Source organism: Pseudarthrobacter sp. CCNWLW217, from assembly GCF_037203985.1.
GTDB lineage: Bacteria > Actinomycetota > Actinomycetes > Actinomycetales > Micrococcaceae > Arthrobacter.
The window spans coordinates 1-115,343 of sequence record NZ_JBBCBT010000005.1; the positions used below are offsets into that span (position 1 = coordinate 1).

The 115,343-nt window shown below is 64.8% G+C and carries 87 protein-coding genes and 1 tRNA gene (1 of these 88 running past the window's edge); 40 read left to right on the forward strand and 48 right to left on the reverse strand.

The genetic code is table 11. The features are described from left to right. From V9L18_RS07375 to V9L18_RS07395, 5 genes are all read right to left on the reverse strand, one after another. A partial coding sequence (locus V9L18_RS07375) for a hypothetical protein (protein WP_337346743.1) occupies window positions 1-547 on the reverse strand: 547 nt, incomplete at its 3' end. Window positions 548-722: 175 nt separating this feature from the next. Beyond that, on the reverse strand, window positions 723-1,847 hold the full coding sequence (locus V9L18_RS07380) for an adenylate/guanylate cyclase domain-containing protein (protein WP_337346543.1): 1,125 nt from the start codon (window positions 1,845-1,847) through the stop codon (window positions 723-725). Next, the gene (locus tag V9L18_RS07385; RefSeq protein WP_337346544.1) at window positions 1,837-2,433 is read right to left on the reverse strand and encodes a PH domain-containing protein; all 597 of its coding nucleotides are present in this window, start codon (window positions 2,431-2,433) and stop codon (window positions 1,837-1,839) included. The genes V9L18_RS07380 and V9L18_RS07385 overlap by 11 nt, the downstream gene beginning before the upstream one ends. Next, window positions 2,426-3,346, reverse strand: coding sequence for a biotin--[acetyl-CoA-carboxylase] ligase (locus V9L18_RS07390; RefSeq protein ID WP_337346545.1), 921 nt, complete (start codon window positions 3,344-3,346; stop codon window positions 2,426-2,428). The genes V9L18_RS07385 and V9L18_RS07390 overlap by 8 nt, the downstream gene beginning before the upstream one ends. Before the next feature lie 50 nt (window positions 3,347-3,396). Further along, window positions 3,397-4,284, reverse strand: coding sequence for an SDR family oxidoreductase (locus tag V9L18_RS07395; RefSeq protein ID WP_337346546.1), 888 nt, complete (start codon window positions 4,282-4,284; stop codon window positions 3,397-3,399). Between the two features lie 207 nt (window positions 4,285-4,491). Between V9L18_RS07395 and V9L18_RS07400 the strand changes: the two genes are divergently transcribed. From V9L18_RS07400 to V9L18_RS07415, 4 genes are all read left to right on the forward strand, one after another. Beyond that, window positions 4,492-6,075: an acyl-CoA carboxylase subunit beta gene (locus V9L18_RS07400; protein WP_337346547.1), complete on the forward strand. Its 1,584-nt coding sequence runs from the start codon at window positions 4,492-4,494 to the stop codon at window positions 6,073-6,075. Further along, complete coding sequence (locus tag V9L18_RS07405) at window positions 6,072-6,299, forward strand: acyl-CoA carboxylase subunit epsilon (RefSeq protein ID WP_337346548.1); 228 nt, start codon at window positions 6,072-6,074, stop codon at window positions 6,297-6,299. The genes V9L18_RS07400 and V9L18_RS07405 overlap by 4 nt, the downstream gene beginning before the upstream one ends. Before the next feature lie 38 nt (window positions 6,300-6,337). Continuing rightward, the gene (locus V9L18_RS07410) at window positions 6,338-8,023 is read left to right on the forward strand and encodes a DUF885 domain-containing protein (protein WP_337346549.1); all 1,686 of its coding nucleotides are present in this window, start codon (window positions 6,338-6,340) and stop codon (window positions 8,021-8,023) included. A 210-nt stretch (window positions 8,024-8,233) separates the two neighbouring features. Next, window positions 8,234-9,682 carry a dicarboxylate/amino acid:cation symporter gene (locus V9L18_RS07415; protein ID WP_337346550.1) on the forward strand — a complete coding sequence of 483 codons (1,449 nt, stop codon included), beginning with the start codon at window positions 8,234-8,236 and terminating at the stop codon, window positions 9,680-9,682. Window positions 9,683-9,765: 83 nt separating this feature from the next. Here the strand turns inward: V9L18_RS07415 and V9L18_RS07420 are convergent, their stop codons facing one another. Continuing rightward, on the reverse strand, window positions 9,766-10,323 hold the full coding sequence (locus tag V9L18_RS07420; RefSeq protein ID WP_337346551.1) for a hypothetical protein: 558 nt from the start codon (window positions 10,321-10,323) through the stop codon (window positions 9,766-9,768). Window positions 10,324-10,487: 164 nt separating this feature from the next. Here V9L18_RS07420 and V9L18_RS07425 point away from each other — a divergent pair, with 164 nt between their 5' ends. From V9L18_RS07425 to V9L18_RS07455, 7 genes are all read left to right on the forward strand, one after another. After that, complete coding sequence (locus tag V9L18_RS07425; protein ID WP_337346552.1) at window positions 10,488-10,862, forward strand: YbjQ family protein; 375 nt, start codon at window positions 10,488-10,490, stop codon at window positions 10,860-10,862. 66 nt (window positions 10,863-10,928) lie between these two features. After that, window positions 10,929-11,618 carry a TetR/AcrR family transcriptional regulator gene (locus V9L18_RS07430; protein ID WP_337346553.1) on the forward strand — a complete coding sequence of 230 codons (690 nt, stop codon included), beginning with the start codon at window positions 10,929-10,931 and terminating at the stop codon, window positions 11,616-11,618. Between the two features lies 1 nt (window position 11,619). Next, window positions 11,620-14,145 (forward strand): MMPL family transporter, encoded by a 2,526-nt coding sequence (locus V9L18_RS07435; RefSeq protein ID WP_337346554.1) that lies wholly within the window; start codon window positions 11,620-11,622, stop codon window positions 14,143-14,145. A 9-nt stretch (window positions 14,146-14,154) separates the two neighbouring features. Beyond that, window positions 14,155-14,802 carry a Maf family protein gene (locus V9L18_RS07440; protein ID WP_337346555.1) on the forward strand — a complete coding sequence of 216 codons (648 nt, stop codon included), beginning with the start codon at window positions 14,155-14,157 and terminating at the stop codon, window positions 14,800-14,802. A 130-nt stretch (window positions 14,803-14,932) separates the two neighbouring features. Further along, window positions 14,933-16,744: an acetyl/propionyl/methylcrotonyl-CoA carboxylase subunit alpha gene (locus V9L18_RS07445; RefSeq protein ID WP_337346556.1), complete on the forward strand. Its 1,812-nt coding sequence runs from the start codon at window positions 14,933-14,935 to the stop codon at window positions 16,742-16,744. A 20-nt stretch (window positions 16,745-16,764) separates the two neighbouring features. Next, a complete protein-coding gene (locus V9L18_RS07450; RefSeq protein ID WP_337346557.1) occupies window positions 16,765-17,217 on the forward strand; it encodes a YybH family protein in 453 nt (150 codons plus the stop codon). A 77-nt stretch (window positions 17,218-17,294) separates the two neighbouring features. Then, window positions 17,295-18,026: a glutamine amidotransferase gene (locus V9L18_RS07455; RefSeq protein ID WP_337346558.1), complete on the forward strand. Its 732-nt coding sequence runs from the start codon at window positions 17,295-17,297 to the stop codon at window positions 18,024-18,026. Window positions 18,027-18,154: 128 nt separating this feature from the next. Here the strand turns inward: V9L18_RS07455 and V9L18_RS07460 are convergent, their stop codons facing one another. Next, the gene (locus V9L18_RS07460; RefSeq protein WP_337346559.1) at window positions 18,155-19,567 is read right to left on the reverse strand and encodes an MFS transporter; all 1,413 of its coding nucleotides are present in this window, start codon (window positions 19,565-19,567) and stop codon (window positions 18,155-18,157) included. 265 nt (window positions 19,568-19,832) lie between these two features. On the opposite strand from V9L18_RS07460, the gene V9L18_RS07465 reads away from it, so the two are divergent. The 4 genes from V9L18_RS07465 to V9L18_RS07480 all read left to right on the forward strand — a co-directional run bounded on the left by V9L18_RS07465 (window position 19,833) and on the right by V9L18_RS07480 (window position 25,681). Beyond that, the gene (locus tag V9L18_RS07465) at window positions 19,833-21,308 is read left to right on the forward strand and encodes an MFS transporter (RefSeq protein WP_337346560.1); all 1,476 of its coding nucleotides are present in this window, start codon (window positions 19,833-19,835) and stop codon (window positions 21,306-21,308) included. A 1-nt stretch (window position 21,309) separates the two neighbouring features. Beyond that, complete coding sequence (locus V9L18_RS07470) at window positions 21,310-23,547, forward strand: molybdopterin oxidoreductase family protein (protein WP_337346561.1); 2,238 nt, start codon at window positions 21,310-21,312, stop codon at window positions 23,545-23,547. Next, a complete protein-coding gene (locus tag V9L18_RS07475; RefSeq protein ID WP_337346562.1) occupies window positions 23,544-25,106 on the forward strand; it encodes an FAD-dependent oxidoreductase in 1,563 nt (520 codons plus the stop codon). The genes V9L18_RS07470 and V9L18_RS07475 overlap by 4 nt, the downstream gene beginning before the upstream one ends. Before the next feature lie 275 nt (window positions 25,107-25,381). After that, window positions 25,382-25,681: a hypothetical protein gene (locus V9L18_RS07480; protein ID WP_337346563.1), complete on the forward strand. Its 300-nt coding sequence runs from the start codon at window positions 25,382-25,384 to the stop codon at window positions 25,679-25,681. A gap of 52 nt (window positions 25,682-25,733) precedes the next feature. Here V9L18_RS07480 and V9L18_RS07485 read toward each other — a convergent pair whose 3' ends face one another. Further along, window positions 25,734-25,919 carry a PspC domain-containing protein gene (locus V9L18_RS07485; RefSeq protein ID WP_267278308.1) on the reverse strand — a complete coding sequence of 62 codons (186 nt, stop codon included), beginning with the start codon at window positions 25,917-25,919 and terminating at the stop codon, window positions 25,734-25,736. A gap of 197 nt (window positions 25,920-26,116) precedes the next feature. Here V9L18_RS07485 and V9L18_RS07490 point away from each other — a divergent pair, with 197 nt between their 5' ends. Beyond that, window positions 26,117-26,536 carry a hypothetical protein gene (locus V9L18_RS07490; protein WP_337346564.1) on the forward strand — a complete coding sequence of 140 codons (420 nt, stop codon included), beginning with the start codon at window positions 26,117-26,119 and terminating at the stop codon, window positions 26,534-26,536. Between the two features lie 31 nt (window positions 26,537-26,567). Here V9L18_RS07490 and V9L18_RS07495 read toward each other — a convergent pair whose 3' ends face one another. Then, window positions 26,568-27,983: an NAD(P)H-quinone dehydrogenase gene (locus tag V9L18_RS07495; RefSeq protein WP_337346565.1), complete on the reverse strand. Its 1,416-nt coding sequence runs from the start codon at window positions 27,981-27,983 to the stop codon at window positions 26,568-26,570. Between the two features lie 117 nt (window positions 27,984-28,100). On the opposite strand from V9L18_RS07495, the gene V9L18_RS07500 reads away from it, so the two are divergent. Further along, window positions 28,101-28,919: a purine-nucleoside phosphorylase gene (locus V9L18_RS07500; protein WP_337346566.1), complete on the forward strand. Its 819-nt coding sequence runs from the start codon at window positions 28,101-28,103 to the stop codon at window positions 28,917-28,919. A gap of 6 nt (window positions 28,920-28,925) precedes the next feature. Here the strand turns inward: V9L18_RS07500 and V9L18_RS07505 are convergent, their stop codons facing one another. Further along, on the reverse strand, window positions 28,926-29,411 hold the full coding sequence (locus V9L18_RS07505) for an RrF2 family transcriptional regulator (protein WP_337346567.1): 486 nt from the start codon (window positions 29,409-29,411) through the stop codon (window positions 28,926-28,928). Window positions 29,412-29,534: 123 nt separating this feature from the next. On the opposite strand from V9L18_RS07505, the gene V9L18_RS07510 reads away from it, so the two are divergent. Further along, complete coding sequence (locus V9L18_RS07510) at window positions 29,535-31,274, forward strand: phospho-sugar mutase (protein ID WP_337346568.1); 1,740 nt, start codon at window positions 29,535-29,537, stop codon at window positions 31,272-31,274. A gap of 7 nt (window positions 31,275-31,281) precedes the next feature. Here V9L18_RS07510 and nirD read toward each other — a convergent pair whose 3' ends face one another. Next, a complete protein-coding gene (nirD, locus tag V9L18_RS07515; RefSeq protein ID WP_337346569.1) occupies window positions 31,282-31,653 on the reverse strand; it encodes a nitrite reductase small subunit NirD in 372 nt (123 codons plus the stop codon). Between the two features lie 248 nt (window positions 31,654-31,901). Between nirD and nirB the strand changes: the two genes are divergently transcribed. The 6 genes from nirB (at window position 31,902) to V9L18_RS07545 (ending at window position 38,916) form a co-directional block, all read left to right on the forward strand. Then, a complete protein-coding gene (gene nirB / locus V9L18_RS07520) occupies window positions 31,902-34,532 on the forward strand; it encodes a nitrite reductase large subunit NirB (protein ID WP_337346570.1) in 2,631 nt (876 codons plus the stop codon). 2 nt (window positions 34,533-34,534) lie between these two features. Further along, on the forward strand, window positions 34,535-35,569 hold the full coding sequence (gene cobA, locus V9L18_RS07525) for a uroporphyrinogen-III C-methyltransferase (RefSeq protein WP_337346571.1): 1,035 nt from the start codon (window positions 34,535-34,537) through the stop codon (window positions 35,567-35,569). 14 nt (window positions 35,570-35,583) lie between these two features. Next, window positions 35,584-36,735 (forward strand): uroporphyrinogen-III synthase, encoded by a 1,152-nt coding sequence (locus tag V9L18_RS07530; RefSeq protein WP_337346572.1) that lies wholly within the window; start codon window positions 35,584-35,586, stop codon window positions 36,733-36,735. Between the two features lie 206 nt (window positions 36,736-36,941). Continuing rightward, entirely contained in the window at window positions 36,942-37,808 is an 867-nt protein-coding gene (locus V9L18_RS07535; protein WP_337346573.1) for an FAD-dependent oxidoreductase, read from the forward strand. Between the two features lie 83 nt (window positions 37,809-37,891). Further along, entirely contained in the window at window positions 37,892-38,617 is a 726-nt protein-coding gene (deoC, locus tag V9L18_RS07540; RefSeq protein ID WP_337346744.1) for a deoxyribose-phosphate aldolase, read from the forward strand. Between the two features lie 53 nt (window positions 38,618-38,670). Then, complete coding sequence (locus V9L18_RS07545; RefSeq protein WP_337346574.1) at window positions 38,671-38,916, forward strand: hypothetical protein; 246 nt, start codon at window positions 38,671-38,673, stop codon at window positions 38,914-38,916. Window positions 38,917-38,995: 79 nt separating this feature from the next. Here the strand turns inward: V9L18_RS07545 and V9L18_RS07550 are convergent, their stop codons facing one another. Both V9L18_RS07550 and mfd read right to left on the reverse strand, forming a co-directional pair. Further along, window positions 38,996-39,817, reverse strand: coding sequence for a metal-dependent hydrolase (locus V9L18_RS07550; protein WP_337346575.1), 822 nt, complete (start codon window positions 39,815-39,817; stop codon window positions 38,996-38,998). Between the two features lie 6 nt (window positions 39,818-39,823). After that, window positions 39,824-43,504: a transcription-repair coupling factor gene (mfd, locus tag V9L18_RS07555; RefSeq protein ID WP_337346576.1), complete on the reverse strand. Its 3,681-nt coding sequence runs from the start codon at window positions 43,502-43,504 to the stop codon at window positions 39,824-39,826. Window positions 43,505-43,678: 174 nt separating this feature from the next. On the opposite strand from mfd, the gene V9L18_RS07560 reads away from it, so the two are divergent. The 3 genes from V9L18_RS07560 to V9L18_RS07570 are packed head-to-tail and all read left to right on the forward strand — an operon-like array spanning window position 43,679 to window position 45,974. Further along, the gene (locus V9L18_RS07560) at window positions 43,679-45,205 is read left to right on the forward strand and encodes an SDR family oxidoreductase (RefSeq protein ID WP_337346577.1); all 1,527 of its coding nucleotides are present in this window, start codon (window positions 43,679-43,681) and stop codon (window positions 45,203-45,205) included. A gap of 45 nt (window positions 45,206-45,250) precedes the next feature. Continuing rightward, window positions 45,251-45,748 carry a DUF2505 domain-containing protein gene (locus V9L18_RS07565; protein WP_337346578.1) on the forward strand — a complete coding sequence of 166 codons (498 nt, stop codon included), beginning with the start codon at window positions 45,251-45,253 and terminating at the stop codon, window positions 45,746-45,748. Window positions 45,749-45,752: 4 nt separating this feature from the next. Continuing rightward, the gene (locus V9L18_RS07570) at window positions 45,753-45,974 is read left to right on the forward strand and encodes an SCO4848 family membrane protein (protein ID WP_337346579.1); all 222 of its coding nucleotides are present in this window, start codon (window positions 45,753-45,755) and stop codon (window positions 45,972-45,974) included. Window positions 45,975-46,074: 100 nt separating this feature from the next. Here the strand turns inward: V9L18_RS07570 and V9L18_RS07575 are convergent, their stop codons facing one another. Genes V9L18_RS07575 through V9L18_RS07585 form a run of 3 tightly spaced genes read right to left on the reverse strand, consistent with a single transcriptional unit; the run spans window position 46,075 to window position 50,420 of the window. After that, window positions 46,075-47,640, reverse strand: a complete 1,566-nt coding sequence (locus tag V9L18_RS07575) for a glycerophosphodiester phosphodiesterase family protein (protein WP_337346580.1) — start codon at window positions 47,638-47,640, stop codon at window positions 46,075-46,077. Next, entirely contained in the window at window positions 47,640-48,944 is a 1,305-nt protein-coding gene (locus V9L18_RS07580; protein ID WP_337346581.1) for a hypothetical protein, read from the reverse strand. Before V9L18_RS07580 ends, V9L18_RS07575 begins: the two co-directional genes overlap by 1 nt. A gap of 9 nt (window positions 48,945-48,953) precedes the next feature. After that, window positions 48,954-50,420: a polysaccharide biosynthesis tyrosine autokinase gene (locus V9L18_RS07585; protein ID WP_337346582.1), complete on the reverse strand. Its 1,467-nt coding sequence runs from the start codon at window positions 50,418-50,420 to the stop codon at window positions 48,954-48,956. A gap of 306 nt (window positions 50,421-50,726) precedes the next feature. Between V9L18_RS07585 and V9L18_RS07590 the strand changes: the two genes are divergently transcribed. From V9L18_RS07590 to V9L18_RS07605, 4 genes are all read left to right on the forward strand, one after another. Continuing rightward, entirely contained in the window at window positions 50,727-51,887 is a 1,161-nt protein-coding gene (locus tag V9L18_RS07590; protein WP_337346583.1) for a glycosyltransferase, read from the forward strand. Further along, on the forward strand, window positions 51,884-53,425 hold the full coding sequence (locus V9L18_RS07595; protein WP_337346584.1) for a lipopolysaccharide biosynthesis protein: 1,542 nt from the start codon (window positions 51,884-51,886) through the stop codon (window positions 53,423-53,425). Before V9L18_RS07590 ends, V9L18_RS07595 begins: the two co-directional genes overlap by 4 nt. Before the next feature lie 822 nt (window positions 53,426-54,247). Beyond that, entirely contained in the window at window positions 54,248-55,381 is a 1,134-nt protein-coding gene (locus V9L18_RS07600) for a hypothetical protein (RefSeq protein WP_337346585.1), read from the forward strand. A gap of 96 nt (window positions 55,382-55,477) precedes the next feature. Further along, entirely contained in the window at window positions 55,478-56,515 is a 1,038-nt protein-coding gene (locus V9L18_RS07605; RefSeq protein WP_337346586.1) for a hypothetical protein, read from the forward strand. 98 nt (window positions 56,516-56,613) lie between these two features. Here the strand turns inward: V9L18_RS07605 and V9L18_RS07610 are convergent, their stop codons facing one another. From V9L18_RS07610 to V9L18_RS07645, 8 genes are all read right to left on the reverse strand, one after another. Beyond that, complete coding sequence (locus V9L18_RS07610; protein ID WP_337346587.1) at window positions 56,614-59,367, reverse strand: PKD domain-containing protein; 2,754 nt, start codon at window positions 59,365-59,367, stop codon at window positions 56,614-56,616. 468 nt (window positions 59,368-59,835) lie between these two features. Beyond that, the gene (locus V9L18_RS07615; RefSeq protein WP_337346588.1) at window positions 59,836-61,503 is read right to left on the reverse strand and encodes a hypothetical protein; all 1,668 of its coding nucleotides are present in this window, start codon (window positions 61,501-61,503) and stop codon (window positions 59,836-59,838) included. Between the two features lie 56 nt (window positions 61,504-61,559). After that, the gene (locus tag V9L18_RS07620) at window positions 61,560-66,017 is read right to left on the reverse strand and encodes a PKD domain-containing protein (protein ID WP_337346589.1); all 4,458 of its coding nucleotides are present in this window, start codon (window positions 66,015-66,017) and stop codon (window positions 61,560-61,562) included. 28 nt (window positions 66,018-66,045) lie between these two features. Then, window positions 66,046-66,960, reverse strand: a complete 915-nt coding sequence (locus tag V9L18_RS07625) for a hypothetical protein (RefSeq protein ID WP_337346590.1) — start codon at window positions 66,958-66,960, stop codon at window positions 66,046-66,048. Next, complete coding sequence (locus tag V9L18_RS07630) at window positions 66,957-67,700, reverse strand: hypothetical protein (protein ID WP_337346591.1); 744 nt, start codon at window positions 67,698-67,700, stop codon at window positions 66,957-66,959. The genes V9L18_RS07625 and V9L18_RS07630 overlap by 4 nt, the downstream gene beginning before the upstream one ends. A gap of 42 nt (window positions 67,701-67,742) precedes the next feature. Then, window positions 67,743-68,585 (reverse strand): CDP-alcohol phosphatidyltransferase family protein, encoded by an 843-nt coding sequence (locus V9L18_RS07635; RefSeq protein ID WP_337346592.1) that lies wholly within the window; start codon window positions 68,583-68,585, stop codon window positions 67,743-67,745. Beyond that, complete coding sequence (locus tag V9L18_RS07640) at window positions 68,585-69,775, reverse strand: DUF1972 domain-containing protein (RefSeq protein WP_337346593.1); 1,191 nt, start codon at window positions 69,773-69,775, stop codon at window positions 68,585-68,587. The genes V9L18_RS07635 and V9L18_RS07640 overlap by 1 nt, the downstream gene beginning before the upstream one ends. After that, complete coding sequence (locus tag V9L18_RS07645; RefSeq protein ID WP_337346594.1) at window positions 69,772-70,233, reverse strand: adenylyltransferase/cytidyltransferase family protein; 462 nt, start codon at window positions 70,231-70,233, stop codon at window positions 69,772-69,774. Before V9L18_RS07645 ends, V9L18_RS07640 begins: the two co-directional genes overlap by 4 nt. Before the next feature lie 509 nt (window positions 70,234-70,742). Here V9L18_RS07645 and nhaA point away from each other — a divergent pair. Beyond that, window positions 70,743-72,086: a Na+/H+ antiporter NhaA gene (gene nhaA / locus V9L18_RS07650; protein WP_337346595.1), complete on the forward strand. Its 1,344-nt coding sequence runs from the start codon at window positions 70,743-70,745 to the stop codon at window positions 72,084-72,086. A 153-nt stretch (window positions 72,087-72,239) separates the two neighbouring features. Here the strand turns inward: nhaA and sufU are convergent, their stop codons facing one another. The 9 genes from sufU to V9L18_RS07695 form a co-directional block, all read right to left on the reverse strand. Then, the gene (gene sufU, locus V9L18_RS07655) at window positions 72,240-72,689 is read right to left on the reverse strand and encodes a Fe-S cluster assembly sulfur transfer protein SufU (protein ID WP_337346596.1); all 450 of its coding nucleotides are present in this window, start codon (window positions 72,687-72,689) and stop codon (window positions 72,240-72,242) included. 25 nt (window positions 72,690-72,714) lie between these two features. Beyond that, the gene (locus V9L18_RS07660) at window positions 72,715-74,040 is read right to left on the reverse strand and encodes a SufS family cysteine desulfurase (RefSeq protein WP_337346597.1); all 1,326 of its coding nucleotides are present in this window, start codon (window positions 74,038-74,040) and stop codon (window positions 72,715-72,717) included. Window positions 74,041-74,502: 462 nt separating this feature from the next. Next, window positions 74,503-77,190, reverse strand: coding sequence for a LuxR family transcriptional regulator (locus tag V9L18_RS07665; protein ID WP_337346598.1), 2,688 nt, complete (start codon window positions 77,188-77,190; stop codon window positions 74,503-74,505). A gap of 37 nt (window positions 77,191-77,227) precedes the next feature. Beyond that, window positions 77,228-79,966 carry a helix-turn-helix transcriptional regulator gene (locus tag V9L18_RS07670; protein WP_337346599.1) on the reverse strand — a complete coding sequence of 913 codons (2,739 nt, stop codon included), beginning with the start codon at window positions 79,964-79,966 and terminating at the stop codon, window positions 77,228-77,230. Window positions 79,967-80,086: 120 nt separating this feature from the next. Next, complete coding sequence (pth, locus tag V9L18_RS07675; RefSeq protein ID WP_337346600.1) at window positions 80,087-80,677, reverse strand: aminoacyl-tRNA hydrolase; 591 nt, start codon at window positions 80,675-80,677, stop codon at window positions 80,087-80,089. Window positions 80,678-80,753: 76 nt separating this feature from the next. Next, on the reverse strand, window positions 80,754-81,350 hold the full coding sequence (locus V9L18_RS07680; RefSeq protein WP_337346601.1) for a 50S ribosomal protein L25/general stress protein Ctc: 597 nt from the start codon (window positions 81,348-81,350) through the stop codon (window positions 80,754-80,756). Window positions 81,351-81,632: 282 nt separating this feature from the next. Then, window positions 81,633-82,613, reverse strand: coding sequence for a ribose-phosphate diphosphokinase (locus V9L18_RS07685; protein ID WP_337346602.1), 981 nt, complete (start codon window positions 82,611-82,613; stop codon window positions 81,633-81,635). Further along, window positions 82,613-84,094, reverse strand: coding sequence for a bifunctional UDP-N-acetylglucosamine diphosphorylase/glucosamine-1-phosphate N-acetyltransferase GlmU (gene glmU, locus V9L18_RS07690; RefSeq protein WP_337346603.1), 1,482 nt, complete (start codon window positions 84,092-84,094; stop codon window positions 82,613-82,615). The genes V9L18_RS07685 and glmU overlap by 1 nt, the downstream gene beginning before the upstream one ends. A gap of 124 nt (window positions 84,095-84,218) precedes the next feature. Beyond that, a tRNA-Gln gene (locus V9L18_RS07695) sits at window positions 84,219-84,290 on the reverse strand. A gap of 124 nt (window positions 84,291-84,414) precedes the next feature. On the opposite strand from V9L18_RS07695, the gene V9L18_RS07700 reads away from it, so the two are divergent. Further along, window positions 84,415-85,041 carry a TetR/AcrR family transcriptional regulator gene (locus V9L18_RS07700; RefSeq protein ID WP_337346604.1) on the forward strand — a complete coding sequence of 209 codons (627 nt, stop codon included), beginning with the start codon at window positions 84,415-84,417 and terminating at the stop codon, window positions 85,039-85,041. A gap of 366 nt (window positions 85,042-85,407) precedes the next feature. Here the strand turns inward: V9L18_RS07700 and V9L18_RS07705 are convergent, their stop codons facing one another. The 5 genes from V9L18_RS07705 to V9L18_RS07725 form a co-directional block, all read right to left on the reverse strand. Beyond that, complete coding sequence (locus V9L18_RS07705; RefSeq protein ID WP_337346605.1) at window positions 85,408-87,234, reverse strand: ABC-F family ATP-binding cassette domain-containing protein; 1,827 nt, start codon at window positions 87,232-87,234, stop codon at window positions 85,408-85,410. Window positions 87,235-87,271: 37 nt separating this feature from the next. Continuing rightward, window positions 87,272-88,234, reverse strand: a complete 963-nt coding sequence (locus V9L18_RS07710; RefSeq protein ID WP_337346606.1) for a 4-(cytidine 5'-diphospho)-2-C-methyl-D-erythritol kinase — start codon at window positions 88,232-88,234, stop codon at window positions 87,272-87,274. Beyond that, window positions 88,231-89,103 carry a 16S rRNA (adenine(1518)-N(6)/adenine(1519)-N(6))-dimethyltransferase RsmA gene (rsmA, locus tag V9L18_RS07715; protein WP_337346607.1) on the reverse strand — a complete coding sequence of 291 codons (873 nt, stop codon included), beginning with the start codon at window positions 89,101-89,103 and terminating at the stop codon, window positions 88,231-88,233. Before rsmA ends, V9L18_RS07710 begins: the two co-directional genes overlap by 4 nt. Before the next feature lie 162 nt (window positions 89,104-89,265). Then, window positions 89,266-90,423 carry a transglycosylase family protein gene (locus V9L18_RS07720; protein ID WP_337346608.1) on the reverse strand — a complete coding sequence of 386 codons (1,158 nt, stop codon included), beginning with the start codon at window positions 90,421-90,423 and terminating at the stop codon, window positions 89,266-89,268. A gap of 282 nt (window positions 90,424-90,705) precedes the next feature. Continuing rightward, window positions 90,706-91,611 carry a TatD family hydrolase gene (locus V9L18_RS07725; RefSeq protein WP_337346609.1) on the reverse strand — a complete coding sequence of 302 codons (906 nt, stop codon included), beginning with the start codon at window positions 91,609-91,611 and terminating at the stop codon, window positions 90,706-90,708. Between the two features lie 163 nt (window positions 91,612-91,774). Here V9L18_RS07725 and V9L18_RS07730 point away from each other — a divergent pair, with 163 nt between their 5' ends. Genes V9L18_RS07730 through V9L18_RS07740 form a run of 3 tightly spaced genes read left to right on the forward strand, consistent with a single transcriptional unit; the run spans window position 91,775 to window position 96,910 of the window. Beyond that, window positions 91,775-92,905, forward strand: a complete 1,131-nt coding sequence (locus tag V9L18_RS07730; RefSeq protein ID WP_337346610.1) for an AAA family ATPase — start codon at window positions 91,775-91,777, stop codon at window positions 92,903-92,905. Between the two features lie 10 nt (window positions 92,906-92,915). Further along, window positions 92,916-94,421 carry a DUF58 domain-containing protein gene (locus V9L18_RS07735; RefSeq protein ID WP_337346611.1) on the forward strand — a complete coding sequence of 502 codons (1,506 nt, stop codon included), beginning with the start codon at window positions 92,916-92,918 and terminating at the stop codon, window positions 94,419-94,421. Then, complete coding sequence (locus V9L18_RS07740; protein WP_337346612.1) at window positions 94,418-96,910, forward strand: transglutaminase family protein; 2,493 nt, start codon at window positions 94,418-94,420, stop codon at window positions 96,908-96,910. The genes V9L18_RS07735 and V9L18_RS07740 overlap by 4 nt, the downstream gene beginning before the upstream one ends. A gap of 37 nt (window positions 96,911-96,947) precedes the next feature. On the opposite strand, the gene V9L18_RS07745 is transcribed toward V9L18_RS07740, so the two are convergent. Then, window positions 96,948-98,447, reverse strand: a complete 1,500-nt coding sequence (locus V9L18_RS07745; protein WP_337346613.1) for an NAD-dependent succinate-semialdehyde dehydrogenase — start codon at window positions 98,445-98,447, stop codon at window positions 96,948-96,950. Between the two features lie 215 nt (window positions 98,448-98,662). Beyond that, a complete protein-coding gene (gene rsmI / locus V9L18_RS07750; protein WP_443197935.1) occupies window positions 98,663-99,568 on the reverse strand; it encodes a 16S rRNA (cytidine(1402)-2'-O)-methyltransferase in 906 nt (301 codons plus the stop codon). 46 nt (window positions 99,569-99,614) lie between these two features. Between rsmI and V9L18_RS07755 the strand changes: the two genes are divergently transcribed. Together V9L18_RS07755 and V9L18_RS07760 are read left to right on the forward strand one after the other, a co-directional pair. Further along, window positions 99,615-101,345, forward strand: coding sequence for a dolichyl-phosphate-mannose--protein mannosyltransferase (locus V9L18_RS07755; RefSeq protein WP_337346614.1), 1,731 nt, complete (start codon window positions 99,615-99,617; stop codon window positions 101,343-101,345). 68 nt (window positions 101,346-101,413) lie between these two features. Beyond that, window positions 101,414-103,240 (forward strand): AMP-dependent synthetase/ligase, encoded by a 1,827-nt coding sequence (locus tag V9L18_RS07760; protein WP_337346615.1) that lies wholly within the window; start codon window positions 101,414-101,416, stop codon window positions 103,238-103,240. Window positions 103,241-103,272: 32 nt separating this feature from the next. Here the strand turns inward: V9L18_RS07760 and V9L18_RS07765 are convergent, their stop codons facing one another. Then, a complete protein-coding gene (locus tag V9L18_RS07765) occupies window positions 103,273-104,385 on the reverse strand; it encodes a TIGR01906 family membrane protein (protein ID WP_337346616.1) in 1,113 nt (370 codons plus the stop codon). A 123-nt stretch (window positions 104,386-104,508) separates the two neighbouring features. Then, entirely contained in the window at window positions 104,509-105,501 is a 993-nt protein-coding gene (locus V9L18_RS07770) for a stage II sporulation protein M (RefSeq protein WP_337346617.1), read from the reverse strand. Between the two features lie 72 nt (window positions 105,502-105,573). Between V9L18_RS07770 and V9L18_RS07775 the strand changes: the two genes are divergently transcribed. Beyond that, entirely contained in the window at window positions 105,574-106,374 is an 801-nt protein-coding gene (locus V9L18_RS07775) for an RDD family protein (protein ID WP_337346746.1), read from the forward strand. A gap of 3 nt (window positions 106,375-106,377) precedes the next feature. Here the strand turns inward: V9L18_RS07775 and V9L18_RS07780 are convergent, their stop codons facing one another. The 4 genes from V9L18_RS07780 to V9L18_RS07795 all read right to left on the reverse strand — a co-directional run bounded on the left by V9L18_RS07780 (window position 106,378) and on the right by V9L18_RS07795 (window position 109,944). Continuing rightward, window positions 106,378-107,616, reverse strand: coding sequence for a L,D-transpeptidase (locus tag V9L18_RS07780; protein ID WP_337346618.1), 1,239 nt, complete (start codon window positions 107,614-107,616; stop codon window positions 106,378-106,380). A 63-nt stretch (window positions 107,617-107,679) separates the two neighbouring features. Beyond that, on the reverse strand, window positions 107,680-109,158 hold the full coding sequence (ahcY, locus tag V9L18_RS07785; RefSeq protein ID WP_337346619.1) for an adenosylhomocysteinase: 1,479 nt from the start codon (window positions 109,156-109,158) through the stop codon (window positions 107,680-107,682). A gap of 73 nt (window positions 109,159-109,231) precedes the next feature. Beyond that, on the reverse strand, window positions 109,232-109,477 hold the full coding sequence (locus V9L18_RS07790) for a Trm112 family protein (RefSeq protein WP_337346620.1): 246 nt from the start codon (window positions 109,475-109,477) through the stop codon (window positions 109,232-109,234). 77 nt (window positions 109,478-109,554) lie between these two features. Continuing rightward, window positions 109,555-109,944 carry a DUF3499 domain-containing protein gene (locus tag V9L18_RS07795; RefSeq protein WP_337346621.1) on the reverse strand — a complete coding sequence of 130 codons (390 nt, stop codon included), beginning with the start codon at window positions 109,942-109,944 and terminating at the stop codon, window positions 109,555-109,557. A gap of 117 nt (window positions 109,945-110,061) precedes the next feature. Here V9L18_RS07795 and V9L18_RS07800 point away from each other — a divergent pair, with 117 nt between their 5' ends. After that, entirely contained in the window at window positions 110,062-110,577 is a 516-nt protein-coding gene (locus tag V9L18_RS07800; RefSeq protein WP_337346622.1) for a metallopeptidase family protein, read from the forward strand. A gap of 33 nt (window positions 110,578-110,610) precedes the next feature. Here V9L18_RS07800 and V9L18_RS07805 read toward each other — a convergent pair whose 3' ends face one another. Both V9L18_RS07805 and V9L18_RS07810 read right to left on the reverse strand, forming a co-directional pair. Continuing rightward, window positions 110,611-112,212 carry a DUF5719 family protein gene (locus V9L18_RS07805; RefSeq protein ID WP_337346623.1) on the reverse strand — a complete coding sequence of 534 codons (1,602 nt, stop codon included), beginning with the start codon at window positions 112,210-112,212 and terminating at the stop codon, window positions 110,611-110,613. Continuing rightward, a protein-coding gene (locus tag V9L18_RS07810; RefSeq protein WP_337346624.1) for a glycosyltransferase family 2 protein crosses the window boundary here: on the reverse strand, window positions 112,205-115,343 show its 3' portion. The gene runs 209 nt beyond the window's last position; only the last 3,139 of its 3,348 coding nucleotides appear in the window; the start codon falls outside the window, past its right edge; it ends in the stop codon at window positions 112,205-112,207. Before V9L18_RS07810 ends, V9L18_RS07805 begins: the two co-directional genes overlap by 8 nt.

The following is a 115,343-nucleotide window of genomic DNA, read 5'->3' on the forward strand; positions in this document are numbered from 1 at the left end:
CATCCACGGCCGTGACAGTGACCGTGCCAGTCTTCGGATCCGCAGAATAAATCCGGTCATCAGCGCCCACAGCGGACGCAGTGCCCTGCGACGCGGCCAGCACAGGCTCTGTGGACTCTGCGTCGAAGCCGTTGACAGTGGATGGCGAGAGAGCCCAGACCTTGCCCTTCGCCGCGTCCGTAACAGAGATGACAGCGGAACCGAAGCTCACATCGGCCGAACCCGGCAACTGCTTATCCCCACCCAGGCGCATATTCGCAGGAGAAACCTGGTTCAGCGTCGAACCCGTCTCATCATCCACAAACACATCCCCGGCATGCTGCAAAATATCAAACGTCGTACTCGCCGGAGTCACCGCACCATCCAGAACCCGCGACGGATAATTCAACCGCCCCACAGCATTCTTCGACTTCGACACCACCCACACACCGCCGTCGTTCAACTCCACCTCAGTGGTCTTAAACCCCGGATACAACACCGCACCCGTGACCAACACCACTACCGCAGCACTAAAGGCGGTGGCTGCAAACCAGCGGGGCGGGCGGATGCGCGGTCCGGCTGCTGTCGCTCCCGTAGCGCGCGCAGATCGGCGAAAATTCACGGTTCGGTTCCCCCAGGTAAGCCTCCGGCAGGGCCGGTCTCCGGCCAGCTATCGCCGGGCATTCACGACTATAGCGCTATTCACCATCAAATGGATAAAATCGCTGCTTCCGGTTGCAGGCTCAGTCCAGGACCAGGCCCTTGCCCAGTCCCCTGGCAAGGCGGACGGGGTGGATTTCCCCGAAGCCACGGACGTTCTCGGCTGGCTGCGGGAGCAAGACGAAACGCTCGTCCTGGTCCAGGGCGGAGGCTGTCATGGAATCCACCAGCACGGTTCCCGGGTCCGCCAGAGTGGTGAGCCGGGCGGCAAGATTCACGGTAGGGCCATAGATGTCTCCGAGCCGGGACAGGATCCGGCCCCAGACCATCGCCACGCGGGCCTCGGGCAGGATCTCGTCCTCGGTGAATGCCTGGGCGAGGGCAAGGGAGATCTCGGCCCCGGCGGCGGGAGTCTCGGCAATGTAGAGCACTTCGTCGCCGACGGTCTTGACCAGGCGGCCACCGCCTACGGAGATGATTTCAGCGCATTTGTTCTCGAACCTCTGGACCAGCCTGGCGAGGGTCTTCTCATTCATGCGCCGTGACAGGCTGGTGTAGGACACCAGGTCAGCGAATCCGACGGCGCGTGCCAGAGGCAGCGGAGCGTCATCCTCGTCGCCTTCGCGGCCCTCTTCGCTGGCCTGCAGGCCGGCTTCCGCCCGAACGGCGAGCCGCTGGACACCGGCATTGAGCTGGCGCCGCCAGCTATAGACCAGCATCTCCTCCAGGGCGTCCACCAGCGCCGGAAGTTCGTTTACCAGCCTCTTGCGTGCCACCGCATCGGTGACTCCCTGTTCATGGACCATGTCCTCGACCAGGGCTTCGATCTGCCAGACCACCATCCGGTCGGTCATCTGCCCAATGGCGCGGGTCACGGAGATCGCTGCCTCTTCGGTCAGCTTCCCGGTGCGGACCAGGTCCACCACGGTGGACAGGGCTGCCTGGTCGCGTTCCGTGAACGCCACGTCCTCATCGCCGAAATTCGGAAAGCCGAGCGCCCGCCACAGTTTGCGTGCCGAGAGGAGGGACAGCCCTGCGCCGGCTGCGACTTCGCGGCGCCGCAGTTTGCGGTCGCCACCCAGGAGCCGGGCTTCAAGTGCCTTGGCTGCCAATCGTTCCGCGGAAAGAGTTCCGGTGGCGGGGTGCACGATGGCAGGCCGGGCGTCGACACCAGGAGCCGGCTGCTCCTGCTGCTCGTCATCGTTCATCTGTCCCACCTTCTCTCAACTCCCATGGCAGCGTCCCGCGTTCCTCCGCAGGGTCGCCAGCCCCAAATGCCACGTCCCCGGGCAACTCGTCGATGGCATCCAGGATAAAGTCCCGGAATCTGGCAACTTCCGGCACGTCAACAACTGTGACTATCCCCTGGTATCCGGTTTCCAAGGATATATTCCCTGACCGCAATATGCGCTGCCCCATTGTCTGGGTAAGCATCAGGTTGCGGACCGCTGCCAGGTTCACCTGCTGGTCCCGCCGCTTCAGCATGCCGTATCTGGCAACTATCCTGCGGCTGGTGAGTGTGTAACGGGTCCCCTGCCATTTCAGCAGGCGTGGGAGGCAGTAGGCCAACCATATCCATGCGGCGCCGAGGATGCATCCTGTGACCAGCCAGGGAGACCATTCCCGGGAGAGCGCGGGGACCAGCCGTTCCGCTTCCCCCCGGATGATCCAGGCGCTGGCGAACGCCGCCGCCGCGGGAGCGGCGATGAAGGCTGCGGCTGGCACAATCAGCTTCCTCGGCTGGGGGCGCGTGGTGACTATCACCTGTTCACCCGGCACGAGGTCTCTACGCATAACCGCTTTCGGTCCCCTGCCGCGGCGCTTGGCCCGGCGGGGTCCAGGGGCGGAGGTGCACGACGTCGCCGGCTGTCACCACATGTTCGTGAGCGGCACCGTCGACAACCAGCAGGGAGCCGTAATCGTCCAAACGCGTTGCGTGCCCGATGATCTCGTGGTCACCGGGCAACTGGGCTTTGACCTGCTTGCCCAGTGTCACCAGGACGGCTTCCACCCGCTTGTGCAGTGACGGGCCGCCGGCCATCCCGGCGGCCGGATCGCCGTCGGCGTTGCAGAAACTGCGGTAGAGCACGGCGAAATGGGAGAGATAGCTCTTGAGCAGCAGCGTCCGGTCCACCGTCACGGGCTGCTCCAGTGCTACGGAGGTGGCCGTAGGGACGGGAAGTTCGGCGGAACTGAGGCTGACGTTCAGGCCGGTGCCCAGGATGACCGGCGGCGCGGAGCCCTCCACCATGGGGCCAAGCTGGGCGAGGATTCCGGCGATTTTCCGGCCGCGTACCAGGACGTCGTTGGGCCACTTGAGCTCCGCAGGGATGCCGGCAGTCTCCAACAGGGTTTCCCGCAGCGCCAAGGCGGCCAGCAGGGACAACCAAGAGTAGCACTGCGCCGGCAGCGGCCGCCCCTCGGCATTGACGGGCCTGAGCACGATCGAGACAGATACGGAACTTAAGGGAGGGGCCTCCCACCGGCGGTCAAGGCGGCCACGGGCTGCTGTCTGGTACTCAGCAGTCAGGACAGAAAGATCCGGCCAGGACTTCGGCTCCTCAGTGACTGACCGCAGGAGGTCGGCGTTGGTGGAACCGGTGGAGTCCACCACCACGAGCTTCGCGATGCCTGTGGCGGACAGAAAATCCTGGTCTGCCAAGGCTCCGCGGTTCAACGGTATGCCCGGGGCGTGTGCGTCATCCATGCTTGAATCCTATCGACTTGCCCACCCGCGGGCTCCCGCGACCATCAGGTTCAGAGGAAGATGTCAGGAACCAACCGGTCTTCGTCTGCGCCCAGGCTGTAGGGCCGGAAGTCCGTCACCCCGGCTGCGGCGAGCACCTGCTCGTCAGTGTAGAAGTTGCCGGTGGATGGCCCCCCGGCAGCTAGGACGCCGCCGGTTAGGACGGCGTGCGCGGCGTCGGCCATGATCTGGGGGCCCCTGGCGGCCTGGACCATGCTGGACCCGCCGGGCATGTTGCGGATAGCAGCGGTATCAATCAGGGTGCACGGCCAAAGGGAGTTGACGTTGATCCCGTCCGCCTTGAGTTCCTCCGCCAGCCCCAGAGTGGTCAGGCTCATGCCATATTTGGCCATGGTGTAGGCCAGGTGTTTCCCGGCCCACTTGGGGTCCAGGTTCAGCGGCGGGGATAGCGTCAGGATCTGACCGGCCTCCGACTTCCGCAGGGCCGGAAGCGCCAGCTTGGACAGCAGGAAGGTGCCCCTGACGTTAATGTCCTGCATGAGGTCGTAGCGCTTCATGTCCACTTCGTCAGTCCGGGACAGGTCAATGGCTGAGGCGTTGTTGATGACGGCGTCGATGCCCCCGAACATTTCCACTGCTGCTGCAACGGCGCCGGCAACGTCGTCGTCGTTGCGCACATCACCCACCAGAGGCAATGCCTGGCCGCCCGCTGCCTCGATCTGTTCCGCGGCGGTATAAACGGTCCCTGCCAGCTTCGAGTGCGGCTTGCCGGTCTTGGCCATCAGTACAATATTGGCGCCGTCCTGCGCGGCCCGGGTAGCTATGGCCAGCCCGATCCCGCGGCTGCCTCCCGAGATCAGCAGGGTCCGGCCCTGTAGGGAACCGGCGGCCTGGTACGGCACTGCAGCGGCACCCGAAGCATCATTGCTCGAAGTCATGGCTCCACTGTAACCCAAGTATGTTACTGGCGAGTAACAAGCGTGTCGGCGTCACTCGAGCGCAGAAAATTGTAGGTTTTCTACAGCGGTCCCGACGAATAGCGTCACTAGACTAGCCAGCAGGGTCCTGTTTTTGTGCGGAAGCTACTTAATGCGCCGCAGCATCCCGGGGCCAGCCACCATCAGCTACAGAGCCGGAGACACTTCATGAGCCACGATCTGACAACGACAGCGGGAAAGATCGCCGATTTCCGCGACCGCCAGGCCCGTGCAGAACAGCCCTCCGGCCCCGAAGCCATAGAGAAGCAGCACGCCCGCGGCAAGAACACCGCGCGCGAACGGATTGAACTGCTCGTCGATGAGGGATCGTTCATCGAATTCGATGCGCTCGCCGTGCACCGCTCCACCGCTTTTGGCATGGAAAAGAAGAAGCCGCTCGGTGACGGCCTGGTATCCGGGTACGGCACCGTCGATGGCCGCCCCGTGGCCGTCTATAGCCAGGACTTCTCCGTCTACGGCGGATCCCTTAGCCAGGTCAACGGCGAGAAGATTGTCAAGGTCCAGGAGTTCGCGCTGCGCAACGGCTGCCCCGTAGTGGGAATCCTCGACGGCGGTGGCGCCCGCATCCAGGAAGGTGTCGCGTCGCTTGCCATGTTCGCGGACATCTTCCGCAACAACGTCCATGCCTCCGGCGTGGTCCCGCAGATCTCCCTCATCATGGGCCCCTCCGCCGGCGGAGCGGCCTACTCCCCGGCACTGACCGACTACGTGGTCATGGTGGACAAGACCTCCCACATGTTCATCACCGGCCCCGACGTCATCAAGACCGTCACCGGCGAGGACGTGGATATGGAAACCCTGGGCGGTGCCCGGCAGCACAACGCCACCACGGGAACCTCCACGTACCTGGCCTCCGACGAAGCAGATGCCATCGAATTCGTCCGCGAGCTCCTGGACTTCCTGCCGTCAAACAACCTGTCGGAGGCCCCGGTCCTGGAGCACCAGCAGGAGCTGGATGTCGACGACGACGACCTCGCCCTGGATGCGCTCATCCCCGATTCCGCGAACCAGCCCTACGACATGCGAACCGTCATCGAGCAGATCGTTGACGACGCACATTTCCTCGAGATGCAGGCGCTCTACGCCCCCAATGTGATGATCGGTTACGGCCGCGTCGAAGGGCACACTGTGGGGATCGTGGCCAACCAGCCCCTGCAGTTCGCCGGCACGCTGGACATCGCGGCATCTGAGAAGGCTGCCCGCTTTGTCCGCCACTGTGACGCCTTCAACATCCCCATCATCACGCTGGTTGACGTTCCGGGTTTCCTTCCCGGGAAGGACCAGGAATTCCAAGGCATCATCCGCCGCGGCGCCAAGCTCCTGTACGCCTACGCCGAGGCCACCGTCCCCAAGCTGACCGTCATTACGCGCAAAGCGTACGGCGGCGCGTACATCGTGATGGGTTCCAAGAAGCTTGGGGCAGACCTCAACCTGGCCTGGCCGACCGCCCAGATCGGCGTCATGGGAGCCCAGGGTGCCGTCAACATCCTTTACCGCCGCGATCTCGCTTCCGTTGCCGAGGCCGGCGGTGACGTTGAGGCCCGGCGCGCCGAGGTCATCCGCCAGTATGAGGAGGAGCTCCTGAACCCTTACCAGGCCGCGGAGCTTGGGTACGTGGACGCGGTCATCGCGCCGTCCGAAACCCGGCCGCAGATCATCAGGGGCCTGCGGGCGCTCCGCGATAAACGTGCCAGCCTGCCCACCAAAAAGCACGGGAACATCCCGCTGTGACCGCGGACAGCCCGGTTGCGGAGACGCCGGACGCCCTGATTTCCGTGGTGAAGGGCCAACCGTCGGCCGAGGAGCTCGCCGCGCTGACCGCCGTCGTGCTTTCCCTCCAAAGCCAGGAGATCGCTGAGGTCCGTAAACCCACTGTCCGGCATTGGGTGCGCCGGCAGCAGCTGCGGCTGGCACCCACACCCGGCCCGGGCGCCTGGAAGCGGAGCCGCGGCTAACATTCCCTAACCGCCAGGGGCACCGTTAGTCTCGTGGAGTGACTACTGAAACCGCGCCCTCCGCCCGTCCACGCACCGCCATCGACGCCGTAGCGGATGAGTACACCGACACGCTCATCAGATTGAATCCGTCCTTCGCCACTACCCTGGGCCTGCCGGGACACGAGACGGAATACCAGGACTACTCCCCCGCCGGTATTGCGGAGTTTGCCGCCGAAGCGAGGAAGACGCTCGACGCTCTGGAAGGGCTGGAAGCCCAGGACGACGTGGACGCCGTAACGCTGGATGCGATGCGCGAGCGGCTGGGACTGCAGCTGGAAATCCGTGAGTCCGGCTGGGACGAAGCCGAACTGAACAACATTGCCTCCCCGGCGCAGGACATCCGCGCCATCTTCGACCTCATGCCCACGGCCACTGCGCAGGACTGGGAGCACATTGCGGGCCGTGCCCTGAACGTTCCCGATGCCATCGACGGCTACATCGCTTCCCTCCGCCAGGCCCGTGATGCAGGGAGGGTTTCGGCGCAACGCCAGGTCAGCATCGTCATCGAGCAAACCACGAAGTACGCCGCCGAGGACGGCTTCTTTGCCAAGTTGGCGGCGGAGGCCAAGATTGCCGACGGGCCGCTGAAGGCGGCAGTCCAGGAAAGGCTCGACGCCGGTGCTGCCGCCGCCCGCAGCGCCTATAGCCGCCTCGCCGAATTCCTCCGCACGGAGTTGCTTCCCTCAGCCCCGCAGAAGGATGCCGTGGGAAGGGAACGCTACGCGCTGGCCTCGCGTTCCTTCCTGGGCGCCACCGTTGACCTTGAAGAAACGTACGCCTGGGGCGTCCAGGAACTGGACCGCCTGATTGCCGAGCAGGAACAAGTGGCCGAAACCATCAAGGCCGGGGCCAGCATCGCCGAAGCCAAGGAAATCCTCAACAACGATCCCGCGCGCCAAATCAAAGGCACCGATGCCCTGAAGGCCTGGATGCAGGAACTCTCCGACAAGGCCATCAAGGACCTGGCCGGTGTGCACTTCGAGATCCCGGACGTGATGAAGAAGCTTGAGTGCCTCATCGCCCCGACCGACGAAGGTGGCATTTACTACACCGGCCCGTCCGATGACTTCAGCCGCCCCGGCCGGATGTGGTGGTCCGTACCGGCAGGTGAAGACACTTTCACCACCTGGGCCGAGACCACCACTGTCTTCCACGAAGGAGTCCCGGGCCACCACCTGCAGGTGGCCACCGCAACCTACCGCCGCGAGCTCCTGAACAACTGGCGCCGCAACGTGTGCTGGACGTCCGGCCACGGTGAAGGCTGGGCGCTGTATGCAGAGAGGCTCATGCAGGAACTCGGCTACCTGTCCGATCCCGGTGATCACATGGGCATGCTGGACATGCAGCGGATGCGCGCCGCCCGGGTGGTCTTCGACATCGGCGTCCACCTGGAGCTCGCCGTTCCGGAGCGGTGGGGTACCGGCACCTGGACCCCGGAGGCGGGCTACGACTTCCTGAAGAAAAACCTGCCCATCAGCGAGGGGCAACTGAAGTTTGAATTTACCCGCTACCTCGGCTGGCCGGGCCAGGCTCCCTCCTACAAGGTGGGGCAGCGGCTGTGGGAACAGATCCGCGCGGAACTCGAAGCACGGCCAGGCTTTGACCTGAAGGAATTCCATACGCGGGCGCTGAACGTTGGCTCTGTGGGACTCGATACCCTCCGGAGGGCGCTGCTTTCCTAAGCCCGGGCCTGAAATTGAACCTCACCTCCCAGCGGCTTAAGCTCGCTCCGATCGCGAGACTTTTGCCACACTCTGGACGGGAATAACTTCATAATTACCTGATGTGACGCCGGATTTCAGGGGATTTTATCCGCTGGAGGGTGAAGTGGCCTCGTAATATTTCTCAACATCCGTTCGTCGTGCTATGTGGGACCGGCCTAGCGTATTCGGGTGAGCACTCAAACCCGCACCCCCGAATCCACAGGAAAGACCGGCTTCCAGCTGCCCAAATGGGCTGGCTCGTTCGGCTTCCAGATCATCGCCGCCCTTATCGTGGGCCTCGGCCTCGGCCTGCTGGCCAAGTACACCGGCAGCACCAAAACCAGCCCCAACGGCCTGGGCGCCACGCTGCAGACCATCGGCTCCAGCTATGTTTCCCTGCTGCAGACGGCCGTGGTGCCGCTGATCTTCACGGCCGTGGTCAGCTCCATCTCCAACCTCCGCCAGGTCTCTAACGCCGCCAAGCTGGCATGGAACACCCTGCTGTGGTTTGCCATCACATCACTGGTCGCGGTGCTGATCGGCATCGGCCTGGGCGTCCTGCTTCAGCCGGGTGCCAACACCGGCATCACCGAGGAAGCCAAGTACAGCGGCAAGTCCGGTGACTGGTGGTCCTTCCTGGTGGGTCTGTTCCCGAAGAACTTCCTGGGCCTGGGTGCGAGCTCCACCGTTGCGGAATCAGGTGCGGTCACCACGGCCGTCAGCTTCAACGTCCTGCAGATCCTGGTGATCGCCATCGCCGTCGGCGTTGCTGCCCTGAAGGTAGGCAAAGCCGCCGAGCCGTTCCTCAACCTCAATGCCTCAGCCCTGGCAGTCATTCAGAAGGTGCTGTGGTGGATCATCCGCATCGCGCCGCTGGGCACCGTAGGCCTGATCGGCAACGCCGTGGCCGTGTACGGCTGGGACACCATCGGCTCACTGGGCAAGTTCACGTTCGCCATCTACGTTGGCCTGGCCCTCGTACTGTTCGTGGTCTACCCGGTGCTGGTCCGCGCGCACGGCCTCTCCATCAAGCAGTACTTCTCCGGAGTGTGGCCTGCCGTCCAGTTGGCTTTCGTGTCCCGTTCCTCGGTGGGCACGCTGCCACTGACCCAGCGCGTCACCGAACGCAGCCTGGGCGTGCCCCGGGCGTACGCTTCCTTCGCCGTACCCCTCGGCGCCACCACCAAAATGGACGGTTGCGCCGCTATCTATCCGGCCATCTCCGCGATCTTCGTGGCCCAGTTCTTCGGCGTCCAGCTGGACTTCAGCCAATACCTGCTGATCGCCCTCGTCTCCGTACTTGGTTCAGCTGCAACAGCGGGCACCACCGGCGCCGTAGTGATGCTCACCCTGACGCTGTCCACGCTGGGACTGCCTTTGGCCGGCGTCGGACTTCTCCTGGCCATCGACCCGATCCTGGACATGGGCCGCACGGCGGTTAACGTTGCGGGCCAGGCACTGGTCCCCACCATTGTGGCCAAGCGCCAGGGCATCCTGGATGAAGCCCTCTACAACGCGCCGCGCAACGGCACCCCGTTTGTTGATGACGATGCCGAGCCCGCCGCAGATCCGTCCGCGTCGGACACGGGAGCTTCTTCCGGTGCAACAGGGCGGGAACTGGCCGACGCCAAGGCGTAACGATGCACCAGTCATAGCCTGAAGAGGAAGTCCCCGGGATTCTCCCGGGGACTTCTCCCGTTAAGGCCCGGGGACTCCGGTTCCTAGCGGCCGCCTCCTCCGATCACACCTTTCTCCACGGCTTTGGTGACAGCATCGGCCTCTTCCTGAGTCAGGATGCCGTCCGAAACGGCTTTGTCCAGCCTGGTCTTGAGCGCAGCGGCCTTCTCGGCCCGGGCCTCGGTGCGCAGCTCCTCAAGGGCGGCGGTGACCTTGGCCTCCTCAATCCCCAAAGATTCCGCCAGGGACTTTGCGAGCTCCGCATCGCGGGCCGCTGCGTCCGGCTTTTCGCCGTCAGCCGGGGGCGAGGTGGGTTTGTTGGCTTCGCGGAAAGCCTGCAGCGCTTCGGTGACTTTGGCTTCCTCGACGCCGAGTTTTTCCGCGAGCGCCGAGGCCTGCGCTACCCCGCGCTCGCCTCCGCGGCCGCCGTGCCGCCCTTTACCTTCCATGGGCGACGTGCTGTCCGGTGAGGCGCTGGAACTGGCGCTGGGCGTAGGTGTGGGCGTTGTAGTTGCCGACGCCATGCCGGCAACACCGATTCCGGCTCCGACGGCAAGGGCCGCGGCCGAAAGGCCAAGGGCAATTCTCTTTCTGCGTGACATTGACTGTCTCCTGGATCTGCCGTCCGGTGACGGCTCCTTGTGATGTGTCTCCTGCGAGATAATCCCAGTGTCCGGCGCAAGGTTCGGATGCAGCTGTCGGGAACCTTTCAATCTGCTGTGAAAGGTCCCCCGACGCCCGGCCGGAATTGAGTAGGCTCGGCAGCATGCTGATCGTGACAACCAATGACATTCCGGGCCACAGGATCGATGCCGTGTTCGGCGAGGTGATGGGGCTGACCGTCCGCTCCCGGGACATCGGCTCGCAAATGCTGGCCGGCCTCCGTTCCCTCGGCGGCGGCGAACTGCCCGAAATGACGCGGGCATTGTACGAAAGCCGTCAGGAGGTCATGGCGCGAATGGTGTCGGAGGCCCAGCAGCGCGGCGCCAACGCCATTGTGGCCATGCGCTTTGACACCTCCGAGATGGGCACAAACTGGACTGAAGTCTGCGCGTATGGAACCGCCGTCTTTGCGATCCCGCTCGCGGAGGGCCAGCAGGGGGCTACCGGCCAGTCCATCCAGCTCACGAAGACCGGCTAGCGCTCAGCGGGTCTTCGCCAAACCAACAACTTGCGCAGAGTGCAAACTTGCACATAGTGTAATCACGTGAGCCATTCTTCCCTGACTGATGGGCCAGCGCCCGCGCCCTCCCGCCGCGAACAGAACAAGGCCGCCACCCGCCAGGCCATCACCGATGCCGCATTGAAACTGCTTCGGAGCCGCGGGCCGGGCAACTTCACGGTTGAGGACATCGCCGAGGCCGCTGGAATATCGCGGCGCACCTTCTTCAACTACTTCAGCAGCACCGAGGCGGCCCTGGCTTCGGTGACCAACGGTTTCCTGGACCACGCCCTCCAGCAGTTCCGGCTGCGCCCCGCCGGGGAGCCCATTCTCGAGTCTGCCCGTGTGGCGCTCATGCAGCTGGCCGACCCCATGACTGTCGCCCCCATGGCAGAGCTTTTCACCCTGACTCAGCAGAACTCCTTGCTGGTCCGCTCCGAGCTTGAGGCCTGGGATCACTGCACAGAGCAGATCATCACCGCTGCCAAGGAACGGGTCGCCAAGACGCCGGGGGCGGCCATCGACGAACTCTACCTCCGGGCCCTCGCCGGCTCCGTCATCTCCTGCGGCAAGGCTGCGATGGACGTCTGGTTCGCCCAGTGCGGCGCTGATCTGTCACCAGCCTCCCTTTCCGTTCTCCGCCAACTGCTCATCGATGCCATCGGCCACCTTGGCGCAGGCTTCGACAACCAGGCACGCTCTTCCTCCCCCACCCTCCTCAAAGATCGGCTCTGACATGGCCTTGTTGCTCTACCGGCTCGGCAAGTTCTCCTACCGTCACCGCTGGCTGGTCATCTCGCTCTGGCTCGCGGTCCTGGTGGCAGTCGGCGGGTCCGCCGCTGCGTTCCACGGCACCCTATCCAACAACTTCCAGATCCCAGGTACCGAAACCCAGCGGATCGCCGATAAGCTCCGACAGGACCTGCCGTCGGCATCAGGCGGCTCAGCCAGCATTGTTTTCGAAGCACCCGCGGGCGGCTTCACGGCCGAGAGCCGCGCCGCTGTGACGGATGCGCTGAAGAAGCTTGAAACACTGCCTGATGTCAAAGCCACAGTGGACCCGTTCGCTACCCAGGACCAGGTGGACCAGGCAGCAGGGGCCATCACCGCGGGTGAGCAACAGGTCGCCGAGGGCCAGGCCCGCCTGGACGCCTCCCGCAGCCAGCTGGAAGCGGGCAAGGCGCAGCTTGCCGCAGCGGAGGAGCAACTCACGGCAGCGGGGGCACCGGCCCCCGTGATCGAGGCTCAACTGGGACAGCAGAAAGCTGCAATGGCACAAGGCCAGGCCCAGCTCGACGCCGGCACGCAGGAGCTTGCTGCCGCCAAGGCCAAGCTGGACCTTGGCAAGCGCCAGGCGGAGGCCTCCGCTGGCCTCCGCTTTGTGTCTTCTGACGGCCAGGCCGCGGTGGCCCAGGTCCAGTTCAATTCCTCCATCAACGGCCTGACCCCGGCCGTGCGCCAGCAGGTCCAGGACATCGCCCACGAGACCTCTGCCGCCAGCGTCACCGCGTTGGCCAGCAAGGAAATCACCGAGGACATCTCGGAACTCTTCGGCGCCGCCGAAATTATTGGCGTCGCCGTGGCCGCGCTCGTCCTGGTCCTGATGCTGGGCACCCTCATCGCCGCCGGCCTTCCACTGCTGATGGCCATCATCGGCGTGGGCGTCGGCGTCGGCATCACGTTTGCCCTGTCCGGAATGTTCGAGATGAGCTCCATCTCCCCCATGCTCGCGCTGATGCTGGGGCTGGCCGTCGGCATCGATTACTCCCTGTTCATCGTCAACCGCCACCGAACCCAGCTCCGGTCCGGGATGGAGCCCGAAGAGTCCGTGGCCCGTGCCACCGGAACCTCAGGCAATGCCGTCCTCTTCGCCGGCCTCACCGTGATCATCGCCCTGGCCGCCTTGGTGGTTCCCGGGCTCCCCTTCCTGAGCGTGATGGGCCTGGCAGCGGCCGGCACTGTTGCGGTAGCCGTCCTCGTGGCCCTCACCCTGACCCCGGCAATGCTTTCGCTGATTGGCCGGCGCATCATCTCCAAGCGGGCATGGGCAAAAGCCGACGCCCACAACGCGGAGGCAGGCCATGAACTGGCAGACAAAGCCAGGGACGAGCAAAAGAGCACCCGTGGCTGGGGCGGACTCGTCACCAGGCATCCCGTGGTGGCACTGGTGGCTGGCGTGCTCCTGCTCGGTGCCCTGGCGCTGCCCGCCACCCAACTGCAACTCGCCCTGCCGGACGGCGGGTCCGAGCCGGTCGACTCCGAGGCCTACCGCGCCTATGACCTGACGGCACGCAGTTTTGGTGAAGGTGTCACTGGACCCATTGTGGTGGTGGGCGAATTCCCGGCGGGCCTGGACGAAACCCAAGCCCAGTCCCTGCAATACGACGTCGCTGACCTGATCCGCGGAGTGGACAACGTTGTGGCAGCCGTTCCGGTGGCGCTCAGCGAGGACCGCCGGACCGCCGTCTTCCAGGTCATTCCGGAAGAGGGTCCTGCCAAAGCGGGCACCGTTCAGGTAGTGAGCGAACTGCGGGAACGGGGTGAGGAGATCAAGTCTGAAACGGGGGTCACTATCGGCCTCACGGGGCAAACCGCGGGCAACATCGACGTCTCCACCAAACTCGGTGAAGCGCTGCCGCCATACCTGGCCATCGTCGTCGGGCTTTCCCTGATCCTCCTGCTGCTGGTATTCCGCTCCATTGTGGTTCCCCTCCTCGCCACCGGCGGGTTCCTGCTCTCCCTGGCCGCCGCCTTCGGCCTGGTGGTCGCGGTGTACCAATGGGGGTGGCTGGGAAGCGTGTTCGACGTCGCCAACCCCGGTGCCGTGCTCAGTTTCCTGCCCATCATCCTCATCGGCGTACTGTTCGGCCTGGCCATGGACTACCAGATGTTCATCGCCTCCGGCATGCGCGAGGCCTATATGCACGGTGCCTCTGCCAAGCACGCCGTCCGGATCGGGTTCAGCCACGCCGCAGCCGTGGTCACCGCCGCAGCAATCATCATGGTCAGCGTCTTCGCCGGCTTCATCTTCAGCCACCTGACCATGGTCCGGCCGCTGGGCTTCGCGATGGCCTTCGGCGTGCTGCTGGATGCCTTTGTGGTGCGCATGACCATCGTCCCGGCGGTGATGTACCTGCTGGGCGAAAAAACCTGGTGGCTGCCGGGATGGCTCGAGCGGATCCTGCCGGACGTGGACGTGGAGGGCGCCAAGCTGGAACGCTTGGAAAGCGGCCCGGCCAGGGCCGGCCAGCCTGTCCATTAGGCTGAAATGGTGACCCGCCTCATTCTTGCTTCCCAGTCCCCCGCCCGCACCAAACTCCTCGCCGAGGCAGGCATCCAGCACACGGTGCTGGTGTCCGACGTGGACGAGGACGCAGTCCAGGCCCGCTACGGCGTCACGGATCCGCACGATACCGCCCTGCTGCTGGCGCGGGCCAAGGCAGAGGCCGTGGCCGCGCTGCCTGAAGCGGACGGCACGCTGGTACTGGGCTGCGACTCCGTCTTCGAGTTCGACGGCGAGGCGCACGGCAAGCCGTACACCGCCGGCGTCGCCCGCGAGCGGATGCTCCGGATGAGCGGAAACAGTGGAGTGCTGCACACAGGGCACTGGCTGGTGGACTGCCGGGACACCGCCCCCGACGACGGCACAACAGACCCCGGATCCGGGGCCACCCTCGGAGCGGTCGCGTCAGCCGAAGTCCACTTCATGGAGATGGAACCGGAGGAGATTGACGCCTACATCGCCACCGGGGAGCCGCTGCACTGCGCCGGCTCGTTCACCATCGATGGCCTGGGCGGGGCGTTCATCCGGAAGGTGGACGGAGACCCGCACGCCGTCGTCGGGCTGTCGGTTTCCACCCTCCGGAACCTCCTGGCACAGGCCAACGTGCGCATCACCGAGCTTTGGCCAACGGAATAAAGGGACCCAATTTGCCGGAGAGTTGTAGCTTCCCTACAAAGCTCTTCCCGTTTACACGCGGATTCCGCAAGTAATATCGGCGGACCCCACAAAATCGCGCTAGGCTCCCTGAAGGAAAGAAGGAGACGCCTTGTCAGCAAAGTTGGAGCAGTCCGCAAGTCCCGTGCAGTCGAACCTCACTAAGGTGCTGATCGCCAACCGTGGCGAAATAGCCGTGCGGATCATTCGCGCAGCACGAGATGAAGGCATCGCCTCTGTGGCTGTCTATGCCGATCCTGACCGGGATGCCCTGCACGTGCGGCTTGCCGATGAGGCCTACTCGCTCGGTGGAAACACCGCCGCCGAGTCCTACCTGGTGATGGACAAGATCATTGACGTCGCCCGCCAGTCCGGCGCGGACGCCATCCACCCCGGCTATGGCTTCCTCGCGGAGAACGCCCAGTTCGCCGCGAAGGTCATCGAAGCCGGCATCACCTGGATTGGCCCTTCCCCGGACGCCATCTCCGCCTTGGGTGACAAGGTGCAGGCCCGCCACATCGCTGAAAAGGTCGGCGCACCCCAGGTGCCCGGCACCGCTGATCCGGTGGAATCGGCCGAGGAAATCCTTGAATTCGTTGACAAGTTCGGCCTGCCGGTCGCCATCAAGGCCGCTTTCGGCGGCGGCGGCCGGGGCATCAAGGTGGCCCGCACCCGCGAGGAAATCCCCGAACTGTTCGAATCCGCCGTGCGGGAGGCCACTGCCGCCTTTGGCCGTGGCGAATGCTTCATCGAACGGTTCCTGGACGCCCCTCGCCACGTCGAGACGCAGTGCCTGGCGGATGCCCACGGCAACGTCGTTGTGGTGTCCACCCGCGACTGCTCGCTGCAGCGCCGCAACCAGAAACTCGTGGAAGAAGCCCCGGCCCCGTTCCTCACCGAGGAGCAGAACCGCAGGCTCTATGAATCTTCCAAGGCGATCCTGAAGGAAGCCGGTTACCTCGGTGCAGGTACCTGCGAATTCCTGGTGGGCCAGGATGGCACCATCTCCTTCCTTGAGGTCAACACCCGTCTCCAGGTCGAGCACTGCGTTTCCGAGGAAGTCACCGGAATCGACCTCGTCCGCGAACAGTTCCGGCTGGCACGCGGGGAGGAACTTGGCTACGGGGATCCCGAAGTGCGCGGGCACTCGATCGAATTCCGCATCACCGGCGAGGATCCGGGCCGCAACTTCATGCCGGCGCCGGGCACCATCACCACCCTGAAGAATCCCACGGGTCCCGGCATCCGCATTGACTCCGGTGTTGAGCAGGGCGACGTCATCAGCGGCAACTTCGACTCGATGTTGTCCAAGCTGATCGTCACCGGAGCCACCCGCACCCAGGCGCTGCAGCGTTCCCGGCGTGCTCTTGAGGAGATGGTGGTCGAAGGGATTCCCACCGTTATCCCCTTCGACCTGGCCGTGGTCACCAACCCGGATTTCGCCCCGGCGGAAGGCCCCTTCAAGGTCCACACGCGCTGGATCGAGACCGACTTCGTCAGTGAAATCCCGGCATGGACGCCTACCGGCACCGAGGCCCTGGCCGACGACGCCGGCGAACGCCAGCGCGTGGTGGTTGAAGTAGGCGGCAAGCGCCTCGAGGTAGTGCTTCCCGCCTCCCTCGGCTCCCTCGGATCCGGCACTGCCGGAGCCAAGCCCGCGAAGTCCAAAAAGCGTTCCCGTTCAGGCGGTGCGGCGGCCGCTGCTTCGGGCAACGGACTTGCCTCCCCCATGCAGGGCACCATCGTCAAGGTGGCAGTCAGCAACGGCGACATCGTGGCTGAAGGCGACCTGGTTGTTGTGCTTGAGGCGATGAAGATGGAGCAGCCGCTCACCGCGCACCGCTCCGGAACCATCACAGGACTCAGCGCCACAGCAGGCGAGACGGTGTCGGCTGGTGCCGTCATCGCCACGATCGAAGACTAGTCACCGCCGGAGGCGCACCCATGCTTGCACCGAGTTTTGAAGAAGAAGTAGACCGCTACCACCTCGCGGTTCCGGAAATCACGCGGGGAAACGCCGGGCCCGTCAAGGATCTCTACTCGCGGTTGGAGGACGTGACGCTGGCCAACCCGTTCGGCGGCATTGCCCGCGGCTGGGCCCAGGTGGAAGCGCGGCTGGACCAGGCCTCCCGGCAATTCCAGGACGGCGAGATGCTGGGGTTCGACACCATTACGTCCTACACCGCCCGCGACACCGCCTTCCTCGTGGAGACAGAACACTTCCGGGCCCGCTTGGACGGCGCCGCCGTCGCGGAGGAGTTCGCGCTCCGGGTGACCAGCGTCTTCCGCCGGGAAGAAGGCTACTGGAAGCTCGTCCACCGGCACGCCGACCCTGCCGCCCGGCCACAGTCCCGCCGATCACTGGCCCAGCCGGCGGACCGGACTGCCGGGCACTGACGGCGGGCACTGACTGCGGGCACTGACTGCGGCGCGCCCCTCTGGATTCCGGCAGGTGCCACGGGCACACTTAGCGTGTGAAGCCTTTCCTGCTGCTTGCCTCCCGGGCCGAAGACGCTGCTGCGGACAACGAATATGCGGCGTACCTGAGGTACGGCGGGCTGGCTCCCGGGCAGCTGCGGCGGATCAGGCTGGAGGCGGCACCCCTGCCGGAACTGGACCTGGCGGACTACTCCGCGGTAATCGTCGGCGGGAGTCCGTTCACGTCCAGCGATCCCAGTGAGCACAAAAGCGCCACGCAACACCGCGTGGAGCGGGAGCTGGCGGGATTGCTGGACCGGATCGTGGAACAGGATTTCCCGTTCCTCGGTGCCTGTTACGGCGTCGGGACGCTGGGGAGACACCAGGGCGCCGTGATCGACAGGACCTTCGGCGAACCCCTCGGCGCGGTGGAAATAGAACTCACCGATGCGGGGCTGGCTGATCCTCTCCTGCGCGGAATGCCCGCCCGGTTTATCGCCTTCACCGGGCACAAGGAGGCCTGTTCCTCGCTGCCCGTCCACGCCGTCCTGCTGGCTTCTTCCCAGGCCTGCCCGGTGCACATGTTCCGGATCAAGGAAAACCTCTACGCCACGCAGTTCCACCCCGAGCTGGACGCCGAGGGCCTGGTCACCCGGATCGACATTTACCGCCACGCCGGATACTTCCCGCCCGAGTCGGCTGAGGAACTGATGGCCAACGCCCGCCGTTTCACGGCGACCGAACCCATGAACATCCTGAAGAACTTCGTGGCCCGTTACGGTAACTGACAGCGGCAACCGGACTTCCGCCGTCGTTCCTGCCCAGTTGCACTGTTCCGGGACACAGAAATGCCCGGCGTGCTCCCAGCAAAAGCAAGGAGCACGCCGGGCATTTACGGCGCTAAGCGGGCTGGAAGTCAGGCCACGTTGTTCTCGTAGTCCAGGTCCCGGGTTTCCCGGCTTACGAACAGCGCGATGAGCGTCAGCACCGCCATGGAGGTCAGGTAGACACCCACCAGCACGGGGCTGCCGTCCGCCTGCTCCCAGAGTGCGACGGCGATGAAGGGAGCCACCGCCGCACCCAGGATGCTGGAGACGTTGTAGCTGACGGCCGAGCCGGTGTAGCGAACGTTCGTGGGGAACAGTTCCGGCAGCAAGGCACCCATGGGACCGAAGGTCAGCCCCATCAGGGAGAAGCCGATGACCAGCAAGGCCATGGTGCCCACAAACCCGCCGCTGAAGAGCGGGACGAACAGGAGCCCGAAGACGAAGATTCCACCGGTCACGGCCAGCAGCATCTTGCGCCGGCCGTATTTTTCTGCCAGCGGGCCGGAGACCAAGGTGAAGATACCGAAGAACACGACGCCGGCGATCAGCATCCAGAGGAAGTCGTTGCGGGTGTAGCCCAGGCCCGGGACGAAGGCAGCTGCGGCGGCTTCCGTCATGGGCTTGCCGGCCTTCTCGGCGGCGGCCTTGGCGGCGTCAAGCGTGGCCGGACGTGTGCCGTAGGTCAGGGTGAAGGTGGTCATCAGGTAGAACAGCACGTACGTGGCGAGCATGATGAACGTGCCGAGGATCAGCGGACGCCAGCTGGTCTTGAAGACGCGGCCGATCGGCAGCTTGGCTACCTCGTTAGATTCGATCACCTTGGTGAAGGCGGGAGTTTCGATCAGCTTGAGGCGGACGTAGAGGCCGATGATGACCATAACGGCGCTCAGCAGGAAGGGCACACGCCAGCCCCAGGCCAGGAAGTCGGCCGGTGTCAGGGCGTAGCTGAAGACGAGGAAAATCACATTGGCGATGATGAAGCCGATGGGCGCGCCCAGCTGCGGGAACGTGCCGTAGATGGCGCGCTTGTTGGCGGGGGCATTTTCCGTGGCAAGCAATGCCGCGCCGCTCCATTCGCCGCCGAGGGCAAGGCCCTGGGCAAAGCGCATGACCACGAGGAGGGCCGGGGCCCAGAATCCCCAGCCCGGAACGAGCGCCGTCGGCAGGCAGCCGATCAGGAACGTGGCGATGCCCATGGTCAGCAAGGACGCGACCAGCGTGCCCTTGCGGCCAAACTTGTCGCCGAAGTGGCCAAAAACGACCGATCCCAGCGGGCGGGCGATGAACGCGACGCCGAATACTGCGAACGAGCTCAGAAGCTGCGTTGTTTCGTTCTGGTTGGGGAAGAACAGCGCGGGGAATACGAGTACCGCGGCGGTGGCGTAAACGTAGAAGTCGTAGAACTCAACGGTGGTGCCGATCAGGCTGGCTACGATCACCCGACCGCGCGAGTTCACCGCCTTGGCAGATTCGGGACCCATCGAGGTTTCAGTTGATGACATGTATGAACACTTTCGTCAGAACCGGCCGGACGTGGGGAGAGGCCCGGCGTGCAGTAGTTAGAGTTCAATATTAGTTCCGCTCGTCCAGTCAATGGACAAAAGGTCCAGTATGCGGACACTTGGAAGGTGTCTCATTTTTCCGGGCCTCACGCCCCCTAAAGCGGCCCGATAGGCAAATGTCACAGCGCGTTAACAAACGGCGACCGTCCATGAAACGAGCCGTCTCTACCTTGGAAGGACAACATCCCCCAAGAGGAGGTACACCGTGACTGTTGATCGCAGCGCAGATGCCGGCACCGGCAATTCCGTAGATGTAGACACCAACCCGTTGCACGAAGGCGTGTCTTCATCCGCCAGCGCACAGCCCGGCTCCACCCGTACTACTGACGCACCCGCCCTTGAATACCGCCCCGGCCGCTGGATCGCCAACTGGAACGCCGAGAACAAGGAGCAGTGGGAGTCCGGTGGCCGCGCCATCGCCCGCAGGAACCTGAACTGGTCCATCTTCGCTGAATTCCTCGGTTTTGTCGTCTGGCAACTCTGGTCCATCGTGGTGGTCCAGCTCCCCGCAGCAGGGTTCACCTTCACCACGTCGGAAATCTTCTGGCTCATTTCGATGCCCAGCCTGGTAGGCGCCACGCTCCGCATTCCCTACACCTTTATGGTCCCCCGCTTCGGCGGCAGGAACTGGACCATCGTGTCCGCCCTTCTCCTCCTCATTCCCGCCATCGGCTTGGGACTCTGCGTCTCCAACCCCGAAACCCCGTTCGGCGTCATGCTCCTCGTGGCAGCACTCGCCGGCTTCGGCGGCGGCAACTTCGCCAGCTCCATGGCCAACATCACGTTCTTCTACCCGGCCCGTGAAAAGGGCTGGGCACTGGGCCTGAACGCTGCCGGCGGCAACATGGGTGCCGCCGTCGCACAGCTCGCCGTCCCGATCGCGATCACCCTGCTCGCCGTGGGCAGCGTGAACCTGCCGATGGCCGGCTGGATGTGGGTCCCGTTCATCCTGATCGCCGCGTTCGGCGCCTGGAAGTACATGGACAACCTCACCAGCGCCAAGGGAGACGTGGCCGGCTCGGTCGCAGCGCTCAAGGAACCGCACCTGTGGATCATGGCACTGCTGTACATCGGCACCTTCGGTTCCTTCATCGGCTTCGCCGGTGTGTTCCCGAAGCTCATCAAGGACTACTTCCCGGCTTTCTCCTCCATCGGAGTCGGCACCGTGGCGCTCTCCCTGGCCTTCCTTGGCCCGCTGGTCGGTTCACTCGCCCGCCCCTACGGCGGACGCATGGCTGACCGCATGGGCGGCGCCCGGATGACCGTGGCCGCTTTCGCCTCCATGGCAGCGATCACCCTCACCATGATCTGGACCCTTCCCCTGAAGAACTTCTGGCTCTTCCTGGTCCTGTTCCTGATGCTCTTCACCGCCAGCGGATTCGGAAACGGTGCAACCTACCGGATGATCCCCATCATCTTCGCCACCTCCAGCAGGGCCGCGAAGGCAGGAGCCAGTACCGTGGAGACGCAGCGCCTGGCATCCTCTGCCCTCGGCCTGATCTCGGCCATCGGCGCTTACGGCGGGTTCGTTATCCCGCAGGTACTGAACGCCTCCAACTCCGCCAGCGGTTCCTACACGCCCGCCTTCTACGGTTTCGTCGGGGCCTACGCTGTGATGCTGGTTGTCTGCTGGGCCTTCTACATCCGCAACGCCAACCGAAATGCGATGGGACACGTCTAACATGACCAAAAGCGCCGACACGCACTGCCCTTACTGCGCTCTGCAGTGCGCCATGACGCTCAAGTCTCCAGCGGAACTGACCCCGGCTTCCGAGCCGGGGTCAGTCCCCGTGCCCGCCCAGGCCGCTGCCGCGGCTGCTGCGACAGCTCCTGTGCTGGAAGTCAGCGGGCGGGATTTCCCCACCAATCGGGGAGGCCTGTGCCGCAAGGGCTGGACCTCCGCCACGCTCCTGAACCACCCCGGACGCGTTACCGAACCGCTCCTCAAGGGCGACGACGGGATCCACCGTCCCATCGGCTGGGACCAGGCACTGCGCCTGGTGACCACGGCCGTGAAGGAAACCCAAGCCCGCTACGGGAAGGACGCCGTCGGCGTCTTCGGTGGCGGCGGCCTTACCAATGAGAAGGCCTACATGCTGGGCAAGTTTGCCCGCCTGGCCCTTGGCACCTCCCGCATCGACTACAACGGCCGTTTCTGCATGTCCTCCGCCGCGGCCGCAGGGATGCGTGCCTTCGGCGTCGACCGCGGACTTCCGTTCCCGCTCGAAGACCTGGACAACGCCAGCACCATCATGATGCTGGGCTCCAACGTTGCCGAAACAATGCCGCCGTTCGTCCAGCACCTCAAGGGCGTCCGCGACGCCGGCGGGCTGGTCATCGTTGACCCCCGCCGTTCCGCGACGGCTAAATTCACGGCCGACGGCGGTGGCCTTCACCTGCAGCCCCTGCCGGGCACCGACCTGACCCTCCTGCTGGGGCTCTCGCACGTGGTCATCCACGAGGGCCTGGCCGACGCCGCCTTCATCGCGGAGCGCACCTCCGGCTACGACGCCGTGGTCCGCAGCGTCAACGCATACTGGCCCGAACGCGTCCAGTCGATCACCGGCGTCCCGGCGGAGCTCATCCGCGAAACCGCCCGCAGGCTCGCCGATGGCGCCCGCAAGGGCGGCAGCTACATCCTCACCGGCCGCGGCGTCGAACAGCACGTGGACGGCACCGACACCGCCACCGCCGCGATCAACCTGAGCCTTCTCCTTGGCCTGCCCGGATCGCTCCGCAGCGGCTACGGCACCCTCACCGGCCAGGGCAACGGCCAGGGCGGCAGGGAACACGGCCAGAAGGCCGACCAGCTCCCCGGCTACCGGAAGATCACCGACCCCGCAGCCCGCGCCCACGTGGCCGGCGTCTGGGGTGTCCCGGAAGAGACCATTCCCGGGCCCGGCCTCCCCGCCGTCCAGCTGCTCAAGTCACTCGGACAGCCCGACGGCGTCCGCTGCCTTTTGGTGCACGCCTCCAACATCGCTGTGGCCTCCCCTGACGCGAACTCGGTCATCGCAGGGCTGCGCAGCCTGGATTTCCTGGTGGTCTGCGACTTCTTTATATCCGAGACCGCAGCCGAGGCCGACCTCATCCTGCCGGTCCTGCAGTGGGCCGAGGAGGAAGGCACTCTGACCAACCTCGAAGGACGCGTGCTCCGCCGCCGCCGCGCCCTGCAGCCGCCCGCCGGTGCCCGCAGCGAACTATGGATCATGGCGCGCCTGGCGGAAGCCCTTGAGGCTCCCTCCACCTACAGCGAGGACCCCGAGACGGTATTCGAGGAGCTCCGGTTGGCTTCCGCCGGCGGCCTTGCCGACTACTCTGGCATCGACTACGCCATGCTGGACCGCGGCGAAGCCGCCTACTGGCCATACCCCGCAGGCAGCACCGGCACGCCACGGCTCTTCCTTGACGCTTTCGCGCACCCTGACGGCAAGGCGGTCATGACCCCGGTGGCGCCCCGCCGTCGTCGTACCCCCGTTCCCCCCACGGGGGACGGCAGGGACCCGGCAGCCAAAACCATGACCCTCATCACCGGGCGCCTCCTGGAGCACTACCAGTCCGGGGCCCAGACCCGCAGGGTATCGGAACTGCTGGCGAGCCAGCCGGAGGCGAAAGTGCAGATCCATCCTGCCGCCGCCGCTTCAATGGGCATCGCCGAAGGGTCCTTCGTGTCGGTAGCCAACGAACGCGGCCAGGTGGTTTGCCGGGCCGAACTCAGTACGGCGATCCGCCCCGAAACAGTGTTCCTGCCGTTCCACTTCCCCGAGCTCGAAAGCGCCAACCGGCTGACGGAAGCCGCCACGGACCCCATCTCCGGGATGCCCGAATTCAAGTTCAACAAGGTCTGGGTCCGGCTGGCCGCCGACCAGGCCGCGAACCAGCCCCAGAACAATGTTCTGCAGACGACGGAGGCCTCATGAGTGAGCAGATTGTCATTGTCGGTTTTGGCCCGGTGGCCGCTCGCCTGATCGATGAACTGATGCCGGCGGTCCGCGCGGGACATGTCAGCCTGACCGTAGTGGGCGAGGAAACCGAAGCAGCCTACAACCGCGTCCTGGTCGCTGATCTCGGGGTCGGACGCACCACCGCCGATGCGTTGGCGCTCTCGGACGCGCAGGCCCTGTCCGCCGAGGGGGTGGACGTCCGCCTCGGCGTGCGGGTCCGCCGCGTTGACCGCGCCCGGCAGCAGGTAATCCTCACCAATGGCAGCGCCATCCACTACGAGCGCTTGGTCTTCGCCACCGGCTCGCGTCCTGTCATTCCCAACCTCATTGGTATCAACCCGGACCCCACCTCCCCCGTGCTCCCGGCCGGGGTTACGGCACTTCGGGACCTGCGGGATGCCGAAGTGCTTCGCCAGGCGGTGGACGGCGGCAAGCGCGTAGTGGTGCTGGGCGGCGGTGTACTGGGCCTTGAAACAGCCCTGGCAGCAGCCGAGGAAGGCGCCACCGTGACTGTGGTGCACAACGGACCGCATCCCCTGGGACGAAACATCGACCGTGGCGGCGGAGCGGTCCTCGCGGCCAGCCTTCGCCAGTGCGGTGTCCGGATGGCCGGTAATGCCCGGTCCACCGGTGTGGAGCACAACGCGCCCGACGGCGGCTTCTCGGCACTGCTGCTGGACGACGGTTCCGCGATCGACGGCGACCTCCTGGTCATCTCGTGCGGCGTGCGGCCCCGGACAGAACTTGCCGAAGGCTGCGGCCTGTCCACCGGCACCGGAATCCTGGTGGACCACCGGCTCCGCGCCCACCACGAGCCCCACATCTTTGCGATCGGCGACTGCGCCGAAGTCCGCTGCCCCGATCCCACCTGCGCCGAATGCCGCACTGCCAAGGGCCCGTCCGGCCTGGTAGGCCCGGGCTGGCGGCAGGCGGAATGGCTGGCCGAATACCTCACCCTGCTGGCCACTGGCACGCAGGAAGTGGCTGACGGGCTGCAGGAGCTGCCCCAGGAACTGGCCGGCGTCGTGGTCCTCAAGGCCCGCGGCATGAATATGGCCGTGGCGGGCAACAACAGTGCCGAACCGTGGGACGAGGAAGCCCTCACCGCCGGAGCGGTGAACGGCCGAGCGCGCCTGCAGATCGCTCAGTGGGCGGATCCCGAGCACGGCCGCTACGTCAAGATGACCACCCGCGGCGGAGTGCTGGAAGGCCTTGTGGCGGTCGGCATGCCGCGGACCGCCGCTGAGCTGGTGGGGCTGTTCGAGCGCGGCTCCGAGCTGCCGGCGGACCGTTCACTGCTGCTGCGCCTGGACGGACCTGACCAGCTGGCCGCGACCGGCCCGGCGGATCCGGCGGGCACCGTATGCCGTTGCGCCGGAGTCAGCGGGGCCAAGATCCAGGGGGCCGTGGAGGACGGCTGCTCAACTGTGGCCGAAGTGTCCAAGGCAACGAGGGCCGGGACCGGCTGCGGCGGCTGCCACGAGGACATCAAGGGGCTCATCGAAAAACACTTCCAGGCGGCTCCCGCCGCCTGAAATAATCGGTGGTCCGCCCAACTAGGTAGCAGCAAGTGTCGTTATGAGCGCTCATAACGACACTTGCTGCTACCTAGTTGAGAGTCGGCCTGCGGCTTTCCACATGCTTGGATGCAGGTTCTTCCATCGTCTTTAGAACGACACTAGGATCGTCTCCGTGGGCCACATCCGGCCCGTAGGTAGCAGACCCTGCGCTGGGCAGTGTCATGGTTTGCACCAATCTGCAGCGTCTGCCACCAAGAAGAGTCATCACTTCGAGGAACTGAGGTAACGCAATGCATAAGAAATCACTGCTTGGTGCTGCGGTCTGTACGTTGGCGTTGGTGGGGCTGAGCGCCGGTCCCGTTTCTGCTGCAAGACCGGATGATGCTCCCCGCGGCCAGGTGGAAATGGGCCCCGACCACGCCAGGTCCGCCTGTGCCTTCTCCGGGCTCAACGACGACCCCACGGAGGCCTTCCCGTTTGACGGACAGGTCCAGTCTTACGGTCAACTCGTGAAGAGGGGTGTCAAGGACTTCTTCCCGAAGCCGGGCCTTGCCTGCAATCCCAACACACCGCCTATGGAGGAGCACTAGGTAGACCGCAGTTGGCCCCGGTAGCGGGGCCAACCGCAGTCTAAGGCACGTGCTACGCCGGGGCTTTAGGAATCATGATCCACAAGGCGATGTAGACCAGCTCGCCGATCCCCACGAGGCCAAAGATCACAAAGCCGAGCCTCACCAGGAACTTGGGAAGCCCGAACCGGGCTGCCAAGGCAGCGCAGACGCCGCCGATGATTTTCCCGCTGCGCGGCCGTACCAGAGCTGTAGTCATGCCGCCACGCTACCGCGATCCCCGTACTCCCACCAGCCCCGGTGCGGTCCGCTGCGGCGTCTTTTGGGTCACGATGTTCCGTTGACTTCGGGGCTGTGGGGGCATACCTTTCGATCAGGATGCGCCTTCAGCATCTGTGATCCGAATGAGCCCGGGGGGACCCCTAACATCGCGGTACACATCCCTTGGAGCAGGATATGAAATTCACTTCGCGCCTGACGGTCACGGTGGTGGCCCTTCTGATGGCGCTTTTCGGACTCACCGCCGCCCCCGCCAGCGCCGCCCCCAAACCTGTCTCCCTGACACAGGTTTCGGCCACGCCGGCGAACAACTTTGTCAGCGTCGAACTAACGGTGAGGTGTGACCCTGACAAGACCTACATGTTCCAGATATTCCAGGTCTTCCAAGGTGAAACGGTCGGATTCAACGATGAACCAAACTTCCTGCCCGCACCCTGCGGCACCCGCGAAACACAATTCGTTTCGGGGATGACCGGCCTGTTCACCACCGGGAAGGCCCAGTTGCGGGCGATCATCTACCTTTGCGAGGCTGGCGAAACCGATCCCACAGCCTGTCCCACAGTGGAGATATGGAAGGATGTCAGGTTGCGGGCCTGAATTGCCCACAGCCCACAACAGCCAGGCGTCCCTACATGTGGACGTGCAGGCGCCGCGCTGCTTCCGAAATCGATCCACTGAGTGACGGGTACACCGTAAACGTGCTGGCGACGTCGTCGACGTGGAGCTTCTGCTTCACCGCGATGGAGATGGCGAAGATCAGTTCGGACGCGTTCGGTCCCACCACAACGCCACCGATCACGGTCCCGGAGCCCTTGCGCGCGAAGATCTTGACGAAGCCGTCCTTGTGGTTGCGCATCTTGGCCCGGGCGTTGCTCTTGAGCGACAGTTTGACGATGTCGCCTTGGTATTTGCCGGACTGGATTTCGTCCTCGGAAACACCCACCGAGGCGATCTCCGGCGATGTAAAGATGTTGGACGCCACCTGGTGGAGCTTGATCGGCGTCACGCTGTCGCCGAGGAAATGGGCGATCGCGATCCTGCCCTGCATCGCGGCCACGGAGGCAAGCGCCAGGACGCCGGTGCAGTCGCCCGCGGCGTAGATGTTCGGAGCAGTGGTGCGGGAAACGCCGTCGACCTTGATGTGGCCGCTTTCGGTGAGCGCCACGCCGGCTTCTTCGAGGCCGATACCAGCGGTGTTGGGAATCGAGCCAACACAGACGAGGCAGTGGCTGCCGGTGACCTTGGAGCCATCGCCCAGGGTGACCACCACGCCGTCGTCGGTCCGTTCCACGCTCTCTGCGCGCGCACGGGACAGGACCCGGACGCCGCGGCGCTCGAAGACTTCCTCCAGCACCTCGGCGGCGTCGGTGTCGGAACCCGGAAGTACGCGGTCGCGGCTGGAAATGAGGGTGACCTTGGAACCAAGGCCGTTGTAGGCGGAGGCGAACTCAGCGCCGGTCACGCCGGAGCCCACTACGATGAGTTCCTCCGGAAGCTCATCGAGGTTATAGATCTGGGCCCAGTTCAGTATGCGTTCCCCGTCCGGCCGGGCAGTGGGCAGTTCCCGGGGATGCGCTCCCACGGTCAGCAGAATGGTGTCCGCTTCCACAATTTCGGTGCCGTCCGCGGTCAGGACTTCAATCGTGTGGTTGTCCACGAGCTTGCCGGAGCCCAGCAGGATGCGGACGTTCTGGTGTTCCAGTCCGGACGAGATGTCCCGGGACTGCTGGCGGGCGAGGCCCAGCAGGCGGTCGTTGATGTGCTTGAGGTCCGCCCGCATCACCGGCACAAAATCGCCGCCATCGACGTCGAACTTCACTCCCAGCTCCCCTGCCTCGCCAACGCGGGTCATCAGGTCAGCGGTGGCGATCAGGGTCTTGGAAGGCACGACGTCGGTGAGCACCGCAGAGCCGCCCAGGCCGGCGCGTTCGATGATGGTGACCTGCGCCCCCAGCGAGGCAGCCACCATAGCGGCTTCGTATCCGCCCGGGCCACCTCCTAGGATTGCGATCCGGGGTGAGCTGAAATCAGGGTGCGTAGTCACAAACAACCATTCTCGCGCATGCGGCCCCGCACCACCAATAATCAGGCTTGCCCATGGTGCGGATCACGGGCAGTCGTGACGCTGTGCACAGGGGCAGCGGCACGATAACTTGTACCAGTGAGTAATACAGACTTCCTGAACACTGACCCCTTTGCCGCCGCCCGCGCCGCCGCAGACTACATCGCCGCCGAAACCGGCGTGGAGCGCCACGACGTCGCTCTGGTCCTCGGGTCAGGGTGGGCTGAAGCCGCTGACCTGATCGGCGCCACCACTGCCACGCTGGCCGCGGACGAGGTCCCCGGTTTCCATGCCCCGGCGGTGGAAGGCCACGTGGGAACCATCCGTTCGGTGCTCACCAGGGAAGGCAAACGGGCCCTGGTCCTCGGCGCCCGCACGCATTTTTATGAGGGTAAAGGTGTCCGTGCCGTAGTCCACGGCGTGCGCACGGCTGCCGCCGCCGGCTGCGGGACCCTGGTCCTCACCAACGGGTGCGGTGGCCTCAATGAAAGCTGGATTCCGGGCACCCCTGTCCTCATCAAAGATCACATAAACCTCACCGCGGCGTCCCCGTTGGAGGGGGCCACCTTCGTTGACCTGACAGATCTTTACTCCGCGCGCATCCGCGGGCTGGCCCGTGAGGTCGACTCTTCGCTGGAGGAGGGCGTCTACGCGCAGTTCACGGGACCCCACTATGAAACCCCGGCTGAGGTGCAGTACGCCAAACGGATCGGTGCGGACCTGGTGGGCATGTCCACGGCGCTGGAAGCCATCGCCGGCCGCCATGCGGGGATGGAGGTGTTCGGCATCTCACTGGTCACCAACCTCGCGGCCGGCATCAGCCCGGTCCCGCTCAGCCACCAGGAAGTCATTGAGTCCGGTCAGGCCGCCGGACCGAGGATCTCCAAGCTCCTCGCGGAGATCATCGCCCGGTTGTAAAGGGTGTCACGTGCGGGTTCCGGTCAGTCTGCTGACCGTTTCCTGCCTGGCGTCCGGAAACCGGCGTTCGATGGCTTGGGCTATCCCGGCGACAGATTGCCGGGAAAGCTCGGTACGCCAGGTGACCTCAGCATGCCGCATGGTCTGCGAAATGAGGCAGGTCCGTGCGTAGTCAGCGTCCATGTCGCCGCCGGGTGCGTCCTTGAGGATGCCTTCGCACCTGAAGGTATGCTCGTCCCCTTCGATGGCCAGGACCACGTCCAGGACGGAGATCCGGTCCGGCCGGCGTGCCAGCTGGAAGCCGCCCCTCGGACCTGATACCGATGCCAGGATGCCTGCCCGGACGAGGGCCTGGAGCTGTTTGTTCAGGTAGGCAGCGGGTAATTTGTAGAACTCGGCCAGACGCGCACTGCTCACTGCCTCCCCCATCGGGGTCCAGGACATGTTGACGCAACTGTGCAACGCCCACTCCACGCCCTGCCCCATCTTCATATTCGAGACACTACTTGTCCAGAAAATTTACTGTCAAGGAAATCGGGCACTCGTCGTGCTCCGCTGTGCGGGAAGGGGTGTTCGGGGACTTTTCTTCGGAGCAATGACGATAGCGTTATGCCCATGACGTCCACCGATGCCGACTCCCGCCTGTTCAGCCAAGCCCGCGACTGGGCCGCCCAGGATCCGGATTCCGAAACTTCCGCCGCACTCGCTGAACTGGTCCGGCAGGCGGAAGACGGGGTTGGCGCTGCCCGCCAGGAACTCACTGACAGCTTCAACGGCACCCTGCAGTTCGGCACAGCTGGCCTCCGCGCGGCTCTTGGCCCCGGGCCCAACCGGATGAACCGCGTGGTGGTGCGCCGCGCAGCGGCGGGCCTGGCTTCCTTCCTCAGCAACGCGGTCAGTTCCGCTTCACCGGGCACCCGGCCGCGCGCCGTCGTAGGTTTTGATGCCCGCCACAACTCCGATATCTTCGCCGAGGAAACTGCGGCGATCTTCACCGCCGCGGGATTTGAGACCTTCCTGATGCCCTCCGCACTTCCCACGCCGCTGCTGGCTTACGCGGTGAGGGCGCTGGATTGCGACGGCGGCGTGATGGTCACTGCCAGCCACAACCCGCCCCAGGACAACGGCTACAAGGTCTATTTGGGCCGCCATGCCGTGGAAGAAAGCGGACGAGGGGCCCAGATCGTGGCTCCGTATGACACCGGAATCGCAGCGCGGATCAATGCTGTGGGCCCTTTGGACTCCATCCCCCTCGCAGCTGGCGGCTGGACTGTATTGGATCCGTCCATCGCCGCCGACTATCAGCGCGCCGCCGCAGCACTCGCCGATCCGGCACACTTTCCGTCCCGTGACCTGCGGATCGTCCTGACGCCCATGCACGGCGTCGGCGGGGAAACGGCGGTGGCTGTGCTGAACGAAGCCGGCTTTGCCGACGTCACCCTGGTGGCTGAACAGGCCGCCCCGGACCCGGAGTTTCCCACGGTGAGTTTCCCGAATCCGGAAGAGCCAGGCGCCCTGGACCTGGCCCTGGAAACGGCTGTGCGTGTTGATGCTGATATTGTCCTGGCCAACGATCCCGACGCGGACCGGGCGGCAGTCGCCGCCAAGGATCCTGACACGGATGCCTGGCGTATGCTGCGCGGTGATGAGGTGGGGGCACTCCTGGGCGCGCACATCGTGACGCGGCTTGCGGCCAGTGGCGAGGAAAAGCCCGACGGCGTCCTCGCCAATTCCGTTGTTTCGTCACGGCTGCTCGCACGCATCGCCGCCGCGGCCGGGTATGCACACGAGGAAACGCTGACGGGATTCAAGTGGATTTCCCGTGTGCCCGGTCTGCTCTACGGTTACGAAGAAGCCCTGGGCTACTGCGTGGCCCCGGACCTGGTCCGTGACAAGGACGGCATCTCAGCTGCCGTGCTGATCGCGGAGCTCGCTGCTGCCGCCAAGGCGGCCGGCAAAACAGTCTTCGACACCCTTGATGAGCTTTACCTTCAGCACGGCCTGCACGCCAGCGACCAGCTGAGCATCAGGGTAGCGGACCTTGGCCTGTTGGATGCCATGATGAACCGGCTCCGGGTCAGCCCGCCCGATTCATTCGGTTCCTCCGCCGTGGAAACGTTCGTGGACCTCGCCGAAGGCAGCGAACACCTGCCGCCCACGGACGGTCTTTTGTACCTGACCCGGGACCAGACCCGGGTGATCATCCGCCCCAGCGGCACTGAGCCGAAGCTCAAGTGCTACCTGGAAGTGATCAAGAATGTAGAGTCCGCAGCGGAACTCCCCGAGGCACGCCAAGCCGCACGCGCCGCCCTGGACCAGGTGCTCGGCGACGTGCGGGAGGCCCTCGGCCTTTAGCGGGAGCTTAGAGCTCGATTTCGATGAAGCCGTCGATGATGCGGGTGTTGAAGGTGTCCAGCCGCAGCTCAGCCGTACCGAAGCATTCGCCCGTTTCCAGGTCGTAGACCTCTTTGTGCAGCGGCGAGGCAATGGTGGGGCGCGTACCGCGGGAGCCGAGGATGCCTCGGGCCATGACATGGGCGCCGGTGGCGGGGTCCTCATGGGCTACCGCGAAAATCTCGCTGGGGCCGGTCCGGAAGAGGGCTACCTGGCGGCCTGCAATGAGTGCGGCCTCGCCCCAGGACAGCTCCAGTTCTTCCACGGCGCAGACGCGGTGCCAGCCTGTGGCGGTGTCAGTTTCTGTGGCGAGTGCCCCAAGTTCCAGTGTTGCCGTCATGTCGGCTCCTCTCCCTGTGCTTGCTTGGCCACCTGTATGGCCGTACTAACAAGCTAGGCGTCCGGTGTTTCATGGGCATGCGCTGAATGTGTCCGGCGCGTAAAAGAGACCTCACCCGGCCGGAAATGCGTTCGTGATGCAGAAGTTAAGTTCACGAAACAATTGGGAAACTGAAGCGAAACTGCGGCTGCCTAGTCTGGATGGACAAGCTGCAGAGCACCGTCTGCGGCCCATGCGAAAGGCCCACAGTGACCGAACAGACTTCAAGCACAGAGACTCCGCGCCGCATCGTCGTCGCCGGCGGCGGCCCGGCGGCCCACCGTTTTGCGGACGCAATGTATGCCCGCGGCCTCGAAGGCTGGCACGTCACGGTCCTCACTGAGGAAGCACACCTCCCCTACGACCGCGTGGCGCTCAGCAAGGCCCTGACGGAAATGGACTACGACCTCACCCTCGGCGAGGCGAGCATGTGGGACCACGAGGCCATGTCCCTGAAGACCGGCGAGCGCGTCGTCAAAATCAACCACGAAGCCAAGTCCGTGGAAACCGCGGCCGGAAACGTCTTTGAATACGACGACCTCGTGGTTGCCACGGGCTCGAATGCTGCCCGCCTGCCGATCCCCGGTGCCGAGCACACACACGTCTACCGCACGCTCGAGGACGTCTGGGCCATCAACAAGGCCATTGCCGAACTCACCGAGAAGCTCGGCCGCAAGGTTAACGCGGTCACCATCGGTGGCGGCCTCCTCGGGCTCGAGTCTGCAGCCGGCACGGAGCAGTTGGGCGCCAACCCGATCGTCATCGACGGTTCGCAGTGGCTGATGGCTACACAGCTGGATGAAGGCGCGGGCCAGGCCATGGGCCGGCTCATTAAGTCCAAGGGCTTCGAAGTGCACGGCGGCGTGTTCCCTTCTGAGGTGCTCTCCGACGACGACGGCCAGGTCACCGGTGTCCTCATGGCTGACGGCCGCGTCATCGATGCTGACCTTGTGATCGTCGCGATCGGCGTCCGGCCGCGCGACGAACTCTTCCGCGCGGCCGAAGGAGAGGAGCAGGTCTTCTCGCTGGGCCAGCGCGGCGGCGTGGTCATCAACGACTACTGCGCAACCGAGATCGACGGAATCTGGGCCATCGGTGAAGTGGCCAACTTCGGCGGCATGTGCCTGGGCCTGGTTGCCCCCGCCAACACCATGGCCGAGATCGTCGCCGACCGCCTGCACGGCGGGGAAGCCACTTTCCCGGGCTTCGACACCGCCACCAAGCTCAAGCTGTCCGGCGTCGACGTCGCCAGCTTCGGTGACGCGTTCGCCAAGACCGAGCACGCCCTTGAAATCGTCTACGCCGACCCGGCCCGCGGCGTCTACCAGAAGATTGTCACCACCGACGATGCCAAGACCCTCCTGGGTGGCATCTTCGTGGGCGACGCTACCCCCTACACCAGCCTGCGTCCGCTCCTGGGCCGGGAACTGAGCGCCGAGCCCGGCGCGTACCTCTCGGCCGCTGGCGGCGGTGACGCCCCGGACACCGAACTGCCGGACGACGCCATCCTGTGCTCGTGCAACAACGTGTCCGCCGGAACCATCCGCGACACCGTCAACGGCTGCGGCGCCTGCGAAGGCAACGCCCCGGTCCAGGAACTCGGCGAACTCAAGGGCTGCACGCGTGCCGGAACCAGCTGTGGCTCCTGTGTCCCGATGCTTAAGAAGCTGCTGGAAACCGAGCTCACCAAGTCCGGCGTCGAGGTCTCCAAGGCCCTCTGCGAGCACATCGAGCTGTCCCGCCAAGAACTCTTCGACGCCATCCGCGTCCTGGAACTGACCTCCTTCGAAGAGATCATGGCCAAGTACGGCACCGGTGCTGGCTGCGACATCTGCAAGCCGACCATCGCCAACATCCTCGCCAGCCAGAACAGCGCCTACGTGCTGGACGCCGGCCGCGGTACCCTGCAGGACACCAACGACCGCGCCCTGGCCAACATGCAGAAGGACGGCACCTACTCGGTGGTCCCCCGCATCGCCGGCGGAGAAATCACCCCGAAGAAGCTCGGCGTCATCGCAGCGGTAGCCGAGAAGTACAACCTGTACACCAAGATCACCGGCGGCCAGCGCATCGACATGTTCGGTGCCCGCCTCGAAGAGCTCCCGGAAATCTGGAAGGAACTGGTGGACGCCGGCTTCGAGTCCGGCCAGGCCTACGGCAAGAGCCTGCGCACGGTGAAGTCCTGCGTTGGTTCCACCTGGTGCCGCTTCGGCGTCCAGGACTCGGTGGCCATGGCCATCCAGCTCGAGCTCCGCTACCGCGGCCTCCGCAGCCCGCACAAGTTGAAGATGGGCGTCTCCGGGTGTGCCCGTGAATGCGCCGAAGCCCGCGGCAAGGATGTTGGCGTGATCGCCACCGCCGACGGCTGGAACCTGTACGTCGGCGGCAACGGCGGTGCTACCCCGGCCCACGCCCAGCTCCTGGCCAAGGACCTCGACGACGAGACCCTGATCAAGTACATCGACCGCTACTTCATGTACTACATCCGCACCGCAGACCGCCTGCAGCGCACCGCGCGCTGGCAGGAGGAGCTCGACGGCGGCATCAAGCACGTTGAGGACGTGGTGGTCAAGGACACCCTGGGCATCGCCGAGGACCTCGAGGCCGCCATGGCCAAGCACGTCGACACCTACGTCGACGAGTGGGCCGACACCCTGAAGGACCCCGAGCGCCTGCGCCGGTTCCGCTCCTTCGTCAACGCCCCGGACCAGAAGGACGACTCCATCACCTTTGTTTCGGACGAGCGCGGCCAGATGCGCCCGGCCACCCCGGAAGAAAAGGGGAAAGTCCTCATAGGAGCTTCCATCCCCATGAGGCCCCGCGACGAGAACGAGGTATAGGCATGCAGCTCAGCATTGATCTCACCGGCCGCGAAGTCCTGGTCACCGGTTCGGACCACGCCGCACGCCAGGCGGTCCGCCGCTACGAGGCAGCCGGCGCCGTCGTCTACCGCCTCAGCACCCCCCAGGGTGCCGGGCATGACGGCCCGCTGCCCGAGCGTCCATTCCTCGTCGCAGCGGTCGACGACGGCCAGCCCGGCTGGGATGCCCTGCTCGAGCGGTGCCGTGCAACCGGCATCCCGGTAGCAGCTGAGCCGTCCGCCGGCCCCGTGGGCCATGTCACCCTGGTCGGTGGCGGACCTGGAACCACCGAACTGCTCACCGTCGCCGCCATGAAGGCCCTCCGCGACGCGGATGTGGTGTTCTACGACCGGCTGGCTCCCTACCAGGAACTGCCGTCCATGACATCGGCCGAACTGGTCGATGTTGGGAAGAAGCCGGGCCACCACAAGGTGGGCCAGTCCGATATCGAAAAGCTGATGGTGGAAAGCGCCCTCGCCGGAAACAACGTGGTCCGTCTCAAGGGCGGCGATCCGTACGTCTTCGGCCGCGGCGGCGAGGAAGTCGCCGCCTGCGTCGCGGCCGGCGTCAAGGTCCGCGTCATCTCCGGCGTCACCAGCGCCATCTCCGTCCCGGCTGCTGCCGGAATCCCGGTGACCCACCGCGAAGTCAGCCACATGTTCACCGTCGTCTCCGGCCACGCGCCGCTGACCGAAAAGGAACACAAGCACCTCGCCGGACTCGGCGGCACCATCGTGGTGCTGATGGGCATCGGAACCCTGCACCAGCTCGCCGCGGGACTCCGCAAAGCCGGGATGCGTCCGGACATGCCCATGGCCGTCGTCGAACGCGGATACCGCCCCGGCCAGCGGACCACCATCGCGGACCTGGGCACCATCACCTCCGCTGCTGCCGGCTGCAGCAATCCCGCCGTGCTTGTCATCGGCGAGGTGGTTCGCGTGGCTGAGGCCAACCGTGGGCATGCCGAGGCCGCCGCCGACCTGGACAGGCTGGCGGCCTCGCTGCTCGGTTCATGAAAGGATTGAACCCCATGAACGCACTGGCACCCGCAGAACCCCAGGTTGAAGAAACCTCCGGGCAGGAGGCGGCGGACTCCCCGTTGGAGGGTTTCCGCATTGGAGTAACTTCGCACCGGCGCTCCCGGGACCTCATCGAGGCCCTCGAACGCCGCGGCGCTGAAGTTCTGCACGCACCGGCACTGAAGATCGCCCCCGTGCAGGAGGACTTCCGCCTCATTGAGGACACCAAAGCCATCATTGCCGCACGCCCGGATCTCTGCATCGCCACCACTGCCTACGGCATGCGGCGCTGGTGCGAGGCTGCCGACTCCTTTGGCATCGGCGAGGACCTGCTGGACACCCTGGCAGCCTGCCGAATGTTCGTCCGTGGACCCAAAGCCCGGGGCGCCGTCCGCGCGGCCGGCCTTGCCGACGTCGGAATCAGCAGTGACGAAACCACCGCAACGCTGGTGGACATGCTGCTGGCCGAAGGCGTGCGTGGCAAGACTGTGGCCGTCCAACTGCACGGCTACACGGATGTCCGGCAGTTGGAGCGGCTCCGCATGTCCGGCGCAACCGTCCTGACCGTGACGCCCTACCGCTGGGTCAAGCCCGACGGCGAGGACAAACTCCCCCGGCTCATCGAGGCTGCATGCAGCGGCAACCTGGACGTCCTGACGTTTACCAGCGCGCCCGCGGTGGATGCCATGTGGAGTACCGCCCATGAGATGGGTGTCTACAAGCAACTGATCGAAAGCCTGAAAACCAACGTGACGACCGCTGTGGTCGGACCCGTCACCGCGCAGCCGCTGCTCGACGCCGGGGTGACCCCGCTGATCCCGGAGCGGTTCCGGATGGGCGCCCTCATCAGGCTGGTGTGCGAGCATCTCGCCCTTAACCATGTGCGCCGCCTGGACACGAGGTCAGGGAATATCGAGTTGCGCGGCCGCAGCCTGCGGATCGACGGGCAGCAGGTTGAGCTGGCCCCCGCGCCACTGCTGCTGCTGCGTGCGCTGCTCGGTGCCGGCGGGGCCGTGCTGTCCCGCGAATCGCTCTCGGAGCTGCTTGAGCTCAGGGGCTCAGTCCACGCCCTGGACATGACGGTCAGCCGCCTTCGGTCGTCGTTGCCGGATGGCCGCCTGGTGGAGACCGTGGTCAAGAGGGGCTACCGGATCCGCGTCTAACGGCGCGGGCTCCGGCCCGTTTGTGTCAATCGGGACCGTAGTGAGAGGTGCGTCACGGGTTCTGTTACCGGGCGGTAAACGTTGGCGAAAAAGCACTCTCAGGACGGCAACAGCGGGGAAACACGCTGGAAAAGCCAGCCGCCTACGCTGGGATTCATCAACGAATTCCCCGGCCGCTCTGCGGCCGCCAGCGAAAGGGCCAGCACATGTCCGCTCCGGCACCGTCCACCACCGTCTCCCCGGCCCCGCGCATCGTCATCGCCGGTGCCGGCCCCGCCGCGCAGGCGCTGGTCCGCCAGTTGGACGGTGCCAGGTTCCGCGGAACCATCACCGTGCTAAGCAACCGGGACGACGCTCCGGCCGAGCTCCTGGACCTTGCAGAACTGCCCCAGGTCTCGGTCCGCTTCGGTCAGCCCGCCAGCTTCATCGACCCGGACAACCGCACAGTCACTACTGCGGACGGAATGGAATTCAGCTACGACGAGCTGGTCATCGCCACCGGATCGGCCCCGGTCTCATCTCCGGTTGCAGGAGCCGGCCGCTGCCTGAGCTACTCCACAATTGACGACGCCGCCCGGATCGGCGACGCCGTCAACGAAGTCACCCGGGAGCTGGGCAGGCGGCCACTCGGGATCCTGGTAGGCACCGGCGCCGCAGCCGGACAGGCCGAAGCGGTGCTGCGTGCCCGGGGCGTCAGGCCCATCCGCACCACAGTCCGGCCCACCGCCGTGGTGCACTCCATCGATCGCGCCGGCACCGGGCTGACCGCGGCCGGGATCGTCTTTGCGGACGGCAGCAGCATGAACGGTGACCTGGTGGTCCTGGCCGAAGAACGGGTCTCCCGCGACGGCCTCGCCGCCAGCGCCGGACTCGCCACCGCTCCCAACGGCGGAATCGCCATCAACAAGGAGTTCAGGACCTCAGTTCCCGGCGTCTGGGCCATCGGCGATGCAGCAGCGTTCGACGGCGTGCGGCTGGGCTTGCTGGTTGCCGCGGCTTCGGCCGCCGGAGCGTGCGCCATGCAGCTTATGACGGCTGTAGCAGCGGAAGACCGGGTTCCGGTGGCCGCCTGACGCCTGTGGCAAGATGGTCACCGGAAGAGCCATGGACACCGTGGCATGTTGCGGCCCACGAGGCCCCGGAAAGGACCATCATGATGAGCAACGAAGCCACTCCCGCCGCGCAGACGTCAGCCGGCACGGAGCAGTCGCAGGGCAACATCGCTTCCTTCATCGACCACACCCTGCTCAAGCCCGAGGCCAGCGAGGCGGACATCCTCAAGGTCTGCGCCGAAGCCGCCGAGTATGGGTTCAAATCCGTCTGTGTCAACCCCATCTGGGTGAAAACGGTCAAGACGGCGCTCAAGGGATCCGGCGTCCTGGCCTGCTCAGTGGTCGGGTTCCCGCTGGGAGCCACTCCCACCGACGTCAAGACCTTTGAAGCCCGGGGCGCCGTCCTGGACGGCGCCGACGAGGTCGACATGGTCATCAACATCGCCGCTGCCCGGGCCGGCGACAAGGGCGCCCTGGTGGAGGACATCGCCTCAGTTGCCCAGGCGGTGCACGCCAGCGGCGCCATCCTGAAGGTCATCATCGAAACGGCCCTCCTCAACGATGCCCAGAAGGTCCTCGCCTGCGAGGCTGCAGTGGAGGCCGGCGCTGACTTCGTCAAGACGTCCACTGGCTTCAACGGTGGCGGAGCCACCGCCGAGGACGTCGCCCTGATGCGCCGGACTGTCGGCCCGGAACTGGGCGTCAAGGCCTCTGGCGGCGTACGGTCCCTCGCCGACGCTCAGGCTATGATTGCTGCAGGTGCAACACGTATTGGTGCCAGCTCCGGAATTGCGATCGTCAAGGGTGAACAGGGTTCATCCGGCTACTGACACGGATCCGGAAGTCGCCACAATTTGAGCCCCGCGGGGCCAAGGAGGAATGAATGTCCAGCAAGACCACAGCGTCCAGTGTCAACACTGTCCAGACCCCGGAAAACGAGAACAGCCTCGTCACCAGCATCGTCCTGTTTGCTGTCATGATGGCGCTCTTCCTGGGCTCAATCTACTCGCTCTCATTCCTGACGCTCGGCAACCCGTGGCCGATGGCCGTCTGCCTGGGCCTCTTCGGCCTCGCGTTCTGGATCCCGCAGACCATCACCGGCCGCTCCGATTCTGCCGGCGAGCACTAAGCACCCGCTAAAACATCCGCTAAAACATACAGGCTGGGGCCCCGGATTTTCCGGGGCCCCAGCCTTTTAAGAGGTCGTCTCAGGTCGCGCCGAAAAGGCGGCTGAACAGGCCCGTTCCGAGTGACAGGGCAGCAGGGAAGTGTGATTTCGCCAAAACCCAAGCTGCCACGCACATGCCCACCATGGCGTAGGCGCTCACCGGTATGAGCACCAGCCATTCCCGCTTGGACCCGGCACGGCCCAACAATGGCAGGGAAAAGGCGCCATTGGCTCTCCAGACATCGTTGATCACGGGCAGTTTCCGCAGGAACTTGGGTGGCTTGATAACGATCGGCCAGAGAAGTGGGACGCCGCCCGTTGTGATCATGTCACCCACGATGTGGACCACCACCCCGGTCAGCATCGACACAGGCAACCAGGTCCACTGGTCCGGGGCGAACCACGTGACAAGCCCGGCCATGGTCAGGGCGAACACCCAGTTGCTGAGGAAGCCGGACTTGGGGAACAGCTTCAGTGCCTTGGCCGCGATGTTAATCATGAACATGCACAGCAGGCCGGCGCCCACGGACAGCAGTCCCCAGTCCGTCTGCAGCTGGAACTGGCCGGCCACCATGGCCAGCAGCACGAAAAATGCCGCCCCCAGCACCGAGTGCGTGCCCTGCCTGTGGCCCCCGCTGGCGTTCTCAATGCCCACGGCAATCACGTTCGATAGCGGTGGCAATGAGTTGGCTACCGTACTGTGCCGGTGGTCCCAGTCGCACACCAGCGCGGTCCCCGCCGTCGCCATGCCACCTATCAGGATGCCAGTGGCGTCAAGCGGATACCAGCCGAGGGTGTAGGGCCCGGTCGAAGCAATAGCTACCCACGCCGCGGCTCCCGACGCGGCGTGATGTCCTCCCATCAAGACTCAACCCACCGCCAGCGGGGCGTCCGAGAAGATGTTGCGGATGACACCGTTGGCCCATTCCAGGATTTCCGCGTCCTGCAGGTCCCTGCCGCCGATCTTCGCGGTCTTAGGCTTCGGGATGAGGACGGCGTCCAGCGCAGGCTTGGGCTGCGAGCCGGGGTACATCCTGGCGAGGCGCATCACCTTTGACTCCGGCAACTGCGCCGGAGAGAACTTGATGAAGTTACCCTGCAGGGCTACGTCGGAGAGTCCGGCTTCGCGGGCGCCCACGCGGAAGCGGGCAACAGCTATGAGGTTCTTGACGGGCAGCGGGGGCTCCCCATAGCGGTCCACCAGCTCTGCGTGGACCTCCTCAATGGCCTCGTTGGTGATGGCGGAGGCCAGTTTCCGGTACGCTTCCAGACGCAGCCGCTCCCCCGGTACGTAGTCGTGAGGCAGGTGGGCGTTCACCGGCAGTTCGATCTTCATCTCGGCGGCCTTCTCCTCGGCGTCGCCGCGGAAGTCGGCCACTGCCTCACCCACCAGACGGATGTAGAGGTCGAAGCCCACGCCTTGGATATGTCCGGACTGCTCGCCGCCCAGGAGGTTGCCGGCACCGCGGATCTCCAGATCCTTCATGGCCAGCTGCATGCCGGCACCGAGCTCATTGTGAGTAGCTACTGCCTTCAGGCGCTCCAGGGCGACCTCACCCAGCGGCTTCTCGGACGGATACAGGAAGTAGGCGTACGCGCGTTCCCGGCCACGGCCCACACGGCCACGGAGCTGGTGCAGCTGGGAGAGGCCGTACTTGTCGGCGCCATCGACGATGAGGGTGTTGGCGTTGGAGATATCCAGGCCGGTTTCGATGATGGTGGTGCACACCAGCACATCGAACCGCTTCTCCCAGAAGTCCACGATGATCTGCTCGAGCCGGCTCTCGGACATCTGCCCGTGCGCGACCTCCACCCGGGCTTCCGGAACCAGCTCACGGACTTTCGCAGCAGTCCGTTCGATGGTGGACACGCGGTTGTGCACCAGGAACACCTGGCCCTCACGCATTAATTCGCGGCGGATGGCTGCCGAGGTCTGCTTGTCCGTGTAAGGACCAACGTAGGTAAGCACGGGATGGCGCTCCTCCGGCGGGGTGGCCAGGGTGGACGTTTCCCGGATGCCCGTCAGCGACATCTCCAGTGTGCGCGGGATCGGCGTGGCGCTCATGGCCAGGACGTCCACATTGGTGCGCATCTTCTTCAGCGCTTCCTTGTGCTCCACCCCAAAGCGCTGCTCCTCGTCCACGATCACCAGGCCGAGGTCCTTGAACGCGAAGTCCTTGGACAACAGCCGGTGCGTGCCGATGACGACGTCCACGGAACCGCTCTTGACACCCTCCACGGTCTCTTTGGATTCTTTGGCACCCTGGAACCGCGACAGCGCCTTGACCCGCAAGGGGAATCCGGAGAACCGCTCGGTGAAGGTCTCGTAGTGCTGCTGCGCCAGCAGGGTGGTGGGCACCAGGACGGCTACCTGTTTCCCGTCCTGGACCGCCTTGAACGCCGCGCGCACGGCAATCTCCGTCTTGCCGTAGCCGACATCTCCGGACACCAGTCGGTCCATGGGGATCTCCCGCTCCATGTCCGCCTTGACCTCGTTGATGGTGGTCAGCTGGTCCGGCGTCTCCACATAGGGGAACGCTTCCTCCAGCTCCCGCTGCCAGGGCGTGTCCGGCCCGAAGGCGTGGCCGCGGGAGGCCATCCGCGCGGAGTACAGCCGGATCAGCTCGCCGGCGATCTCCTTGACCGCTTTACGGGCCTTGGACTTGGTGCTGGCCCAGTCCGAGCCACCCATCTTGCTCAGCACAGGGGTATCGCCGCCGACATAGCGGGTCACCTGGTCCAGCTGGTCGGTGGGCACAAACAGCCGGTCCCCGGGAGCGCCGCGCTTGGACGGGGCGTATTCCAGGACCAGGTACTCGCGTACCCCGTCTCCGCCGCCCGCAACCTTGCGCTGGATCAGCTCCACAAAACGGCCGATTCCGTGCTGTTCGTGCACCACGTGGTCGCCGCCCAACAGCTGCAGCGGGTCCACGGCGTTCCGGCGTTTGGACGGCATGCGCCGCATGTCCTTGGTGGAGCCGGCGGACGTGCGTCCCAGCAGGTCGGCCTCGGTCAGCAGGCCCAGCTTGAGGCTGTCCAGGACAAAACCGCGTCCGACGGCGGCCGTGGTCACCTCGATGATGCCCGCCTGGGGTTCCTGGTCAAGGGTGTCCACCCTGGCACAAGGGATGTCGGCGTCGTGGAACAGTTCCGCAAGGCGCTGGGCAGGTCCGGGTCCTTCGGTGGCCACCACAATGCGCCACTGGTCCCGGACGTGCGAGCCGATGAAGTCCATCATCTCCGCAACGTCGCCCTGGTACCCGCGGGGTTCGCGTGCGTGGAGGTTCAGGACGTCGATTTCCGGCAGCAGTTCCTCGTCTGTGGCAAGGGATGTAATGGACCACCAGGAGACCTCGTGGTCCAGGGCGGAACTGCGGGTGTCCGTCAGGGAGCGGAAGCTGGCGGAGTGCAGGGCTGCTGACGCCTGTGAGCTCAAATCCAGTGGCGCCGTGCCTCCATCGGACGCCGTGGACCAGGCGGCTTCGAGGAACTCCTCGTTGGTGGCGGCAAGATCATGCGCACGGGTGCGGACCTTTTCCGGTTCGATCACCACTGAGATGGAACCGGCAGGCAGCTGCTCCACAAAGGGGACCATCGCATCCACGAGTACCGGCGCCAGGGATTCCATGCCCTCGACCGTGATCCCGCCGGCAATTTTCTCCAGCATGTCAGCGGCGGCCGGCAGTTGCTGCTTGAGGGTGGCCGCCCGCGACATCACCGAGGGCGTGATGAGGATTTCGCGGCAGGGCGGGGCGTGCAGGGCGGTGGGGTGGTGCAGGCCGGGCGAGGACAGCGAGCGCTGGTCTGCGACGGCGAACCAGCGCATCTGGTCCACCTCGTCGCCGAAGAACTCCACCCTGATGGGGTGGTCCTCCGTGGGCGGGAAAACGTCGATGATGCCGCCGCGGACGGCGAACTCGCCACGGTGCGTGACCATGTCCACGCGGGCGTACGCGGCGTCGGCGAGGCTCCGCACCACATCGGAGAACGGCCTTTCCTGGCCCACCTCCAAGGTGACCGGAACCAGGTCACCCAATCCGGCCACGATGGGCTGAACCACCGCGCGGACTGGTGCCACCACGACACGCAGGGGTCCCGCCGTCGAAGTTTCCGGGTGCGCCAGCCTGCGCAGGACGGAGAGCCGCCGGCCCACGGTGTCTGAACGGGGCGAGAGCCGCTCGTGTGGCAGGGTTTCCCAGCTGGGGAACTCAGCCACCGAATCGGCGGGGAGGTACGCGCGCAGGGCCGCTGTCAGATCCTCGGCTTCGCGTCCCGTCGCGGTGACTGCCAACACCACGGCCGGGACCCCGCCGTCGGACGTTTCTTCTGCCGTGCCCGCGGCGGCCAGGCCGTCTGCCATTTCTGCCAGCAGGACCGCACGCAGGCCCGCCGGTGCGCTGATCTGGTAGTCCTGGCCACGTACCTCAAATCCCCTTGCAGCCTCGGCCCTGACCCGGGCGAAGGTCTGGTCTTCGGCCAGGACACGGCGCAGTCCATCAAGCGACGGACCGGGATGGGAGGTACCAGTGCGGGAGGCGCTCGGGCTCATGGCAGAAACTCCTGTGGTGTTCAAGGGGATCGCAGGCAACGCGAAAACCCGAAATTCGCTTCGAATCCCGGGTAGTTCCAGCCTACCCCCCGTGAACCACACTAAGCTTTCAGGACCCACGGCCGTCCGGACAGCCTGCCGCTCCGAATGGTTTGGTGAGAAGAAGGAGTCTGCATGACGGGCACTACCGATCCATCACAGCCCACCGAAAACCGCACGGTCCTGGTAACGGGCGCCACAGGCTATATCGGCGGCCGCCTGGTCCCGCGGCTTCTTGAAGCGGGCCACACCGTGAAGGTGCTGGTCCGGACGCCGGCCAAGATCGCCGGCGTCCCGTGGCTGGATGAAGTGGAGGTGGTCCAAAGCAGCCTTGACGACGCCGGTGCGATACGGGCGGCGCTGGGCGGCGTCGACGTTCTGTACTACCTCGTCCACTCAATGGCTGCCGGCGCAGGCTTTGAGCCCAAGGAAAAGGCCATGGCTGAGACCGCCGCGCACGCGGCCGCTGAGGCAGGGGTCAGCCGGATCGTTTACCTGGGCGGCCTGCACCCGTCCAACGTGGAGCTGTCCACCCATATGCGTTCCCGGGAAGCCGTGGGGAAGGTGTTCCTGGACAGCCCCGTGGATGCAGTAGTCTTCCAGGCCGGCGTGGTGATTGGTTCTGGATCCGCCTCGTTCGAGATGATCCGGCACCTGTCCGAAGCCCTCCCCCTGATGCCGGCCCCCAGCTGGGTCCGCAACAGGATCGAAGCCATCGCCGTCCGGGACGTGCTGTACTACCTCGTGGCCGCCGCATCCCTGCAGGGGACGATCAACCGCACGTTCGATATCGGCTGCCGGCAGGTACTGAGCTACGCGGGCATGATGAAGGAATACGCCGCCGAAACCGGCCTGCCGCACCGAGTGGTGTTGGCCCTGCCCATTCCCGCTCCCAAGCTCGCCGGCATGTGGGTGGCCCTGACCACCCCCATCCCGCTGTCCATGTCGCTGCCACTCGTCCAGTCGCTGCAGCACGACGCAGTGTCCAGGGAGCACGATATTGATTCCTTTATTCCCGTCCCGGAGGGCGGCCTGACTCCGTACCGGCGTGCAGTGGCCCTGGCCCTCGGCAAGGAGCGCGACGGCCAGGTGGAGACAACCTGGGCCAATGCAGGGGCCGACGCCGATCCCCTGCCCAGCGATCCGGATTGGGCCGGCCACACGGTGTTCGTCGACGAGCGGACGTTCCATGGGGACGTCGATCCTGCCCATGTGTGGACCATCATCGAGGGAATCGGCGGCCGGAACGGCTGGTATTCGCTGCCGCTCGCGTGGCAGGTGCGGGGCTGGCTGGACAAACTCACCGGCGGCGCGGGGCTTCTGCGCGGACGCCGGCACCCCGGCAACCTCGCATCAGGCGAAGTCGTGGACTGGTGGCGGGTGGAACGGATCGACCGCGGAAAAATGTTACGGCTCAGGGCGGAGATGCGCGCCCCCGGACGCGCCTGGCTTGAACTGTCCGTTGAGCCCGACGGCGCCGGCAGCCGCTACCGGCAGAGGGCTATTTTCTTCCCGAAGGGGCTGAGCGGAAGGCTTTACTGGCTGGCCGTGCTGCCCTTCCACAGCCTCATCTTTCCGGCGATGTCGCGCAATATCACAGCCGCCGCCCAGAAACTTGCCAGTGCGGAGGCCGGTTCGAGGAACAGCAGGCACTCCCCGTAGGATGTGGGGAGCAAAAAGCGTTCTGACCCCAATCCTGGAGGACCCATGGCACTGAGTGCATCCACCACCCTTCCGCACGCCGTCGACACCGTTGCTGCTGTTTTCATCAACGAGGACTTCCAGCGGCACACGAGCGAATACGTTGGCGGCACGCTGGAGTCGTTCGCGGTGGACGGCGACACCGCCGGAGCTTTCAGCACCACTTCGGTCCGCACACTGCCCACTACCCGCCTGCCGGAGATCGCCCGCAAGTTCGTTGGTGACAAGCTCACGGTCACGCAGGTGGAAAACTGGGACGCCCCGGCGGCAGACGGTTCCCGCCAGAGCAACATCACCTTGAAGATCGCAGGCGCTCCCCTTGACGTGACGGCGGTCCAGCGTCTCGTTGCTGAGGGCGGCAGCACCCGCGTGGAACTGGAAGGCAACGTGACCTCGTCCGTTCCGTTCCTGGGCGGCAAGATCGCCGATGCGGCCGAGCCCATGGTGGCCAAGGCCCTGAACATCCAGTCGCAGCAGGCCCAGGCCTGGCTGGAAAGCCACTAAGAAAATGCAACTCCCCGTCTTCGCGGCCGTCCTGCTGGTCATCTCCGGCGTCTGGTCACTGGTGGTCTGGCCGCAGTTCCTGCGCCGGGTGATGAAGGATCCCCGGGCGCGGGACGCCGCAGGCAAGGCCACGAAGTTCCTCAACGTCCACCTGGTGCTCGTCAGCATCTCCATGGTGCTGGGGGCTGCCACGGCCATCATTGGGATCATGGGGCTGTTCGGCTAGCTCCTTTCCCGCCCGCGCTGACGCTAACGGTCTCTGTTCCGGTCCGGCTTCCTGCGCTTGGGGGCTGGACGTACCGGGGACGGGGCCGGCCCTAATCCCGTCAACGTGGCTCGCAAGCGTCCGCTGCAGCGGCCTCCCGAAAAGTAACATTCCGGAACTCGACGGCAGGGCCGGCGTCGTAATTCTTCAGCAGCGAAAACCACCCTCCGCCGTACGCCGTGTCATCCGTTTCGGCGTCGGCCCCTTGCTGGTCCGGCCGCCGGGCGATGACCCTTTGAGGTGTCACAGTCAGTACCAGCCGCGTCCACTCCCCCGCACCCGGTGGCGCGCCCTCTGCTTCGGCCAGCACTACCGGTCCCGCCCCCTTGTCCCTCCGGCTGAGGGTCAGCCTGCCGTCCGCGCCGAACTCCAGCTCGTAGCCTGAAACCGCAGCGTCCGGGCGGTACGGCGCATCATCATCCTGGCCAAAGGCCACCCCGGCGCTGCCCTTCCCGGCGGGAAGGCCCTCCGGCCAGCGCAGTTCGAAGGCGAGCTCACGTCGCGGGCCCGACAGCCCGCCCATCGACCCCATCAAGTACGACGCCGGCTCCTCGCTTGAGATTCGGACAGCAGCCTGCTGGAGTGCCGGCTGTCCTTGCCAGTCCCCTTCTGCCTCCTGGGGCAGGTCCCCGGCGTACCGCAGCCCGGTGTCAAAGCCATCCTCAGCTCGCCGTTCCTCAAGGTGCAGGACGTGCACGACGTTCGAACATACGAAGCCCCGGACCCCCAGCGCTTTGAGCCGTGCATGGTCACTGCGGCGCCGGACTTCCCAGGCGGCAACGGGCTTACCTGAGGCCACGAGTTCCCGCACAACGGCGGAGGGGGCCGAATTGTGAACGCCCAGAAGGTCAACCCGGGGAATCAGGGCAGCGAGATTGTCGTAGTCCGGCGCCGTCACGTATCCCCACGTGGTGTAGCCCCGGGACCTGGCCAGGGCGTGCCCCGGTGACGAAGCCGGCTGCTTCCAGACCACACGATCCCTGGCCCCGGGATAGGCCTCAAGGAGCTCCAGGAGTTCATCGGCATTCGTGCCCTGCTTGTCTTCGAGGAAAATGACCCTCGACGGAAGGAAAGTCCGGAGTACATCTTCCAACAGCGGTATCGGTTCCAGGGGTGCGGCCGGTCCCAGCCAGGCACGGGCATCGTTCCGCAACGATTCCAGCGCAGCATAACTAGCCCGCGCGATAATGAGGTCTGTCCCGGTCAGCCGCTCAGTGTTGAGATCGTGATGGCACACCAGCACGCCGTCCCCTGTCGATACCACCGAAACCTCCAATGCCTTCAAGCCGGCAGCGGCCGCTTTGGTGTAGGCAAGCATCGTGTGCTCCGGCCAGTTATCCCCCGATCCCCTGTGCGCCACGAAGAAACTCGGGGCAGCGAGCAGCCCCGCTATGGTGAACGGTCCAACGTCGCCCGCTGCGGCCAATGCCCCTTCTTCGATCAACGAGGCAGTTGCTTCCGACGCCGACACATGGTTGGGCACTGGCCTCGCCGCCTGGCCGACAGGGGACTGGGGACAGGTTTCGCCGCAGCCGGTACCGTTCAGCACACCTGCGGCGGCCACGAGCCCCAGGAAGCCCCGGCGTCCGATCTTAGGCCCGGATTCGGTGCCTGGCCACGCTTTCATTAGCGGCCCATTGGTACGGCGGGCGCCCTGGCCTGGCCCACAGCGGCGGCCAGTTCCGCCCGCCTTGCTCGCCGCAGCGCCCGCTGTTCGTCGCCGGCAATGACCACCATTGCGAGAATGGTCCAAACAACAATTCCTGCAACGGAACGGGTGGCAAGGGAGCTGTAGGTCTGCGGAATCACGACTGCAAAGAGCCCTGCTAAGGTCAGGCCCCGGTATTCGTGCCACGCCGAGTTCCGCAACAGCAGCACCAGCATCAGGCCGAAATAGAGGACGGCGAAGAAGATGCCAAAGTCGATGCTGTACATGAGGATAGGATTCTCGAAGCTCGTCTCCAGGCCGGCCTGGACTGCCACGCGGTAGCTCGACCCGATGCCTTGGCCTGCCACGGCGTAGTCAGCCCAGCGGGCGAGGAAGTATTCCAGTGCCAAGGCCCGGGCCTGGGCGGACCCGGTGTCATTAGCCAGCCTTTCGGAGACACCTACCACCAGCGGCGACGACATGACGACCATCGCAACACCTGCAAGGAACGCCAGCATGATTGCTTTGACCCACGGCTTGCGGTCAGCGAAGAACACCACAAGGACGACGGACACCCCCACTACGGCCAGACCCACCCTCGACTGAGTGATGAGGACCCCAACAATCATCAGCACCAGGAGGACCGCCTGGACGGAATTGCGTTTCAGCCCGGCAACCAGGGGCGCAGCCACGCAGACCACCAGGGAGAGGGCGAGTGGCTGGTCCAGCGTGCCCATCCACCGCTGGGTTTCCGGATTGAACCAGTACTGCGTCCGGAACCCGGAGCCGTAGAAAAGGGCCTCACCGTTGAGCCATTGCGCCACCGCGATAGCGCAGACTATAGCCACAAGCAAAAGCAGGAGGGATCGAAGCATCTTTATCAGCCCGGGGTGGCGGACACTGTTCGCAATGAGGAGAAGAAAAAAGAGCACCGGGGCCAGGATCTGGTCCACCAGCAGCAGCATGCCTCCGCCCTCTGACGAGGTCCTGGAGGCAAGGAACGCTGCCACGATCACCAAGGCAAGGACCAGGAAGACGAAAAAGTGGCGGGCCAGGGCGTCCTTAATGCTCCACGGATCGTGAAGGAGTTGCCCGGCCAGAACTGCGATCACCAGCCAGGACGCTGCGTGGAAGCCCAATGCACCGCCAGCTTCACCGGTCACCACGGAATTTCCCACTGCCGGGACCAGAAACCAAAGCGTGAGCACCGCTGCCAGCAGCACCCGCGGCCGGGAGCGCAGAAGGACGGACGCGGCCACGCACAGTCCAATCCACAGCGCCAACTGCACCGTTTACCTCCGGCGGGTCACGGGCTTGACAGGCTCCCCCGCGGACAGGCTGACCGGCATCCACTGCGCCGCTCGGGAACGCCGCCGTGAGCGCCGAACCCTCATACGGCGCACGAACCTCCCAATGAACCTGCGACGTTCCTCCGCCATTCGGCTTGGCAGCGCGTTGAGCACAACCCCCGTTGCCTGCGTGTTGACAGCCTCAAGGTTTTTGAGGGCGGCCTTGAGCAATTCGGCCGACACACGGCCATGGCGGACCACCAACAAAGTCCCATCAACCACGGCTCCGATCAGGGCAGCGTCGCTGAACGGCCGCAGGGCTGGTGCGTCCACAATGACCCGCGTGTACTGGGTGCGCATTTCTTCAAGCACCTCATAAAGCGCAGGACCCCGGAGCAGTTCTGTGGGGTTGGCCGGTATTGTGCCGGCCGCGAGGGCGTGAAGTCCGTCTACCGAGGTGTGCTGGATGGCGTTGCTGACGTGCAGGTGCCCGGCAAGGACATCGGACAAGCCAATGCTTTTTCCCAGGCTGATGTCGGCGGCCAGTCCCGGCTGGCGGAGGTGTGCTTCGACGAGGAGTACCCGCTCTCCGGCTTCCGCCCATGCTTTGGCCAACATCAGCGCAACGGTGGTTTTTCCCTCGCCGGATCTGGCCGACGTGATAGCGATGACCTCGGCCGACGGAAGGGAGGGAAGATGGTCAACGTTGGTCCGGAGCCTCCGTGCTGCCTCGTCGAGCAGGGAACCTGCCCCTTTCCCCAGAAGGAGGGCGGCCCGGCCTGAGGTGGCGTGGCTGTACGGCAACCTCGCGAGCAGCGGCAGCCCGGAGGCCACTTCAACCTCTTCTGGCGTTTTCAGGGACTTGTCCAGCAGCCGGCGCGAGACAGCGATCACAACTCCGGCGGCCAAACCCAGCAGAACGCCGAGTCCGAGGTTGAGCGGCACCCGCGGGGAGACCGGGTCAGGGAGAACGTCCGGGCCCGAAACGACGTTCAGAACGGTGGCGCCGCCCGGAAGCGTCCGGCCGGCTTCGAGCTCATTCACTGCAGCGCCAAAGTTTTCGGCAACGGCGGTCACGGTTGCCCTCGCCTTATCGATATCCGGCTGGGTTACGGTCACGGTGAGCATCAGGGTTTCACTGTCTGCGGAGGCGCTCATGCTTTCAGCGGTCTGCTCGGCGGTCAGCCCGTTACCGCTGGCTTGGACTACCTTGTCGATGAATGAATCGCTCTTGACCAGGCTGGCAAAGGAGGCCATCTTGCCGCGCGACAATTCCAAGGACTGGAGGGCGGACTGGCCGGTGACAGCCGGGCTCACCACGAAGAAGCGGACCATCCCCTGGTACATAGGCGTGGCGTTGGAGGTGACATAGGTGGCCCCTCCGAACCCCGCAGCGACGCATACCAGGACTATCCACCAGCCCCGGGCTATGGCCCGCACATACTCTCCCAGATCCAAAGGAACCCCCATCTGCGGCTTCCATGCCGTGCCACACCAACACGGTACGTATAGTCAGTCCCCTGACTATCGCTCCATTATTGAACGCAATGCACCCCGTAGGAAGCTTTCTGGGGGGCGGGATTTTCCAGTTTCGCCAACGCCGTCCCCGGTCAGGGCCCCGGGCGCCTAGCCAAACGGTCGGCGCAGCCGTAGTCTGTCCCTAATCCGGGGCAACGCGGCTTCATCGGAGGTGGGCAGAGGCGCTATGCGGAAGGTCCCGAGGCCCCCTTTCGAGACCGGGCTGTTCCCGGCCCGTCCACGTACCCTGGGGCGCGAATGAATGAAGCAGTGCGATCGCTTAAAGTCCTGGTGGCGCATCCCAGCGCCGACCTCTACGGCTCGGACCGGGTGCTCCTGGAAACGATCGAGGGCTTGGAGCGCTCCGGCGCGCGGGTAGTGGTGACCCTGCCGTCGTCGGGCCTGCTCGTTCCTGAGCTTGTACGCCGCGGAGCCCGTGTCATCCTCTGTCCCACTCCCGTCCTGCGCAAGAGCATGCTTTCCCCCCTCGGGCTGCTAAATGTCAGCGGAGCCGTGGTCCACGGCCTCTTCCGCAGCATCGGGGTCATCCGCGGTGTCCGACCAGATGTCATCCTGGCAAACACCATCACTGTTCCCTTGTGGACGGCAGTCGGCCGGCTATGCGGCATCCCTGTGGTCACCCACGTCCATGAGGCCGAGGCCAACGCCCCCCGCGCCATACGTGCCGCCTTGGCTTTCCCCCTGATCTTCTCCAGCGGGATCCTGACCAACAGCAGGTTCAGCACCGAAACCTTGGACAGCTCACTGGGCATCCTGCGCGGCCGTTCCACCGTCTTGAACAATGGGGTGCCCGGGCCACCAACGGACCGCCCGCCCCGGACCGGGCTCTCCGGCGGACTGCGGATCCTCTATGTCGGGCGGCTCTCCCATCGCAAGGGAGTGGACATCGCCGTCGACGCACTGCTCCAGCTCCTGCAGCAGGGGGTGCCGGCGCACCTGTCGATCGTAGGGGCCGTATTCCACGGCAACGAGGCGTATGAGGCCGGGCTCCGAGAAAAGGTCCAGGCAGCGGGTGCCTCGGAACACGTGACTTTCCACGGTTTCCAGGATGATGTGTGGCCCTTCTTTGCCGATTCCGACGTCGTCGTGGTCCCTTCCCGGCTGGATGAACCCTTTGGGAACACAGCGGTTGAAGCGGTTCTCGCCTCCCGCCCCGTGGTGGTCAGCAACACGTCCGGGCTTCGGGAGGCGGCGGCTGGCTACAAATCAGCTCAATTTGTGGCCGCCGGGGAATCTGCCGATCTCGCGGCGGCCCTTAAGTCAGTCTCGCTGGGCTGGCCCGACTTCCGCGCCGCCGCGATCGCCGACGCCCGGGAAGCCGCCACCCGCCACAGCCCGGAGCGGTTTGGTGCAGTAATGGCCAGTTATCTTGCCCAGGCCTCTGGCAGACCGGCGTGACAGGGAAAAGTCCGGATGCACAGGCAGAGGGACCTGCTGCACCGGCGCCAACAGAATCAGAACCGGACAACGGTGCCCGGAAGACAGCGCGAAGCGTCCGGTGGAGTTTCGGCGCTGTGGTTGCCCGACAGGGGTTCCAGATCCTCTCGGCCGTAATCCTGGCCCGAATCCTTGGGCCCCAAAGTTACGGCGTGATCGCCAGCGCCACCGTCTTCATCAGCCTGGTTGCCTTGGTCCTGGACCAGGGGCTGTCCGCAGCATTGATCCAAAGGCCCGAGGTCACCCGGCGGTTGGCCGGGGCCACTGTCACGCTGAATCTCCTGATCGCGGGCTTACTCGGTGCCGGAACGTGGTTCGCGGCGCCGTTGGTCTCCGGGTTTTTCCGCGTGTCCGAGTTGGAACCCATCCTGCAGGTGCTCGCGTTCGCCATCCCCATCAAGGCCCTTGCCATCACACCGAGGGCCATGCTGTCCCGTGACCTCCAGCTTCATCGCGTGGGCGCCTCGGATATTGCAGCAGCCGCTGCCGGAAGCGCCGCCGGCATCGGTGCGGCCTTTGCCGGCGCCGGACCATGGTCGATGGTGTACCAAGTCGTGGTCACTGACCTCGTGTGCGGCGTTGCGCTGATGATTGCCAGTAAGGGTCCACGGCCAAACTTCAGCTTCCGGTCCGTGGTGCCCCTGCTGAAGTTCAGCTCCAGTGTTTTCGCCACAGACTGCCTCGCCTATTTCTCCCGCAACCTCGACAGCATTTTGGTGGGCAGGTTCCTGGGCGTAGCCGCGCTGTCACTCTACGGAATGGCCTACCGGATCCTCGTCATGCCCGTACAGCTCATCGGACAGACCGTGAACCGGGTGATGTTCCCCGCCTTTGCGCGCGCCGCCCAGGAACCCGCACTCGTAGCAGAGAAGCTGGTGGCTGCCACGCGCATCCTTGCAATCTCCGCCATACCCCTGATGGTCTACGTGGCCTGCGCTGCTCCTGTCCTGGTGAACCTTGTGCTCGGACCCGAGTGGATGCCTGCCGCGGCGCTGGTCAGCGTTCTCGCGATCGGCGGGGCACGTGAAACAGTTTTTTACATCACGCCCTCCCTCATGAAGGGGCTGGGCCAGGGCCGGCTCATCATCCGCTATGAGATCCTGGCGGCCGTGGTTCAGGTCGGCGGTATCGTCATAGGACTTCAATTCGGGCTCTTGGGGGTGGCAGTTGGCTATGCGGCTGCCGGCTTTGTCCTGACACCGGTCCTGCTGCGCATCCAGAAGTCCCTGACGGGGGTAACGGCGAGGTCACAACTTGGCAGCATCTTCCCCGGCGCCCACGCGGCTGCGTGGGGTGCCGCGGGCTACGGCTTACTCTCGCTCACGGACCTGGGGCCTGCGGGAATGTTATTCGGAGGCTTGGGAGTGTTCGTCGTTTCGGCGGTGGCTATCCTGTGGCTTTTCCATCGCCGGATGCTGAAGGCGTACCTGCGTGACGCCGCCTCGCTCGTGGGCAGACATAAGCCGGCCACATCCAAACCACATGGAGCAATGCCATGACTGAGCATGACGGAAAAGACGGGTCAGCTCCTGGCGGGATAATTATCGCGGTCCTGACATAGCGCCAGGCGGAAGACCTGAAGCTGGCCCTCCCCCGGCCCGCAGCACCAAAAGATCTTCTGGCGATCAACGCCGGACGCTTCTTCCAGCGCCGGCGATTGGCTACGGGAATTCCCCCTGAGCGTGGCGGCAACGAACAACCTCCTGTTGCATCTACCGCAGATCAGGGCCATGCACCGCGGCGCGGGGTCTCGGCATGGCGTCGGGGGCGTTCGGTTACGTTTATAGCAGCACCGCTGCAAGTGAAATTTTTCACAACTTTCCCAGCTCCGGCACGTTAGTGCAAAATTCGCCAAAACCCGGGGTTTTCCTCGGCGTGTCGCCGACTTTTATGCCAAACGAATCGGCGCCCAAGGCATGACTTGAGGCTCGAAACCACCGTTACCATTTTGCAACATTAGCCAGACTCTACTACGGTAAACCCATCAGCCGTGGTCGGGGATGCCAACGGGAAAGTCACTGCAGTTGTCGTTTGGGTTACCCCCCGCCTAGGTCTCAGGCCTCGGCATCTGCGTTGGCGCCGCACATTAAGCAATTAACTAGGCTTTGCGCCTTGGTAGACTCGGCATTAGCCGTCCCATAGCGCTGGCCTGTGCGATTCCCCGTGCCCGGAGAACGAGACGTAGAGGTTATTGCATTATGGCGAAACAGACACAAAACATACGCACCCGAAGAAGTTATTCGCTGAGCGCAGCCGTCCTTACGGTGGCAGCGCTCGTCCTGACGGGCTGCGGACAGCCGTCTCTTGTGGGCGCCAGTTCGTTGGCAAACCCTGAATTTGACGCGGCGGCGGCCCGCAGCCCCGCCGCTCCCGCGTCAGCAAAGGCAGCACCAGCGACGCCGGCCGCCCCGGAACCGGATGCAGGCACGGCAGTTGAAGCAACTGCTCCGGCGGCTCAAGAGCCCGAGCCCGCCCTGACCGTTATGCCCCAAGGCAAAGTTGAACCCGCTCCGGCGCCACAGCCTGATGCAGCCGACCGTTCCGGTCTCGTCACCGGAACCTACCAGCCGTCAGCCGACACCACCGGCGTACCTGCCGGCACCGTGCTGACGCCGCACAACACTTCAGGGGCAGACCTGGTCATCACCCAGGACGGCACCATCCTGGACGGCCTGGAAATCTACGGCGACATCAAGGTCCGTGCCGCAAATGTCACCATCAAGAACAGCCGTCTGCACGGCGGCACCCATATCCCGGGCAGCAATACGGGCATCATCGACGCGAACAGCTCTGCCGTCTCCAACCTGGTTGTCCAGGACAACACCATCATCCCGGACCGGCCCTCCTACTATCGTGACGGGATTGTGGGCCACGACTACAAGGCCCTGCGGAATCACATCCAGCGAACAAACGACGGTCTGGGCATTTTCAACCGGCCGGGAGGTCCCGCGGCAGCCAACGTGTCCGCCGAAGGCAACTACATCCACTCGCTCACGTACTGGTCCTCCGACCCCGCACACAGCGACGGCACCCACAATGACGGAATCCAGGTCCAAGGCGGCGAGAACATCCGCCTCGCCGGAAACACCGTCGTAGCCAACGCCGTCCTCGGCGAAGGCTCCGGACCCAACCCCCGCGGCGACCACGCCGGCATCGGCATCATGCTCCAGCAGAACGTGGCCAAGCTGGCCAACGTCGTGGTGGAGAACAACTGGGTAGATGACGGCCAGACCTCGATCAACATCGCCAACGGCAAATACGCCGACATCACGGTAACGGTCCGCAACAACAACCTGGGCCGGAACCAGTACGACTTCGGAAACGGTTCAAAATACCCGATCCGAATCATTAGCCGCTCAGCTAGCACCGTATATGGTCTGGATAGCAACCGCTGGGCGGATACCCTGGCGTTGCTCGTTGAAGGCCGCGACGGCGGCATCCGTTACAACAGCTAGTCCCACTTCACCGCGGACCAGGGGTCTCAAGCCGATGTGCGCAACCGCGTTACGGATGCTTCCTGCCTGCCCGCCTGTTCTTAAAAAGGAATAGTTATGAACTCAACGAACACTCTTACCCGTCGCCGTGCCCTGGGGCTCGGCTTCGCCGGCGCCCTCGGTACCGTTCTGGCCGGTTATGGGGTGGCCCAGCCAGCAACGGCAGCCACCAGCCGCGACGGCTTGATATACGGCGAATACAAGCCCACCGATGCCAACACGGGCGTTATCACCGGCACAGCGCTGACGCCCCACAACACAGCTGGCACAGACCTGATCATTACCAGCGACGGCACGGTCCTTGAGAACCTGGATATCTACGGCGACATCAAGGTCCGCGCCCGCAACGTCGTTATTCGCAACTGCCGGCTCCGCGGCGGCAAGCATATCCCCGGCTCCAATACAGGCATCGTGGATGCCAACAGCGGTAGCTGTTACAACCTGCTTGTCCAAGACTGCACCATCATCCCGGACCGCCCCAGCTACTACCGCGACGGCATCGTGGGCCACGAGTACACAGCACGCCGCAACCGCATCAAACGGACCAACGATGGCCTTGGCGTGTTCAACCGTCCGGGCGGTCCGGTGCAGGCAAACGTCACCATTGAAGGCAACTTCATCAATGAGCTCACTTACTGGAGCAACGATCCGGCACACTCTGACGGCACACACAATGACGGCATCCAGGTCCAGGGCGGCGAGAACATCACCATCGTCGGCAATACCGTGGTGGCCTCTGCAGTGACCGGTTCAGGCAGCGCACCGAACCCCCGCGGAACGCATGCCGGGATCGGTATCATGCTCCAGCAAAACGTCGCCAAACTCGCTAATGTCCTGGTCAGGCGGAACTGGGTGGACGACGGCCAGACCAGCATCAATATCGCCGTGGGCAGCAAGTACAGCGATATTGTGGTAACGGTCCAGAGCAACTTCCTGGGCCGCAACCAGTACGATTTCGGCAACGGTTCCAAATACCCCATCCGCGTTATCAGCCGTTCCAGGAGCAAAGTCACCGGTCTCATGTACAACCGGTGGGAAGACAACAACACCTACCTCAAAGAAGGAAGGGACCTGGGCATCCGCTACGACAGCTAGCGGAGGTGTGCCGCGAAAATGCGGCCCCCTGACGATCTGCTGCAAGCACTCAGGGAACGGGCCATCGGCCTGTTCCCTGAGTGCTTCGGCGTTTCGGCTTAGCCGGGCACCGAAGTGAAATCGTCGAACCGTGCAATCACCGGAGCATTCGTGGCGGCACTCGAGAGATAGGCCAACAGACCCACCGAACCGGCGCTTTGCAGCGCGGCCGTTGTGTCGGTCGAGGTCAGCATCCAGCCCGCTGGCTCGGCCGTTCCTGCACGCCAGGCCTTGGCCCGGATGGTGGTAGGTGAGGTTCCCGTCGCCTGGACACGCAGCCTGACTGCCTGCCCCGCCGTAATGGAGAAACCCGTCGAGGTCTGGCTGAGGGTGGTTTCACTGCCACCCGCCAGCCGGGTGATTTGCAGCGTCACCGCTCCGTTGGATTCCACCTTGATCTTGGCCCGATATTCGTTGCTGGCCACCCTCCTGCCGGTCACTCCGAGGAACGTCCCGCCGCCATTGCCGATCTTGTCGAGCGAGAGCGTTGCTGAGGTGTCGGCTGCTGTCACCGATACTCCCGGAAGATAGGCCGAGGGTCCCCGGCCTGCGGCCAGGTTTATGGCACCCAGGCCATTTCCCACAGCGAAGTACGACGACGATCCGTTCAGCGCCCAAGTGCCGCCGTCGTCGGCCGCGCCCCAGCCAGTGGACAACGTCCGCCCGAAAGCATCGGAGGCCAACGCCCCGCCTGGAGTGGAATTCACGGTGACAGTCCGCGTGGTGCTCGCTGTGGCGCCGTCGTTGTCCGTCACTATCAGCGTGATGGTGTAGGTTCCTGCAGCAGCATAGGTGTGCTGCGCTGTCGCGCCGGTGGCTGTGCCGCCGTCGTCAAAGTCCCAATTGTAGGAACTGATGCTGCCGTCGGGGTCAGAAGAGGCGGAGCCGTTGACGGCCGCGCTGAGCCCGCTCACCGACGTGGTGAAAGAGGCCGACGGCGACTGGTTTCCGCCGGAACTGACCGTGACGTTCCGGGAGGTGCTGCTGCTTGCCCCACTGTTATCCCGGACCGTCAGGCTGATGCTGTAGGTGCCGGACGCAGCATAGGTATGGCTGGCGGTGGCGCCCGTAGCGGTGCCTCCGTCTCCGAAGGCCCAGGTATATGAGCTGATGCTGCCGTCCGGATCGGAGGAGGCGGAGCCGTTGACGCTGACCGTCAGTCCGCTGACGGACTCGGAGAAGCTGGCCACGGGCGGCTCATTGCTGGTTCCGGCAATGGATATCGTCCGGCTGTCCCCCGTGACAGTGTTGCCCAGCGGATCTGTAACCCTGATCCGATAACTGTGCGTTCCGCCAGCAAGCCCGCTGTCATTGAATGTCAGGGTGGGCCGCTGCCAGAACGTGGAGAGTTGTGAGAGCGTGTAGGCCGGCAACCCGTTTCGAAGGACCGTATAGGTCAGGTTGGAGTTGTCGCGGTCCCAATTCGACTGCCATTGAACTCGAACCTGGCCCGCCCCAGGGCTGCTCAGCGATGGCACAAAGTTGGAGCCGGAAACCCGTGGTCCCTGGTTGTTGGGAGCTATCTCCTTCACGGCAAAGCGTGACAGGCCCTGCTGCGGGCTCTGGTTTACGTTCCTGAACTCGCCCACCATCACTACGTAGTTGTTATTGCCAGTAACCGCCCACGGGCCCTGGCTTTGTCCGCTGGCCGTCCCGGTGTCCATATCGGGGAACCAGTTCAACATTGAGGGGGCGGGCTGGCCGGTGAAGGACGGATAGCCGTAGATGTCCTTCGTGAGGGTTCCGGTCGCCGCTTTGCCGAAGGACACAGCCCGGTGCCACGTCCGCGGAGTGGTTTCGGGGAAGCCGCCAAAATTCCCGCAGTAATGCGGGTGACCGGCTACGTACACGGCAGTGTTCGTGGCGAACGCACCGTAGGAGTCTCCGTGACAGTCCTCGATCCATTTAATCCTGGCGTCGGACCAGTTGGCTGCAAAGGCGCCCTCGAGGTTACCGCCAGTGCCAAAAATATAGCCTGTGCCGTAGAAAGTGGTCCCGTCGCTGGACAGGGAAAGGATGGCCGAGTCGGTTCCGGCATTGCGCACGATGTCGTTTGCCTGGATAGCAAGCGTCGCACCGGTGGTCGCGTTGACCATGCCAAGCCCATAGCCGGGTCGGTTTGAACCGTTGAGGGTCGTGAAGGCGCCGCCGACAACCACGCGCCCTTCTTCGGGCGAGAGTGCCAAGGCATTGACGCGGCCGTTCGCCGCATTGGGGGCCCAGGACAGCAACGCCCCGTTGCTGGCGTTTACCGCGGCGAGGCGGTTGCGGGACGCCGAGCCCACATTTGTGAATGTGCCGCCGAACCAGACCGTGGAGTCGCTGGCCACGACGGCCCGGACGGTTGCGCCCACATTGGGAGCGAAACCGCTGATAAGTGCTCCGGAGTTCGGATCCAAAGCGGCAATTCGGTTCCGCGTTACTCCGTTCACCGTAGTGAAGTCACCACCGACGTAGATGCGGCTGCCGTCCGGCGAGGCCGTTATGGCCAAAGCCTGGCCATTCAGGACCGGGGCGAAGCTGGTCCTGAGCTGGCCGGTCGCCAGGTCGAAGGCAAGAATATTGCGCCGCGAAACCAGCTGCGTTCCAGGTGCAGCCCCGAAGGGTCGTGCGTTGTTGAACCTTCCAGCCACATAGACCGTGTTACCGACCGTGACCGCGTGCCAAGCCACGCCATCGTGCTGGGCAGTGGGGAGGCTGTCCGCCGTCACCGTGACAGGTGTTTTAGGGTCATTGGGGTTCACCGGTGCCGAGTCAGCGAAGGCAGGCGCACCCACCATCACGCCGGAAACAGCCAGGATCCAGGCAGCCATCGTACAGAGCATCCGAAGATACAGATGGACCCGGACGTCCCGTACCCGTCCCTTGGGCGCACTTCCCGGGGAACTATCCGCCGGGGGCAGGGGCCTCAATTCGTCAGTATCAGGCCGCGCCGGCTCAGTCGCCCAATGGCGCCCATGCTTTCGTGGTTGCCATGACATCTCAGTGGCCTTTCAGCTCGAAGCTCGCCTTCAGCGGATCATCCAGTGGAGTCACGCTGTCGTCATCGAAGCGCGCCATTGCGGGTGCGTTTCCTGGGCGCTGAGCCGCCCACTCTTACTGGCAACTGGAGATCGTCCCCGCTGCGACACGACGGGAAACTCGGGCGGTGGGAACTCCTCCGCCTGTGATTTCCGTCATATATAGGTTAGCGCTTTCGTTGGACTTATTTCGAGTTTCTCCGCGAGGATTGTCATTGCTGGCCTTCACGCCGGTAACTCCCACAACATAGCTCCCATGCTTCACTTCGCCGTGAAGCTGACGGTTGTGGAGGGCTTTGAATTCCCGAAGGGATCCTTGACCACAATCCTGTAACTGTGCGCAGACCCGGAGGCCACCGTGTCCAAGTACTCCAAAGTAGGCCTGTTCCAAAATGTCGTCGCTTTCGCCTGGGTGTTGACCACAACGCCGTCCCGATAAACCTGGTATGTGAGGTTGCTGTTGTCCCGGTCCCAGTTGGACTGCCAGCGGACCTTGATCTGGCCCTTGGCCGGCGAGCTCAGGGCCGGGTTCGTGGCGGCGGCCGACGACCTCGGACCTTCCTTATTGGGCGCAAGCGAAGAAACGGCAAAACGTACAAGACCTTGCTGGCCTTTGAAGTTCACCGTCTTGAATTCCCCGCCCATCAGGATGTACTGGCTGTTGCCCGTGACATGCCAAGGACCTTGGTTCTGGCCCGTGGCCGTGCCCGTATCCATGTCCGGGAACCAGGTCAGCAACTCTGGCGCTGGCTGGCCTGTAAAGCTCTTGTACCCCTGGGTGTCCGCCGTTAAGGTCCTGGTAGCTGCCTTGCTGAACGCGATCGCCCGATGCCATGTCCTTGGACTCGTCTCCGGGAAGCCACCAAGGTTTCCGCAATAGTGGGGATGCCCTGCGACGTAGGCAGCCGTGTTGTTCGCGAACAGGCTGTACGAGTCTCCATGACAATCCTCAAGCCACTTAAGTCCCAAATTCGACCAGTTGGCCGAGAAAGCACCCTCCAAAAGGCCTGTGCCGGCGAAGTCGTAAGCCGTGCCGTACCAGTTGGTGCCATCCGTAGACAGTGACGTAATCGCCGCACCGCTGCCTGCATTGCGAACCACATCGTTGACTGGCGTCGCAATGATGCCGCCGGATACCGCATCCGTTGCGCCAAGACCATACCCGGGCTTCGAGGAACCGTTCAGCGTGGTGAAGGCCCCTCCGGCGACCACGCGCTTGTAGTCGGGCGAAACTACCAGGGCATTGACCCGGCCACCGCTGGCATTAGGGTTCCACGCCAACATGAATCCATCGGAGGACCGGAAGGCCGCCAGCCTGTTGCGCGCCACAGTGCCGACTGTGGTGAAGAGGCCGCCCACCCACACTGTGTCTGCAGAAGCGACCACCGCACGGACCGAGCCGTTCACCTTGGGCGCGAAGCCGCTCAGCACCGCGCCCGTGGTTGGGTTGAGCGCTACCACGCGGTTTCTGGTCTGGCCACTGACCGACGTGAAATCGCCACCGACATAGAGCCGGGTTTTGTCCGGCGAAGTGGTGATTGTGAGGCCCTGGGCATTGAGGGTCGGGGCAAAGGACGAAATCAGCGCGCCCGTGGTCAGGCTATAGGCCAGGATGTTCTGTCGTGGCACAGTCTGAGATCCCGGTGCTGCACCGGCCGGACGGGCAGAGCTGAATTTGCCCACAGCATAGACGGTGTTCCCGATGATCGTCTGCGACCAGACAACTCCGTCTATCTGGACTGTTGGCAGGGCATCCGCCGACACAGTTACCGGTGTCTTAGGATCGTTTGGATTCGTCGGTGCCGTATCGGCAAAACCTTGGGGCATAGCGATGATGGAGGCGGCAAGCAGCATAAACCCAGCTGCGAGGGCGGCGACCGGCTTGCCGCCGCCCTTTCGTGAAACGTGTGCTTTTAGTACGTGGTTCATACTGTTCCTTCCCGCACTAGGCGGACGGCTGTGAACCAGTCATAGGCTCCGCCGGCTCACGGTGTGGTCACGGCAAAGTCGTCGAAGCGGACGGCTACGGGAGCATTGGTTGCGGTGCCCCACAGGTAGGACATCAGGCCAACGTAACCCGCCGCCTGCAGGGCCGCCGTTGTGTCCGTCGCCGTCAGCTGCCAATCCGCTGGCTCCGTGGCTCCGTCCCGCCAGACTTTCGCCCGGAGCGTCGTTGGATTCGTTCCGGTGACCTGGAGCCGTATCTGTACCTGATCGTTGGCTACGAGCGTGAGTCCCGGGATCGAGATGGACTGCAAGGTTGTTTCCGCTCCAGCCGAAAGCCTCGTCAGATACAGCGAAGTCGTCCCGTTGGCAAAGATCCGCAGCTTTGCCCGGTACTCGTTCCCGGTACCGACCTTGCGGCCTATCACGCCGACAAACGATCCTCCCCCGGTGGCTATCTTGTCCTGGGAGACTTTGACGCGTACATCGGTGTCGGTTGCACTGACGGCCTGCAGGCCTGCCCAAGGTCCTGCATTTGGAGCTCCCAAGAGCATGGTTCCAACGCCGTTTCCAACATTGTAGGAGCCACCTCCTACGGTCCAGGCGCCGCCGTTGTCGGCGCTGCCCCAGCCAGAAGCCACGGTCCTGCCGAAAGCGTCTGCTGCCAGGACGCCCGGCGGCGGCGGAGCAGCCACAGTGACCGGTTGCGTCACGGCGTTCGTGGCGCCGTCGTCATCTGTCACCGTGAGCGTCACCTGGTAGGTGTTGGCGGCGGCATAGGCGTGCGACGGCGTTGCGCCGCTTCCCGTGGTGCCGTCACCGAAGTCCCAGGCGTAGTTGGTGATCGTGCCGTCGCTATCCGAGGATGTTCCGGCGTTCAGGTTGGCCGTCAGTCCGCTGGTGGTGGACGTGAAGGCGGCAATTGGCGCCGCGTTTGCCACCGGGGCGCCGCCCGCGGTGACGTTAAGGTTGTCGTAGCGCAGCGTGACGGGTGCGTTGGTTGCACTGGCGGACAGGTAGGACACGAGGCCGGTCCCACCAGCGACCTGTAGGCCTGCCGTGTTGTCACTTGCCGTCAGCTGCCAGGCGGCAGGCTCCGCTGCAGATGCCCGCCAGACTTTGGCTGTGAGGGACGTCGGGGACGTGCCCTCAAGCCGTAGCCTCAGGACGACGGGATCGTTGGCCGCGACTGTGAGTCCGGCGACGTTGACCTGGGCCAGGGTCGTCTCCGTTCCGCTGACCACGCGGGTCAGGTAGAGCGTCACCACACCGTTGCTCGCCACTTTGATCTTGGCGCGGTAGTCGGTGTTGGCGGCGTCGTCGGCAAGCCTGCGTCCAAGCAAGGAGGCAAACCAGCCTCCGCCGGTGGATGGCTTGTCGGCGGACACGGTCACCCGCGAATCGTTGGCCGCGGTGGAAACGGACTTCAGAAGTGCCATTCGGCTCTGGCCCGCACCCAGCGAGACTGCTCCGCTGCCATTGTTGACGGCGAAGCTGGACGTTCCACTGGTTATGGTCCAGGCCCCGCCAGTATCGGCGGTGCCCCAACCACCCGTGGAGGTCCGGCCGAAGGCGTCGGCGGCCAGAACTGTGTTAGCCGGGGGTGCCGTCACCGTGACGTTCTTGGTCACTGTTCCGGTGGCACCGTCGTCGTCCGTCACTGTCAGCTTCACCGCATAGGTGCCTTCGGCCGCGTAGGTGTGGTTCGCCGTCGCGCCCGTTGCACTGGTGGCGTCGCCGAAGTCCCAGGCGTAGCCGGCGATGGTGCCGTCGGCGTCTGCCGAGGCTGAGCCGTCGAAGGCCGCCGCGAGATTGCTGGCAGTGAAGCTGAAGTCAGCCACCGGCACCTGGTTGGGCGGCGGAGCCGTCACCGTCACGGGATGGGTCACCGAATTGGTGAGGCCCGTGTTGTCAGTCACGGTGAGTGTGACGTCGTACGTCCCTCCTGCAGCGTAAACGTGCTGGGCAGTGACGCCGGAGCCTGTGCCGCCGTCGCCGAAGTTCCAGGCGTAGTCTGTGATCGGCCCGTTCGCGTCGGAGGATGTTGTGCCGTCAACAGAGGCTGTCAAGCCTTCTGTAGTCGAGGTGAATGCTGCCACTGGCGGGGCCGGCGGAGCGTTGACGTTCCGGCCTGAAGCAACGTAGTGCGCCTGGATCCGGGACAGCGGGAGGACGGAGGGGTAGATGGCGACGTCGTCCAATTGGCCGTTGAAGTACCGGTTGGTTGGCCGGTTGGTCCAGCTTCCGAGGTTGTCCCCGCCGATCCTCCAGAAGCCGTCGAACTGCCACGCTGACGTGACGTCGGTTCGGCTTCCCACCAGCACGCCGTCGACGAACAACTGCATGCCGTTGCTGCCCAGGGTGGCCACTACGTGGTGCCATTGGTTGTCGTTGTAGCTGGCTACAGAGCTCACTGTTTGGCGTGTGACTCCATTTGGCCGGACTCCAAAGAACAGCCTGCCGAGGTTGGACATGTAAAGCACCCGATCGAAATCGGTGGACACCGTGGTCTGGGTGTTGCCATATCCGAAGATCTGGCCGCCAGTGATGGATCCGGTCTTGAACCAGGCCTCCTGGCTGAAGACCTGCGGCCTGAAGTCCAGTGTTCGGTCGACGGCAATCCCATCCAATGTGCCGTTGAAAGTTGCAGCCGTATCGGTTTCCCCGCCGATCGCGCCCGGCGCACCCAGGGTCACGCCCGGGCGGAAGAGCAAGTCATCCTTGCCTGCGAGATCGACGCCCGCGGTACCGCTTGGATCGCCGAGCCGCCAGTAGTTGTTCGGCTCGTCCGCCAGGACGCTTTGGGCGTAGGAACCTGGCGGCGTAACTGAGCCGGCCACTGTGATGTTGATGGTCTCGCTGCGGGCATCGTTTCCGAACGGATCAATGGCGAAGATCCTGTATCCGTAACTCTGTCCGGGGACCAGCCCCGTGTCCAGGAACGTCATGCCGGGGCGGTTCCAGAATGTGGAAGCCTGGTCGATCGTGGCGATGACTGCGCCGTTGCGCCGGACCTCGTAGGTCAGGTTCTCGTTATCCTGATCCCAGTTTGCCTGCCAGCGGACGCGGACCTGGCCGGCAGCCGGCGTGGAAAGCGTCGGGTTGAAGTTCAGGCCGTCGACCCGGGGGCCCCTCAGGTCGGGAGCGATGTTGCTCTTCGCGAAGCGGACAAGGCCCTGCTGCTGTTGGTTGTTGACGATGGTGAACTCACCGGCCATGACCACATAGTCTGAGTTGCCAGTGACCGTCCAGGGGCCTTGGTCCTGCCCTGTGATCGTTCCGGAATTCATGTACGGGAACCAGTTCTGCAACGAGGGCGCAGGTGTGCCCGCGTAGTTTGTGTACCCATGGGTTTCCTGCGTCAGGACCCCGGTAGCCGCCTTGCTGAACGCCAGGCCCCGCTGGAACTCCCAAGGTTCCGCCTGCGGGAATCCTCCGACGTTCCCGCAGTAGTGGGCGTGACCTGCCAAGTAGACCACGTCATCCATTGGAAAGACTGAATAAGTGTCGCCGTGGCAGTCTTCGATCCACTTGGTGGAGTCGTCCGACCAGTTGACGGAGAACACGCCTTCGAGGGTGCTCGTGCGGCCGAAAGTGTAGCCGCCGCCATACACGTTGGTTCCGTCGGAGGCCAACGTTGTGATGGAGCCGTTTGTTCCGCCGTTGCGGACCACGTTGTTGATCTGGAACGGGAGGTTTGCGCCAAGGTTGGTGTCCACCTTGCCCAGACCGAAACCCGGATTGGTGGAGCCGTTCAACGAGGTGAATGCACCGCCGACCACCATGCTCGCTCCGTCAGGTGACAAGGCAAGGGCGTTTACCCGGCCGCCGACGGCGAGCGGATTCCAAGGAAGGAGCGCACCGTTCGACGCCGAGACGGCAGCCAGCCGATCGCGGCTGACCGAGCCAACCGCGTTGAAAAGTCCGCCAAGGTAGACGGTGGTTGGAGTCGCCACGATGGCCCGCACGGATGCAGACATCCGCGGCAGGAAACTTGTGATGAGGTTTCCACTGGTGGGGTTCAACGCAACTACACGCCAGACCGTGGAACCGTTGATGGACGTGAAGGCTCCGCCGACGTACAGCCGTGTTCCATCCGGAGACGCTGCCAAGGCGGTCACTTCACCGTTGAAGCTGGGAGCGAACGGCAGCAGCGCACCCGTGGTGAGGTTGTAGGCAAGGATGTTGTTTCGAACTACTCCTCCGGTACCGGGTGCCGCTCCGGCTGGCCGGGCCTCCGTGAAGTTTCCGCCCACATAGACCGTGTTGCCGATGATCACCTGAGTCCAGGCGACTCCGTTGATCTGGGCAGTCGGCAGTCCATCAGCGGATACCGTGACAGGTACCCCTGCAGCGGGTGCAGTGTCTGCGGCCGCCGGCAAGGCTCCGCCCACCACACCGAGAGAAATCGCCAGGGCCGCGCTGAGGGTGACTGCAAGGAAGGATCTTAGGAGGCGCAGCTTTGTGCGGACCATCCGTAGCGCCGTCGCTTCGGGCACGATGCGATTCCCGCCCCCCGATTGTCCGTTAACTCGCATTGCTCTCTCCATCCTTGAGGGTTCCGGCGTCGCCGGCAGTCATAAGGGCCATTACGTCCGAGGTTGAGTACAGAGCCCGGATCCAATCGTCGTTGCGGTGTAATCCCACGTTCACGTCGCTCAAGGCGTGGGCTTGGCTGCCGGGGATCATTGGGAAGTGACGGGCCACCTCGCGCACCTGCCTTGTCTGGATGCCTGCCCCAAGGGCGACCCAATGGAGCCAGATGTCGTCGGCGCCCGGGCAGAAGTCCATGAACTGGTCCCCACGCGTCCTGAGTTCCCGCAGCATGCCCGGCGGGTAGATGACGCCCGAGACGCCCAGCGCAAAATTGTTGAGGCCGGGGGTAGTGTCCCGGCGTTGCGTCCAATCCTTGTAACGGGAGATGCTTCCGTCGTTGAGGCCGATCATCCGCACCCAGTGTCCATGGACCATATCCGGATGCTCGTGGTTGGCCTCGACAAGGGTTTGGAGCCACCGTGACGGATAGATGATGTCGTCGTCGGCTGTGGCGAGGGGGCAATCGAACTCAGCCGAAGACTCAACGTACGGAAAGTACTTTGTGTGCGGGCCGAAGTTCCTGGTCAACCTGGTTTCCAGGCCACGCCGCTGAAGACGCAGCAAAGCGGGGGTCCGATGCTCGAATGCCGCCGGATCGTCCAACCACAGGATCATCCGCTTCGGCTTGACTGTCCCCCTCGCAATCGACTCAAGGGCGATGTCCACCGTCCGCAGCCGGGCGCCATAGCTTGTCATGGACACGACGACGTCGGCCGTGCCCGTGACCGGTTCACGCACCAGCAGGTTTCGGCACCGAAGAATCAGCAGGCCGCCATAGGCACGGATCCGCTTGAATACCTTGCGGACCCGCTTGACGGCGGACCGTGCCACGGGATGACCGCTCATGCCGGTGCCTGCCCTTCAAAAGCGGCTATCGGGGTGGCGGCGTCAAGGTTAAGGTAGATCTTCACAAGGTTCCGGGCATCCTTCGGAACTCCGAAGACAAAGACCCCCGAAGCGCTCGTGCCTGGGGCGACGCTGGCGGGGAACGGCACAGTACCGGGGCCGCTCAGCGTGCTTGCTGGAGAGTCGTCTTGTCCGTAACTGACGTTGATGACAGCCGGGTCCAAGGAAATCTCGGCGCCAGTATCGTTCTGCACGGTCACCTTGAACCTGATAGCGGGGCCGGCGATCTCGCCGATGCCGATTGCTTCCCCTTCCACGGCAACAAGCTCGCTGATCGTCGCAGACACGCCTGACTTGACAACCTTCGTGGCGACCAGCGGTACGGGTGGTGCCACGGGTTGGTCGATGGTTGCCAGTTCTTCGTCGCTCTTGTTCGAACGGTCCACGGGAGCCGGATCGCCGGGCTGCGGAACAGCCGCCGCCGTGGCCGGGCCAGTGGTCTCCGGCGGTGGTGGGGAACTGCCGGGGTCAGGGGTCGTGGTAGGACTGGCGGAAGGTCCGGCCGTCTGCGTTGCTGATTCGGTCGGGCTCGCGGAGGGCCCAACTGAATCCGGGCTCTGCACCGAACCCGGGCTCTGTGCGGACATTTCGGATGCCCCCCATTGAGTGAAGGTCCAGATTGCTCCGGCCGCTGCCAACAGGGCCAGCACCAGGGCAAAGCCGACCCACCGTGGACTCATTCGTCCATGGTCCCTTGCGTTGTTCCCCGGCTCGCTCATGTCCTATGCCCCAAGATCAGATAGTGTCGCTACGCCGCTTCCGGCCTGGTTCCGTTTCCGAGGCGTAGTGGACGGCGTGCCATAGAGGATTTGCAACTCCCGGAACCACTTCACCGAGGCCATCGCCAGGAAGGCTGCGGTTGCGGCGAAAATTGCGGTGTAAATGGCCATGAACAGTGGGGTGGCGCCGTAAACCAAGAAGCTCAGGCACAGGACGCCGTAGTCCATGGGGACCACGAGGACAGAACGAAGCCACGAGGGTCCTGACGCATCGTTGGCCAGCGAAACCACTCCGCGTTGCCTGCGCAGTTGCTCGGTCAGAATCATGCTGAAGAACAACACCGCTGCCACGACGGCGGACCCCAAGGGAACAAGCAGCCAAATTTGGTCCACTGCTTCGAAACGGTAGAGGGCAACGAGCAACGCAAGGGGCAGAACCGACGTCTTGACGGAGTCCACCATGTGGTCGAGCCACTCACCAGCAGGCGAGCCCTTGCCTGTAAGTCGCGCGAGCTGTCCGTCCGCCGAATCCAGGGCGTACCCCACAACCAGGCACAGCGAAACCGCGATGCCCAGCCCCCACGACGGCGGGAAGGCCACGAGCAGACCGATGCCGGAGAAGGTGAAGACTGCGCTGATCGCCGTCACAGCATTGGGCGTCAGTCCCAAACCAAATGCGGCTGCCGCCAAATACCGTCCCAGCCGCCGGTTCACGAACCTCGAGTAGGCCGGCGCACCCCGCGCCGCCGTCTTTTGCGCGCCTGAAAGCCGGGAGACGGCGTCGCGGTAGCCTGCGTAGGGCATGAGCTCTGCGGCGGCGGCCACCTTCGCATGTTGCCCGGACATCAGCGCGCTCCTACGGTGTTACGCCGCTTGAGGGCGTGCTTGGGACTCCGCTGGCGGTCCGGCCGTGCCAGAGCACGAGCAGGCTGGTGTGCCAGGACGAGGTCGCCGCACAGCTGTTCATATCCCGCCGCGACCATGTCCCAGTCGAACCTCCGGGCGAGCTGCTGCCCCAGCGCGCCCCTCTCCCGCAGAGCGGGCAGCTGCACCTCAGCCTCCTCTGCAAGCGCCGTGACGTCGTCGGGGCCAACGAAATACCGGCCGGAGTCCGAAAGCACCTCGCGGTTGAAGTCGACGTCGAACGCATTTGTCGCCGCCGCGGAACCGATCGCACGGAGGAGAGAGGGGTTGGTGCCACCTACCGAATGGCCGTGCCAGTAGACGAGGCAGTGGGCGTAGAGCTGGTCCAGTAATTCCTGGTCCCAGACGCCACCAACAAACCGAACGCGTTCGTCGCCCAGATGGTGAACCAAGCGTGTGTATTCATCCGAATACGGTGCCGAGCCCACCACTATTAACGGTGCCTTCGCCTGGCTGCGGACGTAGCCCTCCACGATCAGGTCGACGTGGTTTTCAGGCTCGAAGCGCGCTACGACCAGATGATAGCTGCGGGGCTCAACCCCGAGTTCTGCCAGCCTGTGCGATGGGGCGTTGTCCAGTATTGGCGCACCGTACGCCAAATAGACGGTTTCGGCGGCGAACTTGTCCCGGTAGTAGTTCTGGATGCCCACAGCATCCGCGATCAGCGCATCGGACCAGCGGACAGCCAAAGCCTCCACGCTTCGGTAGTACCGCTGCCCTCCCCGGCCCCACTTGGCCCGTTTCCATTCAAGGCCGTCCACGTGCGTTGCCACAGGTATGCCGGCAGCCCTGAAAAGGGGTAGGTACGGGGCGTTGGCCGCGTTGAAGACGATGGCCGCGTCGGGCCGGTGACGCAGCAGGTGCATTACTGAAAGGCCGGTATGGCTCAACGTCTCCAGTGCTCGCTTATGCATCGCCGGCAAGTAGACCAGGTCCATGCCGAGGTACGTCGATTCACGCGCCGCGCTGCCGTCCAGGTCACGGCAGTAAACTGTCACCTTGTGTCCCCGGGCGCACAGTCTCTGTCCAATCTCTTCGATGGCTGTCTCGAATCCGCCGTAATGGGCGGGGACACCACGCGTCCCCACCATCGCGATTCTCAGTCCATTCATCGCTGTACCTCGTGGATCCGGTCTTCCGGGCCGACCGGGTGATTGATAAGTTCAAGGGCAGTGCGCAGGACCGAGCTTGACGTGTGCACGGTATAGGGGAAGTAGACAACTTCGACGCCAACCTCGCCGAATGCCCGCTCCAGCCGCTTACCTTCGGGCGTACCACGCCAGTCATCACCCTTGAAGAACACATTGAACCTCAGTTCTTCCCACACCTGGAGCTTGTCCGGAATCAGCTCCGCATACACCTTGTCGACATACGTGATGTTTTTGACGATCTCCAACCGCTCGGCAAGCGGCACCACCGGGAGGTGGCCCTTGGCCCTTTCGAGAATCTCGTCGGAGACGACGCCGGCGATCAGATAGTCGCATTGCGCCTTGGCGTGCTTGAGGATATTGAGGTGACCTATGTGAAACAGGTCAAACGCGCCTGCTGCATAGCCGATTCTTAGGCCCACGCCATGCCTCCTTCCAATTCTTGGCCGGCTAAGCCAGCGGTGTGTGGGAGGGCTTAGTCTCAGGAAGTTCCAAGACTTCGGCTCTGACCGCAGGGCCGGCGGATCCGGCGCGCCCTGATGCAGGAGTAATAAGTGCTGTGAGTTCGCAGGAGTCAGGTTGGTGAGCCACAAGGCGCGGAATCCTGTTGCTCGAAACAATGCCCGCACTTCGGTAGTGTTCGCTTTTAGGGACGGCGAATACCCTGACCTGGCTCATCCTGAGACCTCTTCTGGGTGGGTTCCTGGAATTAGTACAAGTCAAGCCCCTTGGCACATGGGGTGCACCCGTAATTGCTACCTGTCTTGACTACTGGCGGCTACCTGTTTGTACTCAGGTGGATCCGGGACAGCTACTTGAATGAGGCCATGCCCTGGCCCGCCCCGAGGGAAGCGTCGTCTAGACTGGTCAGAGGTGCGCCGGGAAGTCTGGTCGGCAATATTTTTGTCGACCCCTTGTTTAGGACACCTTCGTGAACAAAAACCCGTCTGCTCCTCAGCGCTCCTCCGTTTTGGGACGAGGAAGCTACGCCGAAGTGCTGCGCATCGGCGAGATCCTGCGGAAGGAAACCGTTGGCGGCATCTTGTTGGTCGCCGCAGCGGTCATTGCCCTGATCTGGGCAAACTCCCCGGCTTCCGACAGCTACTTCGCTTTGCGCGACTTCCGCATCGGCTTCGAGCCGTGGCACCTGGAACTCAGCCTGGGGGCGTGGGCCGCCGACGGATTGTTGGCGATCTTCTTCTTCCTCGTCGGGCTGGAACTCAAACGTGAGTTCGTGGCCGGAGACCTTCGCCAATTCAGTAAATCCGTGGTGCCCATCGCAGCGGCCGTTGGAGGCGTCGCAGTCCCTGCAATCATCTATGCGCTGATCAATCTGAGCAGTCCTGGGACCCTGCGGGGCTGGGCTATCCCCACGGCGACGGACATCGCCTTCGCCGTGGCCGTGTTGGCGATCATCGGGTCGCACCTGCCCAGTGCGCTACGGATCTTCCTCCTGACTTTGGCCGTGGTCGATGACCTCCTGGCCATCAGCATCATCGCGGTGTTCTATTCCAGCAACATCCAGGCCGGGCCGCTGCTGCTGGCCCTCATTCCGCTGGCGGTGTACACCTTCCTGGCCCAGAAGTACCGCCGGTTCTTCGGGACCAGACCCGCTGCGGCGTGGGTGATCCTCCTTCCCTTGGGCGTGATCACCTGGGCATTGGTGCACGCCTCCGGTATCCACGCCACCGTCGCCGGTGTACTGCTGGGGTTCGCCATCCCTGTCATCCGGTCGCAGGCCAGCGGCGGCCCCGCTGCAGGACCTGGCCTCTCTGAGATCTTCGAACACCGGTTCCGGCCGATTTCAGCCGGCATCGCGGTCCCGGTCTTTGCCTTCTTCTCCGCCGGTGTCGCCGTAGGTGGCCGGGATGGTCTGATCTCGGCTCTGACTGACCCTGTAGCCATCGGCATCATCGTGGCGTTGGTGTTGGGCAAACCGATTGGGATCCTGGGCACCACATGGCTCCTCACAAAGGCCACCAGAGCGTCCTTGGACAGGTCCTTGAAGTGGATTGATGTATTTGGGATGTCCCTTTTGGCCGGGATCGGCTTCACAGTTTCGCTCCTCGTGGCCGAGCTGAGCTTCGGACAGGGCAGCGCCCACGATGACCACGCCAAGGTGGGGATCCTCGCCGCATCGCTGCTGGCCGCCCTCTTAGCCGCGGCAGTCCTGGGCACCCGGAACCGTCAGTACCGTGCCGTAGAGGCGGAGGAGGCCGTCGACACTGACCGGGACGGAGTCCCGGACGTTTACGAAGAAGACCGCCGCCCGTGACCTTATCCGGCCCACACATGTGGAGGCGTCATCGATGATGGTCGGGGTCCAAAGCGTAGACAGTGACGAAGTGTGCGACGCTGCCCGGGAACAGCACCATGGCTACCAGCACTCCGACGCGGCCGCGGGGGACTCAGGAAGGTGGCATCAGGCTCAGGATGCCTGGTTCAGGGCGTCCTCGGCCGCTACCCAGGAAATCATGGCGCACTTGACCCTGGCTGCGTAACGGGCCACACCCTCAAACGCGGCGGCGTCGCCAAGGATCTCAGGATCGGCGTGGATCTTTCCGCGGGACCGCAAGACTTCGCGGAAGTTATCGATGATCGTGTGGAGTTCGGCCACTGACAGCCCTTCGGCCAGCTCGCTCAGGACTGAGGCTGAGGCCATGGAGATGGAGCAGCCCTCGCCGTCCCAGGAAACCTGTGCAACCTTGCCGTCCGCCACCGCAACCCGGAGTGTGACTTCGTCGCCGCAGACGGGGTTGAGCTGGTGTGACTGCCCGGTGGAGGCGCCCTCGGGTGCAGCCGCACCGGCAAGGCCGCTGCCGTGGCGGACTTTGGAATGGTCCAGGATGATCTGCTGGTACAACTGGTCAAGGCTCATGATCGTTTACCTTCGGGAAATCGTTCTAGGCGCGGAAGTAGGACCGGACCTCAGCCACGGATTCCAGGAATGCGTCGACGTCGTCGGTGGTGTTGTACAGATAGGCGCTGGCCCGTGTCGTCGCGGTCAGTCCCAAGCGGCGGTGCAGCGGCTGGGCACAATGGTGCCCCACCCGGACGGCGATACCCTGCGAATCGAGGAACTGTCCGACGTCGTGGGCGTGCACCCCTTCAACGGCGAAGGCCGCGAGGCCGATCCTCTCCTGACCCGCAGCAGGGCCAAGGACGCGTATCCCCGGAATGTTTTCCAGTCCAGCCACCATGCGCTGGCCAAGCTCAGATTCCCAGCGGTGGACGCGCTCCAAGCCCGTCTCGGTGAGGTAATTTGCCGCTGCTGCCAACGCAACAGCCTGGGAAATGCGCTGAGTGCCGGCTTCAAACCGTTGCGGGGCCGGCAAGTACTCCGCCCGGTCCATGGTCACAGTGGTGATCATGGAGCCCCCGGTGAGGAACGGAGGCAGGATGTCCAGGATCTCCTGCTTGCCATACAGCACACCGATTCCGGTGGGTGCAAGCATCTTGTGCCCGGAGAAGACAGCGAAGTCAACGTCCAAGGCTTTGACGTCCAGCGGCAGATGTGGGGCGGACTGGCACGCGTCCAGGACAACCAGCGCTCCGGCCTTGCGGCCCAGCTCCACCAGTTCCTGGACGGGGTTGATGGTTCCAAGCACATTGGACGCATGGGTGAAGGCAAGGACTTTGGTCCTGCTGCCCAGGATGTGGGCAGCCTCGTCCATCTGCAGGCTGCCGGCGTCGTTGATCGGGATATAGCGGAGCGTAGCCCCGGTCCTGAAGGCAAGCTCCTGCCAGGGGATGAGGTTGGCGTGGTGTTCCATTTCGGTGACCACAATCTGGTCACCCGGCCCTATACCTAAGTCCTTGAGCCTGGCGTCCCCGCGTCCCTGGGCAGCCCACAGTGCAGCGTTGGACAGTGCGTAGCTGACCAGGTTGAGTCCCTCGGTGGCGTTGGACGTCCACACTGTTTCTGAGTAGTCGGCCCCGATAAAGTCGGCCACAGTCTGGCGGGCGTCTTCGAAGACCTCTGTAGCTTCAACGGCAAGGAAGTGGGCACCGCGGTGCACTGCCGCATTCCGTTGCTCGTAGAATTCCTGCTCTGCCTCAATCACACTGAGGGGGTTCTGCGAAGTAGCACCGGAATCGAGGTAGACCAGCGGACGGCCATTCACCAACTGCCCAAGCACCGGGAAGTCGTTCCGGATCCGAAGCACTTCGGCGTTGTCCATGGCCGGCAAAGCCCGTTCCAGCGTTGCTGGGGTTGTTACTACGGCCAACACTCACTCCTTGAGATGTCAATGGATGACACTCAATTGTCCCACAGCACGACTGTGGCGGCCCCCTAAAGGTGGCCGCCACAGTCGTTCCGGGCTTCAGCCGGAGAGTGGAGGGCCGGCGACGGCTGGGGGGAGAGCCTCGGTCTCAGAAGACTCTGACGTCGCCGGCCCCGTCTCAGTCCGGCCGTTGCGGGCCGGAAGTTATAGTGCGAGGAGGCCTGAGTAAGTACTTCAGCGGGGTCTGCGGCTTCTTTCGGTCCGCTTCTTCCTGCTTGTATTAGTTAATCGCGCCAGGCAGCCCAGTACACGAGTAGGGGGTACTCGACTTTCAAGCGGCCTTACTACGGGTTACGCACTGCCGATACGCGTATTTGGAAACAAAACCACCTAGGTACTCCCCCACACGCCGAAAGCACCGCTGTCCCAGGGAAAGGCGGTCCGGGCAGGGCTTGGTCGAGGCGCCTACTTTGGCAGGGCCGAGGCAAGTTCGTCGCGGCTGCGGACACCGAGCTTGACGTAGGTACGGTAGAGGTGGCCTTCCACCGTGCGTACTGACACCATCAGCCGCTGGGCGATCTCCCGGTCAGTGAGGCCCTGCAGCGCCAACTCCACGATGTCCTGTTCGCGCCGGGTCAGGTGCACTGCCGGCGCGGCGGCGATGAAGTGTCCTTCGCGGAACCGCTCGCCCAGTTCGTGGTCGCATTTCTCCCGAAGGGCGATTGCCTGCCTGGACCGCCGCCGCTCACCGGACTGTTCCAGGAGCGTGCTTGCCCTGGCATAGGCCTCGCGGGCCAGGTTGACGAATCCAGTTGCTTCAAGGTTCGTAGCGGTTTCCATCAGGGCGTCGGCGTCCGCGGATTCCCAGTTCCGGGCCAGCGTCAGCATGGCCGCCGCCCACCGGCCTTCCACTTTACCGGCGAGGGCCAGCACGAGCGGGATGACGGAGTGGTCGCCCAGGTCCCAGCAGATGGCCAGGAACTCCAGGTTCATCCCCTCCCTGGCCGAGACTTCCGGAGTAGTGGCCAAGGTGTGGATCGAGGCCAGCCCTTTGCCATCACGGCCCGCGTACTCGGCAGCAGCGTCGGCATAGGCTTTGGCAAGGAGCTCGTTGGAGGGCGAGCCTGGGATTGAGTCCTTATAGTCCAGCTCCAACCGCTTGGCCTGCGCGGCATCTCCGAGCCTTGCGGCCACGTAGAAGCCCAGCGATGAGCCGAACCGGAACAGCTGGAGGGGATCGTTGAGCCTGAGTGCCTCAACTGCCGGAAGCAGCATCTGGTAGGCACGTTCAATCCGGCCCTGGCGCAGCAGCGAGTAACCCCGGAGGAGCTGGACGGCTCCGCTGAAGCATGGGGCTCCGGGGGCCTGTTCCAACGCGTAGTTGGCCAGCTCCCGTTCGGCGGATTCCCATTCGCCCATGGCCAAGTAGCCCATGACCATGCGACCCAGGACAAACTCGTTGAAAAAGAACACACCGTCGCGAAGGGCAGGAAGTTCAGAGGCGGCCAGCAAAGCGGCATCGAGGCCCTGGACGCCGCGCCCAGCCACTGACAGCGTCTGGGAATAGAGCGCCAGTCCGATGGCCCGGAGGGCGTCGTCCACGGGCTCTGCGGGGTTACGGCTCCTAATGTCCTGGACGGCTGTCCCAAGGGCGTTGTAGTCCCCTGCTTCGCCTAGTTCCAGGAGGCGCAGCATCTGAAGCTGCCAGGGCCCCGTGCCGGCGGCTGCAGTGGAATCCACGGACGTGCCGGATTCCGCCCCGTCCGGATGGGGAGCCGAGGGTTCTTCCAGGAGCCCGGCCTGGCGCAGGAGTTCCCGGGATTCGGCGACGATGGCTGCGACGGGTTGTCCAAGGGCCTGATGGGCAGCTATGCGCAGCAGCAGGACGTGGGCCGCCTCGGAACTGTCCGCCAGTTCCAGCCAGCACCGGTCCAGCACGCCGGCTGCCTCGGAATAATGCGCCTCGTTGAACAGGGCCCTTGCCTGAATGGCGCGGGCGTGTGGTGCGAGGACTGGATCCTGAACCCTGGTGGCCAACATCCGGGCGTTCCCGTTCCCGTATCCTGCGATAGCCGTACCCGCCGCCTCCAGCAGTTCCGTGTCCGGAACCCGGAGGCCGCATTCGAGCGCCCATGCGGCGGCCCGCAGCCTGCCTTCAGGACTGGAGGGCGGCGCTTCCTGCTGGGCGCGGAGTTTTTCAAGGAGCTGCAGGCTGCGTGAGACGGACACGCTTTTCCTGACAGCGTCACCAATGAGGCCGTTCCACATCCTCAGCACGGCAGGGCTGCCGTTGCTTTCCACAACAGTCTGCTGGTCCAGTAATGAACGGACCAGCTCGGCTCCACAGATGTCCTCGATCACCTTGCGGCCCACGGGCTCGGCCAGGGCGACCAGCTTCAGTGCTTCCTGTTCCTCAGGCCGGCGGCGGAGGAGATCCTTGGAAACCACGGACGAAAGCCTGGGTCCTTCGGAGGGCAGCGGCCCGAGCAGCATCCAAATTCCGTTCCGCTTGGCGAGGACCCCTTGCTCTGCCGCGTCGTGGAGCAGGGCATCGAGGATCCGGGGGTTGCCGCCTGAGGCGTTCCAGATGGAGTCAACCGTTCCTGCGGGAACGCTGCCGTCCAGGGCGTGTGCCAGGACTTCTTCGATCTGCTCCCGGTTGAGCGGCCGCAGGTCCACCCGGTCCGCCAGACCGTCGTACCAGAGCTGGTCGAGCGGCTGCGGCAGGCCAGGGCGCGGCCTGCCGGCGGCTACCACGCTCGCCCAGCCGGCGGAGATCATATCTGCCACGATGCCAGCGCTGGCCTCGTCGAGCTGATGGGCGTCGTCAACCACCAGCAGCAGCGGAGTGTCCTTCCCGTCCTTGAGTTTTTCGAAATATTTCCACACGGACCTAAGGACAGCCACCGGGGAGACGGAATCTTCCGCCGTCAGCTCAGCCGTGTACGGGGTCAGCACCCCAAAGGGGACCCCTGACAGGGATGAACTGCCGTGGATGCGCAGAACGATCATCTCCGGGGACAGCCGCTCGGTGATGGCTTCGGCCAGCGCGGACTTGCCGATGCCGGGCCCCGCCATCAGGAAGACGGCCTGGCTGGTGCGGCTGCGGATGATGTTGCAGATCCGGTCCAGCGGCTCCCGCCGTCCCGTCAAAAGTCGGGACGATGCGCCTGATCTTGGTGCGTGGCCATTAGACGAGTCCAGTCAGATCACCCCTGGAAGTAACTCCGAGTTTGGTGAAGACCTGGTACAGGTGGCCTTCAACGGTACGGACCGAGACACCCATCTCCAGCGCAATGTCCCGGTTTGACGCTCCCCTTCCGGCCAGCCGTGCAATTTGGCGCTCCCGGCTTGTCAGCAGGGGGCTGCCGGTGCTCGGCACGATCGGAAGGTTGGCGACAGTGGCAGCCAGTATATCCAGCCGTGCCTGCGCAGTCCTTGCCGACACGGAGTCCCCTGCCTGCCGGGCGTAGTCCACGGCAAGGGCCATGCACCGTGCTTCCACGGCGTCCAGTTCCAGGGTTGCCGCGAGTTCTCCGCCGGCCAGCAGGGTCTTTGCATCCTTCGTCCTGCTGCCCACGGCGATCAGGCGGGAGATTTCCGCCAACGGTCCCTGCCGATGCCCCGCCACTTGTTCCAGGAGCCTGAAGTCGGCGTCGGTGCCATTGACCGTTGCTCCCAGCAGACTGATCCCGGCAACGGTGAACCGTCCCGCCTCGATGTTCCGGCGAGCGGACTCCTTGAGGCGGGCGGCGGCGTCGTGCTCCCCCAGCCACCTGCCGGCCATGTCGGAGCAGAATTCGATAATGCTTCCGGTCATGAAGTCACAAGGACCTGCCGTACGCTGGAGCTTCTCCAGGTACCTGCGGGACTGGCCGGCGGTCCCAATCTGGGCGTAGGCCAACGCGGTCGCGGCGTATGCGGAACGCAGGGAGCTGTGCAGCGGCCGGAGTTCGAGCTGGGCCGCAGCGGAGAGCAGCGGGTCCAGAGCGGCCGCTCCCCTTCCGCTGTACACATACGCGATGCCGGCAGCCAACTCAGTGGCCGCGCTGCGGTACGGGAGACGGTGCGCATCCGTCACCGCCGGCGGGTCCAGGAGGTCGATGCAGCGCCGCCACTGCCCTGCCATCAGCAGGACAAAGTAGGCGCGGCTGGTGTATTCCTCGCGCAGGCCAACGATCTGGGCAGCGTCCGAAATCTGGCCACCGAGCGTCCGCATCAGGCTGAGGGCGTCCATTTCCCGCCCGGTCAATGACAGCGCAGTCATCAGGATGATTGAGGCATTCATCCTGAACGAGACGTCCGGGTTGCGGGTAGCGTCGGAGGCGGCTTCGAGCGCGGGAACCATGGACGCGAAGTCGCCCACGAAAGCCTTGTATTCGAATTCACTGAGGCTGATGCGGTTGGCGGCAATGGCTAGGGGGGAGGGCCATCCCTTGGCAAGTTCCGGGCCTACGCCCAGCCGTGTCCTTGCCTCCTCAAGCAGGCCCGGGACCCTTCCGGTGTGTTCGGGCAGCCAAACCATGACTTTGGCCTTTGCGGCCACAACCTGGGCGTATTCATCCGCATCCAGGTTGTCCAGCTGCGGCTGCGTAATGTCGTCGAGGGCAGCCATGGCTTGGATCGGGAGGTCCAACAGGAGGTACGCTGCGGCCTTCTGCCGCTGACCGGGCACCCACTGGGGGTCACCCCTGGTCAGGGTCTCCGCGTAGGCGAGGGCGGAATGCGGATCGAAGAGCTGAATGGACGCTTCGGCGGCAGCCAGGGCCATCGCTGGGCTGAGTTCGGCCTCGCATTCCCGGGTCCAGGCGGCAAACGCCATCAGCTCCTCGACGGTCATGGAGCCCGGGTCCGGTTCCTTGCCGCCCAGGAGCTGGGAGCGGAGTTCCCTGCGACGGGCGATGCTGAGCCAGGAGCGGACGACGTCGCCAAGGTACTTTTCGCGGAGCGATACCCAGCGGCCGTCCGAGCCATCGATATCCAGGAGGCCCGCGTCTTCCATATCAGCGACGATGCCGGCACCGAAAATCGATGTGAGGGCGGACAATTCCACGCTCCGGGCACACGAGAGCATTTCGATGACCTCCCGTGTCTCAGGAGTCTTCCTCGCCCATCTGGAACGCACAATGTCGTCCAGGCTTGCGGCGCCGTCCAGCACCACCTTGTCCCGCAGTGTCCACACAGAATCTGAAAGCACCAGGTTCCCGGAGAGCTGCTGCTCCGTCACCAGCGCTTTTAACAACAGCGGATTGCCGCCCACCATGTTGTGGTAGATGCTCACCAGCGACGCGGAAACGCGATGGCCCAGCAAAGACAACAGCACCTGGCGGGTCTGAAGCTCGTTCAGGTTGTCCAGCCTGACTTCGGTCAGGCGGCGCTCGGTGAGCAGCCAATGGAAGTCTGCGGGCAAGTCGCTGCTCTTCGGGGCCACCGCGACGATCCTGGCTGTCCCGGTCAGGAGGATGTTCAGGAGGACACCGGCGCTCATGTCGTCGATGCTCCCCGCCGTGTCCAGGGTGATAACGCAGGGCCGGCCTGCTGCGTCACTCCTGATCAGGGACGTGATGCCCCGGAGGATGGCCGTCGGGGAACCCATGTAGGCCTGGGGAAGCCGTGCCAGTAAAAAGGAGAGGCAGCCGTAGGGGGTCTTCGAGGCAGGGTGGCCGCTGCGCAGCTGGAGAGCCCAAATATCCGGGCCCAACTCGGCAACGGCGGTCCTGGCCAGGGAGGATTTCCCCACTCCCCTGCCACCGGTGATAATCACGCCATAGGAATCTTTGCTCGTCAGCGCTGTGCGTACGGCTTCGAGGTTGGCACTCCGGGCAGGGACGGACCATCTCTGGTGCTCGGACTGTGCAGCCGTGTCCGTGGGCAACTCAACGTCGTTGAGCGTTGACCCACGTCCCCAGCTGAGTGGCTCGATTGACATGAACTTATCCCCTAGATCCCGCCCTAGCGGAGATAAAGCCCCATCGCTCCCCCGCTTAGGAAGAAGACTACCCCGAGGTACTGACTACTAGACAGCTAACTGGCGATTAAGTTTTTTTTGCTACAACTGGGACTTTGCCGGATGGAACTTTTGCTGCGCCACGGTCAGTCCTTCCCTGACCAGCACATCCACGGCGTCTGCCGCTTCATCCAGCAGGAACGGCAGCTCCTTGCGCTCAGCCGTGCCGAAGTCGCGAAGGACGTAGTCGGCGGTGTCCATCCGCCCGGGAGGCCGTCCGACCCCAACCCGGACCCGCAGATAATCCTTGGTTGACAGGGCCTTGGACATGTCGCGCAATCCGTTGTGCCCGCCTTCCCCACCGCCGGACTTCAGTTTGACCGTATTAAAGGGGATGTCGATCTCGTCGTGCACTGCAACGACATGGTCCGGTCCGATGCCGTAAAAATTGGCCAGCGCTGCGACGGGGCCGCCGGAAACATTCATGTAGCTCATGGGTTTGGCCAGCACAACGCGGGGGCCACCAATCCCCAGGCGGCCTTCGAGTACCTGGGCCCGGGCCTTGTGCGTCTTGAAACTGCCGCCGATCCGGCTGGCTAGTTCATCCAGGACCATCTGGCCTACGTTGTGCCTGTTGCCTTTGTACTCGGTCCCGGGATTCCCGAGGCCAACGATCAGCCACGTGTCAGTCATGCGTCAATCCTAAGGTGGTAAAACGGCAGTGGCCGGATCCCGTGGGGGATCCGGCCACTGCTGCTGCGGTCCGAAATTACTCGGCTGCTGCCGAGGAAGCCTCAGTGGCGCCTTCGGATGCCTCTTCTTCGGTGACCTCGGTGGCCTCGGAGATGTTGACAACCAGGGCGTCAGCGTCGGCCAGCAGGACAGCGCCCTTGGGAAGAACGAGGTCGGAAGCGTGGATGTGCTCGCCGGCGCTGCGGCCTTCGATGCTCACCTCGACGGCGGTGGGCAGGTGGGTTGCCTCGGCTTCGAGGGAGATAACGGTCAGTTCCTGGTTGTAGACGTTGCCCGGGGCAAGTTCGCCTACGACGTGGACGGGGATGTCGACCGTGACCTTCTCGCCCTTGCGGACGGTCAGCAGGTCGATGTGCTCGATGATCTGCTTGATGGGGTCGCGCTGGACGTCCTTGACGAGTGCCAGGTGGCCTTCGCCGTTGATGTCCAGGGACAGCAGGGCGTTGGCGGTGCGGACGGCCAGGGTGGTGGCCTTTGCTGGCAGGGTGATGTGGATCGGCTCTGCACCGTGGCCGTAGATGACAGCCGGGATCTGGCCGGCCATGCGGGCGCGGCGGGCGAAGCCCTTGCCGAATTCAGTGCGTACTTCTGCTGCGAGCTTCTGCTCAGACATGTGTTTCTCCTTGAAGACTAAACGGTGTTCAGCAAGGGCGGAGGTCTGTTGCGACCTTCAACGCCGGGCGGCCCGCGGGCGGCCCTTCAAGAAGGGAGGTTCAGACCCAGTCGATAACGGAGACCTGCAATCTGATGTCCGCAGAACGGCAACCAGGTGCTCTCCCTCGCCAAGGTTTCGTGGAACAGCTTATCAGCGCCGGGCCCAATTCCTGAAAACGGGGCGCAATACGGATAAGGCGTGGTGGGGCCAGCCGGGTCCCGGCTGGCCCCACCAGCAGGATCAGGCGTTGCCGTCGAACAGGCTGGTGACGGATCCGTCGTCGAACACTTCGCGGATGGCGCGTCCAATCAGGGGCGCGATGGACAGCACCGTCAGCTGGGGGAAGCGCTTGGCGGCAGGAATGGGCAGGGTGTCGGTGACCACCACTTCGCGGGCGCCTGACTCGGACAACCGGCGGGCGGCAGGGTCGGAGAAGACGGCGTGGGTCGCGGCGATGATGACATCCTTTGCCCCGGCGTTCTTGAGCACCTGGACGGCTCCGGAGATGGTTCCGCCCGTATCGATCATGTCGTCGATCAGGACACAGGTGCGGCCTTCGATCTGGCCAACAACGGTTTTGGAGACTGCCTGGTTTGGAACGGTGAGGTCGCGGCTCTTGTGCACGAAGGCCAGCGGGGCGCCGCCGAGGCGCTCCGCCCACTGCTCGGCCACCCGGACGCGTCCAGTGTCCGGGGAGACGACCGTGATGTTGTCCGCGGCAACCCGTGTGCGGATGTAGTCAGCGAGCAGCGGGATGGCCATGAGGTGGTCAACGGGGCCGTCGAAGAATCCCTGGATCTGGGAAGTGTGCAGGTCAACGCTCATGATGCGGTCAGCACCGGCAGTCTTGTACAGATCTGCGACCAGACGGGCGGAAATCGGCTCGCGGCCGCGGCCCTTCTTGTCTTGCCGGGAGTAAGGGTAGAACGGTGAAACTACGGTGATGCGCTTGGCGGATGCCCGCTTCAGCGAATCAATCATGATCAGCTGCTCCATGAGGTGGTTGTTCAGCGGTGCCGGGTGCGCCTGGATGACGAAGGCATCCGTGCCGCGGACGCTCTCACCGGCGCGCACGTAGATTTCCCCGTTGGCGAAGTCATACGCGTCGATGGGCAGCAGCTCGGTTCCCAGCTCCTTAGCGATCTCCCGGGCAAGCTCGGGATGTGCCCGCCCCGCGGCAAGCACCAGCTTCTTCTCGCCGTGCGCCGTAATTTCGCTCATTATTGCTTGCCCTCTTCTGTAGGTGCCTGGGTACTTGAGGAATCTTCGGTGGCCGCCTGGGCCAGCTCTGCGGAGCGTGTGCCGGGCCGGTTGGCCAGGACCCAGCCTTCCGAGTTTCGCTGCGCGGCGAGCGTCACTGCCAGCGCGCCGGCCGGTACGTCCTTGCGGATCACGGCGCCGGCACCGCTGTAGGCCCCGTCACCCACGGTGACGGGGGCCACAAACACTGTGTTGGAACCTGTGCGGACGCCGGAGCCGATGACCGTGCGGTGCTTCTTCTCGCCGTCGTAATTGGCCGTGATGTTGCCGCAACCGATGTTGGTGTCCTCGCCGATCTCGGCGTCGCCGGCATAGCCCAGGTGGGACAGTTTGGAGCCGCGGCCGATGGTGACGTTCTTCGTTTCGTAGAAGGCGCCAATTTTGCCGGTGTCGCCCAGGACGGTGCCGGGACGGAGATACGTGAAGGGCCCGACGGCGGCATCCGCTCCAATCACCGCGCCGGAACCATGGGTGCGGACCACCTTTGCTCCTTCACCCACTACAACGTCCGTCAGGGTGGTGTCGGGGCCGACGACGGCGTCGCGGGCCACCTTCGTGGCGCCGTGCAGTTGGGTATTGGGCAGGATCCGGACGTCCTCATCGAGTGTGACGGTGGAATCGATCCAGGTGGTGGCGGGGTCTACCACGGTGACGCCGGCCCGCATCCAGGCCTCGACTGTCCGGCGGTTGAGTTCTGCCCCGAGCGCCGACAGTTGGACGCGGTCGTTCGCGCCCTCAACCTGCCAGCGGTCCTCGGTGACGACGGCGGCGACCCGGCCGCCCGACTGCCTGGCCAGCCCCAAGACGTCAGTGAGGTACTTTTCGCCCTGCGAATTCTCGGTGGTGACGTGCACCAGCGCATCGCGCAAGACACCGGCGTCGAAGGCGTAAATGCCGGAGTTGACCTCGCGGATGAGCCGCTCTGCTTCGGAAGCATCCTTGTGCTCACGGATGCCGGTGACGGTTCCGTCGTCGCCGCGCAGGATTCGGCCATAGCCGGTGGCGTCGTCCAGCACAGCCGTCAGGACGGTCACCGCGTTGGATTCGCGTTCATGGGTGGCAACCAGTTCGGCCAGCAGGCTGCCGGTCAAAAGCGGAACATCCCCATAAGTGACAACGACCGTGCCGGTCAGCGGCTGGTGTGCGTCGAGGGCGTGGAGCGCAACTTCAACGGCGCGGCCGGTGCCCGGAATGTCATCCTGGTCAACGATGACGGCGTCCGGGTCAAGGTCCACCAGGTGCTTGGCCACGAGGTCACGCTCATGCCGGACAACAAGGGCCAGCTGCCGGGGGTTGATGCTGCGGGCGGCCAGCAAGGCATGCCCCACCATGGAGCGGCCGCCAATTTCGTGGAGGATCTTGGGTGTACGGGATTTCATCCGGGTACCGGCGCCTGCTGCCAGAACGATGACGGCGGCTGGGCCGGTAGTCTCGGGGATCACGTACGGGCTCTCCTTGCTTTGTTTGCGCGGTGCTTGCGTGCGCCGTGCGCCGGCGCGGTGCCGGCCGGGCCGGCGGCCTGGTGCGGCACCGAGATCATCCTACTGGACGGTCATCGCACAGCAGTTCCGCCCATAGGATTCGAACCTATACTCCACGGCTCCAAAGGCCGGGGTGCTGCCATTACACCAGAGCGGACCATGCCGCCGGCACGAGGCCCGGGCACAAGTATTTATTTTGCCATGGGTTCGGGGCCCGATGCGACATCGGCCAGAATCCGCCTTCATCGAGGCGCTGCCCGACGGTAAGGCATGATGGAAATGTGACCAACAACCCTCCTCGGATTCGTATGACAGGCCTGCAGCGGCGCAGCCAGCTGATCGAGGTGGGACGCGGGCTCTTTGCCATCCGAGGGCTCGACGGAACAACGATTGAGGAGATTGCCGCCTGCGCCGGGGTATCCAAACCGGTCATCTATGAACACTTCGGTTCCAAGGAAGGCCTGTACACGGAGGTAGTGGACTTCGAGTTCCGCATCCTGCTCGACTCGATCAACACCGCCCTGACCGAAGAAGCCAAGCCGCGCATCATGGTGGAGCGTGCCGCCCTCGCCCTGCTGACCTACATCGAGGACCGCACCGACGGCTTCCGCATCCTGATGCGGGACGCTCCGCCGTCCCAGCCGGAAGGCGCCTTTTCCACGCTGCTGTCCCACGTCACCGCCCGGGTGGAACACATTCTTTCCGACGAATTCGACCGCCGCGGCTTCAGCGCCGAGGACGGCGCCATGTACGCGCAGATGCTCGTGGGCATGGTGGCCATGACCGGCCAGTGGTGGCAGGACAGCCGCCAGCCGGACAAACACACGGTCGCGGCACACCTGGTCAACCTCGCCTGGAACGGCCTCACAGGCCTCAAAAAGGACCCGGAGCTCCGCGGCGAGGCTTAGTTTCCGGCAGTGGTCACCACCACGGCGCAGGCGCCCTTCGCGGTCGTCCGTGGTCACCACGGCGGCGCAGTGGCCCTTCGCCGTCCCCTGGTCACCTTTGCGGCGCAGTGGCCCTTCGCCGTCGCTTAGACACGACGCATAGGGGCACCTGCGGTCGCTGAGCGACCTCCAGCGCCCGATGCGCCGCGATGCGCGACTACACGAAGACCCCCTGCCCCGCGATTGCCGAAGGTTCCATTGGGGATCAGCCGCCAGGCACCACCACCCCCAACCTGCAGAAGGTTCCGCGTGGGTTGCCTACTGTTCCACGGCGGCAAGGTAACGTGCCCTCGCCCAAGGCGACCGAGGCCGGCGAGGCTCAACAGGCTATTCGCCGAGGACTTCCAGGGCCTCTAACCATTCGAGTTCCAGCGCTTCGCGTTCACCGGCGAGGTCCTTGAGCTTCTTGTTTTGCTCGCCCAGGGCATCGAAGTCGTTCTCCGCGGTGCTTTTGACCATCTGGTCGTGGAGCTTCTTTTCCTGCTGTTCGAGCTTGCCCAATTGGCGTTCGATCCGGTTCTTGGCCTTGCGGGCGTCGCGCTTTTCGGCTTCGGAGGCTCCGGAGGATGCGGGAGCTGCGCTGCCGCTCGGACCGGTGACGGGATTGCCGCCGCCGGTGATGGTGGATCCGGCCAACGCTGATTCGCGGAGCTCCAGGTACTGGTCCACGCCACGCGGCAGGGCGCGGATCTTCCCGTCACCCAGGAGTGCCATCTGGTGGTCGGTGACACGCTCCAGCAGGTAGCGGTCGTGGCTCACCACCACGAGGGTGCCCGGCCAGCCGTCCAGGACGTCCTCGACGGCGGCGAGGGTGTCCGTGTCAAGGTCGTTGGTGGGCTCATCGAGCATCAGCACGTTGGGCTCCCCCACCAGCAGCCGCAGCAGCTGGAGGCGCCGGCGCTCACCGCCGGAAAGATCCTTCACCGGAGTCCACTGCTTCTCCTTCGTGAAGCCAAGCTGCTCCACCAGCTGGCCAGCCGTGAATTCTTTGCCGCCCACGTTGAAGGATCGTTTCTCGCGCTCGATCACTTCGATAACACGGAGGTCCGAGACGTCGTCGAGTTCTTTGACTTCCTGGGTCAGCACGGCGGTGACCACAGTCTTGCCGCGCTTCAGCTTGCCGGAGGACGGCTCGATCTGGCCGTTGAGGAGCTTCAGCAGGGTGGTCTTGCCGGCCCCGTTGACGCCCACCAGGCCCAGCCGCTCACCAGGCGCAAGCCGCAGGGTGATGTTGTCGAAGAGCTTCTGCCCTTCGTCGCCGCCAAGGTAGTCCAGCGACACGTTTTCCAGGTCCAGGACGTCCTTGCCCAGGCGGGCCGTGGCCATTTTGCTCAGTGCCGTGGAGTCACGCGGCTCCGGAACATCGGCGATCAGGGCATTGGCTGCCTCGATCCGGAATTTCGGCTTGGCCGTGCGGGCAGGGGCGCCGCGCCTCAGCCACGCCAGCTCCTTCTTCACCAGTTGCTGGCGCTTGCTTTCCATCACCGTGGCCGAGCGGTCACGCTCGGCGCGGGCCAGGACGTAAGCTGCGTAGCCGCCGTCGAACGGGTCCATGATGCCGTCGTGGATTTCCCAGGTCTTGGTGCAAACTTCGTCGAGGAACCAGCGGTCGTGTGTGACCACGAGGAAGGCGCCCTGGTTGGCCCGCCACCGGGTCTTCAGGTGCCGGGACAGCCACGCGACGCCTTCGACGTCAAGGTGGTTGGTGGGCTCGTCGAGCATGATGACGTCATGGTCCTCGATCAGCAGCTTGGCAAGCGCCACCCGCCGCTTCTGCCCACCGGACAGGGCGTGGACGTTCGCGTGCCAGTCGACGTCGGACACCAGTCCGCCCATGACCTCGCGGATTTGGGGGTTGCGGGCCCATTCGTAGTCGGCTTGGTCGCCAACGATCGCAGCACCGACGGTAAGGTCGCCGTCGAGTACGTCACTCTGGTCCAGGTATCCGATGTTGACTTCGCTGCGCTTGGTCACGCGGCCGGAATCCGGGGTGGAGCGCATAGCCAGGAGGCGCATGAGCGTCGACTTGCCGTCGCCGTTCCGGCCCACCATGCCGATCCGGTCGCCCTCCTCAAGTCCGAGGGTGATGCCGTCCAGGACGGTGCGCGTCGCGTACGAAACCGTAAGGTTTTCGCCGCCAAGAAGGTGTGCCAAGGGAACTGCTTTCTACTGCTTAATACGAAGAGGGCTCTTAAAGGAGGGTATCGGAGATGATGCGGGCACCTGGCACGGGCCCGTGCACAGCCCAGGCCGTAAGACCGTGGTGCAGCAGGTCCTCCGCGAGGCTTTCGGCGGCCGCCGGGCTGTGGGCCAGCAGGGCCACAGTGGGACCCGAGCCTGAGACGATGCCGGCGATGGCACCGAGCGATTCGCCCATGCCCAACGTGCTGCGGAGGTCCGGGGCCAGTTCAATGGAGGCACGCTGCAGGTCGTTCACCAGCACCCTGCTCAACGCTTCGGCGTCTCCGCTGCGCAATGCCTGCAGGATCTTGGGATCCACGCCGTCAGGCTCGGCTGCCACAACACCCTCGGCCTCGCGAAGCCTGTCCAGGGTCCGGTATACCTCCGGCGTGCTGAGGCCGTACTCAGCTGCCACCAGCACCCAGTCGGTCTGGGCCTTGGCCAGCGCCGGCGAGAGTTCGTCACCTAGGCCCAGGCCCACGGCCGTCCCGCCCAGCAGGGAGAACGGAACGTCGGCACCCAACTCCCCCGCCAAGTGGGCCAGTTCCTCCCGTGACAGGCCGCTGTTCCATAACGCATCGCACGCCAGCAACGTCGCGGCAGCATCCGCCGAACCACCGCCCATGCCTCCAGCCACCGGCACGCGCTTGGTGATCTCGAGGTGGACCCCCGTGGCGTGTTCGGAGACATCGGCCATGATGGCAGCGGCTTTGTAGGCGAGGTTGTTCTCATCCAGCGGGATGTCCACGCCGTCGAGGTCAAGAGTGCTGTCCGGGCTGATGCTGACTGTAATGCCCGGGGCCTCCATGCTGGTGGCGGAGACCTCTTCGTAAAGAGAGACCGCCAAGTACACGCTGGCAACCGAATGGTAACCGTCCGGGCGGAGCGGGCCCACATCCAGGGAAACGTTGACCTTCCCCGGGGCTTTAACGCGGACGGTCCGCGCGGCGAACCGTCCTGCAAGCGCATTCACGCGGTGGCCTCGCGGGCTTCGGCAATCCTTGCGAAGGCTAAGATATCGATGACTTCGCCCCGGGCCGTGGGATCGACGCCAGCTGCCACCAGGCAGCGCTCGGCCTCGGCCGCACCACCCGCCCAGCCGGCCAAGGCTGCCCGCAGGGTCTTGCGACGCTGCGCAAACGCAGCGTCGATCACAGCGAAGACTTGTTCCCGCGTAGCAGTGGTGGCAGGCGGCTCCCTCCGTGTGAAGGCCACTAGCCCGGAGTGGATCTTAGGTGCAGGCCAGAACACGTTCATGCCGATCACCCCGGCCTTGCGCATGCTGCTGTACCACGCGGCTTTGACGGACGGCACCCCGTACGTCTTGGATCCCGGTCCTGCCGCGAGCCTGTCGGCCACTTCGTCCTGCACCATCACGAGGCCGTGCTGGAGGCTCGGGAAGTGCTGAAGCAGATGGAGGACCACTGGTACGGCCACGTTATAGGGAAGGTTGGCAACGAGCGCGGTCGGTTCCACGGGCAGCGTCGTCACCTTCATCGCGTCAGCCTGGACGAGGTGGAAGTCGTCAACGGCCCCTGGCCGCCATTCAGTAACGGTGTGGGGCAGCTTCGCGGCCAGGACCGGATCAATTTCGACGGCGACTACCGACTTTGCGGCGTCCAGCAGCCCCAGCGTCAGGGAGCCGAGCCCAGGACCCACCTCCAGGACCGTCTCGTCAGCTCCGATATTGGCAACTGAGACGATCCTGCGAATGGTGTTGCCGTCGATGACGAAATTTTGCCCGAGAGTCTTTGTGGGCCGGATTCCGATCTCTTCCGCCAGCCGGCGTATGTCGGAGGCACCGAAGAGGGGTGCGGGCGCGGCGGGGCTCGGTTCAGTCACCTAGATATCCTATCCCGGCGGCCATCCCCGCCATGCGGAATCAACGTAATGGCCGGCCCCGGTAGTCCGGGGCCGGCCATTACGTTGATTGTTCAGTCATGCCCGGCGCGGCTGTGGTCGGCTGCCACGGCAGGGTTGGCCCGTGAATCGGGAGCGACGGTCCTAGCTGGTGGCCGCCCAGCCACAGCCCCAGGGCTGGAGGCCACGCTGTGCGTACACGCGGTTGGCGATATCAATCTGCTGGGCCTTGGTGGCCAGGCTGGCGTTCGGGGCGTAGGCACCGCCGCCCGAGCCGATCCATGTCCGGATGTCGAACTGGAGGCCGCCGTAGTAGCCGTTGCCGGTGTTGATGGACCAGTTGCCACCCGACTCGCACTGGGCGATCTTGTCCCACATGGCTTCATTCATCATGGCCGGGGCAGCGGCACCGGTGTTTGTGCCGGCGGGGGCGGTGGCTGCCGGCTTCGCCTTGGTGCCCACTGTGACCTGCTCTGTCACAGGCTGAACGGTCACGGTCTCGGAAACCAGTGTGCGGGACGCCTCGCGGCCATCAACCAAAACCAGTTTGAAGGTCCGCTCAACCTTTCCGGCGGCGCCAGCCTGGGTCACCTTCTTCTCACCCTTGAACATATCGGCGCTTTCGGAGGTCATCGTCTCGAACTTGACGTCCTCCGTGGTTGCCGCCGTCTGGCCGGTATCCACTCGGGAGACCTTAACCACCATGTTGTTTACCACGGGGGCGTTGCCCGGCTGCGAGCTCCGGTCGTTCACGCCCAGGCTCACGCCTGCATCCTCAAGGACGGCCTCCACTGTGGAGGCGGTGGTAGTTGTCGTGGTGACTTTTCCGTCGGCAACGATGCTGACGTTCTTGGGCGTTGTGATGGAGACGAACGATCCGTCCACGGCCAGCTGGGCGTCCTTCGGAACGGACACGGACGACGAACTGGCCACACCGAGCTCGGTCACGAGTCCGGCGACGTCCGGGGACGTGGTGCTGACGGTCTTTTCGGAGCCATCGAGACTGACTTTCACGGCCTTGGCCATGTTCACATTGATAACGGTGCCGTTTTCAACGGTCTCGTCGACGGACGGCGATACCCGGTCCGCCGGCTTCAGGTCCAGTTTTGCGCTTTTGACAACCTGGCCCACTGTGCCGCCGAAGGTCTGGACTGAACTGACCTTGCCGTCGACATTAAGCGTGATTGTTTTGTTATTTCCGACAAAGGCGACGAGCCCGAGCACGAGCGCGCAAAGCACCACCAGCTGGGTACCAACCTTGACGAAACTGAACTTGCCGTCAGATGTGAAAAGCTTGACCACGATTGCCCGTAACTTTAGGACCATCCGGGCACGGGGAAAAACGCAGTAAAACACCCGGCGCAGAACCCCTGAGGTCAGCTCCGGGCACCTTTGCGCCGCCACACTCCACGCGGCAGGCATGCGGCATCACGGCCGTCCATGATCCTGCAGCGGATGAAGTGAATTATCCGAAGGCCTTCCCCGACCCCGGCTAATAGTTACCCACTGTAACCGTAGCGTTATAAAGCGGCCAAGAATTTTGCATACCCGGTATTCGCAGGTCCTCAGTCTTTGGTCGCGGTCTCAGTCCCAGGATCCGTAGGCCCGCACGGTATTTTCGCTAATCTGCTGACAAAGCCCCGCAAGGTCGGCTCCTGTCACATCAGCCATGGCCCTGACCGTGTACGGCACCATGTAACTGGCGTTTGCCCGGCCACGGTGCGGGTGCGGGGTGAGGAAGGGCGCATCGGTTTCCACCAGCACCAGCCCCGGTTCGGCCACTGCGAGCGCCGCCCGAAGATTGTGGGCGTTCTTGAAGGTCAGGGTGCCTGCGAAGGACATGTTCCAGCCCTCCGCATTGCAGATTCGGGCCAACTCCTCGTCCCCCGAAAAGCAGTGGAAGACCACGCGCTCGGGAGCCCCTTCTTCCCGCAGGACCTTAACAACGTCATCGTGGGCGTCGCGGTCGTGGATCTGGAGGGTCAGGCCCAGCCTCTTGGCGATGTCTATGTGGCGCCTGAACGAGTAGCGCTGATGCACCAGGCCCTCCCCTTCCGTGCGGAAGAAATCCAGCCCGGTTTCGCCAATAGCCCGGATGCGGGGATGGGCTGCAAGCCGCTCAATCTCCGCCAAAGCGTCCTCCAGCTCGCCGCGGGCGGCGTAATCCGGGGCGTCATTGGGGTGCAGTGCCACAGCACCCAGCAGCCTGCTGTCCTGACCTACTGCCTCCACGGTGAAGCGGGAGGATTCGAGGTCGCAGCCCACTTGGACCACCCCCTGCACTCCGACAGCCTGGGCGGCATCCAAGGCAGCGGAGATCCCTACTGGCCCCGCGCCGTCGGGAAAATCAAGGTGGGTGTGGTTGTCCATGACCGGGACCGGCAGTGGCTCGGGCGCCGGCGGAAAGGCCCGCCCGCCAGCAGCCGCAACCGAGGCTGAACCGTCCGTCCCGGCGGTACGGTAGGCGGCGGGAATCAGCGAATTGCACATCCCACTAGCCTAGCGGCGGCCGATGCACCGAGAATTACGGGAACTCTCTGTCAGGCACGGCAGTTCTGTTAGTAGTCTGTTACCAACAGATGCGAACGCCCACCGACGGGCGAAGGCAGGCTTGCTGTCCCGTCCCAGTCGATACCGGGCTGAAAGGTTGCCGATGGACTCCCACCGACGCACGGCCGTCAATGAGATCGAAACCGCAGGCCGGACCTTCGCAGGGATTGCGGAACCGGTCACGCAGCTGAACGGCCACAAGGTCCAGGCGATGGACGCGGCCGCCTTCCACTCTGCAAGCCGGCGCATCCTGGACGAGATCAATACAGTCATCGATGGAAAGTCTGAGGCCGCAAAACTGGCCCTGACCGTCCTTCTGGCCCAGGGCCACCTCCTGCTCGAGGACGTGCCCGGCGTCGGCAAGACGCTGCTCGCCAAGACCCTCGCACGGACCATCGACTGCACAGTAAGCCGGATCCAGTTCACCCCTGACCTGTTGCCGTCCGACGTCACCGGCGTGTCCATCTACAACCAGTCTTCCCGCCTGTTCGAGTTCCGCCCGGGTGCGGTGTTCGCCAACATCGTCATTGGTGACGAAATCAACCGGGCCTCGGCCAAGACACAGTCCGCGCTTTTGGAGTGCATGGAGGAGCACCAGGTCACCGTGGACGGGCACTCCTACAAACTTGATGAGCCGTTCATGGTGGTCGCCACGCAGAATCCGATCGAGATGGAGGGTACCTATCCCCTGCCGGAAGCGCAGCGGGACCGCTTTATGGCACGTATCTCCATGGGCTATCCGGACAAGGACTCCGAGATCGAAATGCTGGAAACCCACCAAGCCACGTCGCCGCTGGCAAAGGTCTCGGCCGTGGTCACCGCCGCAGACGTCGCGGCGATGATTGCCGCTGTCCAGAAGGTCTATGTATCGCAGGCCGTCAAGGAATACACCGTGTCCGTGGGCAGGGCCACCCGTGAGAGTCCCCTGCTCAGGCTGGGCGCCAGTCCTCGCTCGATGCTGCAGCTGCTCCGCGCGGCCAAGGCCACGGCAGCCCTGGACGAACGTGATTTTGTGCTTCCCGATGACGTGGTCAACGTTGCCGAATCTGTCCTTGCCCACCGGATTATCCTGGACCGCAAGGCCGCCAGTGCCGGGGAGACCCCACACAGCGTCATCCGCGGCATCCTGAACAGGCTTCCCGTCAGCCAGGACCTGGCTGACGCCGCGACCCGGTTCGTGGCCAAGCCGGCGCCGGGCACGCCACCGGGCTCCGGGCTCCGCAGGAATCACTAGGCAGAGTCCCATGGCACTGCTGGACCGACTGCCCCGCCACCTTTTCAGCCAGCGCGGTTGGGGCCTGCTCGCGGCCGGTGCTGTGTCGCTGTTGGCCGCTCAGATCATGGGCCGCCGGGATCTCCTGAGCCTCAGCGTCCTGCTGATCGTGCTTCCCCTCATCTCGCTGGCCGGAATCCGTCTGGTCAAGCCCAAATTCCAGGTCTACCGGGAGTTTAATCCTTCGCCGGTGGAAACCTCGGCCGCCACCACTGTCCGGCTGGCTGTGGCGCGCACCGGGCAGGGCACGGGCCGCGCGATCATGGAGGAGCGGCTGCCCCCGCGGTTCGGGGAGTCACCGGCGTTCCGATTCCCCGCGCGGTCGGCAACCGGTGGCACCAGCCGGTATGAATACCACCTGCGTTCCAGCCAGCGCGGTCAATTTCTCATCGGGCCGGTAACGGCGGAGTTCACTGACCCGTTCGGGCTGTCCCTTCACCGGCAGGCAATCGACGACGGCGACACCCTCACGGTGACGCCCGCCGCCGTCGAGCTTCCGGTCACGGGACTCGCTGGGGCTCGCGGGAACGACGGCGTCACCGCGACCCGGATCCGGGCCAACCCGAGCGACGATGACGTGATGACCCGCGAGTACCGGCACGGCGACCCCATGCGCCGGGTACATTGGCCGGCGACTGCCCGGCACGGAGCACTGATGGTCCGGCAGGAGGAGTCGGTCACTACTCCGGAGGCCACCATTATCCTGGACCAGCGGTTTGTCGCCTTTTCCGGCAGCCCCGGGACCGGATTCGGCGGGATCGGGTTTGGCGGATCCGCTGCCGTGGACGGGCACGACATGCTCACCAGCGGCACCTTCGAGTGGGCAGTGGTGGCGGCCATCTCCGTCAGCACCCACCTTGCCGAACGGAATTATGCGCTGCGGCTGCTCGATGCCCGGGGCGAACCGGCTTTCCTGCGTTCGCCCTCGGCGCCTGAACCGGAGGTGGAGGAGTACGTGGGCACGGGTGGGCTGCAGTCCATCGCCGAAAGCCTGGCCGCCATCCAGCTCTCCGGTCCGCATCACGGCCATCACGGCCATCACGGCCACAATGAGGCTGGCCGTGGGAGTCCGGCTCCCGCGGCCGCCCCCCGCAAGGACGCCGCCGCCATCGGGCGGGACCATGGCTTTGGGCAGGATTCCGGTCCGGCCCCGTTCGACGACGAACTCATGGACAAACTTTCGGCGCACCGGATGCGGGGTCCTATCATCGCGCTCCTGGGCAGGGTGTCCATGGCCGAAGCCAATGCCTTGGCCCCGGCCGCAGGCTATGGCGCGAATGCGTTCGCCATCATCGTCGCCGAAAGGCCGTCGGAGTTCCACGAACAGCTTGAAGAGCTGCGGCGCGGAGGGTGGCGTGCAGTTGCCGTGTCCCCGGCGGTTCCGGTGCCTGCAGCATGGAGCCACTTTGACCAAGGCGGAGCTGCGCTGGATACCGCAGCAGCCGATGTCCGGCGCGGCGCGGGGGTGGCGCGATGACACTCGCCCCCGAGAAGCACACCTCCTCCACCGCGGAGCCGGCAATTTCTCAGACATCCGGCCGTGCGCCAGGCAGGGCGCGGGTCGGCGCCTACCCGTGGGTCATGGCTGGGGCGGTAGGGCTGTCTGTGTGCGGCGCGGCCTTGTCACTGAACGGTGTCCTGAGGGGCTGGGCGTGGTATCTGCCGGTCCTGACCACCGTTTTTGTGGTTTGCCTGACCATGGCCGCGCTGCGGGCCGCCCGGGCGCAGCCTCTCCTGGTCACCGCCGGCGGCTTCGCTTCGCTCATTGCCATCCTGACGCTGACGTTCTTCCGCAGCACAGGCATTGCCGGAATCATCCCGTCGGGCGCCACCATGAAGGAGTTTGACAGGTTCATACGCCGTGCCAGCGAGACGGTACTCGCCGAAAGCGCGCCCGTGGCCCCGAACGCCGGAATCGTCATGGTGACCTGCGCGGTCCTCGGCCTGATGGTCATTCTTATCGACGCATTGGCGTTGCCCCTCGGCACGCCGGCCACCACGGGCCTGGGCCTGTTCGCCATCCTGATCGTGCCCGCCATGGTTAAGCCGCAGAGCGTGGGAGTGTGGAGTTTCAGCGCCACGGTGGCCGGCTACCTGCTGATTCTGGCGTGCAGCCAGTGGTTCGCCCCGGACGCGGGCACACCAGCGGACACCGCCCGTAACCCCGGGCATCTGAAGCGGGCCGCACTCACCGGATCCGTTGCCCTCGTGGCCACGCTGATCATTCCGATGGCGATCCCCGGCTTCGACCAAGGTACATTCCCGCAAGGGTCGCGCGTGAACCCGTGGGGCACGTCCACGGGCCTTAATCCCATGATCACGCTTGGAAACAGCCTCCGCACTCCCGCTGGAACCGGACGGATCACGTACGCTACGAACGCCGTCACGCCGCTCTACCTGCGTTCGGTCACGGTGGACAATTTCGACGGCGACTCCTGGGGACCGGACGACCGTGAGGAATCGCGCCAACCGGTGGCCGGGCCGATCGAGCCTGGCTACGCGATCCCTGCTGAGGAGCAGCTCCGCTACGTGACCGCAGTGGAAACGGGCGCCTTCACGAGCCCATACCTGCCGGTGCCGTATGCCCCTGAATCGATCCGGGGGCTGGGCGGGCGCTGGTCCTGGGATCCCGCCACCCTGAGCATCAAAGGGGTAGATACCAACTCGAGAAGCCAGGAATACACCGTGGTCTCCTCTGCGCCGCGGCTCACTGCCAGTCTGCTCGACCGGTCCTCAGCAGCAGTGCAGGGCATTGCGGAGGATTTCACCCGGGTTCCAGGCAACGTTCCTGACATCGTCAGGACCACGGCCGACTCCGTCACCGGATCGGGCGGCAGCGCTTACGCAAAGGCGATGGCCATCCAGAGATACCTGCGGTCAGCGGAATTCACTTATTCCCTGCAGTCCCCGGTCCAAGGCGGCTATGACGGCAACGGACTGTCAGTGCTCGCCGATTTCCTCACCCAAAAAAGCGGATACTGCATCCACTACGCCTCCGCTATGGCCGTCATGGCCCGGTTGGAGGGGATCCCCAGCAGGATCGCCGTCGGCTACGCCCCTGGGCGGCTGACTGGAGCTACAGTGAACGTCCCCGGACTAGGAGCACTTTCCGAGTACGAAGTGGACGCCCGTGATGCCCATGCCTGGCCGGAGCTCTACTTCCAGGGGCTCGGGTGGGTACCGTTTGAGCCCACCCCCTCGCGTGGTGTGGTCCCCGAGTATGCCATCGAAAGCTCGGCAGCAGGCGCCCCGGGAGCCATCGAAAATAATGACGACCTCATTCCATCCAACGGTGCGACAGCCACGCCTTTGCCCAGCGCGGCACCATTGCCCGTTCCCGGTGACGGCGGCCCGGGCAGTGAGGCAGGTTCGCAGGTTCTGCCTTGGCTGCTGGGCCTGGCAGGATCGGCAGTGCTGATCCTCCTGCTGTCCTCACCCAGGCTCGTGCGGCTAGGAGTCCGGGCCCGCAGGCTGCGAACCACTGATCCTCCGTCTCCTGCGGCCATCCCCATGGCGTGGTCCGAGCTCCGTGACCTCGGCACGGACTATGGCTTGCCTCCCGGACCGAGTGAGACGCCCAGGTTGTATTCGGCCCGGCTCCGCAGCTCGCCTCTGCTCGGTGAACCCGGCGGAATGGACGACGCCGCGCACCAGGCCGTCATCTCGCTCACCGCCGATTTCGAACGACGCGCTTACGGCCCTCCTGCCGGCGATTCCCCCGCGGCGGGCAGGGACAAGCCGGCCGCCGCCCGGATTGTGGCCCTTCAGGGCTCCATGCGGGCCAACGTCACCCGGGGCAGAAGGCTGCGCGCCGAGTGGCTCCCGGCGTCGGTCATGGCGCTTTGGGGGAGGATGCTGACGGCGCCGTTCCGGTTCTTTGGCCGGCAGGTCCGACGGACGGCAAAGGCCGTCGCACGCTCGTGGTCACGGGCGCGCGACGACCTCCGGCGCCTCAGCGAAGGCTAGTTGCCCCAACCGATGCGCACCTGGCTTCTTGGAAGCCTCAGCCTGCGTAGGGGTCGGCAATGCCGATGTACTGGGTGTAGAGGTATTCCTCGATGCCTTCCAGCCCGCCTTCACGGCCCAGGCCGGACTGCTTGACGCCGCCGAAGGGGGCAGCGGCGTTGGAGATCACGCCGGCGTTCAGGCCGAGCATGCCCGTTTCAAGGCGTTCACCCATCCGGATGCCGCGGTTGAGGTCCCTCGTGAAGACGTAAGCCACCAGGCCGTACTCGGTGTTGTTGGCGAGCCGGATGGCTTCCTCTTCGGTGCCGAAGGTGATGATGGGTGCGACGGGGCCGAAGATTTCCTCGGACAGGATCCGGGTTCCTTCGGTGACTCCAGTGAGGATGGTGGGCTGGTAGAAGTAGCCCGGACCTTCTGCCGGGGCACCGCCCAAGACTGCCCTCGCGCCGGAGGACACGGCGTCGGATACCAGTTCGTGGACCTTGTCCCGGCTCTTGGCATCGATCAGCGGACCCACCTTTGAGTCCGGCTCGGTGCCGCGGGCGGTGGTCATTTCGGACATCTTGGCGGCGAACTTCTCCGCGAACTCGTCAGCGACGGACTCGTGCACGATGAAACGGTTCGCGGCGGTGCAGGCCTCACCCATGTTGCGCAGCTTTGCCAGCATGGCTCCGGCGACTGCGGCGTCCAGGTCCGCGTCCTCGAACACCACGAACGGGGCGTTGCCGCCGAGCTCCATGGAGGTCCGCAGGACGGTTTCGGACGCGTCGGCAAGAAGGCGGCGGCCCACCTCGGTGGAGCCGGTGAAGGAAAGTTTCCGGAGGCGCTGGTCCTTGATCAGCGGGCCGGTGGTGGCACCGGCCGTGGAGGTTGGAATGACGTTCAGGACGCCGGCGGGCAGGCCGGCTTCCTGCATGACGGCGGCGAAAAGCTGGGACGTCAGGGGTGTCAGGTTGGCGGACTTCAGCACCATGGTGCAGCCTGCGGCGACGGCGGGAGCGATCTTGCGGGTGGCCATGGCCAGCGGGAAGTTCCACGGCGTAATCAGAAGGCAGGGACCCACAGGCTTCTTGGTCACGAGGAGGCGCGACTTCCCGTCTGGGGAGACCGAGTAGCGGCCGAACGCGCGGACGGCTTCTTCGGAGAACCAGCGCAGGAACTCAGCGCCGTAGGTCACTTCGCCGCGGGCTTCGGCCAGCGGCTTGCCCATTTCCATGGTCATGAGGAGCGCGAAGTCTTCGGCACGCTCGGTCACCAGATCAAAGGCACGGCGCAGGATCTCCCCGCGTTCCCGCGGCGGGACCTTCGCCCATGACTCCTGTGCCGCCGCGGCGGCGTCCAGGGCAGCCTTGCCGTCTTCGGCACCCGCATCAGCAATGCTCAACAGCACCTTGCCCGTGGCGGGGTCCTCGACGTCGAACGTCTTCCCGGAAGCGGCCGGCCGCCACTCACCATTGATAAGCAGGCCGGTGGGAACAGAGGCCAGCAGCTCGCTCTCGCGCTCTGCGGTAACAGCTGGCAGTGCAGTGACAGTCACGATGACTCCCTCGTCAGTAAGGTTTTTCCAGCCGTGCAGCGGCGCCCGAGCGGCACGCCTTGTTGGCTGATTAACTGCCAGACTACTGCCGCCGCAACCGGCGGTCTACGCCTCTACGCACTACAGAATGAGCTCGGCTCTGTGCAGGTGCACAGCCCTGTCCCGCGCGATTTCGCGCTATCAGTCGGCCGTTGGAAAGTCTCTCCAGGGCCGGTTCAGCGCGCCGCCAGAACGGCGGAGTACAGTTCCCGCTTGCTGACCCGGACGTCTTCGGCCACCGCAGCAACGGCTTCCTTAAGCCTGATTCCCTGTGCTACCAGCGCATTGACGGCCGCTACATGTTCTTCCGGCGTTCCCGGCGCCTGCTCAGGCGCTCCGCCCAGCACCACTGCGATCTCACCCCGGACCTCATTGCCTTCAGCCCAAAGCAGAAGCTCGCCCACAGTTCCCCGGATGACCTCCTCATAGGTCTTGGTCAATTCCCGGCAGACCGCAATCCTGCGCTCGGCGCCGAACCGCTCCCGCAACGCCCTGAGCATGACCTCCAGCCGGTGCGGAGCTTCGAAGAACACCATGGTTCGCCGCTCCGCAGCAAGGTCTGCCAACCTGGACGCCCGCTCCCCCGCTTTCCGGGGAAGGAAGCCTTCAAAGCAGAACCTGTCGGTGGGCAGGCCGGAGAGTGCCAGGGCTGTCAGCACCGCTGACGGGCCCGGGGCGGCAGTGACGGTGAGCCCGGCGGCAACGGCTCCCTCAACGAGCCGGAAGCCCGGGTCCGAAACAGACGGCATCCCCGCGTCGGTGACCATGACCATTGTTTTGCCGGCCCTGACGGCGTCGAGGAGTTCGGCTGTCTTCGTCGCCTCGTTGTGCTCGTGGTAGCTGATGACGCGGCCTGCCACCGTGACGCCAAGGTTCTGCACCAGGCGGTGGAGCCGCCTGGTGTCCTCTGCAGCGACGATGTCAGCAGTGGCCAGCAGTTCGACAAGCCGTGCGGAGGCGTCGCCTGAGTTGCCAATCGGCGTTGCGGCCAGCACGATCCTTCCCGGTCCTGCAGTGCCGGCGTTAGGCATGGCGTCGTCAGGCAGGTTGGAGTCGGGAAGGGTTTCGGGGTTAGGGTCCACGCCACCAGCCTACTGCTGGCCGGCGGCACAAGCTGCAAAAGGTAGCATGGGGCACGTGACGCAGACCCCCACGCGGCCCGCCGAGGCCGGTCAGGCCCACCCGCTGGACCCGCCCATCGGCCCGCCGGAAAGCGCCGCACTGGCCGTCGCCTCAGCCGGCAAGCCCTGGATCGTCCGGCCAGCCGTGGCATTTTCCACCCAAGCACTCCAAGAGCGGCTGATCGGCGGTATCCGCAGCTGGCGTGACTACCCGCCCTCGCTCCGGTTGTGGTTCTGGTTGGTGCCGCTGCTGACGACGGCCATCGGTGGCGTACTCCGGTTCACCCGCCTGGACACTCCGCCCAGCCTGGTTTTTGACGAGACGTACTACGTCAAGGACGGCTATTCGTTGCTCGTCAGCGGCTATGAGCGAAGCTGGCCTGACAAGGCCAACGACTCCTTCAATGCCGGGAACCCTTCCGTCCTCCTGGGCACGCCCGAGTATGTGGTCCACCCTCCGGTGGGCAAATGGATGATCGCCGGCGGCATGTGGCTCTTTGGCGCCGACAACCCCCTGGGCTGGCGCTTCTCAGCGGCCCTTACCGGTACCGTTTCCATCCTGCTGCTCGTCCTCATCGCCCAAAAACTGTTCCGGTCCCTGCCCCTGTCCGCCGCGGCTGGGCTGCTGCTGGCTGTGGACGGACACCACCTGGTGATGTCACGGACGTCGCTGCTGGATATCTTCCTGATGTTCTGGGTCCTGGCTGCCTTCGGCGCCCTGCTAATGGACCGCGACGACGGCCGCCTCAAGCTGGCGGCGCGACTCGCCAGGCAGGCCGCGGCCGGGAAGGATGGCAGACCCTCCCCGGGCCAACTGCTGGCCGGTCCATGGCTGGGCATCCGGTGGTGGCGGATCGCCGCCGGCGTGTGCCTGGGCCTTGCGGTGGGGACCAAGTGGTCCGGGTTGTTCTTCCTGGCGGGCTTCGGGCTGCTATCTGTCGTGTGGGACCTCTCCGCCCGGCGGGTCGCCGGAATCCGCGGCTGGTTCACCGGGGGCGTCATCAAGGACGGGCTGCCGGCTTTCGCCAGCATGGTTCCGGTCGCAGCCGTCGTGTACACCGCCACCTGGACCGGCTGGTTCCGTTCCGATGACGCCTACTTCCGTCGCTGGGCCGGGTCCAACCCCTCGACCGAGTGGGGTTGGCTGCCTGACTCTGTCCGGTCGCTGGCCCACTACCACCTGGAGGCGTACAAGTTCCACCAGGGGCTGGGCTCCGAGCACCCCTATGAGGCGAGCGCGTGGAGCTGGCTGGTGATGGGCCGGCCCACGTCCTTCTTCTATGAGTCCCCGAAGCAGGGAGCCCCGGGATGCGATGTCCCCAACTGCGCTTCAGCCATCCTCTCCGTCGGCAATCCCCTCGTATGGTGGGGAGCCACCATCTCGCTGGCAGTACTCCTCTTCTGGTGGGCGGGACGCCGCGACTGGCGTGCCGGGGCCGTACTCGCCGGGGTGGCTGCGGGCTACCTGCCCTGGTTCCTGTACCCGGAGCGGACCATGTTCTACTTCTACGCCATCTCCTTCGAGCCGTTCCTGGTGCTGGCACTGGTGTATTGTCTGGGCCTCGTCCTTGGACGGAATACGGATCCACTGTGGCGCCGTCGTTCCGGGCTCTACCTGGTAGCAATCTTTGTTGCCGGCGTAGTGCTGTTGTCGGCCTTCTTCTACCCAGTGTGGACAGCCGAAGTCATTCCGTACCATGAGTGGCGCCACAGGATGTGGATGCCTTCCTGGATCTAGGGCAGGATTGCAGAAGACCCTGACGATTTCAGCCGCGCAGCGCTATGGCAGCCGAACGGAGACCGCCTGTGAGAGAAGCCAGCACAGAACTGCTCGTGGAGCTTGATCCTGCCAGCAATGTGACGGACCTCCTCCTGGAACAGCAGGCCAATCCTGCCCACGCCCTGTATGCACGCAAGGGACCCAACGGCTGGACGGACATTACGGCGCAGAAGTTCCTCCAGGATGTCAGCGCCCTGGCAAAGGGCCTGATCGCCGGCGGGCTGGAGCCTGGCGACACCGTAGCGGTCATGTCCGCCACCCGCTACGAGTGGACGCTGGTGGACTTCGCCATCTGGTTCGCCGGCGGCGTCACGGTGCCGATCTACGAAACTTCGTCGGCAAGCCAGATCGAGTGGATCCTGCATGACTCCGGGGCTCTCAGGGTCTTCGCGGAGGACCACGGAAAGGTTGCGCTGGTAGCCAAGGTCCTGGCGGCTTCCGAGCTCCTCAAGGACCGTCTGGTTAACGTCGTGAGAATGGACCACGACGGCGTCGCCCCGGATCTCGCGAGCCTCGCCGCTGCCGGCATGGGGGTTACCGACGCCGAACTCGAACGGCACCGCTCCGCGGCTGCACTGAACGACGTCGCGTCCCTCGTGTACACGTCCGGGACTACCGGTAACCCGAAGGGCTGTGAAATCACCCATGGGAACTTCGCCTTGGTGGCTAAGAACATCGTGGCCTTCCTCCCGGAGCTCCTGGTACAGGAGAACGCCCGAACCTTGATGTTCCTGCCGCTTGCCCACGTGCTTGCACGTGCGGTCCAAGTGGTGTGCCTGAGTGCCGGGGCCACGCTGGGGCACACAGGCAACGCAGCGCAGCTACTGGAGGACCTGGCCACCTTCAGGCCGACGTTCTTGTTGGTGGTGCCGCGAATTTTCGAAAAGGTCCGGGCCGGCGCCGCCCAAAAGGCCGCCATCGCCGGCAAATCGGGCATCTTCAGTACCGCATCGGCTGCTGCGATCCGTTTTTCGAAGGAGCAGGACGAAGCTGCCCGGGGTGAGGGCAGCGGGCCCGGTTTCCTGTCCCGCACCGCTCATGCACTCTTCGACCGGCTGCTGTACCCCAAACTCCGCCAAGCCATGGGCGGTCAGGTCCGCTACACCGTTTCCGGGGCCAGCCCCCTTGCTGCTGAGGACGCCCATTTTTTCCGTGGTGCCGGCATTCCGGTCCTGGAGGGGTATGGCCTGACCGAAACTACCGCACCGTGCACGGTGAACACCCCCACCATGACCAGGGTGGGCAGCGTGGGCATACCCATTCCCGGCACGACCATCCGAGTCGCTGAGGATGGCGAGATCCTGGTGAAGGGCATCGGCGTTTTCAAGGGCTACCACGCCAACGAGGCCGCCAACGCCGAGGCTTTTGTGGACGGCTTCTTCCGCACCGGGGACCTTGGCCGGCTTGACCCCGAGGGGTTCCTGACCATCACAGGACGGAAGAAGGACATGCTGGTCACTGCCGGCGGGAAGAACGTTGTTCCCGGTCCCCTCGAGGAAAAGATCCGCGCCCACCAACTGGTGGGCCACGCTGTGGTGGTGGGAGAAGGGAAGCCGTTCGTCTCCGCCCTCGTCACCCTGGATCAGGAAGGCCTGGAGAGCTGGTGTGCGCTGCACAAGCTGCCGGCACTGTCCCCGCGCGAAGCCGCGGCTGATCCGCGGGTGCGGGCGGCCATCCAGGAAGCAGTGGACCAGGCCAACGCACTGGTCTCCCAGGCCGAATCCATCCGCAGCTTCGCAGTGCTGGACGCCCAGTTCACCCTCGATTCAGGGCACCTTACGCCGTCGCTCAAACTCAAGAGGGCCGCCGTCGTCCGCGATTTTGAGGCGGAAATCACCAAGCTTTACGGCTGAACTGCCCCCCCGGGGGGCGGAGCCGCCCGGCCCTACACGGCCTCGGCCTTGGCCGAAGCCTCCTGTTCGCCATCGGTCAGGCCGCGGCGGCGGCGTGTAGGCCACGTCAGAACCAGGGTTGCCAGCGCCACAAGCAGCACGAGGGCGGCTATCACGATTCCGGCGTCGATCCAGAACTGGCCCGGGAACAGCCTGATCAGGGTGTCCTCCAGCGCAAAGGTCCATGTCCCGCTGGCGAAGAAGATCCGGTGGAATTCGGTGAAGAACTGTTGCCAGCCCAGCACGGCCAGCGCACCGAGACCCAGGATGATCACCAGGGTCAGGATTGATCCTGCGAAGAGGCCGCGACGCACGCCGCCAGTGCTTCGGCGGCGCAGGTAGGCGATAGCGATGATGCTGACGAGGATCAGGAGGGCGCCGGCGCCGAAAGCGGAAAGGATGACGAGTTTCACGTCCGCCATGTGGCTGACCTCGCTGCCCTTGAAGAGTTCGTCTCCGCTGCGGTTGACGAGTTCGCCCAGGTAGCGGGGCCCGGACCAGTTGCTGAGATAGTCAACGGCGTAGGAGCCGTAGGTCATTCTGTCGTCGGTGCTGAAGCCGTAACCGTCGCCCGGAAATCCGGGGCGGTTGTACTCGATCCAGAGGAACAGGGGGCTGGTGACGGCGCGGACTCCCAGGACCAGGAGGATGACGGGATACATGATGGCCAGCAGCACCTGCATCACACGCGGCGTCAGCGGCTTGGCCTTTGCCGCACTCTCGCGCTCGGCGTTGCGCCGCTCAACTTCTTCCTGTGGCGGACGGACCTGGAGGGCTGAGGTGGGCAGCGGTTCGCTGAACAGCGGCGGACCTTGCTCGCCCGCAGGTTCGACGGCGGCCTCGGCAGCCTTGCGGCCAGCCCGGCTTTCGGGCTGCGGGGAAGTTTCCCCGTTGCTGCCTGCGCTCTTCGACGGCCCGGTGCTGTCCGGCCGTTTTGAGGGCCCGGTGCTGTCCGGCCGTTTTGAGGGCCCCGTCTTGTCCGGGCTGCCTGACGGGGAGTCACTCATCCACGAAAAGGCGGGCTCATCCGAATCCGCCGAGGTGTCCAAGAGGGGATCCGGCTGCGGCTCCTTGCGTTTGGCAGGGGTCGGAGAATTGTCATTCACAGCAGCGTCACTTCCGTTGGGGTCCGTGGAGCCGGCTCGGGTCCGGGCAGCACAAGTATCTCTTCACGAGCCTACCGTCCGGTCCTCCGGCAGTGCGAGGTGCCACCCCGGGCAGGCATCGATTCAGGCTGCGATTTCGCTGTACCCGGCATCCTCGGTGCCAAGGTCACCGCGGGCCCCCGCCAGATAGGCCCGCCGGCCCCAGACCAGTACATACAGCCAGTACGCGGCCAGTACCGCGGACCCGATGCCAATCTTCGCCCACACAGGCAAGGGACTGGGGGTCACGAATCCTTCCACCAGGCCGGAGACGAACAGCACCAGCACCAGCCCCAGCGCCACGGTGATCAGGGACCGGCCTTCCTGCGCGACGGCACGGCCGCGGGTGCGGCGGCCAGGGGAAACCATTGCCCAGAAGATCCGAAGCCCCGCGGCGCAGGCGATGAACACGGCCGTCAGTTCCATCAGGCCGTGCGGGAGGATGTAACTGTAGAAAACGTCGGTCTTGCCGGAGGCGGCGAAAATACCGGCAGCAATGCCAACGCCCTGGGCGTTGCTGAACAGGATCATGGGCACCCAAAACCCTGTGATCCCCAAGGCAACGGCCTGCGCGCTGATCCAGGCGTTGTTGGTCCAGACGGCACCGGCGAACGAGGCTGCCGGGTTTTCCGAGTAGTAGTCGATGAAGTCCTCTTCGACGTACTGCCGGACAGCTGCTTCGGACGCAACGGCACGGAGCGCCTCCGGCGAGGTCCCAATCCACAGCGCGTACGCGGCGCCGATCAGGATGAACGCTGCCCCGCATGCCACCGTCAGCCATCGCAGGCGATACAGCGCGGCGGGCAGTGCGACTACAAAGAAGCGGGCCAGATCGGCCGCAAAATTCGAGCGGGCTCCCGTGAAGCGAGTTCTCGACTGGGCCAGGGTTGCCGAGAGTGACGCCGAGAGCCCACTTTCAGGGGCGATGGAGCGGATGAGGGAAAGGTGCGCGGAAGTCAGCTGGTACAAGCGCAGAAGTTCGTCGGCTTCGGCCCCGCTGAGGCGGCGTTTGAAGGCAAGCTTGTGCAGCCTCGACCAGGTATCCCCGTTGACGGCGGAGAAGGCATCCATATCCACGGCTACAGCCTAACCTCACGCCATTAGACTGTGAGCGTCTGCAGGATAATTCGCGTGGAACGGAACACCGCATTGAGCTCTATCGTCACGGGCGAGGCCGTTGTCCTGGAGCTGCGTCCCGCCTCCTTCGCCGCGCGTGCGCTGGGGCTGCTGCTGGATGTGATGGTCAACGTGGTCCTGCTGGTTCTCATGCTGTTCGGCGTGGCCGCCGCCAGCGCCGAACTCGATGAAGCTGCCGCCCGGGCCCTGATGCTCTCCAGCGTGGTGTTCTGCTTTGTGATTGTCCCGGTGGCTGTGGAAACCCTGAGCCGGGGCCTCTCGCTTGGAAAGCTGGCTGCGGGTCTGCGCGTGGTGCGCGACGATGGCGGCGCCATCCGCTTCCGGCACGCCGTCATCCGCGGGCTTACCGGCTTCCTGGAGATCTACCTCACCCTCGGCGGTCTTGCCATTGCTGTGGCGCTCTTCAATGACAGGTCCAAGCGGCTCGGGGACATCATGGCGGGAACGTACGCCCTCCGGAGCCGCGTGCCCGTTGAAGGGGCCGCCCCGGTGTATATGCCGCCCCGGCTGCGCGCCTGGGCAGCAGCAGCCGATATCGGCCGCATCCCGGACGCCACTGCCCGCCAGGCATCCCAGTTCATTCGCCAGGCGGGCCGGATGTCACCACTGTCGCGTACAGGCATGGCCGCCTCTATTGCGACCGAACTGGCACGGCATGTGGCACCTCCCCCGCCGCCGGGAACCGGCCCTGACGAGTACCTGGCCGCCGTGGTTGCCGAGCGCCGCAACCGGGAGCTGTCCCGGCTCGCCGAGGCCCGTCGTCGTAATTCCGTAGTGGGCGAGCGGCTGGAACGGCTCCCGTTTGGGTCGTGACGGTCAGTTGTCGTACTCAGCCCAAGGGATGTTCCAGTCACCGTAGCCGTCTTCGTGGGCCGCGTAATCCCCTTCGGTGTTGATGATCTGCACAACATCACCAGTGGTCATGTTGTCAAAGACCCAGGCGGCGCCGTCGGGGGCGAAGCCGATGCAGCCATGCGAGACGTTTTTGTTTCCGATGTACGGGAATGCTGATTCGAGCGCCTGGTGAATGTAGGCGCCGCTGAGCGTCAGGCGGATTGCGTACTCAACATCCACTTCGCCGTAGTACGCGGGATCCCCGGGCTTGAGGCCGATGCTCGCTGCCCTGAAGTGGTCGTACCGGTTCTTCTCCATCAGAACGGCATAGCCGCGGGCGGAGGGGAATCGCTCATCTCCCATGCTGACCGGCAGCGTCTTCACTACTTGGTCGTTGACGCTCAGGGTAAACGTGTGCGCGGCGGCGTCGGCGATGGCCACCCGCTTGTCGCCGAAGTTGACCTTGACTTTTTTATTGAAGTTGGCGATCTGCCCGTTTCCGAGGTCAACGCCGAAGAGCTGCATGTCCATGGTGACTGTGGAATTGGCCGCCCAGAAGGCCTCCGGCCGGTACCGGACCATAGTGTCGCTGAACCAGTGGAAGGCTCCGGTCTGGCCGGCGCTGGAGGTGATCTTGATGGCCTTTTCGACGTCCGCACGGTTCACCACCGGCTCGCTGAAAATGACCTGGAGGGGCTGGCCCACACCGACCTTCATGCCATCCAGGGGGTAGATGGCCGCATCCGCTTCATGCGTGCTTGAAACAGTACTGAACGAGTGCGTTGTGCTTGTTTCGCGCCCGGCCCCGTCGGTGACCACGTAGGTGTAGCTGTACTCGGTGTTGAACTTGAGGGGTTCGGCGGCGGTCCAACTGCTCCCGTCGTCAGCAAAGGTGCCCTGAACGGGGTGGCCGGCCGTGCTGGTCAGCGTGACGCTCTCGATCCGCCCATTGCCAACCTTGACGGCGACAGGCGCTGCTGGATTGACCTGTTTGGCGCCGTCGGCCGGTGCGACATCCACCTTCACCGGAGCAATCACGGGCGACGCGACGCCGGGGGCTGAGCGGACAGCAGAGCCCGCCTCGGATTCCAAAGAAGCATTGGCCAGGCCCGGCGCTACCGCGGCGAACGCCCCACCGGCAGCGGCCAGGACGCACACCATAGCCACCAGGAAGATCTTCTTGGCGGTTCCGGGACGGCGCGGCTTATTGTCAGGCTCCATATACCGATCTTATGGGTAACAGGTAACAACCCCGGGCACGGCCAGCGCCCGGGGCGTCACGCCTCAGTAACGATAGTGCTCTGGCTTATAGGGGCCCGCGACGTCGAGGTCAAGGTAGCTGGCCTGCTCCTTGGAGAGTTCCGTCAATTCGACGTCGAGGGCCGCGAGGTGGAGGCGGGCAACCTTTTCGTCCAGGATCTTCGGCAGGACATACACCTGGTTGACGTACTCGCGCTCCCCTTCGGGCTGGTCGCGCTTGGTCCACAGCTCGATCTGGGCGATCGTCTGGTTGGCGAAGGAGTTGCTCATCACGAAGGACGGGTGGCCCGTGGCATTGCCAAGGTTCAGCAGCCGCCCCTCCGACAGGACGATGATGGAGCGCTCTTCCGCGGTACCGGCGTCGAAGACCCACTCATGCACCTGGGGCTTGATCTCCACTTTCTTGATGCCGGGGATGCGGGCCAGTCCTGCCATGTCGATCTCGTTGTCGAAGTGGCCGATGTTGCCCACGATGGCCTTGTCGCGCATGCCGGCCATGTGCTCGGCCAGGATGACGTCCTTGTTGCCGGTAGTGGTGATGAAGATGTGGCCTTCGCCCAGCACGGACTCCAGCTTTGCCACCTGGTAGCCGTCCATGGCAGCCTGGAGCGCGCAGATGGGGTCGATCTCCGTGACAATGACCCGCGAACCCTGACCACGGAACGCCTCAGCGGCGCCCTTGCCGACGTCGCCATAGCCGCAGACGACGGCGACCTTGCCGCCCATCAGGACATCGGTGGCGCGGTTGATGCCGTCCGGAAGTGAATGGCGGATGCCGTACTTGTTATCGAACTTGCTCTTGGTGACGGAGTCGTTGACGTTGATGGCCGGGAACAACAGCTTGCCCTGTTCAGCCAACTGGTAGAGACGGTGCACGCCAGTGGTCGTTTCCTCGGTGACGCCGCGCAGGCGGGAACCGATGCGGGTCCACTTTTGCGCATCCTCCTGCAGGGACGCACGCAGGACGTCCAGGAAGACAATGCCTTCTTCGGATTCGTCCGCGGCGGCTGCCGGAACGGCGCCAAGGGCCTCAAACTCGACACCCTTATGCACCAGCATGGTGGCGTCTCCGCCGTCGTCGAGGATCATGTTCGGCCCGAGGTCAGGGTCGGTGTCGGCCCCGGGCCAGGTCAGGATCTGCTGGGCAGTCCACCAATATTCTTCAAGGGTCTCGCCTTTCCAGGCGAAGACTGGAACGCCCTGTGGATCCTCAACGGTCCCTTTACCCACTACGACGGCAGCAGCGGCTTCGTCCTGGGTGGAGAAGATGTTGCAGGAAGCCCAGCGGACCTCCGCGCCCAGGGCCGTGAGCGTCTCGATCAGCACGGCAGTCTGGACCGTCATGTGGAGGGAACCGGCGATCCTGGCGCCCTTGAGCGGCTGCGTGGGTCCGAATTCTGCGCGGAGCGACATTAGCCCGGGCATTTCGTGCTCCGCGAGGCGGATCTGGTGCCGGCCGGCCTCTGCCAGCGAAATGTCGGCAACCTTGTAATCAAAAGTCATGGGGATCCTTTGCTCTGTCCGATGGGGGCGACGGCGTAATGCGCCTGCGGTGGGTGGGGCGGGTGCTGAAGGCTTATGGCGTGCCGGCAGCGGCGGCCGAACCAGACCGGGAGTCGTGCTGGTCCGAGCCGGCGGCGTTGGCAGCCTGAAGCAGTTCCGGCGGCAGAAGCAGCGGAATGCCGTCCTCGATCGCGTAGCGGAGCTTTTCGCCGGAGTCCCCAGCAGCCGTCGAGACGAGTTCCTCGCCTTCCTGGACCAGCTTCGACCCGGTGACGGGGCAGCGCAGGACTGACAACAGTTCAGGACTGATCTTTGGCATGTTTGATGCTCCCTGGAGGGCCTGTTTGCCCCGGTGGCTGACTGATTAGCAGCTTCCAGCCTACCGCCAGATGGGCGTCAGGACGGTTCACGGAGCACACGGAGGTGGCCACGGCGGGCACCTTCGGCAGCAGCCGGGGCCTCGAGTGCTGAGTGGGTCAGGCGCTGCGCCTGCGACGCGGGAGCCTGCGGTGGGAGAGCTGCGGCTTCCCGGACGGCATTGGCCAATGCCAGGAGGTCATCAGGCCCGGGCTGGTGCGGTGTGGACGGCATCGCCAGCCGGAGGACTTCCCAGCCGCGGGGAACTGTCAGTGACCCGGCATGCTGCTCGCACAAATCGTAACAATGCGGCTCGGCGTACGTGGCCAGGGGGCCCAGGACGGCAGTGGAGTCTGCGTATACGTACGTCAGAGTGGCCACCGCCGACTGGCGGCAGCCTGATCTTGAACATTGACGGATAGCTCCCACGACATCCCAGACTACTCGCTGTCGCCGCCGGTTCCCTGCATTGCCCCCGCACGCCGCGCCATGGCGGCCGTGGCACTTTATGTCGCGCAATCGAGCCGCCGGGTTTAGAGTCAATGTATGCAGTCATCGAACCATGATTCAGGCTTTACGGTCCGGTTGGCTGACCCGGGTGTCCGCAGTGGGGACACGGGTTCGGACTCCCCGGGCAGGAGTTTCGCGATGCGCCGCCGCAACAGGCACGGGCGCGGCCTGCGGGGCGAGCTGATGCTGCCCACCCATCCCGGTTACCGGACCCGGTCAGACCGGTTCGATGACATGGTTCTCGACTCCGCGCAACGGCTCCACGATATCTGGGGCAAAACCCTGGACGGTGTCCGGTTTGCCGTGGACGAAATACCCCCTCAGCTGGAACAGCTCGTTGCCGACGCCGGTGCGGCCCCCATGGGTTCCTATACTCCGGCCACCGCCGACGAGGGACCCATCATCACTCTGTACCGCCGAGTCGTGGAACAGGGCTGCGCCAGCCGGGAAGAGCTCCAGGACCTGGTCCACGACGTCGTTGTGGAACACACAGCCGAGATGCTTGGCGTGGCGCCGGAAACCCTCGACCCGGTGTACCGCCGCCGTTACTGACTACCGGACGTGGTCCTGCCGCCAGGGGTTGCGTCAGTACCCGAGCGTGACCGGAACTTGTTCCTGGCCTGACGCGGCGGGCATGAGGGCAAGCGAAGAGATGTCCTCCCGGCCGTCCTGCTGCAGCAACAGCGCCCCGTACGCGGCGTCTCCCGATGCGGAAACGACATACCCCACCACTGTGGATTCTTCGACCTTTTCGGGGACATCGATTGACGTGGTGGTTCCCCCTGCAATGTCCGCCGTGGACGCGGCCTGGATCTTGCCGTCGGCTGTGATGGCTGAGTAAGAAATGGAAGCCCGGTCCTCCAGGGCGCCAAAAATCAGGATTCGTTTGCCGCCCTGGGGCACCGGCACCACGTGCTGGCTCCCCAGCCGAATTCCAGCCGCGGCCCACGCGACGTCGGACGCCTGGTTGTCCTTGAGCCCGCGCGTCACCCGTGTCGCAGCTACAAACGACACGTCGGAGCTGGCGGCCACGGTGTAGTGGCCTGTCGGAACGCCCGCCAGGGAAACCTCCGTCACGGAACCGGCTTTGGCAGTAACCACTCCCCCGCCCGGCAACGCTTTCTGGCCGTCGCGCCCAAACAGCTTGATCTCCACCACCGCGTCTGATTGCCCCGGGACAGTGATTTGCAGTGCAGGGCCGGCGTCCTCATAGCCCTTTTCGCGGGTAAGGGACGAGAGGGAGCCGGCGTCCTGGATGTCGATGCCGGTCATGACCTGGCGTGCCGCCGGGGCGGCGCCGGGGGAAATGAAATCCACCCCGCCGGGCGTCAGGCCCCTCAATACGCTCTGCTGGATCGCTGCGGCCACGGGACCTCCTGCGCTCCGCACGTGGACGCTGAGCTGTGCTTCGCCGGGAGCGAGTCCTGCCAGGACGATGGACCTCGTACTGCCTGGTGCCACCAGCAGGCCGCGGCTTCCTGGCGCCTGGATCTGGCCCTTGGTGCCGTACAGCTCCAGGCTTACGGTAGCTGGCGTGGTCGAGGCATTGCTGAGGGTCAGGACGGAGGTGCGCCCCAGCGTGGTGCTGGCACCGGCCAGCCATACGTCGTTGGAAGGCGGCTGGCAATTGGCAGCAGCGAAACCCTGGAGATCGCCATCGGTTGCCGAGAACTTCATCAGTGCCGCCGCCGAGGCCTTTTGGCCGTTGCGGGCATCAGCGCTCAAAACGCTCGCGGCGTCCACGGCCCGTTGTTCGATGACGCCGGCTTTGAGCTCCTGAGGACCGGCTGCCCCGCCGGCCTGGGCGTCGTCCCGCGCGATTTCGACGGCGGCCGTCCCGTCAAGGGCGGACAGACGGCTGCCGGGGAGGACCCCACCGGGAGCACTGATGACGGCGCCGGAGACGGCGCTGCGCGCTGTCGCGGATTTCGGACTGAACTGAGGATCGGTACCTGCTTCGGTACCTTCCAGGAGCCGGGCAGGACCCGGGCAGACGCCAACGCTGGAGCCGGCCGGCACAGCAGCCAGCGCGGCCGGGAGGCTTCGGCTGCCCGCCGGTTCGGGAGCAAGCGTGCCCGCGGCAATGATTCCCCCGGCGGCGGCAATTATCGCCGCGGAGGAGACCAGGCCGGTCAAGAGGCCCTTGCGGGACGCGTTGCCCCCTTCCGGGGTTTTGTCCTTATGCATTCTGGTGTTCCTTACGCAAGGAGCCTTCATCCCGGGACAGCCCGGTATTGGGCCGGCGGGCCGGCATGGGGATCGCGAGCATGACGGTGAGGCCAATGACGGTGATCTGCAGGATGGCGGACCACAGTGCCCAGGGGTTCTCGTAGCGGATGGTGAGCTGCCCCGCCGAAGGCGGCAGGGTAAATGCCTGGGCCCAGCCTGAGGTGGTGGACGTGAGCTTCCGGCCGTTCAACCAGGCGCTCCACCCGGGATCTGCACGTTCAGCGAGTACCACCAGCCGTCCGTCAGTCCCTTCCGGGACTGCCGTATCGACGTCGTCAAAACCTGACGGCAGCAGCGCAATAGCGGCGCCTTTGCTGTCAACGATCCGGGCACGGTGGGCAACATCCGCCGGCTGCAGGACGGGCTGGTTCAACGGAGTGATCCGCCAGAGCCACCCGACGTCCGTCTGTCCGACGGCGATGAGTCCAGGCACTGCGTCCATCCTGCTGGCGGTGAGCTGGGCAGCAGTATCCACAGAACGCAGAACCACAAACCCCACCCCCAGCTGCTCCAGTTCAGGGCGGGGGTCGACTCCTTCTCCGGCCACGATGGTTGCTACGACGCCGCGGAGTGTGCTTGTGACGGTGTCGTCGTCGCGCACTGTTTCGATGCCAGGCGCGCCCAGGATGTTCCGGGACGACGCGATGGTGGACAGGCTGTCCAAGGTGGTGCCGGCACCGCGCATCAGGGCAGCGTTGAATGTGCCGTCTTCGGAGGTGCTGATCAGCAGCGTCCGGGTCTGCTCCGGGCCTGTTCCGCGGTCGATTGCGGTGGCCGGGAGGGTCCGGGGATCGCCGGCTTCCACCAGCCGGGGAACGCCGAGCGGTTCGCCTGCTGCATCCTGGGACGGACCCGCCGCGGTGGCTGGCCTGAGCAGGTTCTGGGCGGACCAGGCTGCCATTCCGGCCAAAGGGCCGGCCAGCAGCAGGACCGTGGCCAGCGCGACGGCAGAACGAAGGAGGATTCTCCGCGGCCTTGTGGCAGCGGAGACCCCGTCCGCGGCATCGAGTAGCCGTTCGGCGCCGATGAGTGCGGCACCCAGTAAGGCGAAGCCGGCCGCCGAGACCGACGGGCCGGTGAAGGGTGTCACCAAGGTGTCCGCGTTGACGGCGGTGGCGACGTGGCTGGCCAACCAGCCGGCAGCAAGGACGATGAGTGCGGCCAACCAGAGGGCACGTGCCGCGTGGCTCCGCTTTCCCGGCACCAGAATCGCCGCAGCCGCGAGGACAAGCACGGGCACGGCTACCAGCAGGGCGAGCAGCAGGGCCCACGGGACGGCGCCGCTGAAGAACGGAAGTCCGGAGAGCCCGCCGTCGGCGGTGAACCTGATCGGCTGGCCCAGGATTTGCTGCCACAAGGGGGCGCCCGTGAAACCCAGCGGAAGGCCTGGATCAGCAAGCAGTGCGCGCGGCCTGTCCAGCACTGACAGGGCGAACGGGATAAACAGCGCCGCGCTGGGGAGCAGGGCCCACCAAACGGTGCGGCCGCGACGGCCCAGCAGGAGCCCGCACAGGACAATGACGACGGCGGCCGGGGCCAGCAGCGAAGGTGCGGAGGCGGCGACGACCGCCAGGGCCAGGCCTGCGGCCGCAGCGGCCGTCCAGGACGGCGTGCCGTTGATTCCCGGCTTCTCCGGCGGCCTCTCGGTGAAGCGCCGGTCACCGGGCGAGGGCAGCAGGAAGCGACCGTGTCCCAAGGCGGTGCCGGTGGCGCGCAGCAGTGCCAGGACAACCAGGGGGATCATGATGTGCGCGATCAAGGCGCCAACCCGGCCCTGGTTCAACGCGACCTGCAGTGCCGGCGCGGCGGCCCAGAACAGGGCGGCGACAAGGCGGAACCTGCGTCGGAGCGTCAGGGCGCCGGAGGCGAACCAAGCCGTCAGACCGGCCAGCGGGGCCGCCAGCAGGAGCAGCCATGCCATGGCGCCGTTTGCGTCGCCGCCGCCCAACAGGCCGAGGATCCACAACACGTAGCCGAAAGGGTCACCCTTGCCTGGCATACCGGCGCCCAGGCTGATCCACCAACTGGACGCGTGATGCCAGATCTCACCAAGGGTGGAGGAGACAGGTATCAGGGCACCGCCGGAAACAGCCTCTGCACGAAAGAGGCCGGAGAGTGCAGTCAGAGATGCCACGGACGCAATCAATACCGTTGCCAGCGCGCCGCTGCCCACCCAGCCTCGTTCGCTGGTGGTCAGGGCGGCAAAATCATCTGCTGAATCGCCGCTCGGCTGGTCGGCGAGGGGATCCTTTTTGAGGCCTTCCGTGGGCGAGGCGTCGGACCCCAGCGCCTCCATGAGGGAGCGGCGGTGGCTCCAGACCTCGCGGCGGGACGTCTGAAGCTTACTGACGACCGAGCGGCGGATGCGTCGCGTTCGTGCGGCAGCCCGACGCGCCTTCGCCACTGCGCCCGGCCGGCCCAAGGCTGTCAAGGTGGCTGCGAACTGGGCAAACCCGTACCCCGGATCCTTGACCGCGATGCTGAGGACGAGTTTGAAGATGCTCCCAAGGAGCGCGCCAACCGCGTGCAGCGGCACCTTCCATAGCGGTGCGTGCTTGAGCCTTAGGTGAACCTGTGCTTTCCTGGCGGCGGAAGCGTTCCCGAGGGCATGGGGCCTGTGGGCCACATGGAACATCCTGGCGGTAGGGACCACCACCACCCGGTGGCCGGCAAGGCGGTTTCGCCAGCAAAAATCGATGTCGTCACCGCTGCCTGGCAGTGCGGGGTCGAATCCCTGCAACTGTTCCCAAACGTCCCGGCGGACCAGCATCCCGGCTGAGTTCACCGCGAAGGTGTCGCTGCGGCCATCGTATTGGCCTTGGTCCAGCTCGTCAGCATCGATCAGTGTAAGGCGCTCCGCCCACCTGCTGGTGGAAAGTCCGACGTCGATCAGCCGGCGCTGGGCGTGCCAGTCGAGCTGTTTGCAGCCGGCGACCGTCACCGAGGGTGCGCGTTCGACTGCGCCTAGCAGTTCGGCCAGCGCTTCCGGGCACGGTGCGGCGTCGTCGTGAAGCAGCCAGATCCACTCCGTGGACGCGCTTTCGGGATGTCCGGCCCAAGGCGACAGGGCTTCGAGTCCGGCACGGACG

Bases quoted from the DNA above. Each gene is read 5' to 3' on its own strand.
- deoC (WP_337346744.1), top strand. From the start codon at position 37,892: ATGAGCAACGAAGCCACTCCCGCCGCGCAGACGTCAGCCGGCACGGAG.
- V9L18_RS07450 (WP_337346557.1), top strand. From the start codon at position 16,765: ATGCTTGCACCGAGTTTTGAAGAAGAAGTAGACCGCTACCACCTCGCG.
- nirD (WP_337346569.1), bottom strand. From the start codon at position 31,653: ATGACGGCAACACTGGAACTTGGGGCACTCGCCACAGAAACTGACACC.
- V9L18_RS07800 (WP_337346622.1), top strand. From the start codon at position 110,062: ATGCAGTCATCGAACCATGATTCAGGCTTTACGGTCCGGTTGGCTGAC.
- V9L18_RS07420 (WP_337346551.1), bottom strand. From the start codon at position 10,323: ATGTCACGCAGAAAGAGAATTGCCCTTGGCCTTTCGGCCGCGGCCCTT.
- V9L18_RS07590 (WP_337346583.1), top strand. From the start codon at position 50,727: ATGAATGAAGCAGTGCGATCGCTTAAAGTCCTGGTGGCGCATCCCAGC.
- ahcY (WP_337346619.1), bottom strand. From the start codon at position 109,158: ATGACTTTTGATTACAAGGTTGCCGACATTTCGCTGGCAGAGGCCGGC.
- V9L18_RS07490 (WP_337346564.1), top strand. From the start codon at position 26,117: ATGAAATTCACTTCGCGCCTGACGGTCACGGTGGTGGCCCTTCTGATG.
- V9L18_RS07640 (WP_337346593.1), bottom strand. From the start codon at position 69,775: ATGAATGGACTGAGAATCGCGATGGTGGGGACGCGTGGTGTCCCCGCC.
- pth (WP_337346600.1), bottom strand. From the start codon at position 80,677: ATGACTGACACGTGGCTGATCGTTGGCCTCGGGAATCCCGGGACCGAG.
- V9L18_RS07575 (WP_337346580.1), bottom strand. From the start codon at position 47,640: ATGAAAGCGTGGCCAGGCACCGAATCCGGGCCTAAGATCGGACGCCGG.
- V9L18_RS07790 (WP_337346620.1), bottom strand. From the start codon at position 109,477: ATGCCAAAGATCAGTCCTGAACTGTTGTCAGTCCTGCGCTGCCCCGTC.
- V9L18_RS07565 (WP_337346578.1), top strand. From the start codon at position 45,251: ATGGCACTGAGTGCATCCACCACCCTTCCGCACGCCGTCGACACCGTT.
- V9L18_RS07395 (WP_337346546.1), bottom strand. From the start codon at position 4,284: ATGACTTCGAGCAATGATGCTTCGGGTGCCGCTGCAGTGCCGTACCAG.
- V9L18_RS07470 (WP_337346561.1), top strand. From the start codon at position 21,310: ATGACCAAAAGCGCCGACACGCACTGCCCTTACTGCGCTCTGCAGTGC.
- V9L18_RS07480 (WP_337346563.1), top strand. From the start codon at position 25,382: ATGCATAAGAAATCACTGCTTGGTGCTGCGGTCTGTACGTTGGCGTTG.
- V9L18_RS07385 (WP_337346544.1), bottom strand. From the start codon at position 2,433: ATGCGTAGAGACCTCGTGCCGGGTGAACAGGTGATAGTCACCACGCGC.
- V9L18_RS07755 (WP_337346614.1), top strand. From the start codon at position 99,615: ATGGGGCACGTGACGCAGACCCCCACGCGGCCCGCCGAGGCCGGTCAG.
- V9L18_RS07730 (WP_337346610.1), top strand. From the start codon at position 91,775: ATGGACTCCCACCGACGCACGGCCGTCAATGAGATCGAAACCGCAGGC.
- sufU (WP_337346596.1), bottom strand. From the start codon at position 72,689: ATGAGCCTTGACCAGTTGTACCAGCAGATCATCCTGGACCATTCCAAA.
- V9L18_RS07545 (WP_337346574.1), top strand. From the start codon at position 38,671: ATGTCCAGCAAGACCACAGCGTCCAGTGTCAACACTGTCCAGACCCCG.
- V9L18_RS07550 (WP_337346575.1), bottom strand. From the start codon at position 39,817: ATGGGAGGACATCACGCCGCGTCGGGAGCCGCGGCGTGGGTAGCTATT.
- V9L18_RS07535 (WP_337346573.1), top strand. From the start codon at position 36,942: ATGTCCGCTCCGGCACCGTCCACCACCGTCTCCCCGGCCCCGCGCATC.
- V9L18_RS07400 (WP_337346547.1), top strand. From the start codon at position 4,492: ATGAGCCACGATCTGACAACGACAGCGGGAAAGATCGCCGATTTCCGC.
- V9L18_RS07670 (WP_337346599.1), bottom strand. From the start codon at position 79,966: ATGTCAATCGAGCCACTCAGCTGGGGACGTGGGTCAACGCTCAACGAC.
- V9L18_RS07625 (WP_337346590.1), bottom strand. From the start codon at position 66,960: ATGAGCGGTCATCCCGTGGCACGGTCCGCCGTCAAGCGGGTCCGCAAG.
- mfd (WP_337346576.1), bottom strand. From the start codon at position 43,504: ATGAGCCCGAGCGCCTCCCGCACTGGTACCTCCCATCCCGGTCCGTCG.
- V9L18_RS07505 (WP_337346567.1), bottom strand. From the start codon at position 29,411: ATGAAGATGGGGCAGGGCGTGGAGTGGGCGTTGCACAGTTGCGTCAAC.
- V9L18_RS07435 (WP_337346554.1), top strand. From the start codon at position 11,620: ATGGCCTTGTTGCTCTACCGGCTCGGCAAGTTCTCCTACCGTCACCGC.
- cobA (WP_337346571.1), top strand. From the start codon at position 34,535: ATGCAGCTCAGCATTGATCTCACCGGCCGCGAAGTCCTGGTCACCGGT.
- V9L18_RS07725 (WP_337346609.1), bottom strand. From the start codon at position 91,611: ATGTGCAATTCGCTGATTCCCGCCGCCTACCGTACCGCCGGGACGGAC.
- V9L18_RS07585 (WP_337346582.1), bottom strand. From the start codon at position 50,420: ATGGGGGTTCCTTTGGATCTGGGAGAGTATGTGCGGGCCATAGCCCGG.
- V9L18_RS07630 (WP_337346591.1), bottom strand. From the start codon at position 67,700: ATGAGTCCACGGTGGGTCGGCTTTGCCCTGGTGCTGGCCCTGTTGGCA.
- V9L18_RS07740 (WP_337346612.1), top strand. From the start codon at position 94,418: ATGACACTCGCCCCCGAGAAGCACACCTCCTCCACCGCGGAGCCGGCA.
- V9L18_RS07460 (WP_337346559.1), bottom strand. From the start codon at position 19,567: ATGTCATCAACTGAAACCTCGATGGGTCCCGAATCTGCCAAGGCGGTG.
- V9L18_RS07510 (WP_337346568.1), top strand. From the start codon at position 29,535: ATGACGTCCACCGATGCCGACTCCCGCCTGTTCAGCCAAGCCCGCGAC.
- V9L18_RS07390 (WP_337346545.1), bottom strand. From the start codon at position 3,346: ATGGATGACGCACACGCCCCGGGCATACCGTTGAACCGCGGAGCCTTG.
- V9L18_RS07560 (WP_337346577.1), top strand. From the start codon at position 43,679: ATGACGGGCACTACCGATCCATCACAGCCCACCGAAAACCGCACGGTC.
- V9L18_RS07610 (WP_337346587.1), bottom strand. From the start codon at position 59,367: ATGGCTGCCTGGATCCTGGCTGTTTCCGGCGTGATGGTGGGTGCGCCT.
- V9L18_RS07635 (WP_337346592.1), bottom strand. From the start codon at position 68,585: ATGTCCGGGCAACATGCGAAGGTGGCCGCCGCCGCAGAGCTCATGCCC.
- V9L18_RS07685 (WP_337346602.1), bottom strand. From the start codon at position 82,613: ATGAGCGAAATTACGGCGCACGGCGAGAAGAAGCTGGTGCTTGCCGCG.
- V9L18_RS07605 (WP_337346586.1), top strand. From the start codon at position 55,478: ATGAACTCAACGAACACTCTTACCCGTCGCCGTGCCCTGGGGCTCGGC.
- V9L18_RS07475 (WP_337346562.1), top strand. From the start codon at position 23,544: ATGAGTGAGCAGATTGTCATTGTCGGTTTTGGCCCGGTGGCCGCTCGC.
- V9L18_RS07530 (WP_337346572.1), top strand. From the start codon at position 35,584: ATGAACGCACTGGCACCCGCAGAACCCCAGGTTGAAGAAACCTCCGGG.
- V9L18_RS07615 (WP_337346588.1), bottom strand. From the start codon at position 61,503: ATGAACCACGTACTAAAAGCACACGTTTCACGAAAGGGCGGCGGCAAG.
- V9L18_RS07380 (WP_337346543.1), bottom strand. From the start codon at position 1,847: ATGAACGATGACGAGCAGCAGGAGCAGCCGGCTCCTGGTGTCGACGCC.
- V9L18_RS07680 (WP_337346601.1), bottom strand. From the start codon at position 81,350: ATGTCTGAGCAGAAGCTCGCAGCAGAAGTACGCACTGAATTCGGCAAG.
- V9L18_RS07485 (WP_267278308.1), bottom strand. From the start codon at position 25,919: ATGACTACAGCTCTGGTACGGCCGCGCAGCGGGAAAATCATCGGCGGC.
- V9L18_RS07570 (WP_337346579.1), top strand. From the start codon at position 45,753: ATGCAACTCCCCGTCTTCGCGGCCGTCCTGCTGGTCATCTCCGGCGTC.
- V9L18_RS07735 (WP_337346611.1), top strand. From the start codon at position 92,916: ATGGCACTGCTGGACCGACTGCCCCGCCACCTTTTCAGCCAGCGCGGT.
- V9L18_RS07425 (WP_337346552.1), top strand. From the start codon at position 10,488: ATGCTGATCGTGACAACCAATGACATTCCGGGCCACAGGATCGATGCC.
- V9L18_RS07805 (WP_337346623.1), bottom strand. From the start codon at position 112,212: ATGCATAAGGACAAAACCCCGGAAGGGGGCAACGCGTCCCGCAAGGGC.
- V9L18_RS07780 (WP_337346618.1), bottom strand. From the start codon at position 107,616: ATGGAGCCTGACAATAAGCCGCGCCGTCCCGGAACCGCCAAGAAGATC.